The sequence below is a fragment of the Neotamlana sargassicola genome, from assembly GCF_020523965.1.
GTDB classification, from domain to species: domain Bacteria; phylum Bacteroidota; class Bacteroidia; order Flavobacteriales; family Flavobacteriaceae; genus Neotamlana; species Neotamlana sargassicola.
Genome location: NZ_JAJAPX010000006.1, coordinates 173014 through 288356 on the forward strand (window position 1 = coordinate 173014; position 115343 = coordinate 288356).

At 32.6% G+C, this 115343-nt stretch carries 117 protein-coding genes and 2 tRNA genes (2 of these 119 only partly in view); 68 read left to right on the forward strand and 51 right to left on the reverse strand.

Translation table 11 applies throughout. The features are described 5' to 3' along the window. The 3 genes from LG651_RS14240 to LG651_RS14250 all read left to right on the forward strand — a co-directional run. On the forward strand, positions 1–970 hold the 3' portion of the coding sequence (locus LG651_RS14240; protein ID WP_226696779.1) for an NADP-dependent isocitrate dehydrogenase. 1241 nt of this gene lie to the left of the window's left edge; the window shows 970 of its 2211 coding nt (coding positions 1242–2211); the start codon falls outside the window, past its left edge; it ends in the stop codon at positions 968–970. A gap of 98 nt (positions 971–1068) precedes the next feature. Then, positions 1069–1890, forward strand: coding sequence for an N-acetylmuramic acid 6-phosphate etherase (murQ, locus tag LG651_RS14245; protein WP_226696780.1), 822 nt, complete (start codon positions 1069–1071; stop codon positions 1888–1890). Further along, positions 1877–2110: a DUF6095 family protein gene (locus LG651_RS14250; RefSeq protein WP_226696781.1), complete on the forward strand. Its 234-nt coding sequence runs from the start codon at positions 1877–1879 to the stop codon at positions 2108–2110. Before murQ ends, LG651_RS14250 begins: the two co-directional genes overlap by 14 nt. A 21-nt stretch (positions 2111–2131) precedes the next feature. Here the strand turns inward: LG651_RS14250 and LG651_RS14255 are convergent, their stop codons facing one another. Both LG651_RS14255 and LG651_RS14260 read right to left on the reverse strand, forming a co-directional pair. Then, positions 2132–2614 (reverse strand): hypothetical protein, encoded by a 483-nt coding sequence (locus tag LG651_RS14255; protein WP_226696782.1) that lies wholly within the window; start codon positions 2612–2614, stop codon positions 2132–2134. A gap of 287 nt (positions 2615–2901) precedes the next feature. Further along, positions 2902–2976: transfer RNA gene (locus LG651_RS14260), tRNA-Pro, on the reverse strand. A 325-nt stretch (positions 2977–3301) separates the two neighbouring features. Here LG651_RS14260 and LG651_RS14265 point away from each other — a divergent pair. The 9 genes from LG651_RS14265 (at position 3302) to LG651_RS14305 (ending at position 12998) form a co-directional block, all read left to right on the forward strand. Further along, the gene (locus LG651_RS14265; RefSeq protein WP_226696783.1) at positions 3302–5596 is read left to right on the forward strand and encodes a TonB-dependent receptor domain-containing protein; all 2295 of its coding nucleotides are present in this window, start codon (positions 3302–3304) and stop codon (positions 5594–5596) included. Positions 5597–5598: 2 nt separating this feature from the next. Further along, a complete protein-coding gene (locus tag LG651_RS14270) occupies positions 5599–6720 on the forward strand; it encodes a PQQ-dependent sugar dehydrogenase (RefSeq protein ID WP_226696784.1) in 1122 nt (373 codons plus the stop codon). Between the two features lie 3 nt (positions 6721–6723). Further along, positions 6724–7131, forward strand: a complete 408-nt coding sequence (locus tag LG651_RS14275; protein ID WP_226696785.1) for a c-type cytochrome — start codon at positions 6724–6726, stop codon at positions 7129–7131. Between the two features lie 61 nt (positions 7132–7192). Beyond that, positions 7193–7798 carry a uridine kinase gene (udk, locus tag LG651_RS14280; protein WP_226696786.1) on the forward strand — a complete coding sequence of 202 codons (606 nt, stop codon included), beginning with the start codon at positions 7193–7195 and terminating at the stop codon, positions 7796–7798. Positions 7799–7805: 7 nt separating this feature from the next. After that, positions 7806–8120 carry an FtsB family cell division protein gene (locus tag LG651_RS14285; RefSeq protein ID WP_226544492.1) on the forward strand — a complete coding sequence of 105 codons (315 nt, stop codon included), beginning with the start codon at positions 7806–7808 and terminating at the stop codon, positions 8118–8120. 2 nt (positions 8121–8122) lie between these two features. Further along, positions 8123–9481 carry a methylmalonyl-CoA mutase subunit beta gene (locus LG651_RS14290; RefSeq protein ID WP_226696787.1) on the forward strand — a complete coding sequence of 453 codons (1359 nt, stop codon included), beginning with the start codon at positions 8123–8125 and terminating at the stop codon, positions 9479–9481. Beyond that, positions 9471–10127: a hypothetical protein gene (locus LG651_RS14295; protein WP_226696788.1), complete on the forward strand. Its 657-nt coding sequence runs from the start codon at positions 9471–9473 to the stop codon at positions 10125–10127. Before LG651_RS14290 ends, LG651_RS14295 begins: the two co-directional genes overlap by 11 nt. A gap of 8 nt (positions 10128–10135) precedes the next feature. After that, positions 10136–12292, forward strand: coding sequence for a methylmalonyl-CoA mutase (gene scpA, locus LG651_RS14300; protein ID WP_226696789.1), 2157 nt, complete (start codon positions 10136–10138; stop codon positions 12290–12292). 136 nt (positions 12293–12428) lie between these two features. Next, complete coding sequence (locus LG651_RS14305) at positions 12429–12998, forward strand: hypothetical protein (RefSeq protein ID WP_226696790.1); 570 nt, start codon at positions 12429–12431, stop codon at positions 12996–12998. A 260-nt stretch (positions 12999–13258) separates the two neighbouring features. Here the strand turns inward: LG651_RS14305 and LG651_RS14310 are convergent, their stop codons facing one another. The 3 genes from LG651_RS14310 to LG651_RS14320 all read right to left on the reverse strand — a co-directional run bounded on the left by LG651_RS14310 (position 13259) and on the right by LG651_RS14320 (position 15765). Beyond that, a complete protein-coding gene (locus tag LG651_RS14310; protein WP_226696791.1) occupies positions 13259–14164 on the reverse strand; it encodes a TIGR01777 family oxidoreductase in 906 nt (301 codons plus the stop codon). Between the two features lie 293 nt (positions 14165–14457). After that, a complete protein-coding gene (gene mnmD / locus LG651_RS14315) occupies positions 14458–15255 on the reverse strand; it encodes a tRNA (5-methylaminomethyl-2-thiouridine)(34)-methyltransferase MnmD (protein ID WP_226696792.1) in 798 nt (265 codons plus the stop codon). 6 nt (positions 15256–15261) lie between these two features. Next, positions 15262–15765, reverse strand: coding sequence for a DUF4920 domain-containing protein (locus LG651_RS14320; RefSeq protein ID WP_226696793.1), 504 nt, complete (start codon positions 15763–15765; stop codon positions 15262–15264). 102 nt (positions 15766–15867) lie between these two features. On the opposite strand from LG651_RS14320, the gene LG651_RS14325 reads away from it, so the two are divergent. Next, positions 15868–16926, forward strand: a complete 1059-nt coding sequence (locus LG651_RS14325) for a branched-chain amino acid aminotransferase (protein ID WP_226696794.1) — start codon at positions 15868–15870, stop codon at positions 16924–16926. A gap of 86 nt (positions 16927–17012) precedes the next feature. Here LG651_RS14325 and LG651_RS14330 read toward each other — a convergent pair whose 3' ends face one another. Next, positions 17013–17399: a nucleoside triphosphate pyrophosphohydrolase family protein gene (locus LG651_RS14330; RefSeq protein ID WP_226696795.1), complete on the reverse strand. Its 387-nt coding sequence runs from the start codon at positions 17397–17399 to the stop codon at positions 17013–17015. A 77-nt stretch (positions 17400–17476) separates the two neighbouring features. Between LG651_RS14330 and LG651_RS14335 the strand changes: the two genes are divergently transcribed. From LG651_RS14335 to LG651_RS14370, 8 genes are all read left to right on the forward strand, one after another. After that, positions 17477–17659, forward strand: a complete 183-nt coding sequence (locus LG651_RS14335) for a hypothetical protein (protein ID WP_226696796.1) — start codon at positions 17477–17479, stop codon at positions 17657–17659. A gap of 225 nt (positions 17660–17884) precedes the next feature. Next, positions 17885–18340, forward strand: coding sequence for a T9SS type A sorting domain-containing protein (locus tag LG651_RS14340; RefSeq protein WP_226696797.1), 456 nt, complete (start codon positions 17885–17887; stop codon positions 18338–18340). 127 nt (positions 18341–18467) lie between these two features. Beyond that, positions 18468–18680, forward strand: a complete 213-nt coding sequence (locus LG651_RS14345) for a hypothetical protein (protein WP_226696798.1) — start codon at positions 18468–18470, stop codon at positions 18678–18680. Between the two features lie 30 nt (positions 18681–18710). Continuing rightward, complete coding sequence (locus LG651_RS14350; RefSeq protein WP_226696799.1) at positions 18711–20042, forward strand: DUF5723 family protein; 1332 nt, start codon at positions 18711–18713, stop codon at positions 20040–20042. A 358-nt stretch (positions 20043–20400) separates the two neighbouring features. Then, positions 20401–21423, forward strand: a complete 1023-nt coding sequence (locus LG651_RS14355) for an SRPBCC family protein (RefSeq protein ID WP_226696800.1) — start codon at positions 20401–20403, stop codon at positions 21421–21423. Positions 21424–21446: 23 nt separating this feature from the next. Next, positions 21447–21812, forward strand: coding sequence for a fluoride efflux transporter CrcB (gene crcB, locus LG651_RS14360; protein WP_226696801.1), 366 nt, complete (start codon positions 21447–21449; stop codon positions 21810–21812). Positions 21813–21946: 134 nt separating this feature from the next. After that, on the forward strand, positions 21947–22441 hold the full coding sequence (locus LG651_RS14365) for an RNA polymerase sigma factor (RefSeq protein WP_226696802.1): 495 nt from the start codon (positions 21947–21949) through the stop codon (positions 22439–22441). A 4-nt stretch (positions 22442–22445) separates the two neighbouring features. After that, positions 22446–23081, forward strand: coding sequence for a hypothetical protein (locus LG651_RS14370; RefSeq protein ID WP_226696803.1), 636 nt, complete (start codon positions 22446–22448; stop codon positions 23079–23081). A gap of 149 nt (positions 23082–23230) precedes the next feature. On the opposite strand, the gene LG651_RS14375 is transcribed toward LG651_RS14370, so the two are convergent. From LG651_RS14375 to LG651_RS14395, 5 genes are all read right to left on the reverse strand, one after another. Next, positions 23231–23809, reverse strand: a complete 579-nt coding sequence (locus LG651_RS14375; protein ID WP_226696804.1) for a pseudouridine synthase — start codon at positions 23807–23809, stop codon at positions 23231–23233. Continuing rightward, a complete protein-coding gene (locus LG651_RS14380; protein WP_226696805.1) occupies positions 23802–26120 on the reverse strand; it encodes a type IA DNA topoisomerase in 2319 nt (772 codons plus the stop codon). The genes LG651_RS14375 and LG651_RS14380 overlap by 8 nt, the downstream gene beginning before the upstream one ends. Before the next feature lie 80 nt (positions 26121–26200). After that, complete coding sequence (locus LG651_RS14385) at positions 26201–27049, reverse strand: DUF418 domain-containing protein (protein ID WP_226696806.1); 849 nt, start codon at positions 27047–27049, stop codon at positions 26201–26203. A 329-nt stretch (positions 27050–27378) separates the two neighbouring features. Then, positions 27379–28176, reverse strand: a complete 798-nt coding sequence (locus tag LG651_RS14390; RefSeq protein WP_226696807.1) for a lysophospholipid acyltransferase family protein — start codon at positions 28174–28176, stop codon at positions 27379–27381. A gap of 51 nt (positions 28177–28227) precedes the next feature. Then, positions 28228–28869 (reverse strand): NUDIX hydrolase, encoded by a 642-nt coding sequence (locus LG651_RS14395; protein WP_226696808.1) that lies wholly within the window; start codon positions 28867–28869, stop codon positions 28228–28230. A gap of 2 nt (positions 28870–28871) precedes the next feature. Between LG651_RS14395 and LG651_RS14400 the strand changes: the two genes are divergently transcribed. Beyond that, entirely contained in the window at positions 28872–29564 is a 693-nt protein-coding gene (locus tag LG651_RS14400; protein WP_226696809.1) for a peptidylprolyl isomerase, read from the forward strand. Between the two features lie 6 nt (positions 29565–29570). Here the strand turns inward: LG651_RS14400 and LG651_RS14405 are convergent, their stop codons facing one another. From LG651_RS14405 to LG651_RS14415, 3 genes are all read right to left on the reverse strand, one after another. Continuing rightward, complete coding sequence (locus tag LG651_RS14405) at positions 29571–30443, reverse strand: sugar phosphate isomerase/epimerase family protein (protein WP_226696810.1); 873 nt, start codon at positions 30441–30443, stop codon at positions 29571–29573. 124 nt (positions 30444–30567) lie between these two features. Continuing rightward, positions 30568–31173, reverse strand: a complete 606-nt coding sequence (locus LG651_RS14410) for a trimeric intracellular cation channel family protein (protein WP_226696811.1) — start codon at positions 31171–31173, stop codon at positions 30568–30570. Between the two features lie 301 nt (positions 31174–31474). After that, positions 31475–32194 carry an RDD family protein gene (locus tag LG651_RS14415; protein WP_226696812.1) on the reverse strand — a complete coding sequence of 240 codons (720 nt, stop codon included), beginning with the start codon at positions 32192–32194 and terminating at the stop codon, positions 31475–31477. A gap of 24 nt (positions 32195–32218) precedes the next feature. Here LG651_RS14415 and LG651_RS14420 point away from each other — a divergent pair, with 24 nt between their 5' ends. From LG651_RS14420 to LG651_RS14450, 7 genes are all read left to right on the forward strand, one after another. Beyond that, positions 32219–33217 (forward strand): stage II sporulation protein M, encoded by a 999-nt coding sequence (locus LG651_RS14420; protein WP_226696813.1) that lies wholly within the window; start codon positions 32219–32221, stop codon positions 33215–33217. Continuing rightward, positions 33204–33932, forward strand: a complete 729-nt coding sequence (locus LG651_RS14425; RefSeq protein WP_226696814.1) for a hypothetical protein — start codon at positions 33204–33206, stop codon at positions 33930–33932. Before LG651_RS14420 ends, LG651_RS14425 begins: the two co-directional genes overlap by 14 nt. Then, positions 33929–35134 carry a DUF4350 domain-containing protein gene (locus tag LG651_RS14430; protein ID WP_226696815.1) on the forward strand — a complete coding sequence of 402 codons (1206 nt, stop codon included), beginning with the start codon at positions 33929–33931 and terminating at the stop codon, positions 35132–35134. The genes LG651_RS14425 and LG651_RS14430 overlap by 4 nt, the downstream gene beginning before the upstream one ends. A 2-nt stretch (positions 35135–35136) precedes the next feature. Continuing rightward, positions 35137–36189 carry an AAA family ATPase gene (locus tag LG651_RS14435; protein WP_226696816.1) on the forward strand — a complete coding sequence of 351 codons (1053 nt, stop codon included), beginning with the start codon at positions 35137–35139 and terminating at the stop codon, positions 36187–36189. Positions 36190–36285: 96 nt separating this feature from the next. After that, positions 36286–36648, forward strand: a complete 363-nt coding sequence (locus LG651_RS14440; protein WP_226696817.1) for a DUF805 domain-containing protein — start codon at positions 36286–36288, stop codon at positions 36646–36648. 24 nt (positions 36649–36672) lie between these two features. Next, positions 36673–38004 carry a DUF58 domain-containing protein gene (locus tag LG651_RS14445; RefSeq protein ID WP_226696818.1) on the forward strand — a complete coding sequence of 444 codons (1332 nt, stop codon included), beginning with the start codon at positions 36673–36675 and terminating at the stop codon, positions 38002–38004. A gap of 107 nt (positions 38005–38111) precedes the next feature. Further along, positions 38112–38537: a DUF2141 domain-containing protein gene (locus LG651_RS14450; protein WP_226696819.1), complete on the forward strand. Its 426-nt coding sequence runs from the start codon at positions 38112–38114 to the stop codon at positions 38535–38537. Here LG651_RS14450 and LG651_RS14455 read toward each other — a convergent pair. Then, on the reverse strand, positions 38534–39769 hold the full coding sequence (locus LG651_RS14455) for an OmpP1/FadL family transporter (protein ID WP_226696820.1): 1236 nt from the start codon (positions 39767–39769) through the stop codon (positions 38534–38536). The two genes, LG651_RS14450 and LG651_RS14455, sit on opposite strands and share 4 nt — an antisense overlap. A gap of 10 nt (positions 39770–39779) precedes the next feature. Further along, entirely contained in the window at positions 39780–41108 is a 1329-nt protein-coding gene (locus LG651_RS14460) for a DUF4270 family protein (protein ID WP_226696821.1), read from the reverse strand. A gap of 263 nt (positions 41109–41371) precedes the next feature. On the opposite strand from LG651_RS14460, the gene LG651_RS14465 reads away from it, so the two are divergent. The 3 genes from LG651_RS14465 to LG651_RS14475 all read left to right on the forward strand — a co-directional run bounded on the left by LG651_RS14465 (position 41372) and on the right by LG651_RS14475 (position 44271). Further along, on the forward strand, positions 41372–42355 hold the full coding sequence (locus LG651_RS14465) for a Kelch repeat-containing protein (protein WP_226696822.1): 984 nt from the start codon (positions 41372–41374) through the stop codon (positions 42353–42355). A 150-nt stretch (positions 42356–42505) separates the two neighbouring features. Beyond that, the gene (locus tag LG651_RS15820; protein ID WP_226696823.1) at positions 42506–43561 is read left to right on the forward strand and encodes a sensor histidine kinase; all 1056 of its coding nucleotides are present in this window, start codon (positions 42506–42508) and stop codon (positions 43559–43561) included. After that, a complete protein-coding gene (locus tag LG651_RS14475; protein ID WP_262905133.1) occupies positions 43558–44271 on the forward strand; it encodes a LytR/AlgR family response regulator transcription factor in 714 nt (237 codons plus the stop codon). The genes LG651_RS15820 and LG651_RS14475 overlap by 4 nt, the downstream gene beginning before the upstream one ends. Positions 44272–44357: 86 nt before the next feature. On the opposite strand, the gene LG651_RS14480 is transcribed toward LG651_RS14475, so the two are convergent. Continuing rightward, on the reverse strand, positions 44358–44828 hold the full coding sequence (locus LG651_RS14480) for a Dps family protein (RefSeq protein WP_226696824.1): 471 nt from the start codon (positions 44826–44828) through the stop codon (positions 44358–44360). A gap of 105 nt (positions 44829–44933) precedes the next feature. Between LG651_RS14480 and LG651_RS14485 the strand changes: the two genes are divergently transcribed. Further along, a complete protein-coding gene (locus LG651_RS14485; RefSeq protein ID WP_226696825.1) occupies positions 44934–45875 on the forward strand; it encodes a LysR family transcriptional regulator in 942 nt (313 codons plus the stop codon). Positions 45876–45954: 79 nt separating this feature from the next. Here LG651_RS14485 and LG651_RS14490 read toward each other — a convergent pair whose 3' ends face one another. The 5 genes from LG651_RS14490 to LG651_RS14510 all read right to left on the reverse strand — a co-directional run bounded on the left by LG651_RS14490 (position 45955) and on the right by LG651_RS14510 (position 49621). After that, positions 45955–46941 (reverse strand): transporter family protein, encoded by a 987-nt coding sequence (locus LG651_RS14490; RefSeq protein WP_226696826.1) that lies wholly within the window; start codon positions 46939–46941, stop codon positions 45955–45957. After that, the gene (locus tag LG651_RS14495) at positions 46919–47965 is read right to left on the reverse strand and encodes a cytochrome-c peroxidase (RefSeq protein ID WP_226696827.1); all 1047 of its coding nucleotides are present in this window, start codon (positions 47963–47965) and stop codon (positions 46919–46921) included. The genes LG651_RS14490 and LG651_RS14495 overlap by 23 nt, the downstream gene beginning before the upstream one ends. Positions 47966–48025: 60 nt before the next feature. Continuing rightward, entirely contained in the window at positions 48026–48823 is a 798-nt protein-coding gene (locus tag LG651_RS14500) for an MbnP family protein (RefSeq protein ID WP_226696828.1), read from the reverse strand. 115 nt (positions 48824–48938) lie between these two features. Next, complete coding sequence (locus tag LG651_RS14505) at positions 48939–49316, reverse strand: hypothetical protein (RefSeq protein WP_226696829.1); 378 nt, start codon at positions 49314–49316, stop codon at positions 48939–48941. A gap of 107 nt (positions 49317–49423) precedes the next feature. Then, on the reverse strand, positions 49424–49621 hold the full coding sequence (locus tag LG651_RS14510; RefSeq protein ID WP_226696830.1) for a hypothetical protein: 198 nt from the start codon (positions 49619–49621) through the stop codon (positions 49424–49426). Between the two features lie 267 nt (positions 49622–49888). Between LG651_RS14510 and LG651_RS14515 the strand changes: the two genes are divergently transcribed. Continuing rightward, positions 49889–52885, forward strand: a complete 2997-nt coding sequence (locus tag LG651_RS14515) for a T9SS type A sorting domain-containing protein (protein WP_226696831.1) — start codon at positions 49889–49891, stop codon at positions 52883–52885. A gap of 88 nt (positions 52886–52973) precedes the next feature. Here the strand turns inward: LG651_RS14515 and LG651_RS14520 are convergent, their stop codons facing one another. Continuing rightward, the gene (locus LG651_RS14520; RefSeq protein WP_226696832.1) at positions 52974–53774 is read right to left on the reverse strand and encodes a TIGR00266 family protein; all 801 of its coding nucleotides are present in this window, start codon (positions 53772–53774) and stop codon (positions 52974–52976) included. Positions 53775–53842: 68 nt separating this feature from the next. Continuing rightward, the gene (locus LG651_RS14525; RefSeq protein ID WP_226696833.1) at positions 53843–54298 is read right to left on the reverse strand and encodes a DUF4442 domain-containing protein; all 456 of its coding nucleotides are present in this window, start codon (positions 54296–54298) and stop codon (positions 53843–53845) included. Positions 54299–54428: 130 nt separating this feature from the next. Between LG651_RS14525 and LG651_RS14530 the strand changes: the two genes are divergently transcribed. Further along, positions 54429–56603: a T9SS type B sorting domain-containing protein gene (locus tag LG651_RS14530; protein WP_226696834.1), complete on the forward strand. Its 2175-nt coding sequence runs from the start codon at positions 54429–54431 to the stop codon at positions 56601–56603. Here LG651_RS14530 and ftsY read toward each other — a convergent pair whose 3' ends face one another. The 12 genes from ftsY to recR all read right to left on the reverse strand — a co-directional run bounded on the left by ftsY (position 56604) and on the right by recR (position 65718). Beyond that, positions 56604–57557, reverse strand: coding sequence for a signal recognition particle-docking protein FtsY (gene ftsY / locus LG651_RS14535; RefSeq protein ID WP_226696835.1), 954 nt, complete (start codon positions 57555–57557; stop codon positions 56604–56606). Between the two features lie 158 nt (positions 57558–57715). Further along, entirely contained in the window at positions 57716–57868 is a 153-nt protein-coding gene (locus LG651_RS14540; RefSeq protein ID WP_082048539.1) for a DUF4295 domain-containing protein, read from the reverse strand. Between the two features lie 6 nt (positions 57869–57874). Further along, positions 57875–58057, reverse strand: a complete 183-nt coding sequence (rpmG, locus tag LG651_RS14545) for a 50S ribosomal protein L33 (protein WP_226696836.1) — start codon at positions 58055–58057, stop codon at positions 57875–57877. Between the two features lie 23 nt (positions 58058–58080). Next, complete coding sequence (gene rpmB / locus LG651_RS14550) at positions 58081–58317, reverse strand: 50S ribosomal protein L28 (protein WP_226696837.1); 237 nt, start codon at positions 58315–58317, stop codon at positions 58081–58083. Between the two features lie 81 nt (positions 58318–58398). Beyond that, entirely contained in the window at positions 58399–59649 is a 1251-nt protein-coding gene (locus LG651_RS14555; protein WP_226696838.1) for a competence/damage-inducible protein A, read from the reverse strand. Beyond that, positions 59650–59991 (reverse strand): Hpt domain-containing protein, encoded by a 342-nt coding sequence (locus LG651_RS14560; RefSeq protein ID WP_226696839.1) that lies wholly within the window; start codon positions 59989–59991, stop codon positions 59650–59652. 3 nt (positions 59992–59994) lie between these two features. Continuing rightward, positions 59995–60606, reverse strand: coding sequence for a fumarylacetoacetate hydrolase family protein (locus LG651_RS14565; protein ID WP_226696840.1), 612 nt, complete (start codon positions 60604–60606; stop codon positions 59995–59997). 280 nt (positions 60607–60886) lie between these two features. Next, the gene (locus tag LG651_RS14570) at positions 60887–61660 is read right to left on the reverse strand and encodes a 3'-5' exonuclease (protein WP_226696841.1); all 774 of its coding nucleotides are present in this window, start codon (positions 61658–61660) and stop codon (positions 60887–60889) included. Next, positions 61660–62430, reverse strand: coding sequence for a hypothetical protein (locus LG651_RS14575; protein WP_226696842.1), 771 nt, complete (start codon positions 62428–62430; stop codon positions 61660–61662). The genes LG651_RS14570 and LG651_RS14575 overlap by 1 nt, the downstream gene beginning before the upstream one ends. A 124-nt stretch (positions 62431–62554) precedes the next feature. Then, positions 62555–63898 (reverse strand): dihydrolipoamide acetyltransferase family protein, encoded by a 1344-nt coding sequence (locus LG651_RS14580; protein WP_226696843.1) that lies wholly within the window; start codon positions 63896–63898, stop codon positions 62555–62557. Between the two features lie 90 nt (positions 63899–63988). Then, positions 63989–65089 (reverse strand): glycosyltransferase family 2 protein, encoded by a 1101-nt coding sequence (locus tag LG651_RS14585; RefSeq protein ID WP_226696844.1) that lies wholly within the window; start codon positions 65087–65089, stop codon positions 63989–63991. 11 nt (positions 65090–65100) lie between these two features. Continuing rightward, positions 65101–65718 carry a recombination mediator RecR gene (gene recR / locus LG651_RS14590; protein WP_226696845.1) on the reverse strand — a complete coding sequence of 206 codons (618 nt, stop codon included), beginning with the start codon at positions 65716–65718 and terminating at the stop codon, positions 65101–65103. Between the two features lie 72 nt (positions 65719–65790). On the opposite strand from recR, the gene LG651_RS14595 reads away from it, so the two are divergent. After that, entirely contained in the window at positions 65791–67239 is a 1449-nt protein-coding gene (locus LG651_RS14595; protein WP_226696846.1) for a sodium:solute symporter, read from the forward strand. On the opposite strand, the gene LG651_RS14600 is transcribed toward LG651_RS14595, so the two are convergent. Next, a complete protein-coding gene (locus LG651_RS14600) occupies positions 67210–67572 on the reverse strand; it encodes a CoA-binding protein (protein ID WP_226696847.1) in 363 nt (120 codons plus the stop codon). The genes LG651_RS14595 and LG651_RS14600 overlap by 30 nt on opposite strands. Before the next feature lie 797 nt (positions 67573–68369). Further along, a complete protein-coding gene (locus tag LG651_RS14605; RefSeq protein ID WP_226696848.1) occupies positions 68370–69380 on the reverse strand; it encodes a 3-oxoacyl-ACP synthase III family protein in 1011 nt (336 codons plus the stop codon). A 246-nt stretch (positions 69381–69626) separates the two neighbouring features. On the opposite strand from LG651_RS14605, the gene htpG reads away from it, so the two are divergent. The 3 genes from htpG (at position 69627) to LG651_RS14620 (ending at position 73581) form a co-directional block, all read left to right on the forward strand. Further along, entirely contained in the window at positions 69627–71537 is a 1911-nt protein-coding gene (gene htpG / locus LG651_RS14610) for a molecular chaperone HtpG (protein ID WP_226696849.1), read from the forward strand. 229 nt (positions 71538–71766) lie between these two features. Continuing rightward, the gene (locus LG651_RS14615; RefSeq protein ID WP_226696850.1) at positions 71767–72228 is read left to right on the forward strand and encodes an FKBP-type peptidyl-prolyl cis-trans isomerase; all 462 of its coding nucleotides are present in this window, start codon (positions 71767–71769) and stop codon (positions 72226–72228) included. A gap of 117 nt (positions 72229–72345) precedes the next feature. Next, complete coding sequence (locus LG651_RS14620) at positions 72346–73581, forward strand: DUF3089 domain-containing protein (RefSeq protein ID WP_226696851.1); 1236 nt, start codon at positions 72346–72348, stop codon at positions 73579–73581. Between the two features lie 30 nt (positions 73582–73611). Here the strand turns inward: LG651_RS14620 and LG651_RS14625 are convergent, their stop codons facing one another. Together LG651_RS14625 and LG651_RS14630 are read right to left on the reverse strand one after the other, a co-directional pair. Then, positions 73612–74877, reverse strand: coding sequence for a hypothetical protein (locus tag LG651_RS14625; RefSeq protein WP_226696852.1), 1266 nt, complete (start codon positions 74875–74877; stop codon positions 73612–73614). A gap of 73 nt (positions 74878–74950) precedes the next feature. Continuing rightward, positions 74951–77587 (reverse strand): valine--tRNA ligase, encoded by a 2637-nt coding sequence (locus tag LG651_RS14630; RefSeq protein ID WP_226696853.1) that lies wholly within the window; start codon positions 77585–77587, stop codon positions 74951–74953. Positions 77588–77863: 276 nt separating this feature from the next. Here LG651_RS14630 and LG651_RS14635 point away from each other — a divergent pair, with 276 nt between their 5' ends. After that, positions 77864–78280, forward strand: coding sequence for a DUF1573 domain-containing protein (locus LG651_RS14635; protein WP_226696854.1), 417 nt, complete (start codon positions 77864–77866; stop codon positions 78278–78280). A gap of 55 nt (positions 78281–78335) precedes the next feature. Here LG651_RS14635 and LG651_RS14640 read toward each other — a convergent pair whose 3' ends face one another. Then, on the reverse strand, positions 78336–79709 hold the full coding sequence (locus LG651_RS14640; RefSeq protein WP_226696855.1) for an aspartyl protease family protein: 1374 nt from the start codon (positions 79707–79709) through the stop codon (positions 78336–78338). Between the two features lie 89 nt (positions 79710–79798). Between LG651_RS14640 and LG651_RS14645 the strand changes: the two genes are divergently transcribed. The 10 genes from LG651_RS14645 to LG651_RS14690 all read left to right on the forward strand — a co-directional run bounded on the left by LG651_RS14645 (position 79799) and on the right by LG651_RS14690 (position 89612). Then, on the forward strand, positions 79799–80989 hold the full coding sequence (locus tag LG651_RS14645) for a pyridoxal phosphate-dependent aminotransferase (protein ID WP_226696856.1): 1191 nt from the start codon (positions 79799–79801) through the stop codon (positions 80987–80989). Then, entirely contained in the window at positions 80989–82002 is a 1014-nt protein-coding gene (gene murB / locus LG651_RS14650) for a UDP-N-acetylmuramate dehydrogenase (RefSeq protein WP_226696857.1), read from the forward strand. Before LG651_RS14645 ends, murB begins: the two co-directional genes overlap by 1 nt. Positions 82003–82056: 54 nt before the next feature. After that, a complete protein-coding gene (locus LG651_RS14655) occupies positions 82057–82587 on the forward strand; it encodes an RNA polymerase sigma factor (protein WP_226696858.1) in 531 nt (176 codons plus the stop codon). Positions 82588–82598: 11 nt separating this feature from the next. Further along, a complete protein-coding gene (locus tag LG651_RS14660) occupies positions 82599–83387 on the forward strand; it encodes an anti-sigma factor domain-containing protein (protein WP_226696859.1) in 789 nt (262 codons plus the stop codon). A gap of 125 nt (positions 83388–83512) precedes the next feature. Next, a complete protein-coding gene (locus tag LG651_RS14665; RefSeq protein WP_226543250.1) occupies positions 83513–83719 on the forward strand; it encodes a membrane or secreted protein in 207 nt (68 codons plus the stop codon). Between the two features lie 6 nt (positions 83720–83725). Then, positions 83726–84838, forward strand: a complete 1113-nt coding sequence (locus tag LG651_RS14670) for a glycosyltransferase (protein ID WP_226696860.1) — start codon at positions 83726–83728, stop codon at positions 84836–84838. Continuing rightward, positions 84829–85377 (forward strand): RNA polymerase sigma factor, encoded by a 549-nt coding sequence (locus LG651_RS14675; RefSeq protein ID WP_226696861.1) that lies wholly within the window; start codon positions 84829–84831, stop codon positions 85375–85377. Before LG651_RS14670 ends, LG651_RS14675 begins: the two co-directional genes overlap by 10 nt. Before the next feature lie 79 nt (positions 85378–85456). Beyond that, a complete protein-coding gene (lipA, locus tag LG651_RS14680) occupies positions 85457–86335 on the forward strand; it encodes a lipoyl synthase (protein WP_226696862.1) in 879 nt (292 codons plus the stop codon). 5 nt (positions 86336–86340) lie between these two features. Continuing rightward, the gene (gene gap, locus LG651_RS14685) at positions 86341–87330 is read left to right on the forward strand and encodes a type I glyceraldehyde-3-phosphate dehydrogenase (RefSeq protein ID WP_226696863.1); all 990 of its coding nucleotides are present in this window, start codon (positions 86341–86343) and stop codon (positions 87328–87330) included. A gap of 56 nt (positions 87331–87386) precedes the next feature. Then, positions 87387–89612, forward strand: a complete 2226-nt coding sequence (locus LG651_RS14690; RefSeq protein ID WP_226696864.1) for an ATP-binding protein — start codon at positions 87387–87389, stop codon at positions 89610–89612. Here the strand turns inward: LG651_RS14690 and lpxK are convergent. Continuing rightward, a complete protein-coding gene (lpxK, locus tag LG651_RS14695) occupies positions 89602–90606 on the reverse strand; it encodes a tetraacyldisaccharide 4'-kinase (RefSeq protein ID WP_226696865.1) in 1005 nt (334 codons plus the stop codon). The genes LG651_RS14690 and lpxK overlap by 11 nt on opposite strands. A 47-nt stretch (positions 90607–90653) precedes the next feature. On the opposite strand from lpxK, the gene LG651_RS14700 reads away from it, so the two are divergent. From LG651_RS14700 to LG651_RS14745, 10 genes are all read left to right on the forward strand, one after another. Beyond that, on the forward strand, positions 90654–91748 hold the full coding sequence (locus LG651_RS14700) for a Nif3-like dinuclear metal center hexameric protein (protein ID WP_226696866.1): 1095 nt from the start codon (positions 90654–90656) through the stop codon (positions 91746–91748). A gap of 3 nt (positions 91749–91751) precedes the next feature. Beyond that, positions 91752–92531: a zinc ribbon domain-containing protein gene (locus tag LG651_RS14705; RefSeq protein ID WP_226696867.1), complete on the forward strand. Its 780-nt coding sequence runs from the start codon at positions 91752–91754 to the stop codon at positions 92529–92531. 361 nt (positions 92532–92892) lie between these two features. Further along, positions 92893–93552 carry a peptide-methionine (S)-S-oxide reductase MsrA gene (msrA, locus tag LG651_RS14710; protein ID WP_226696868.1) on the forward strand — a complete coding sequence of 220 codons (660 nt, stop codon included), beginning with the start codon at positions 92893–92895 and terminating at the stop codon, positions 93550–93552. A 55-nt stretch (positions 93553–93607) separates the two neighbouring features. Continuing rightward, positions 93608–94264 carry a hypothetical protein gene (locus LG651_RS14715; protein ID WP_226696869.1) on the forward strand — a complete coding sequence of 219 codons (657 nt, stop codon included), beginning with the start codon at positions 93608–93610 and terminating at the stop codon, positions 94262–94264. 210 nt (positions 94265–94474) lie between these two features. Beyond that, positions 94475–95746, forward strand: coding sequence for a kynureninase (gene kynU / locus LG651_RS14720; protein WP_226696870.1), 1272 nt, complete (start codon positions 94475–94477; stop codon positions 95744–95746). Between the two features lie 43 nt (positions 95747–95789). Continuing rightward, the gene (locus tag LG651_RS14725; RefSeq protein ID WP_226696871.1) at positions 95790–97187 is read left to right on the forward strand and encodes an FAD-dependent oxidoreductase; all 1398 of its coding nucleotides are present in this window, start codon (positions 95790–95792) and stop codon (positions 97185–97187) included. 556 nt (positions 97188–97743) lie between these two features. Then, the gene (locus LG651_RS14730; protein WP_226696872.1) at positions 97744–97896 is read left to right on the forward strand and encodes an SsrA-binding protein; all 153 of its coding nucleotides are present in this window, start codon (positions 97744–97746) and stop codon (positions 97894–97896) included. 211 nt (positions 97897–98107) lie between these two features. Then, a complete protein-coding gene (locus LG651_RS14735; RefSeq protein WP_226696873.1) occupies positions 98108–98599 on the forward strand; it encodes a 3-hydroxyanthranilate 3,4-dioxygenase in 492 nt (163 codons plus the stop codon). A gap of 56 nt (positions 98600–98655) precedes the next feature. Continuing rightward, complete coding sequence (locus LG651_RS14740; protein ID WP_226696874.1) at positions 98656–99741, forward strand: amidohydrolase family protein; 1086 nt, start codon at positions 98656–98658, stop codon at positions 99739–99741. After that, the gene (locus tag LG651_RS14745; protein WP_226696875.1) at positions 99741–100385 is read left to right on the forward strand and encodes an O-methyltransferase; all 645 of its coding nucleotides are present in this window, start codon (positions 99741–99743) and stop codon (positions 100383–100385) included. The genes LG651_RS14740 and LG651_RS14745 overlap by 1 nt, the downstream gene beginning before the upstream one ends. 33 nt (positions 100386–100418) lie before the next feature. On the opposite strand, the gene LG651_RS14750 is transcribed toward LG651_RS14745, so the two are convergent. The 6 genes from LG651_RS14750 to LG651_RS14775 all read right to left on the reverse strand — a co-directional run bounded on the left by LG651_RS14750 (position 100419) and on the right by LG651_RS14775 (position 107718). Next, positions 100419–102707, reverse strand: coding sequence for a tetratricopeptide repeat-containing hybrid sensor histidine kinase/response regulator (locus LG651_RS14750; RefSeq protein WP_226696876.1), 2289 nt, complete (start codon positions 102705–102707; stop codon positions 100419–100421). 130 nt (positions 102708–102837) lie between these two features. Continuing rightward, the gene (locus LG651_RS14755; RefSeq protein WP_226696877.1) at positions 102838–103125 is read right to left on the reverse strand and encodes a Sec-independent protein translocase subunit TatA/TatB; all 288 of its coding nucleotides are present in this window, start codon (positions 103123–103125) and stop codon (positions 102838–102840) included. Positions 103126–103208: 83 nt separating this feature from the next. After that, positions 103209–105452: a M1 family metallopeptidase gene (locus LG651_RS14760; protein WP_226696878.1), complete on the reverse strand. Its 2244-nt coding sequence runs from the start codon at positions 105450–105452 to the stop codon at positions 103209–103211. A 110-nt stretch (positions 105453–105562) separates the two neighbouring features. Further along, the gene (locus tag LG651_RS14765; protein WP_226696879.1) at positions 105563–106066 is read right to left on the reverse strand and encodes a DUF6702 family protein; all 504 of its coding nucleotides are present in this window, start codon (positions 106064–106066) and stop codon (positions 105563–105565) included. Between the two features lie 58 nt (positions 106067–106124). After that, positions 106125–106931, reverse strand: coding sequence for a peptidase associated/transthyretin-like domain-containing protein (locus LG651_RS14770; protein WP_226696880.1), 807 nt, complete (start codon positions 106929–106931; stop codon positions 106125–106127). Continuing rightward, positions 106918–107718: a hypothetical protein gene (locus tag LG651_RS14775; protein ID WP_226696881.1), complete on the reverse strand. Its 801-nt coding sequence runs from the start codon at positions 107716–107718 to the stop codon at positions 106918–106920. The genes LG651_RS14770 and LG651_RS14775 overlap by 14 nt, the downstream gene beginning before the upstream one ends. 117 nt (positions 107719–107835) lie before the next feature. Here LG651_RS14775 and pepE point away from each other — a divergent pair, with 117 nt between their 5' ends. Beyond that, the gene (gene pepE / locus LG651_RS14780; RefSeq protein ID WP_226696882.1) at positions 107836–108543 is read left to right on the forward strand and encodes a dipeptidase PepE; all 708 of its coding nucleotides are present in this window, start codon (positions 107836–107838) and stop codon (positions 108541–108543) included. Positions 108544–108853: 310 nt separating this feature from the next. Here pepE and LG651_RS14785 read toward each other — a convergent pair. Together LG651_RS14785 and LG651_RS14790 are read right to left on the reverse strand one after the other, a co-directional pair. Continuing rightward, positions 108854–108926: transfer RNA gene (locus tag LG651_RS14785), tRNA-Gly, on the reverse strand. Positions 108927–108976: 50 nt separating this feature from the next. Beyond that, positions 108977–109402: a GNAT family N-acetyltransferase gene (locus LG651_RS14790; RefSeq protein ID WP_226696883.1), complete on the reverse strand. Its 426-nt coding sequence runs from the start codon at positions 109400–109402 to the stop codon at positions 108977–108979. A 103-nt stretch (positions 109403–109505) separates the two neighbouring features. Here LG651_RS14790 and LG651_RS14795 point away from each other — a divergent pair, with 103 nt between their 5' ends. Together LG651_RS14795 and LG651_RS14800 are read left to right on the forward strand one after the other, a co-directional pair. After that, positions 109506–109928, forward strand: a complete 423-nt coding sequence (locus tag LG651_RS14795; RefSeq protein ID WP_226696924.1) for a GNAT family N-acetyltransferase — start codon at positions 109506–109508, stop codon at positions 109926–109928. Positions 109929–110006: 78 nt separating this feature from the next. Then, on the forward strand, positions 110007–110774 hold the full coding sequence (locus LG651_RS14800; RefSeq protein WP_226696884.1) for a M48 family metalloprotease: 768 nt from the start codon (positions 110007–110009) through the stop codon (positions 110772–110774). 73 nt (positions 110775–110847) lie between these two features. Here LG651_RS14800 and LG651_RS14805 read toward each other — a convergent pair whose 3' ends face one another. After that, entirely contained in the window at positions 110848–111252 is a 405-nt protein-coding gene (locus tag LG651_RS14805) for an ankyrin repeat domain-containing protein (RefSeq protein ID WP_226696885.1), read from the reverse strand. A gap of 231 nt (positions 111253–111483) precedes the next feature. Between LG651_RS14805 and gpmI the strand changes: the two genes are divergently transcribed. The 5 genes in view from gpmI to LG651_RS14830 are tightly spaced (at most 45 nt apart) and all read left to right on the forward strand, a layout consistent with a single transcriptional unit that may run on beyond the window. Next, positions 111484–113001, forward strand: a complete 1518-nt coding sequence (gene gpmI, locus LG651_RS14810) for a 2,3-bisphosphoglycerate-independent phosphoglycerate mutase (RefSeq protein WP_226696886.1) — start codon at positions 111484–111486, stop codon at positions 112999–113001. Positions 113002–113035: 34 nt separating this feature from the next. Further along, entirely contained in the window at positions 113036–113440 is a 405-nt protein-coding gene (locus tag LG651_RS14815; protein ID WP_226544109.1) for a BT0820 family HAD-type phosphatase, read from the forward strand. A 45-nt stretch (positions 113441–113485) separates the two neighbouring features. Continuing rightward, entirely contained in the window at positions 113486–114304 is an 819-nt protein-coding gene (map, locus tag LG651_RS14820) for a type I methionyl aminopeptidase (protein WP_226544108.1), read from the forward strand. Position 114305: 1 nt separating this feature from the next. Beyond that, on the forward strand, positions 114306–115088 hold the full coding sequence (locus tag LG651_RS14825; protein ID WP_226696887.1) for a DUF3050 domain-containing protein: 783 nt from the start codon (positions 114306–114308) through the stop codon (positions 115086–115088). Between the two features lie 11 nt (positions 115089–115099). Further along, a protein-coding gene (locus LG651_RS14830; RefSeq protein ID WP_226696888.1) for a class I SAM-dependent methyltransferase crosses the window boundary here: on the forward strand, positions 115100–115343 show its start. Its footprint extends 524 nt past the window's final position; only the first 244 of its 768 coding nucleotides appear in the window; its start codon is at positions 115100–115102; its stop codon lies beyond the right edge, outside the window.

The following is a 115343-nucleotide window of genomic DNA, read 5'->3' on the forward strand; positions in this document are numbered from 1 at the left end:
AGCTGAAGAATACGGATCTCACGATAAAACTTTTGAAATTGAATCGAATGGTGTTGTTAAAGTTATTGATGCTAAAGGTAATGTGTTAATGCAACACGATGTTAATGCTGGCGATATCTGGAGAATGTGTCAAACAAAAGACGCTCCAATTCAAGACTGGGTAAAACTTGCTGTAACTCGTGCAAGAGCCTCTCAAACTCCTGCTGTATTCTGGTTAGACGAAAACAGAGCTCATGATGCAGAGTTAATTAAAAAAGTAAATCTTTATTTAAAAGACCATGATACTGAAGGATTAGATTTAAGAATTCTATCTCCAGTAGAAGCAACTTTATTTACTTGTGAAAGATTAAAAGCAGGTGAAGATACTATTTCCGTATCTGGAAACGTTTTACGTGATTATTTAACCGACTTATTCCCAATTTTAGAAGTGGGTACTAGTGCAAAAATGTTATCTATTGTACCATTAATGAATGGTGGAGGTTTATTTGAAACTGGTGCAGGTGGTTCTGCTCCAAAGCACGTACAACAGTTATTAGAAGAAAACCACTTACGTTGGGACTCATTAGGGGAATTTTTAGCCTTAGCAGTTTCTCTAGAACATTTTAGTGAAGTGAACAACAATGCGAAAGCGAAAGTTTTAGGAAAAACTTTAGATGACGCCACAGAAAAGTTATTAGAAAACAAAAAAGGACCATCAAGAAAAGCTGGAGAATTAGACAATAGAGGAAGTCATTTTTACTTAGCGTTATATTGGGCACAAGAATTAGCAAATCAAACAGAAGATTCTGCCTTAAAAGAAGAATTTACTCCAATAGCTGAAAAATTAGCAGCGAACGAGCAAAACATTGTTAACGAACTTAATGACATACAAGGAAAACCAGCTACTATTGGTGGCTATTACGAACCAAACACCGATTTAATTCAAGAAGTAATGCGACCAAGCGCAACATTTAACAATATTATTAATTAAAAATTAAGCTCCTATTTATCAGGAGCTTTTTTTACTTATTTCAGATAACAAATTTTAATAATGTTTTGTACTTATTAAAATTTGTTATTTTTAAGCATATGAGTTTTATTAAAACTACCGAGCAAGATTCTAAATACAATCATCTTGAAAAGATGAACACCAGAGAATTGCTCGAAAATATTAATAACGAAGATAAAACAGTGCCTTTAGCTGTTGAAAAAGCCTTACCTCAAATTGAAATGCTTGTAGACCAAGTTGTTTCTAAATTAAGTAATGGCGGTCGTTTATTTTACATTGGTGCAGGCACGAGTGGACGTTTAGGGATTTTAGATGCTTCGGAATGCCCTCCAACTTTTGGTGTTTCTCCCGAACTAGTAATAGGAATTATTGCTGGAGGCGACAATGCCATTAGAAATGCTGTTGAAAATGCCGAGGATTCTACAAACCAAGGTTGGGAAGATTTAAAAAAGTTTGAAATTTCGTCGAAAGACATCGTTATAGGTATTGCAGCATCTGGAACAACACCTTATGTGATTTCTGCTTTAGAAAATTGTAATGCCAATAACATTGTAACAGGTAGTATTTCATGTAACCTTAACAGCCCATTATCTCAGGCTGCTCAATTTCCTATTGAAGTTATTGTTGGTCCTGAATTTGTTACTGGAAGTTCAAGAATGAAAGCTGGAACCGCTCAAAAATTGGTATTAAACATGATTACCACCTCATCGATGATTAAACTAGGACGTATAAAAGGCAATAAAATGGTCGATATGCAACTTAGTAATAATAAATTGGTTAACCGAGGTACAAAAATGATAATGAGCGAACTTAATTTACCAGAAACCGAAGCAAAACAACTGCTTCAAAAATATAAAAACGTTAGGTTAGCTATTCAAAACTACAATAATGGAAAACAATAAAACAGACAAAAAAACGCTATTTAAAGGCATTAAAATAATGGTTTTTTCCTTATTTAGTTTTTTTATTGGTCCAACCTTTATGCACATGGCTTTAAATAATAAAGAAAAACCACTATATATGCCTATGCTAATTGTTGGTTGCCTAATTTGTGCTATGGCTGTTATTTTGGCTTTTCGCGGAATAAATACTATAATGAGTAGTATTTTTAAAAAGAAATAACCCGCTTCCCTATTTTAAAATCTAACCTTTTGGTGTAGACGGATTGTAGCCAAACTCGGAATCGTTTACCTTAATACCTAATTGATCTATAATATAATTAATTATAGCGTAATGATGAATGGTGTGGCTGTTGGCTTGGGCAAACAACGCTTCAATTGTATAATTTATTTTTGTTTTACCGGTGCCTAAATCATCAATTACAACAATATTTTTATTTTCGGTATTAAAATCACTCAGCTTATTTACAATATAAGTTAAATGTTCTGAAGCTGTTAAACAGCAAGATTCCACCTTTGTATTTCGTTCTCTCGAAGTTAAATCAATCACTCCTTTTTCTTCACAAAAAATACAATTGTAAAAATCGAAGATATGTCTTAAATGAGACCCAATACTAGAATAATATGGGCCAATGGAAATATTAGTTAATTCTTCGTTAGATAGCTGCGATAATAAGGTTTCAGATTTCTTTAAAGTGTTTATCGAAGCGTTTAGAATTACTTGCATGCAAAGAATTTTCGTTTAAAATAATAAAAATATTCCATAGTTAGTCTTGATATTTAAAACTCCTTACAGATTTTAATACTTATTTCTAAACTAATGTTAGGTTTTAACAAAACGATTATTAAGCTTACCGAACATTACTTGAAAGAATTGTTTAACAACATTATGTTTACTCTTTTGGAATAACTGACGCCGTACAAATTAATGAACAATTCGAAAATAAACTTAAAATAGCTTAAATGTGCTTTAAAATAAAAAAGCCAGAAACTTATGTTTCTGGCTTTTTTTTGTCGGGGTGGCAGGATTCGAACCTGCGACCTCCGCGTCCCAAACGCGGCGCGATAACCGGGCTACGCTACACCCCGAAGAATAAAAAAAGTAGTCTTAATAATTATAATTAAAGCCCTTTTATTATTACGGGGTGCAAATATAAGTTATTTATTATAATTACAAAATTTAGTTGGCATTAATTTAATGGAAATAATCTCACTAATAAAAACCAGCTAAGATTTGTCGTAATACTTATTAATATATTTCAATGCTTTCGAATTAATTCAAAATACGCCATCCAAGAATCTTATTTTTTAAAATGTATTTTAAATTATATACTTCAGGTAATATTAAGTTCTATTTCACTTTTACTAAACCCTAATTTAATTACTACCTTTATGCTAATAAATAAAATTGGCATTGAAATTAACAAAAAGACTACTCTACTTATTACTTTTTTCAGGTTTATTTGGCTACACTCAAAATACCATAAATGGAAAAATTATTGATGCCGAAACAAACGCAGCTATAGCTTTCGCTGAAATAATAAAAACTCAAGAAGGAAACTCAATAACTTCAGATATAAATGGAAACTTTCAATTAACCTCTTTAGGTTTATATACTTTTAAAAAGTCGGGGTATTTACCTGTAACTATTAAGGTATCTACATTTAAAAAAAAGGTTGTAAAACTCAATATAAATCCTTCAGAATTAAACGAAGTTATTGTAAACAGTAATTTAATTCCGCAAAGTTTAAAGCTAACCTCGGCGGCAATCAACATTATTACACCTCAAGATATTGAACGCTCAAACAACATTAATTTTGTTTCAGTTTTAAACAGAACGCCCGGTGTTTTTATGCAAACTGGCTCGTTAAATACAAACAAAATATCTATTCGAGGTATAGGTGCTAGAAATCAATATGGCACATCAAAAATTAGAGCCTATTTTAAAGATATACCACTAACTAACGGTAGCGGCGAAACTAATATTGAAGATTTTGAACTTGGCAGCATTAGTAGTTTACAAATTACCAAAGGTGCCGTTTCTAGTATTTATGGTGCTGGTCTGGGAGGATTAATTCAATTAAACCCAAAATCGTCAAATTTTAAGTCTAGTACGCTTTCAAACACATTTACTTTCGGTTCTTTTGGCTTGTTTAAAAACTTGGTTCAATTAAACACCAACACCACCAAAACTGGTATAAATGCTATTTACAGTTATACAGAACATGATGGCTACCGCGATAATAATAACTATAACAGACAAACACTTACCTTAAATGCAAACCACTACATAAACCCGAATAACGAATTACATTTTTTAATGAGTTATGTTGATTTAAAAGCCTTTATACCAAGCTCGATTGATGAAGATAGCTATTTAAACACCCCAACGAGTGCTGCATTTACATGGGAAGCTTCACAAGGTCTTGAAGATTTTAACCGAGGTGTCTTCGGGTTGTCTTGGGAGCATCTATTTTCAAAAAACACAAAACAAATTACAAGTGTATTTACTTCATTTAAAAACAATTACGAACCCAGACCTTTTAATATTTTAACCGATGACAATGTAGCCTTTGGTATAAGAACACGAACCATGGGTAACACAAAATTGTTTAAAAACACCTTAAAATGGACTACTGGAATAGAATTGTTTACAGATAATTACGCTTACAAAACTTTTGAAAATTTATATGAAGATTTTCCGCCTAACACCGGCAGTGTAAAAGGTGAAGAACTTTCAAATTTTAAAGAAAATCGTAGCTATTTCAATCTTTTTTTTGAAGCCAACCAAAATTTAAACGATGATACAGTGTTAAACTTTGGCATTAATTTGAATCAGACTTGGTATAATTTAGAGGATAATTTTCCAGCTTCAAACGAAAACCTAGACCAATCGGGCTCATTTAATTATAAAACCATTATTTCTCCAAAATTGGGTATTACGCATCAATTTCATAAAAACACATCTGTTTATGCAAGTTTAAGTCACGGTTTTTCACCAATAACACTATCTGAAACCTTATTACCAAACGGACAAATAAATAACGACCTAAAACCTGAAACCGCTTGGAACTACGAAATTGGAACTCGACATTCCTTTTTTAAAAATAAGCTTCAATTAAACACATCCATTTACAGTTTACAAGTTAAAAATTTACTGGTTGCACGCCGAACTTCTGAAGATGAATATATTGGTATAAACGCCGGAAAAACACAACATAATGGCCTAGAACTTAATTTGAATTATCAACTTATTTCAAATTCACAAATTCAAATTGCAACAACCTCAAATTTTAGTTTAAACTACTATAAGTTTAAAGATTTTATAGATGATGAAAACGATTATTCTGGAAATGAAGTAACCGGTGTTCCAAAGAATATGTTTAACTTTATTGTAGATTTTAATAGTATGCTTGGAATATACGGAAACATCAATTTTCAACATGTTGGCAAAATACCAGTAACCGATGCAAACACGCTTTATTCAAAAAATTACAACCTATCGCATAGTAAAATTGGTTTTAAAAAAGCATTAGGCAAAAAACTTAAAACCGATATTTTTGCTGGCATAAATAATATTTTTAATACAAAATATGCATCACAAATTTTAATAAATGCCACAGGTTTTGGCGCAAGCGCACCAAGATATTACTACCCAGGCAATCCCGTAAATTATTTTTGCGGTGCCAACTTAAAATATCAATTTTAATTATGAAAAAACTCAGCTTAATACTCATTACGTTCATAACTTGTTTGGCCTGTGCTCAACAAAAAGAAACCGAAATTATTGCCGAAACGCCCACTAATATTAATTACACTACAGAATTAATTGTTCCGGATTTATTTAACCCTTGGGGAATGGCATTTTTACCAGACGGAAGTATTTTAATAACCGAAAAATCTGGTGAGTTAATTCAATACAAAAACGGAAAAACAACTTCAATCTCTGGTTTACCCGAAATATATGTTCGTGGTCAAGGCGGATTTTTAGATATAGAAGCTCACCCAAATTATAAAAATAATGGCTGGATTTATTTTACATATGCATCACCCGAAGGTGAAGACAGCGGCGGTAACACAGCGCTTATGCGCGCAAAAATTAAAAATAACACTTTAGTAGAAAAAGAACTTTTATACAAAGCCACACCAAACACAACTCGTGGCCAACACTTTGGGTCACGCATAGCTTTTGATAATGACGGTTATTTATATTTTTCTGTGGGAGAACGCGGACAGCGTGATGTAAACCCTCAAGATATAACAAGAGATGGTGGCAAAATTTACAGATTAAATGATGATGGTTCTATCCCTAAAGACAACCCTTTTGTAAGCACAAAAAATGCAAAAACAGCTATTTATAGCTACGGGCATCGTAATCCGCAAGGCATGATAAAACATCCTTATACCGGAGCAATTTGGGTACATGAACACGGTCCAAAAGGTGGAGATGAGATTAATATTATTAAAAAAGGAGCTAACTTTGGTTGGCCTGTAATTTCGTATGGTGTAAATTATAGTGGCACATCTTTTACAGATATTACAGTAAAAAAAGGCATGGAACAACCACTTTTTTACTGGGTGCCTTCTATAGCACCAAGCGGAATGGCTTTTGTAACTTCAGAAATATATCCAGACTGGAAAGATAACATTTTGGTTGGCTCTTTAAAGTTTATGTATTTAGAGCGCTTAATATTGAAAAATGATAAAGTTGTTAAGCGTGAAAAACTATTTGAAGGTTTAGGCAGAGTTAGAAATGTAGTTCAAGCTCCTGATGGATACATTTACGTAGGCATCGAAAATTATGGCATAGTTAAAATAGTTCCTAAAAAATAAAATATGAAATCAACTTCAATTTTTATAGTAATTCTAATTTCAGTTCTGTCTATTAACAATTTACAAGCACAAGATAAAAAACTCGAAGAAATTGTAAAACGTGGTGAATCTGTTTATCAAGATTTCTGCATGACTTGTCACATGGCTAACGGCGAAGGTGTGAAACGTGCATTTCCGCCTTTAGCAAAATCTGATTATTTAATGCAAAACAGAGAAGCCAGCATTAAAGCTATTAAATATGGCCTTAGTGGCACCATTGAAGTAAACGGAAACACGTACAAAGGCATGATGGCTCCTATGGGCTTAAGCGATAAAGAAGTAGCCGATGTTATGAACTATATTACCAATAGTTGGGGTAACGAGAATAAAAAAATAATTACAGAAACAGAGGTTTCTAATATTAAAAAGTAAAATTCTTTTTAGCTTTAGCTTAGCAAATAGTTAACTTTGTAACCTAAAAAAATTACTTTTTATGTTAGTTATTGGTATTGCAGGCGGTACAGGTTGTGGTAAAACAACGGTGGTAAATCAACTTTTAAAAGAGCTTCCAGAAGGCGAAGTTGGTATATTATCACAAGATTCTTATTATAAAGATACGTCTCACCTATCGTTCGACGAGCGTGTTAAAATAAACTTCGATCATCCAAGATCTATAGATTTTGATTTAATTGAAGAGCACCTAACCGAATTAAAAAAAGGTAATGCCATAGACCAACCTGTGTATTCGTTCGTTAAACATAATAGAACTGGCGATACTATTCATACATTACCAAGAAAAGTAATGATTGTTGAAGGTATTTTGGTATTAAGTAACCCCGAATTGCGTAAAATGTTCGATATTAAAATATTTGTACATGCCGATAGCGACGAACGCTTAATTAGACGTTTAAGACGAGATATTACAGAGCGCGGACGTGATTTAGACGAGGTTTTAAACCGATATAAAACCACATTAAAACCCATGCACTCGCAATTTATTGAGCCCATGAAAGAGTATGCAGATATTATAATACCTAACAACCACTACAATACTGTTGCTATAGATATTGTAAAAACTATAATTAACGACAAACTGTAATAGTACAATGAAAACCTTCAAAAATAAATACCTAAAACCATTTAAAAATTGGTTTATACTTATACTGGTTATTTTTGCGGTTTGGATGTTTTTTTTCGATGCTAACTCGTGGCTTATTCATCATGAATTAAATACAGATATTGAAAATTTAGAAAAAGAAAAAGAGTATTACAGAAAAGAAATTGAAAAAGATAAAAAAGCCTTAAAAGAATTAAGTACAGACGAAGGCTTAGAAAAATTTGCTCGCGAAGAATATTACATGAAACGCGAAAACGAAGAAATATTTATTATAGAATACGAAGACAGCCTTAAAACCGAATAACAATGAGCCAAAAGTTGTTTAACGATTTTAATGCTGTTTCAGCCAAACAGTGGAAACAAAAAATTCAGTTTGATTTACAAGGTGAAGATTATAACGATGCCTTGGTATGGAAAACTAATGAAGATATTTTAGTTAAACCCTTTTATCATGCTGATGATTTTAAAACACCACCTCCACTTCACAACACCAAAGCTTCAGAATGGAAAATAGGGCAAAATATTTTTGTTGCAGATACTAAAAAATCTAACTTAAATGCTATTACAGCTATTGAAAATGGCGCAGAAAGTATTGCTTTCACTATTGCTTCAGATGAAGTTTTAATAACAGAACTGCTACAAAATATAGATTTAAATTTAGTTGAAATACACCTGAACTTAAAATTTTCATCAGAAGCTTATTTAAAATCAATTCCTTTAAATACTAACGTTTTTGTTCATACAGATATCATTAATAATTTAGCAGAAACAGGGAATTGGTATAAAAATTTAAACCACGATTTTTCATCATTTTTAAACAGTTACACATACATAAATAGTATAACAGTTAACTCAACTTTGTACCAAAATTCGGGTGCTAATATGGTGCAGCAATTAGCCTATGCTTTAGCACATGCTAACGAATACATTAACCAATTAGAAATTGCTGGTAAAAACCTAACTCATATTATACCTAATTTTAAGGTCGCAATTGGTTCCAACTACTTTTTTGAAATTGCTAAGTTAAAAGCCTTAAGATTACTTTGGGATTCACTTGCAAAAGCTTACAACATAAAATCAAAATGTAATATTATAGCAATACCAACCAAACGAAATAAAACGCTATTGGATAAAGAAAATAATATTACCCGAACCACTACAGAATGTATGAGCGCTATACTTGGTGGAGCAAATACTATTTTTAATCTTCCGTTTGATGCTATTTATAAAAAAACAAATGCGTTTAGTACCCAAATAGCAAGAAATCAATTATTAATTTTAAAACATGAAAGTTATTTTAACAAAGTAAATAACCCAACAGACGGTGCTTATTATATTGAAACAATAACCCAGCAATTGGCAGAAAAAGCGCTTGATTTATTTAAAAATATTGAAAAAAACGGCGGCTTTTTAAAACAATTAAAAACAGGAACTATACAACGTAAAATAAAAGAAAGTGCCCTAAAGGAAGAACAACAATTTAAAAACAACCAACTTATTATTGTTGGCACTAACAAATATGAAGCCAACGAACATAACATAAAGAACAACATAGAAATTTATCCGTTTGTTAAAACCAAACCAAGAAAAACTTTAATAGAACCCATAATTGAAAAACGTATTACCGAAAACTTTGAAAAATCACGATTAAATTATGAAAACTAAAATTACATTTTTAACACTAGTTTTATCTATTTTACTAATTAACTGTAAAGAAAAACCAGAATTTAAAAATTATAAATTTGCAGATAAACCGTTGGTTTTTAATTGCCCTACCATAAACGAAAGACTATTTAGTGAAGCGGTTTACGCCTTCGAGCAAGATATTTATAATCATTATAACAAAAACAGAAAAACCCCATCTTTACCTGTAGCTTACTCGCAATTTCTAAGAAATAGCTTGTATGGAAATGTTCCCTTTTCAGAAATAATTACACCACATACTTTAGAAATATTAAATGTATTAAAACAAGATGAAGATTTATGGCAGTTAACAGAAAATAGCAACTTAAATTACAACAGTAACTTATTAAAATGTATATCTTCTGGAATAAAAGATACAAATTTAAGAACCACGTTAAATGCTTTAATTGAAACTAATAGTATGTCTCCAAAACTTTTTGGCACACCTTTAATGAGTCGCTATAAATTTTTAAATTCAGATAAACTCTTGTCTGCCTATGTAGCCTTCGATATGTATTATGCCAAAATGTATAATGAAGATTTTACTAACATAACATTTAAAAACACAGACTCGTTAACACCAAAAACGCAAGAAAACCAAAAATTACCAATACCAAACAAACACTAATTTTTTTTTTGAGAAAAAACCTTCAACATATAACATTAAACTCCGAAATTATAAAGGAAAATATCGATTCGTCTGTATTTAAAACCGCCGAAGACATCGAGGTTAAGTCTTTATATTCACATAAAGATATTGAAGGTTTAGAGCATATAAATTTTGCTGCTGGAATTCCTCCATATTTACGTGGTCCATACAGCACCATGTATGTAAAAAAACCATGGACTATTAGGCAATATGCAGGTTTTAGCACTGCAGAAGATAGTAATGCATTTTACCTAAATAGTTTAAAAGCTGGTCAAAAAGGCTTATCGGTTGCTTTTGATTTGGCTACGCATAGAGGCTACGATTCCGACCATTATCGTGTGGTTGGCGATGTTGGTAAAGCTGGAGTGGCTATTGACACTGTTGAAGATATGAAAATATTATTCAACAACATTCCGCTCGATAAAATTTCAGTATCAATGACCATGAATGGTGCTGTTCTTCCTATACTAGCCTTTTATATTGTTTCTGCAGAAGAACAAGGTGTTAAGCCTGAGAAATTATCTGGCACCATTCAAAACGATATTTTAAAGGAATTTATGGTGCGCAACACCTATATTTATCCGCCAAAACCATCAATGAAAATTATTTCAGATATTTTTGAATATACCAGCAAATTCATGCCAAAATTTAACAGCATCAGTATTTCTGGATATCATATTCAAGAAGCCGGAGCAACCTGCGAAATAGAATTAGCCTATACCCTAGCCGATGGATTAGAATATATTAGAAAAGGACTTGAAGTAGGCTTAAATATAGATGAATTTGCTCCAAGACTTTCCTTTTTTTGGGGAATTGGAATGAATCATTTTATGGAAATTGCTAAAATGAGAGCTGCCAGAATGTTATGGGCAAAAATTGTAAAACAATTTAATCCAAAACATCCTAAATCTTTGACTCTACGCGCTCATTGCCAAACTAGTGGCTGGAGTTTAACAGAGCAAAACCCTTACAATAATGTAGCCAGAACTACTATTGAAGCTACAGCCGCTGTATTTGGTGGCACGCAAAGTTTACACACAAATGCATTAGATGAAGCCATTGCACTCCCAACCGATTATACGGCTAAAATAGCACGTAACACACAAATATATTTACAAGAAGAAACCGGAATTACTAAAAGCGTAGACCCTTGGGCAGGTAGTTATTTTGTTGAAACACTCACTAACGATATTGCTAAACAAGCTTGGAAGCATATTGAAGAAATTGAAAGCTTAGGCGGCATGACCAAAGCACTTGAAACAGGTATTCCTAAACGACGTATTGAGGAAGCTGCAACAAAAAAACAAGCACGAATAGATTCTGGTAAAGATATAATTGTAGGTGTAAATAAATATCAAACTCAACCTGAATCGTCTTTAGATATTTTGGAAGTTGATAACCAAAAAGTAAGACAACAACAATTAGAACGTTTACAAAAAATTAAGGGTTCACGAGATGAAAAACTGGTGCAAGAAGCTTTAAATAATTTAACTGCAGCAGCAAATAATTTTGTAAATTCAACAACAAAATCGGCTGGTTATAATCCAGATTCTAATTTACTAGCTTTAGCCGTTATTGCTGCAAGAGCACGTGCTACATTAGGCGAAATAAGTGATGCACTTGAAGTGGCCTTTGGACGTTACAAAGCCGAGATAAAACCATTTTCGGGCGTGTACAGTAAAGAAATAAAAGACGATAGTAGTTTTAAAAAAGCACAAGTTTTAGCAGATAGTTTTGCCGAACAGGAAGGCAGACGTCCACGTATCATGATTTCTAAAATGGGGCAAGATGGCCACGACAGAGGCGCCAAAGTAGTGGCCACAAGTTATGCCGATATGGGTTTTGATGTTGATATTAGTCCGTTGTTTCAAACACCAAATGAAGTCGCCAAACAAGCTGTAGAAAACGATGTTCATATTTTAGGAATTTCTAGTTTAGCAGGAGCGCATAAAACCTTACTTCCGCAGGTTATTGAAGCGCTTAAAAAAAACGGACGTGACGATATTATGGTTATTGCTGGTGGTGTTATTCCGAAACAAGATTATCAATTTTTATTTGATGCTGGCGTTGTAGCGGTTTTTGGCCCAGGTACAAAAATTAGCGATACGGCCATTCAACTTTTAGAAATTTTGATTGATTATTAATTAATTGATTCGTTTTAAATTCAGCCAGAACATCAACTTTTTTTTATTGTTCTATTAACATTTACTCAAATTGAGTATTGATTTCCTACTGTTTAAAGATTAATTTTAATCTGTGTTTTTAACAGTTTAAATCTCAATGAAAAAGTTAGTTCAGTTCTTAATACTCTTAATTACTACTTTTTTAAGTTGTAGTACTCATGATGACAATTCCACTTCTATCGATCCTTCTAGTTTATCACCAGAAGAAGGAGAATTAATTGCCATTATAAATGGCTCAAAAATAACATTTACCGCAGACGAGATAACTTTAATTTCTAGTGAAAATTTAGTGCAGCCAAAAGAATTTAAAGCCGAAAGAGTTTTAGAATCTGGATATATCGAAACCATACAATTTAATTCGTTTATTTTCGATTATCCCTTTGCAAAAAACACTTACAACTTGTCAACATTTGCAGCAAGCTATAGCATAACTAATCCTGAAGATTCAGACAAGATTGTAGATAACCAATTATACTATACTTCTACTTTTAACAACACACCATCCGGAAATCTATCTATAACCGAATTAGAATTTGGCCTTTTTGGTAAGATAGCAATGGTATCGGGAACTTTTGAATTTACCGCCTATAAAGATTATACAAACAAAGTTTCAGATTCAATAAAAGTAATTGGCGCCTTTAAAAATATAGTTTCCGATAATATTTAAAGATTAAATCTCTAAATATCATTTTTTTAAAAAGCCTTCAACCGAGTTTAAAAACTTTAAAATTTCCAAATTAAGCGATTTTAAAATAGGATAATTAACAATTTATTCAGTATTGGTTTTAGAAATTTTAGCTAAACTGCATCACATGCGTTATTAAAACGTCTAGACTCTTTTCTGGCTTTATAAGAAATAACTAAATCGTCATAATCTTTATAATATGATCTTGTTATGATTCTTTCATATTAAAAAAGAAAAACGGCTTAACTTAAGATATTACTTAATGCTGGTTGTAAATAATTGTACTTAAAATTAAACCCCTTATTTTCCATTTTTTTCGCACTTACACGCTGACTTTCGAATAAGATAATATGCATTTCTCCCAAAGCCAATTTCATAATTATCTTTGGAATTCCTGGTAAAAAACAAGGCATTTCTAAAGTTTTAGCAATTGTTTTAGTTAGCTCTTTATTTGTTACTGGGTTTGGTGCCACAGCATTATAAACGCCATCTAATTTATATTTTAACACATACATAAAACATCGTGCTAAATCTGTAATATGAATCCAGGATTGCCACTGTTTACCTATTCCAAAAGGTGCCGACAACCCGTATTTGGCAGGTTTAACCATTTGCACTAAAGCACCTCCATTTTTAGCTAAAACCAAACCAATTCGAATTTTTGCAACGTTAATATTTAAGGTTTTAAATGCATTTGCCGATGCTTCCCAAGCTGTTACCACTTTTGCTAAAAAAGTAGTATTAGCATTTTTATCATCCTCGCTGTAATAATTTGTTAAAGAATCTGGATAAATACCAATGGCACTTGCCGAAATAAAATGCTTGACTTGATGTTTTTCTGTTTTTAAAGTTTCAAATAATAATTTAGCAGATTGTGTTCTGCTATCTAGAATTATTTTTCTGTTTGCAGTGGTCCATCGTTTAGCAATATTTGCCCCAGCCAAATGAATTATAGTGTCCACTTGCTCTAAACAATTAACGTCTATTTCTCCTTTTGAAGGATTCCAATAAAATCCTTGATAATTGGTGTTTCGCTCTAATTTAGATTTATTTGTAGTTAAATAATTTACTGCAATTTCTTTTTCTTTACAAAGTTTTACAATTTCGCTTCCAACCAAACCCGTTGCCCCTGTTATTAAAACTCGCATATTCTTTTTTTATTAAAATTACGAAAAAGTATAGGCTCTTCCTTTTGTTTTAATGAAGGTTTAACAATTTAATTTATGCTGAAATTATTAGCTAAAAAATGAAATAATTAAAATATAACACCACGAGTTTGTATTAAATACCACAAGGCAAACTTGCGAGCAAGGTTTTTATAAAAACACGCAGATTATTTGATTTTAACTACTAACTCAATTAAAAAAACATGGTTGCTGTCTATATTTAGCGTTTCATGGATTCAGCGTGAATGCTTCGTTGCCCTTAGCATTTAGCGCTTTCATGGTATTCGGCGTGAATGCTTCGTTGCCCTCAGCATTTCACGTTTTCCGGGAGGACCGGGAAGTTTTTCTACTAAAAAGCCTACCGCCTGCATCGCTCTACGCACGCTTCCTTTTGCTGCATAAGTTACTAGAACACCATTATTTTTTAAAGCTTTATACATTTTTTGAAATATTGTTTCTGTCCACAATTCAGGTTGAACACGAGCTCCAAATGCATCAAAATAAATGATATTAAAGGCGTTTTCATCTTCAATGGCATCAAAAAATTTTTCTTGCTTTACTAATGAAAAATATGGTGTAATGTTATGTTTTTCTTCCCAAGACACTTTATGTATTTCTCTAAAAATTTCTTCGGATTGCTGAATTTCTTTAGCATAATTAAGTTTTTCAACTTCATTTACCGCAACTGGATAACCTTCAACACCAAAATAATCTATTTTTAAGTTTAATTTTTCAGCTTCAAAAAGGGTTATGAAGGCATTTAGGCCTGTACCGAAACCAATTTCTAGGATAGAAACGGAGTTGTTTATTTTTTTATGCTCCTCGACTGCGCTCGGAGTGACACCATCTTCTTTTAAGTAAAACTCTGCTGCGCTCTGAATGACATCGATATCGTGAGATTCTGAAACGCGTTCAGAATGCCAATATTTATCATGAAAGTACTTTAAGCCTTGCTTAATAAAAACATGATAGGCTTCTTTTATGGCGCCATGTTTGGAGTGGTATTGCTCGTTCCATTCTGGGATATGAATGGTTGTTGAACCATCGGCGGTTATTATAATTTCGCGTTTCAAAACTTACTATTGTAAAACTAAGACGCCATCGGCTTCAAAAGACAATGTTTTTTTAGGCTCTGTAATTAAAGCTATTTCTTCTTCGGTTTTACCAGCATCTTTTGCATAATGTTGTTGTTCTTCAACAGAAATTTCGCTAACAAAAGCTTTTCCGTTTACTATAACATCTTTACCAGAAATATCTTTAGGCACAAAAAAACCGTAATCCTTAAATTTCACCATAACTTCTTCATCGCCTTGCAAATTTAAAGTCATCCAACAGCCTTTTGCCTGACAAACATCGGTTACTTTAGCTATCATTTTACTATTTATACTATCTCCAACTTGCATGGTTTGGTAGTGTTGTGCCATTGATTTACTCGATATGGCATCATCTGCAATAATTTCTTTTCCAAACGACGTATAAGTTACCACTGGTGTTTGGCTATCTTGTTTTGTTGTTTCTTCACTTTTATTCTTACAAGAAATTAACACTAAAACGCAAATTATTAATAGTCTAAAGTATGACATGTTATAAATTTTTCAATTTTATTTAATTTATGTAAAGATAGCGCTTTTTTAAAAACGTTTTTAACTAAATTTGTTATTCAAACTATTTAAGCTATGAACGCTATGACGAACGCAATAGAGGTTATAAAAACAAAAAACTCTAAAATAAACGAAGTAGATTTTAATAATTTAAAATTTGGAAGCGTATTCTCTGATCATATGTTAGAATGCGATTTTAAAGATGGTAAATGGCAAGCACCAAAGGTCGTGCCTTATGCTCCAATTAGCTTAGATCCTGCTTCTAAAATTTTCCATTATGGGCAATCGGTTTTTGAAGGTATGAAAGCCTATAAAGATGCCGACAGCAATATTTTATTGTTTCGCCCTTTAGATAATTTTAAGCGCTTAAACATATCATCAAAACGTTTAGCCATTCCTGAGTTACCAGAAGACTATTTTATGGATGGTTTAAAAACACTTTTAGAGGTTGATGAAGCTTGGATACCAAAACAAGATGGTAGCTCGCTTTACATTAGGCCGTTTGTATTTGCTTCAGGTGTAGGTTTTCATGCTTCACCAGCTAATCAATACAAATTTATTATTGCTACAGCGCCTTCAGGCTCTTATTTCTCTGGTGAAGTTCGTGTTTTAATTGAAGAAAAATATTCGCGTTCTGCTAATGGTGGTGTTGGTTACGCCAAAGCTGGTGGTAATTATGCTGGACAATTTTACCCAACACAACTAGCTGTAGAAAAAGGTTATCAACAGGTTATTTGGACAGACGATAACACACACGAATACATTGAAGAAGCTGGCGCCATGAATATATTTGTTCGTATTAACGACACTTTAATTACTGGCCCTACAAGCGACCGTATTCTTGATGGTATTACGCGTAAAAGTATTATTGAATTGGCTAAAACTGAAAACATAAACGTTGAAGTTAGACCACTTAAAGTAGCCGAAGTTGTTGAAGCTGCCAAAAACGGCAATTTAAAAGAAATGTTTGGCGCAGGTACAGCTGCGGTAATTTCGCCAATTTCTGGTTTTGGCTATAAAGGTGAAGATTACGATTTACCAAAATTAGACAATACTTATGCTAGCTTTTTAAAGAAACGCATCACCGATATACAAACCAATAAAACGGATGATCCTTTTGGTTGGAGAGTACAAGTTAAATAATAAAAAAAGCAGCTAAATTAGCTGCTTTTTTATTGCACTATATTTTTGAGATGCTGAACAAGCTAAGCATAACAATATGTTCAATTTTACTTTTCTAAAATGGCTTTAATATTAGGTTTAAAATAATTTGGGCCTTTTAGCACTTTACCATCTTCTCGATAAATAGGTTCGCCGTTTTCGCCCAATTTACTCATGTTACTACTTTGAATTTCGGCAAACACCTCTTCTATTTTGTGTTGCATACCGTGCTCAATTATTGTACCGCATAAAATGTACAACATATCGCCCAAGGCATCGGCAACCTCAACTAAATCGTCATTTTGCGCTGCTTCAAGATACTCCTCGTTCTCCTCTTTCATTAAATTAAATCGTAAGGTGTTTTTAGCTTCTCCTAAATTGGCTTTTGGAGTTTCTCTGTGTCCTATTTTAAATGCCGTATGAAATGCCTTTACGGCCTCTATTTTATCTTTCATAAATAATTTTAATTTTTCACTTCCGCTAAGGCGGAAATCTCATCTTGTTTTATTTAAATTTGCATAAAAATACTTATATGTTTAGTAACGGTCAAATAGTTTTTGGGGTTTTATTTTTTGTGGTTTTTGCTGTAATTGTTGGTTACCAATACAGAAAAGATATTAAAATCCATAAACGTTTTTATAAAGGCAGTTTTTGGGTGCTTTTGGCTTTTATTGCATTTATAGGTTTAATCTCTGCGATTAAATTTTTATTGTAACTTACTTATAACCTTTATTTTACAATCTAAATTCACAAAAAACACCTTACTTCGGTTTTTTCTGTATTTCGTCTATTTTTTACGCATTTCAAAGAATTGGTTTCTAACTTAAATGCTTAATATAACTTGTATTAGTTTACAGTTGATGAAGCACTAGAAACCAAGGCTAGTATTGGCGACGATATTACTTTAACACTTACCGATGTTAGTACCACATCAAAATCTATGCAAACTAAAAACCAACTTGCCGATAATAACTACCAATGGTTTAAGGATGGGGTTGCTATTTCTGGTGCAAATTCAAATTCTTATACCATAAATAACGCTCAAACTAGCGATAGTGGCATTTACCATTGCGAAATAACAAATACCGACTTACCTAATATGGTTATAGAGCGCCAAACCATTACACTAAATATTGGTACATTATCTGTTGAAAAAAACACAGAAAACCCGTTTAGTATTTACCCTAACCCAACTGCAAATTGGTTACACATAAAACTTAATAAAACCCAATCTGGAGAAGCTCGATTAACAGATATTTCGGGAAAAGAATTATTACGTTTAAAACTAAACAGCACTATAAACCTAATAGATATTAGCAACTTTAACGCCGGTATGTATATGTTAAACGTTTCATCAGAATATGAAACGACTACTACACGTATAATTAAACAGTAAACACAAACAAATACCGTTTATCGATGTTTTTTTTCGATAAACGCACAAAAAATACCCAATCATGGGTATTTTTTTTTAGGCTTAAACCCTTAATTTTGAGTAGCTATTAATCAATTATTCTTACAACATGAAAAAATTTAAATTTATTTTTCAGGTAGTTTTGCTATGCTCACCCTTGGTGCTTTGTAGTCATAACCAAAATACCACCTCAGAAAAAACCAAAATTCAAACGGCAGTATTTTCTAAACTGGTTTCAAAAATTAATATTGAACATAAAAATGCCTCAATGGCATTAATATTAGTACAGGACTGTAATACAATTCCCGAAATAAATAATTAACCAATTCAATTTTAATTCTAACACCTTATTATGAAAATTCAATTTTCTACTAAATTATTATGCCTTTTTATATTGGCTTATGCGTTAAATTTAAATGCTCAAAGTTATGTTGGCAACACTGTCGATAATTATGCGGGAATTCAATCCTTAATTTCCAACCCTTCAAATGTATTCGATTCGCGCTTTAAAGCCGATATAAATTTACTTTCGGTAAGTGCTTTTGGAGGAAGCGATTACTTCGGAATAAGTGTAAGCGATATTATAAACTCCGATGAAGGATTTGATTTTGAAACGGATGCTGAAAAATTCCCAACAGATGCCAACCACTTTTTTGTAAATGCTGATATTTTAGGCCCGTCGTTTATGTTTAATTTATCACCTAAAAGCAGCGTAGGATTTGTTACAAGGGTACGAACTTTAATGAACATAAATAATATAAACGGTGAACTTTTTGAAAATTTTTCGGAAGATTTCGATTCAGATGAAGACTTCAATTTTAACCAAGAGAATTTATCTGGAACAATTCATGCTTGGGCAGAAATTGGCCTTGTTTACGGACGCCAAATTGTAAATACCGAAAAACACTTTTTAAAAGCCGGTGCCACATTAAAATACCTTCAAGGAGCTGGAAGTATCTACATTAACAGCCCTAATTTAACGGGTAATTACGATGCTGCAAACGAAACATTAACAACTACCGGACAATTAATTTATGGTACTTCGGAAGATTTCGATAACGACGATATTAACTTTGAAAACCTAACGCAAGGCTTTGGCGCCGATATTGGTTTTACTTACGAATTTAGACCAACCACAACCGATTCGCTTACAAGAAAACACAACAAATACAAGTTCAAAATTGGAGCTTCAATAACCGATATTGGTTCTGTAAACTATAAAGATGCTTCTGTAACTACTTATAACATGAACGCTACAGTTGATGCGTCAACTTTAGAAGATGAAGAAGACATTGAGGCGTTTTTAGAAAACAATTATACCGGCACAGAATCTATCGTAAATCAGAAAATAAAATTACCAACAGCGTTCCATTTGTTAGTCGATTATCATTTAGCAGGAAAACTTTATGTTAGTTTACAAGGTAACATGTCGTTAGTAAAAGACAATAGCATGTTTGCCAATTCTATAATTAATTCTGCAACTTTATCACCAAGGTTAGAAACAAAATGGTTTAGTTTATACTCGCCTGTTAGCATGCGCCAATATGGGGATTTTGCTTGGGGTGCTGGTATGCGTTTAGGCCCCTTAATGGTTGGTTCTGGATCCATTATTTCTAATTTAATTTCAGAATCTACAAAAACAACCGATATCTATTTAGGATTAAAAATTCCTTTATATCAATAATTTTAAAAGAAGTTAGTCACATTTTTTAATTTATTGGGGACGAAAACCCTCCAAACCGAGGGTTTTCTTTTAAACATTTAAAATAACATCGAAGCTTTAAAAAAACTTAATATTTACACGCAACCTTTTTTATGTTTATGTATCTATTAGATAACCAATCCAAAAAATATGAAAATCTTATTACTCATTAGCGTGCTTCTCGTAGTTAATTTATTACTGTTATTTTTTAGCGTTAATAAGCGAACGGAGCCTTAATTATCTTTTCTCTTTCTAATTCATTTTTGAATAATATAGGTAAACTAATTAAATATTTATTATTTGATTATATTTGATATGTTTAACTCTCAAACCTATATTAATGAAAGCATTAAAATACATATTATTCTTACTTTTAATAGTAATAATCGGTCTTGCCATATATATTGCTGTACAACCAAATAGCTTTAGCTTCTCTAGAAGTCGTATTATTAATGCTCCTAAATCCCTCCTTTTTAACAAAATAAACGATTTTAAAAGTTGGCCTAGTTTTTCTCCTTGGATTGAACATGAACCTGAAGCCAAATTAACATATGGCGACACAACATCTGGCGTTAACGCTAGTTATGCCTGGAACGGTAATATTTTAGGCGAAGGTGGCATGAAAACATTAAGCGTAGAACAAAACAAATCTATCAATCAAAAAATATTTTTTATAAAACCTTTCGAGTCTGAATCTGACATTAATTGGACGTTCGAGAACACCAACGAGGGCACCAAAGTAACTTGGGCCATGAGTGGCAAGCAAGATTTTATGACAAAAATGTACACAACCTTTGCAGGTTCTATTGAAGAAAACACAAGTCCCGATTTCGATCGCGGTTTATTTAAATTAGATAGTATTGTTACTGCCGAAATGAAAAAATTCACTATAAAAATTGATGGAATTTCAGAATACGGTGGTGGATTTTACATGTATAAAACCACTTCGGCTACAAAAGAAAACATTAGTAAAATAATAGGAAAACAATTTGGTGAGATAATGAGTTACATGGCTCAAAACAATATAGTAGCTTCTGGTATGCCTTTTACTATTTATAATGACATGAATCCAGAAAACGGTGGCATTATTATGAGTAACGCCATTCCGGTTTTAAATAAAGTTACCCCAACAGGCGACGGACAAATACTGTGCGGTTATATTCCTAAAACAAAAGTTGTAAAAACCACTTTAAAAGGTAACTACACTAATTTACCAAAAGCTTGGGAGCAAACCATGCAATATTTAGCTAAAAACAACTTAGAACAAGCTGCTATTCCTCCCTTCGAAATTTACACAAACGATCCTGGAGATTTTCCAAATCCGGCAAACTGGATTACTGAAATTTATATTCCAATAAAATAACATAGTTAACAAGTAAACTTAAAATGAAACAGCTTTTACTTGTATTTATTGGCGGCGGTTTTGGTAGTGTGTTACGCTACCTAATTGGCAAGTATTTAAACAATGCCAATACCGGCATTCCTTATGGCACTTTTTTAGCCAACATTATAGGCAGTTTATTAATAGGTTTAATTTTAGGTTTAGCATTAAAAAACAACTCGCTATCGCAAAACCAAACCCTACTTTTAGCCACAGGTTTTTGCGGCGGATTTACAACCTTTTCAACATTTGCTTACGAAAACCATATATTTTTAAAATCGGGCGACTTTACAAGTTTTGCCGTTTATACCATTACAAGTTTTGTTCTTGGCTTTTTAGCAGTATTTTTAGGTATGTTCTTAGCGAAATAACACGTCAACCAAAAAAACATAAGCACCTAAAAACCAAAACCTTAAAACTTAACTGTTCGATTTAAAAAAATATCTTGTAAAAAAGTGTAACATATTTGTAATGCCTTCTACATATAAGTAACTAAACCATCAATTTGAAAACCGAACTCGAACATAGTTTTGTAGAATTACTTGAAAAACATCAAAATATAGTGCATAAAGTTTGCAGACTTTATACTAATAATTACGACGCACATAACGATTTATTTCAAGAAATAACCATACAACTTTGGAAAGCCTATCCTAAATTTCGTGGCGACGCAAAATTTAGCACCTGGATGTACCGTGTTGGTTTAAACACCGCAATAACACTTTACAGAAAATCGAAAAGACAAATTTCTACCCAAGCTTACGAAGGTGTAGAATTTAAAATAAAAGCAGAAGATTATGATGATACCGAAGAACAACAACTAAAAGTACTATACAAAGCTGTACACAAACTAAACGACATTGAAAAAGCGCTCGTATTCTTGTATTTAGAAGACAAAGATTACCGAGAAATAAGCCAAACTTTAGGAATTAGCGAAGTGAATGCCAGAGTGAAAATGAACCGAATAAAAACCAAGCTAAAAGCCATTTTAAATCCGTAAAACTATGGATGAATTAGATTTATTAAAGAAAAGTTGGAACACCACCCAACCCGAACATAAAAAACTATCGGTAAACGATATTTACCCCATGCTGCATAAAAAATCGTCTTCCATAGTTAAGACCTTATTTTACATTAGCATTGCCGAACTTATATTTTGGTTATTAATTAATGCCATTCCTGTTTTTTACTCCGATGAGCATAAACAAAAACTCGAAGCACTTTACCAAAACGATACTTTGCTTACCGCAATAACCTTTTTAACCTACGGTATTATCTTGGTTTTTATATACTTGCTATACAAATCCTACCAATCTATTTCGGTTACCGATTCGGCAAAAAAACTCATGGAAAACATTTTAAAAACACGTAAAATAATTAAGTATTACGTGCTTTACAACCTAGTAATGGCAGCGGTTTCGCTAACCATTGGGTTTTATTATGTCCTTCATAACGATGTTAACCTAACCGAAAAAATAACTCACCTAAACAATGGGCAACTAGTTGCTTTATATTCTGTAATTATTGTTGTTATCCTTATTTTCGTTTGTATTATTTGGCTGTTTTACAAACTTATTTACGGCTTATTATTAAAACGTTTAAACCGAAATTACAACGAATTAAAGCAGTTAGACAGTTAATTATTTTTGGGCGTTCGGGCGGGCTTTACGTTACAATCTTTTTGCGAAGCTATTTCATGTTTTCTAATTTTTTCACCTTAAAAAACATTAATTTTTTATTTTCGAGAATTCGTTGCAAACATTCGCAAAAAGGATTTTCACTGCAATCCCTAACGCAATAGTTTGCTAACCTCAATAACATCACCAGGTTGCATACTACCAACTAAAACATCACCAATACGCACACGAGCTAAACGCAGTGTAGGAAACCCCACAGCCGAGGTCATTTTTCGTACCTGCCTAAACTTGCCTTCGTTTAACGTTACCGAAATCCAACTGGTTGGTCCATGCCTATCATCACGTATTTTCTGCGTTGTTTCAGGCAGTTCTGGTAAAACATCTAATTTAAACACTTTACAGGGTTTTGTTTTATACTTTCTACCATTAAAACCAATTTCTACACCTTGTTTTAATTGTTCTATAGCTTCAAGAGTTATGTCCCCATCAACTTGAGCGTAATACTCCTTCTCTACTTTTTGGCTATTTATATAATCGCTTGTTTGTCCGTTAGTGGTTAAAAACAACAAACCTTCCGATTTTTCATCTAAACGCCCAATCGCCATGGTGCCTTCAGGAAAATCATGTAATTCACCTAAAAAATGTTTTTTTTGTTGTTTGGAGTCGTTGCTTTTAAACTGACTTAAAAAGCGGTACGGTTTATAAATAATAAAATGCCTATGTTTACACATAAGCTTCACCCAGAATTTTATAAACCAACTCCTTGGTTGGTTTTTGGCCATTAATTTTAGCTTTAACCACATCGAAAGTTACTTTAAAATCGCAACCCGATTTGTAAGCCGAACAACCGTAAGCTGTTTTTCCTTTAACAATATTTCCCGTTTTACACTTTGGGCAAGCATTATTATTCGTAGCTTCAGTTATAGTTTCTGTAGTCTTTGTAGCACCAGTTTGTTTGGGTTCTAACTTCAAGTTAAAATGATCATCAAAACGTAATAAGCCTTCAACGGTTCCTGTTTCTGTTTTAAACCCTTTTAAATTTACAGTACTTCCTTTTTGCAACAATCTAATAAATTGCTTTTCCGATATTTTTTTATCGTAAATCTTAAAAGGCATTTTAAAATTACAACCCGATTTGTACTGCGTACACCCATAAGCCGAATTCCCTTTTAGCAACGTTCCTTTTTTGCATTTCGGACAAGTTTCAGAAGTAATTCCTGCTTTTTTAACCTTAGTCTCTTTCGCCTTTCTGCTTTTAATTACATTGGCTTGCGATATATTGGCGCGTTTAGTTTCGGTTCGTACTTCGTAAACCAAAGCATCAACCATACGCTTCATATTTTTTATAAAAGCAGCAGCGCTATATTCGCCCTTTTCAATATCTTTTAATTGCTTTTCCCATTGCCCAGTAAGTTCTGCCGATTTCAACATTTCATTTTGAATTGTATCTATTAAAGCAATACCTGTTACAGTTGGCAAAACTTGTTTTTTATTACGTTTAATGTACTGGCGTTTAAATAAAGTTTCAATAATATTTGCCCGTGTTGACGGACGACCAATACCGTTTTCCTTCATTAAATCACGCAACTCATCATCATCTACTTGTTTACCTGCAGTTTCCATAGCTCTTAAAAGGGACGCCTCTGTAAACTGGTTTGGTGGCTTGGTTTCTTTTTCTAAAAACGAAGGTTCGTGTGGCCCTTTTTCGCCTTTAGAAAATGATGTCAAGGTTTTATCGTTTGTCACACCCTGCGCAGACGAAGTGTCGAAAACGACACGCCAACCTTTATCTAAAATTTCTTTCCCTGTTGTTTTAAATAGCACCTCTGCTGCATTACCAATAACTGTTGTATTTGCTACGGTACAATCGTCGTAAAAAACGGCTATAAAACGTCTTACAATAATATCGTAAACTTGCTGCTGTACAGGGTTTAACTGGGTTTGCATTCCTGTTGGAATAATGGCATGGTGATCGGTAACTTTTTTATCATTAAAAACCTTACTCGATTTTTTTATTTTTTTACCTAAAAGTGGTTGCGTTAAACTTGCATAATTAGTTAAGTTTTTAAGTATTGCCGGTACTTTTGGGTAAATATCGTTAGGTAAAAACGTTGTATCTACTCTTGGATAGGTTACTACTTTGCGCTCGTATAATAACTGTACAATTTTTAAAGTTTCGTCGGCCGAAAGTCCAAATTTTGTATTGCAATACACTTGCAACCCCGTTAAATCGAACAGTTTTGGTGCGTATTCTTTTCCTTTTTTCTTGGTGATAGATTCTATTGTAAAATCGCTTTCTTTAACCTTTGCGGCAAGCGCTTCACCTTCTTCTTTTTTTGTAAATCTGCCGTCTTCGTAGCTAAAAAGTGTTTCGCGATAAGTGGTTTGTAATTCCCAGTAGGGTTGTGGTTTAAAATTTTCAATTTCTTTAAACCTGTTTACTACCATAGCCAAGGTTGGTGTTTGCACTCGCCCAACCGATAATACCTGCTTGTAACCACCATGTTTAACAGTGTACAATCTGGTAGCATTCATGCCTAATAGCCAATCTCCAATGGCTCGGGAAAAACCGGCGTAATATAAATTATCGTAATCGGTTGCGGGTTTTAATTTGTTAAAGCCTTCTTTTATGGCTTCGGTGGTTAATGAAGAAATCCATAAACGTTGTACTTCGCCTTTATAATTAGCTTCATTTAAAACCCAACGTTGTATAAGTTCTCCTTCTTGACCAGCATCGCCGCAGTTTATAACCACATCGGCTTTATCAAATAAGGATTTTACTATTTTAAATTGTTTTTGTATCCCTGAATTTGAAACTACTTTAGTTTCAAATTTTTCGGGCAGCATGGGTAAGTTATTTAAATCCCAGCTTTTCCAGTAAGGTTTATAATCGTTAGGTTCTTTTAGAGTACATAAATGCCCGAAAGTATAAGTTACAGCATAACCATTGCCCTCGAAGTAGCCATCGCGTTTGGTATTTGCTCCCAACACCGATGCTATTTCGCGCGCTACACTTGGCTTTTCTGCTATGCAAACTTTCATTTAAAACTTACTTAAAAATTAGCGTTGCAAAATAGAAATTTTCAAAGGTTAAAAAAAAAGGATTTATTAGGAGTTATCAACTAGGATTTATCAAACATTTTCCAGCTTCCCAAATGCCAAATAGTTTCTAAAGGTCCTCTAGAATATTTTGTTAGCCAGTACCTAGAAAACATTGACATTAAAACCGATACGACAATAGTTATTAAAATAGATTCTAAAGCGCCTGTTATTCTATATAAACCCAAACCGTAACCATAATACAAAAAAGCACCTATAATTGATTGTAGAATATAGTTTGTTAAACTCATTTTGCCTAACGAAGAAAATAGCTTAAAAAACCTATTAAATAATTGCATTTTAAATACCAGAACAAAGGAAGCAACCAATATAAATGTAAAAAAAGTATTTGGTAACATGGTAAAAATTAAATTAAAATAGTTTTGAGTTTTTAATGAACCAAAAGCTAAAAATTCCGTCTTATTTAGCATAAAACTAAGAACAAAAAAAACAGTTGAAAATATCAATACTTTTTTCCAGAACCTTATTGAAGAAGGCTTAGTGAGCAAAAACAACTGCTTTCTACCGAAAAGTACACCTAATAAAAACATGGACAGAATTATAGACATTCTGCCCGAGTTTATGTTAAATTTTAAATTTGCAATTTTATTATGATGCAAATTGCCTTTCAGCACATCCAAAAACGAACCAAATTTTAAAATAGAATTTCTGTTATAATTTGAAACCTCAAAAGCTTCTTTTATTGGAGTTATTACAGTTTTAAATGTTTCAGCTAATTTAAATAATTCCAAAGGTTGAATAATTAGTATAGCTGCAATGCATAAAATCCATTTTGAATTCAATTGGCTTAACGGTATAAGTAATACACCTAAAATTGCAAAAACGACTAGAATATCTCCACGATAAAACATGGAATTAAAAAGTCCAAAACAGAATAGTAAAAAAAAGCGCCAAAGAAAAAATTTGTACGGATTTATATTTTTGAATGTCAAGTGCGTTTTTTGAATAAAAAACGTTAGACCAAAAAGTAAGGAAAAAATTTGAAACGCCTTATTACCAAATAGAAAAAAAACAGACTGGGCCAGGTAATCATTTAAAACATTTAACCATTTATAACTGCTTCGTTCATGAAAATTAACACCAAACTTTTGAATATTATGTACTAAAAAAATTAAAAATACAGCAAAACCTCTTAAAGCATCGACAACATGTAACCTCTTGTTATCTAACTTTAAGTTATTTACCATTCGCGTAGTTTATTTAATTTTTCTTGCTCTTCAATTTCCTCTTGTGGAATGACTTTTAAAAAAGACGCGTGTTGTTCTATGGCATACTCTATTTTTTTAACGATTTCGTCGTTTGTTTCGTTTTCGTAATCAATATCCAATGGGGCTTTAATTTCCATAGTTTGCAGGATATTTTTCTTTTTAATTCTAAGTCCCTTTTTATCAAAAGAACGTCTAAATCCATCAATAACTATAGGCACAACAACGGGTTTGTATTTTTTTATAATATGCGCAGTTCCTTTTCGAATAGGCTTAAACGGTGTGGTTGTACCTTGCGGGAAGGTAATTACCCAACCATCGTCGAGCGCTTTACCTATATTGGATATGTCGCTCATTTTTACTTGACGTTTAACTTCTTGTCCTGCTGATCTCCAAGTACGCTCGATAGGAATTGCTCCTGCATAGGCCAAAATTTTTGGTAAAAGGCCGGCCTTCATAGTTTCTTTTGCGGCTATGTAATAAATATTTAATTTAGGATTCCATAAATACCCTACGTTTTTTATAGAATCATCGCGTCCGCTTAAACTTGCATTAAAAACGTGAAACATGGCAACCACATCGGCAAAATATGTTTGGTGATTCGATATAAAAAGAACATTTTTATCGGGTAAATCTTTAATTATTTCAGAGCCTTCTATTTGCAGTTCATTAAAGCCACGAAAACGCCTATGGGAAATGGCACCCAAAATACGAATAAGCCATTTTTTTAAAAATAATATATGCCCAAATGGATTTTCTTTAAACAATCCCATAAAATCTCACTTCAATTAATTTAGCGCTACAAATGTAATAAAACAAACCCATTACAGGCTGTCTTTAATTAAGTCTTTAATTTCACTAAGCATCATTGCGGTAGCACCCCAAACGATGTGCTGATTAAAATAAAAAGCCGGAACCTCAACCAATTTACTGTAGGATGTTTTTAAAGTTTTACTTGTCAATAGTTTATCGTTTAACAAATCTTCTAAATTAATTTCTAATATGGTTTCTACCTCGGCTTCTTCTTTTATAAAATTAGGCATTTTTTTTACAAAACCTAAATACGGATAAACATAAAAATTACTTGGCGGAATATAAACTTGTGATATTTTTTTTACAATAGTAACATCTTTTAATGGTACACCAACTTCTTCTTGGGTTTCTCTTAAAGCAGTTTCTTCAAGAGTTTTATCTTCGGGCTCGAATTTACCACCGGGAAATGACACTTGTGCCGAATGTACACCTTTATATGATTTACGCAACGTTAAAACAAATTTGGTTTCATGCTTTAAATCTGGATAAAACAATGCTAAAACACCAGCCTTTTTGGCTGTTTTAATTGAGTTTTGTTGCTTTTTTAATAATTCCTGCCTAAAAGGAGGCACCATTTTAAAATGCGATACTTCGCCTGGTAAGTCTTTATTTTTTATTTTTGAAAGCAATATTAAAAAATCATCAAAATTCATTTATGCGTTTTATCTATTTGTTGTTTGCCTGTTTTATTTTTTTGAATTGTGAAGATAAAAAAACTAAAAAGAAAATAACTTCTGAAAGTAATGCACAGGAAACCACTAAAAAAGACTCAACTACAACGACAAATACAGGTTACAAAAAATTAACCACGAAAAACGCTATGTACTTTTTTCAGGATTACGACAAAAAACACAAAGAGAATAAAGTGCGTATTTACACCGATTTTGGCAATATTGACATTTTACTTTATGATGAAACCAAATACCACCGCTCGAATTTTATTTTTTTAACTAAACAAAACTACTTTAACGACACGCAGTTTTACAGGGTAATAGACAATTTTGTAATTCAAGGAGGAAACAGCGACGATACAAAAACCCGAGACAAACGAAACAAAATTGGCGTTTATTTATTACCACCAGATACCAAACGAGGTTTTAAACACAACCGCGGTGCTATATCGATGCCAAGTAGCGAAATTGAAGATCCTTATAAATTAGCCTCGCCTTACGAGTTTTTTATAGTAACTCAAAAAGGTGGTGCGCACTTTTTAGATGGCGATTATACCGTTTTTGGCCATGTTACTAGCGGTATGGAGGTTGCCGATAAAATTTCGAGAGTTGAAACCGATGAAGCCGATTGGCCTAATAAAAATGTTTATATTAGAAAGGTTGAAATTATTGAGTAACCGTTTTTATGGTTTTATTAATTGCTGGTTTATTTGTTTTAAACCTTCAAGGTTTCTTTTTAAAACTTGCTCTACATCTTCGGTTTTTATATGACCTAAAATACCCCAAGGCCCTTGGTAGCCTTCGTTTATTAACGCTTTAATCATACTTAATTCGTAATCACCTTGGCCAATGGTTAATATTTTTGGTCCTCCTTTTTTAACGCCATTTAAATTTACATAAGATAGATAAGGTGTTATGTTTTTTGCGGTATCATTAAAATTAGTTAAATGATGGTGTGCATGATGAAAGTTATAAACTAACGTAACTGATTTATCGTTTAAGGTATTTAAAATTTCTAACAAATTCGTTGGGTTACCAAACCAACCTCCGTGGTTGTATAATGCAATTTTGCATCCTAATTTATTGGCTTCGCCTTTTATATATTGCAGCATAGCTACTGCACGATTTATGGATTGATTTTGATTTAAACCTTCGAAAAAATTCTCGCTAAAACTTACCCAAATAGCAGGTTTAAAAGGTGCTTTTTTTAATTGATTGAAAAGTAATGTGTTTGCCTCGCTTAATTTACCAATAGTATCGCGTTGAGCATTTAACCATAAAAATACCGATGTAATTTCTATATTATTTTGTTTGGCTAATTTAAATTCTTCGGTCATGGAACTAAAATCGGCTTTTCCACGATTGTATCCGTATTTTTTAAAGCCAAATTGTTTTAACATCTCTATACGTTGGGCAGGAGTTCTATCTTTTGAATCGAACCCAATAATACACCATGGTGTAACTTCGTTTATTTTTATTACATTTTCTTGACTATTTACACTGAAGCTGACACCTAATATAAATAGAAGTACTTTGAGATTTTTAAGCTGAATCATTTTAAAAAATTTTATGTTTAGTTAGTTATTGCGTTAGGGATTGTAGTGAAAATCCTTTTGCCTAAGCAAAAGATTGTAACGGAAAGCCCGACCACGCCTAAAGCGGGGTAACGCCCAAATTATTTTAATTTTTATAAATGTTAGGTAAAGCGAATTTAAATTTTACCGCTAATAAACGCGTTACTATTATTACAAAACCCGAAACAATATACACAATATTACTGTCTATTGGTAATTGACCAAGCACAAAATAAACCACACCACCTAATATACAAGTGGTTGCATAAATGGTTTCTCTGCGAAAAATTACAGGTATTTCGTTACATAGAATATCGCGAATTACACCGCCAAAACTCGCCGTCATGGTACCCAGAGCTATACATATTATGGGATGCAAATTGGCATTTATGCCTTTCTCTATACCTATTAAGGTGTACAAACCTATACCAATGGTATCGAACAACAGCAGTGAGGTTCGCAAATAATTTATTTTGCTTTTAAAGGTTATAGCAAAAATTGCTGATGCTATAATGACGTAGGTGTACGTGATGTCTTTCATCCAACTTACTGGTGTGTCTCCAATTAGTAAATCGCGTAATGTACCGCCACCAACGGCGGTTACAAAAGCAATTATAAGAATGCCAAACAAATCCATTTTTTTATCCATGGCCACCAAAACGCCTGAAATTGCGAATGCAATGGTGCCTAAAATATCGATGGTATAAAACATTGCGTTTAGTTGTTTATTTAGGTTGCTAAACTAAGGAAAATGTTTCTTGATTGTTGTGTTTTGAAAAGAGAATAGCTGTAATTTAAGTTATTCTGTGCGTTTAAATGAAATTGATCCCAAAACGAGTTTGGGATGAGCGATTCACACACATTTTTCTGCGTTACACTTGAAATCTTTAAAATTGATTTGAAACTTAATATTTTATTGATGCTTACTTTTATTGAAAGATCCCAAAACGAGTTTGGGATGAGCGATTCACACACATTTTTCTGCGTTACACTTGAAAAATGTGGTTCTCTGCTCACATATTTTGGGTGTAAAAGTTATAATCTTTTAAAATAGCGTCTATAAATTCTATATCCGATTTGTGTTTCATAGATTTTAACTCCATTACACTCATAATTTTAGAACGTAATTTTATAAGCGTTGGGTAATCTTTTGATGCTTTTGCTGTTATAAACGTTTCTTTTATTATTCGGGCATCGTTATCGGATAGCTTTATAACCGTTGGGTATGTGGGCTTATAATTTTCAGACAAGTTTTCTAAAATAGTGTGTTTTATGGTAACTTTATCTTTTAACGCTATAACTGCTGTTCCTGCAGCCATGTCGCCTAAACGCTGTGTTTTTTTATTAAAAAGCATAACAAAAAAGCCTAAACCAAAAATATAAACATCTACTACCCTAAAAAACCAACGCACCGCATAATCGGAAAATGTTGCTTGGTAACCATCTATTTTAACCACTTTTATTTTTAGCAATCGTTTGCCAATTGTTTGTCCTTGTAAAAAAGACTCTAATGCCAACGTATAAAACATTACCGGAAAACTTAACACAGTGTTTATAGCAATTTGCGACCATTGATCCATGTTTTGGTAGGCGCCAACAGTATAACTTAAAAGTAGCATATAGCCGATTTTTATAGCATTATCTATAACAAAAGCCAATAAACGTTCTCCACCACCTGCAGCATTGAAAGAAATTTTGACATTTTGAGTAGTGTTAATTTGTAACTCTGACATTTTATAATTTAATTTATAATCTATATGAGGGAAGTTGCATTTATTAAGCAAAATAAGGAAAAATGGTTAAGTTTTGAAAAAGCTATCTTTAATAATGATTTTAAAGATGCCGATGAACTTGCCTCGCAATACATTCACGTTATAAACGATTTGGCTTACGCGCAAACCTATTACCCTAAAAGTAAGGTTATTACTTATTTAAATCAGCTTGCTGCGAAAGCCTACCAAAAAATTTATAAAACCAAAGCCGAAGACACCAATCGTATAATTCGATTCTGGAAAACCGAAGTGCCGCTTATTTGCTACCAATACCGCAAGTTTATTTATGTTGCCTTTATTATATTTTTTGCATTTACGTTTATTGGCGCCATTGCTGCAGCTAACGATGGTGAATTTGTACGCTCTATTTTAGGCGACCACTATGTAAATATGTCGTTGGAAAACATTGAAGCTGGCGACCCAGTTGCCGTGTATAAAAGCGGAAGTAATTGGGGTAGTTTTATTGGTATAACTATTAATAACCTTAAGGTAGGTATTATTGCTTTTGTTTTAGGCGTATTTTTAGGTATTGGCACACTTTATATTATGTTTAAAAACTGTATAATGTTAGGTTCGTTTCAATACTTTTTTTACGATAAAGGTGTTTTTTGGGAAAGTGTCCGTGGTATTTGGATTCATGGTTCTATGGAAATTTTTGCCATAGTTATTGAAGCCGCCGCTGGATTAATTTTAGGTGCTAGCATTTTATTTCCAGATACACATTCGCGATATACATCATTTAAGCTCGGTGCAAAAACCGGAATCAAAATTTTAATTAGCACCTTCCCATTTACCTTTTGTGCAGGGTTTTTAGAAGGCTTTATTACACGATATTCTAACATTATGCCACATTGGCTATCGGTTGGTATAATTTTATCAACCTTAGGATTTATTTCATATTACTATCTTATTTATCCTTTTAAAATTCAAAAACAAATTACTAAAAGTCCCCAAACAACTAACGCATCATTTGAATTTATTTAAATTACATACTTTAATTATTTGTGTGTTGATGCTTCATAGTTTTCAGCCGCTGTTTTGTTCTGAAATTATTCAGCAACCAGAACAGTTACGCAAATTTGACGAGGATTTTAAATCGCGCTATTCCAGCGATAAATTTAATTATGAAGGCGAAGAAATTGTTGGTTATACCGAATCTGGTTCTGGTGAATACGAAGCATATAATAAAGAGAAAGTAAAAACAAAGATAGAAGAAGACTCGAGTTCGGTATCCTTCAATACACAACCTCTAAATTTAATCTTTTATATAGCCATTGCATTTGCGGTTATATTTTTAGCTTATATTTTAGTTAACGAAGGTGGCTCTAACCTATTTACGGCCAGAAAACATAAAAAAGTTAATTTTTCTGAAGATATCACTGCCGAAAACATTGAATCTGCCGATATAAAATCACTTATAAAAAATGCTGAAAACAACAATAATTTCAGATTAGCTATTCGGTATTATTACTTGTTAGTTCTTAAACAACTGAGTTTAAAAAACTTCATAAAATTTGAAGACGACAAAACTAACAGCGAGTATTATAACGAAATTTTAGAAAAACCATTTAGTGATCAATTTTCATACACATCTTATTTGTACACTTACATTTGGTATGGCGAATTTCCTGTAAATACAGCACAATACAGCAAAGCCAAAGATAATTTTGAAACCCTTTTAAACACCATTAATAAATGAAAAAGGCCTTACCAATAATATTTGTTTTGGCGGCCATAATTATTGTTGGCGTATTTTTTATGAGCGTAAAAGTTACGCGCACCGTAGATTGGGAAGAATCGTTTAACGAAAAAAGTAACAAACCTTATGGCACCAGTATTTTTTACAAAGAATTAAACAACTTATTTAAAGACCGTAAAATAAGAACCATTTACCATCAACCCGACAGTTATTTACAAGCCAATTCTGAGGATGGCTACGGCGACCATACCGCAAAAGGAAACTACATTATAATTGGTAATACCGATTATTTAAGCGAAGAATCTATTGACGAACTTTTAAATTTTGTTGATAATGGCAATACACTTTTTTTATCAGATTATGTATTTCCGCAAAAGTTTCACGATACTTTAGATGTTAGTATCGATTATTTAAATAACGAAAAAGATAGCATTACCTATCACTCCTTAAAGTATCTGGATATTAAAAATATAAAGACCGACAGAAGTGCTTTTATGCAGTATTTCTCTTATTTCGACAGCATTAATCACAGCGTTTTAGGGCATTCTAAAATCGGTAAAAACTTTGTTAATTTTATAAAAGTACCGTTTGGTAAAGGCCAAGTATTTTTACATACCGAACCCAAGGTATTTACCAATTACAATATTTTAAAAAACAACCGCTACAAATACGTTGAAGGTTTAGTATCGTATTTACCAGATGATGATATTTATTTCGATTCGTATACCAAAATGCAAACGCGCTACACTGCCAATGTAGAAAAAGAATCGAATTTAAGTTGGTTTTTACAACAACCCGCTTTTAAATGGGCTTGGTATACCGCAATAATTTTTGGCATTTTATTCATGATTTTTAATGCTAAACGTCGCCAACGCATCATTAAAATTATAAAACCGCTACAAAACACAACAGTTGGTTTTGTAAAAACAGTGTCTAATTTATATTTAGAAACTCAAGATTATAAAAATATAGTCGATAAAAAAATCACCTATTTTTTAGAACGCATTCGTACCGATTATCATATAAATACTACTGTTTTAGATGATGCTTTTTTAACAAAATTAAGCGCTAAAACGGGCAAGAAAAAAGAAGACATTAAACCACTTATAGATTATATAAATTGGTTACGAAGTAAAAATGAGTTTTTTGAAGAAAACTTAATTAAGTTAAACCGCCAAATTGAAGCATTTTACACAAAATAATTATGGAAGACAATCAAGATATACCTAAAAAACCAGAAGATGTTGTGTCGTCTATCGACGATAGCGCTTTGAACAGCACTAACGACATAGAGTTTAAAAACCGCTTAGATTTAACCGAGCTGCAACAAAGTATAGCCAAGATAAAACAAGAAGTTGGTAAAGTTATAGTTGGTCAAAAAGACATGGTAGATATGCTTATTGCATCGCTTTTAGCTAAAGGCCATAGTTTAATTGAAGGTGTTCCAGGTGTAGCCAAAACGGTTACTGCTAAATTACTAGCAAAATCGTTAAGCGTTGGGTTTAGCCGCATACAATTTACACCCGATTTAATGCCAAGTGACATTTTAGGAACATCGGTTTTTAACTTAAAAAATTCGGAGTTTGAGTTTAAAAAAGGGCCTATTTTTTCAAATATGATTTTAATTGATGAAATAAACCGTGCCCCTGCAAAAACACAAGCCGCCCTATTTGAGGTTATGGAAGAACAGCAAATAACTATTGATGGTAATAAATTTTTATTAGATGCACCATTTATGGTTTTAGCAACCCAAAACCCAGTAGAACAAGAAGGTACTTACCGCTTACCTGAAGCGCAATTAGATCGTTTTTTATTTAAAATAGATGTTGATTATCCCGATTTAGAAGATGAAATTGAAATTTTATCGCGCGAGCATCAACTACAAGACAAAGAAAAAACCAATCAAATCACATCGTTTTTAACCGCAGAGCAAATTGCAAAATATCAACATTTAGTAACTCAAGTTTTAGTTGAAGCGCATTTGCTAAAATACATTGCACAAATAATTATGGCTACGAGAAGCAATCCGTTTTTATACTTGGGTGCTTCGCCTAGAGCATCTATTGCCATTTTAAAATCAAGTAAAGCTTTTGCTGCTATGAGTGGTAGAGATTTTGTAACACCCGAAGATATTAAACGCGCTGCCATTCCAGTATTACACCACCGTGTTATTGTTACACCAGAGCGCGAAATGGAAGGCGTAACGAGTAAACAGGTAATAAAACAAATTATTGAAACGGTTGAAATACCAAGATAATTAAACCGCTTTTCAATAAATAAATAATTAAGTAAAAACCAAATTTTATACTGAGACTGAGATTAAAATAAATTAATAACCAAAACCAATACAATTATGTTTAAAAACCCTTTTTCTTACGATGGACGTATAAGACGCACCGAGTACGGCCTTAGCTACATTATTTATCTAGCAATTTACATGTTATCTGGAGTATTAATTTCTCAAATGGGAGACACCGGAAGCATTATTTTATTAATTATCTTAATTCCATTATTGTGGTTTTTAACCGCTCAAGGCGCAAAACGTTGTCACGATCGTGGTAATAGTGGCTGGTATCAACTAATTCCATTTTATGGTTTATGGATGCTTTTTGGTGATGGTGAACATGGAACAAACCAATACGGACCAAATCCAAAAGGTATAGGCAATACTGATGAAATAAATGAGATTGGAAAACCTCTTGAAATCGAAGAATAAATTATTTTTTAAAATATTTCCAGATTGAAACTATTTAAACCCTTTTACATACAACCTCGTTTTTTTTACGCCGGAATTGCTATTGTAGTTTTATTTACCGCAAGTTATTTTATTCCGTCGCTATTTAACGTAGCTCAACTGTTAATTTTGGCATTAGTGGTGTTGTTTGTTTTAGATGTTTTAATCGTTTTTATAGGAAAAAACAAAATTGAAGCCACTCGAGAATTGCCAGACAAATTCTCGAATGGCGACAATAATTCGGTGATCTTAACCCTAAGTAACTACTACCCTTTTGCTATTAATTTAGAGATTATTGATGAAATACCAGAGCAATTTCAAGTACGCGACTTTAAATTAAAAGACAACATTGCTTCACGAAAAACAAAAACCATAAACTACCAATTAAAACCAACCGAGCGTGGCGAATATAAATTTGGCAGTTTAAATGTTTACGCGTCTTCCGCATTAAAAATTGTAGCCAAACGCTATACTTTTAATGCCGATGCTATGGTGCCAACCTACACTAGTTTTAAACAGTTAAAAAAGTTTGAGCTTTTAAATATTAATAAAAACTCCTTTGAATATGGCCTAAAAAAAGTACGTCGCTTGGGGCATTCTATGGAATTCGAACAAATAAAAGAATATGTTTTAGGCGACGATTTACGCACTATAAACTGGAAAGCTACAGCAAAGAAAAACCAATTAATGGTAAACCAGTTTCAAGACGAAAAATCTCAACCTGTATATTCTATAATCGATAAAGGCCGTGTAATGAAAATGCCTTTTAATGGTTTAAGCCTTTTAGATTATGCCATAAATGCCACTTTAGTTATCAGCAACGTAGTTTTAAAAAAGCAAGACAAAGCGGGTATGTTTTCATTTTCTAAAAAAACAGAAAACGTGGTAGTTGCAGAGCGCAGAAATTCGCAGATGCAACTTATTTTAGAATCGCTTTACAATGTAAAAACTGATTATTTTGAAACCGATTTTAGTAGATTGTACAACAATTTAAAAAAACACGTTAAGCAACGTAGCTTGCTTTTACTGTACACTAATTTTGAAACATTAGATGGCTTAGAGCGCCAATTACCGTATTTAAAAGCCATTGCTAAAAGTCATTTACTAGTGGTAATCTTCTTTAAAAATACCGAGTTAAACGAACTCATTAATAACAAAGCCGAAACTGTTGAGCAAGTTTACGATAAAGTTATTGCCGAAAAATTTGCCTTTGAAAAACGCCTTATTGTAAACGAACTAAAAAAATATGGTATTCACTCCATTTTAACTTCTCCTGAACATTTAACCATTAATACCATCAACAAGTATTTAGAAGTTAAAGCACGTGGTTTATTATAAAATTCACAATTCAGCATATAATTTTTACAATTGAGTCATTGTAATTATTAAATACTGGTTTTCCATTAGATATTTGAAGTGTAAAACAACATAAATCACTTTAAATTATGAAAACGCTAACATCAATCATTCTATTAACATTATCTACATTTTTTGGAAACGCCCAAGAATCAGAAGAAAAAGGCCAATCTATTACTGTAACTATTGAAAATATCACCAACAATAACGGGCATGTGTTACTTACGCTACACAACGAAGCTACTTTTATGAAAGCGGCCCCTTTAAAATCTGAAAAAAGTGAAATTAAAGATGGTAAAGTAACAGTTACATTTAAAAATATAGCACCAGGCACTTATGCCATAATTGGCTTACACGACTTAAACGATAATAACCGAATGGATTTTACAGAAACTGGCATGCCAAAAGAATCTTTCGCTGTATCAAATAATCCAGTGCTTTATGGTCCGCCACAATTCGCTCAAGCTAAATTTAATGTAACTAGCCAAAACATTGAAATGAAGCTAATGTTTTAATTATACTTTGCTTTATTAAACCAACTACCAATAAAACTTAAATTTAAAGTAAGTTTATGGTAGTTTTCCTTTACTAAACCATTGTTTACTGTACCTTCGGTTCCGTAGGAGTAAGCAATGTTTAGTTTAGATAAATCGGACAAAGGCAACCCCAAACCTGCCGACACGAAATAACTATCAATCGTATTATCGCTAATATTTAAAAAACCGGTATTGTAATTAAAACCAAAACGGTAATCTACATTACTCCAATAGCTTTTGCTTGGTGTTGGGTTATACTCTGCTCCAAAAGCATAAATACTTTGATCGGTATAGGTTTCTTCGTTTATAGATTGGTCGGTATCATTCCATTTAAGTTTTGTAAAATCGAAACTCGTGGTTAATTTATTATTTATGGCAGAAGTAATACCAAAACCATAGGTTAATGGTAGCTCAAAATCGTCTAAACTATAAGCTTCTTCATCATCTATAACAATATAAGTACCACTGCTTAATGTGGTGTTTGAGCTCCTAGTTTGGTCGCCACTTAAACTTGTTGGCAATTCAACAATTCCGCCGAGGTTAATATTTAAATTTTCGCTATTAATAATATTGTATTGTAAACCTGTTTTAAGTTTAAATCCGTGATATCTGTTTTCATCAACAATATTTACAAGCGACTCGTAATACAAACTGCTTTCTTGCCTAATAGAACCGAAAATATAAGTAAAATCGGCACCAAAAGATAGATTTTTAGTAATATCGATACCACCGGCAAGATATAATTTAGTTAAACCTCCGGAGCCTGTTACTCTCGAGGTGTATGTTTCGTTACTACCTTCAATATACCTTTCAATATCAATATCGTATCCTACTTTGGTATAAGGCAAAAGCCCAAAACTTAAACCTATATTTTTATTAACAGGAAAAGCCATTACAACATGAGAAATATTAAAATCTGTGGTGTTTTCAGATAAATTATCGGTTTCTATGGTAGAATACATGCCGTTTACACCAAATTCATACAGAAAAGTTTTAGGCTCTATACCGCTTAAACTCGCTGGATTAAATAAGTTAATTTCGGCCGATTTATTTTGCGCAATACCTGTATTTCCTAATCCGGTTAAACCTCCCGTTGCTGTTTTATTTTCTACACCCAAACCAAAAATAGAATAAGGCGTACTCGTATCGTTTTGTGCAAAAGAAAAATTGGCTATTAATACCATAACCAACATGATTTTTAATATTTTCATTTAAATAATTTTAATAATTTAAGTAAGTAACCGCAAGGTTTATGTTGGGATGCCCTTCATCATCTGTAGTTTTAATAACCACATTATCTACAATTTTATCATAGTCGGCAAACTGAATCATTAAAGCGTAATTTAAATCGGTTTCTGAAGCTAAAACCGTTTGTACAAAACCGCTCATATCGATTGTATAATAGGTGTTTTGGTTAAACTCATCATCATCCCCAGAAAGTACTGCGTAAGCGGTATTCCCATCAATATCTGTAAGTTGAGTAACAATTCGGTTTTTATGATCCACTACATAAACCTCAAAAGTATCAGGTAGCTCACTTTTTGAGTCACTATCAATTATTTCGGGATAAAATGTTAATTCGGCTTTTAAAACATTACTATTATCTGAAATTGCATTTAAATCACGAAGCGTAGGCATTTCAATTCTTGCGCAAATACCAAGCCCCGCTTGGGTAAATATTTTGTTGTTGGTATCTTCACTAGAAATTATAGTTTCAGAATCATCAAAATAATTAATTAAGGTGCTTTCTAAATCTGCATCAATAGCATTAAATTGGTCTGCTTCTGTACTAACATAAAAACTAAATTGCTTGTCGTTATCGGCACTAGTATCATCGGTATCTTCTGTATAAAAAATACGCATTCCAGAATTATCATCAATAGTTTCGTCTGAAGAAAACTTAAACCCTAAAACATGCGCGTTTGCCGTATAATCTGGAATTACAGTAACGCCATAGAAATATTGAAAAAATTCATCTGAAGAAATTATTTCGTTATCTCTAATTTGTTCAAAAATTTCTAACCCAACATTATAATCTAAAGGAATATAAATAGAATCGGTGGTTGTGTTCGGTCTAGGAATAAACGAAGCTTCTCCTAAAGGTTCTGCATTATAACTAAGTTCTGAAAGGTTATAAAACGCATAGGCATCATCGACAGGCTCGAAATATTCCGTTACTCGGTGTACTCTATAGGTTTGGAGTTTTGTGGTATCGCCATGATAATAATTGTCGTAGTGCAGAACAAGACCAATAGAATCGTAAACGGCGTCGTCGCTTATAGTAAAACTAGCAGGGTTAAGCTGAAAATACGATTGTGCTTTAACCTGTCCGAAATTATCGTCGTACTCACTTCCTATTAAAATTCTACTTGAACTAGAAGTAATAAGTGAATCTAGCCTAAAAGTTCCTGCTTTTATGCTAAACGTATCCATTATTGTAATATTAATATCACTGTCAACAAAATTGGTTCCAACAGGGTAATTACTCACCTCTTCAGAACATGAAAGCGCTAATAAAAAAATAAGGCCGCTCACTAAAAATAATCTCATATATCGCATTTTTTGGCAAATCTAAATGCTAACTAAGTTTCAATATGTAGTAATAGATTAATAATAGTATTTTATAGACGAGTATGTAAAACTTATGTTAAAATGTTAAAATAGAGTTAATTACATTATTCATAGTGTATTTAATCGCAGTTATAGACAAAAACGACTAATTGGTATATTTTGTATGATTTTAAAATTTGTTTGAATCTAGTTTTGTGAAAAATTAATCATTCAAAAAAAGAAATAAACATAAATTAATACGTATGAAATTGACAAAAAAATACCATGTAATATGCCTATTTATAATGGCTTTATTAACTGTTAGTTGTAATAATGATGATGACTCTGATGAATACGGAAACTGGGTAGAAAGTTCTACATTCGATGGTGATTCCAGAGGAAATGCAGTTAGTTTTACAATTGGCGATAAAGGTTATTTAATAACTGGACACGACGGTGATGATTATTTAAATGATACATGGGAATATAATTCTGAGTTTGATTATTGGGTAAAGCGTGCGGATTTTCCTGGAAATGCAAGAAGCGGTGCTGTAGGTTTTGCTATTGATGGAAAAGGATACATTGGAACTGGTTACGATGGTTTCGACGAGTTAACTGATTTTTGGGAATACGATCCTGACACCAACCAATGGGAACAAAAGGCCGATTTTATTGGTTCTGGAAGATATGGCGCTATAGGTTTTTCTATTAACGGTTATGGTTATATTGGTACCGGTTACGACGGTAGTGAGCAAAAAGATTTTTACAAATACGATGCCACTACAGATAGTTGGGAACAACTTGTTGGTTTTGGTGGAGAAAAACGTAAAGATGCAGCTGTTTTTGTTATTAACGATATTGCATACATTGGAACTGGTACAAATGATGGCGCTGTAGAATACGATTTTTATTCTTTTGATGGTACAACTTGGACACAGTTAACAGATTTAGATGATGACGATTTAGATGAAGATATTATTTTTTACAGTAGCGCTGGTTTTGCTTTAAATGGTAAAGGATATTTTGCTACTGGATTACAAGGTGCAGTTTCCAACCAATGTTGGGAGTACGACCCTTCGACCGATAGTTGGGATGAAATGCCAAACTTTGAAGGTACAGCCAGACAAGACGCCTCTGCGTTTTCGTTTGATGATAAAGCGTACGTTTTAATGGGACGAAGTGGTAACTATTACTTCGATGATGTTTGGGAATTTAGACCAGACGAAATAGAAAATGAAGATGATTAATTGATTAATAGAGTTTTTTTAGCAAGAGGCTGAGTACTGGTAATTATTTAATTAATTTACCATACTCGGCCTTATTTTTTCTGCATAATAATATTAATTTATGCGCATGTTAAAATTGATACGCTTACTTTTGCCTTAACTAAATTTATTGTGAATAATTTTAAAAAAATACCACCAATTGTAATCCATGTTTTATTATGGACATTTTTTTTAATAATTAGTGCTTCTCAAATTTATTACAGAATTGGTAGTATTCCTCAAGATTTTATTATTAGATCTTTTACTTTAATTCTGGCCTTTTACCTTAACTTTAACTTACTCGTGCCCTATTTGTTACTAAACAAAAAAATACCACTATACTTTTTGGTATTATTGGCATTCAGTTTTTTTTTCAGTTTTATATTACACGAATTTTTGCCGCGTCCAATAGATTCGCCACCAAATTTTAATAGCAATAATTTCCCAAAACTACCTCCTCCGGAAAATCACGGGCCTTTATTTTTAAATTTTAGAGGATTTTTTCCTTCTGGCGGTTTATTGTTGTTAATTTTCACCTTAAGTACAAGTATTAAATTAGGTTTAGAATGGTTTAAATCGGAAAATAAAAGAGTAGCCATAGAATCGGAAAAGGTAAACTCCGAATTATCATTTTTAAAGGCGCAACTTAACCCGCATTTCTTATTTAACTCGCTAAATAGTATTTACTCACTAGCTCATAAACAATCAAAAGATACTACAAACGCTATTGTTATTTTATCCGATTTAATGCGATACATGATTTATGAAACCAATAAAGACCTTGTTCCTTTAGAAAAAGAAATAGAATACATTAAAAACTATGTATCCTTGCAATTGCTGCGTCTAAAAGATTCTAGCAACGTAAAACTTAATATTCACGGTAATTTAAAGTTTAGTATCGAACCTCTTTTGCTTATTTCGTTTATTGAAAATGCTTTTAAATACGGAACAGATTTTACTGGAAAAACCAATGTAAATATTAAAATTACTATCGACGAAGAATTATTAACATTCAATGTTTTTAATTCGGTAACACATCAACAACCCAAAACAAAAGATTCGGGTGTTGGGTTAGAAAATATAAAAAACAGATTAAATTTACTGTACCCAAATAAGCATAACATCGTTATTAAAAACGAAAAAAACAGTTATGAAGTAAATCTAACTTTAAAATTAAAAACGCTATGATTTCTTGTATAATTATAGATGATGAACCTTTAGCCCTAGAACTTTTAGAAGATTTTATATCTAAAATTGAATTTCTAGATTTAATAGCATCCTGCTCAAACGGTTTTGAAGCTACCAACATTTTACGCAACAACAAAGTAGATTTAATTTTTACAGATATTGAAATGCCAAATTTTTCGGGAATCGATATTATTAAATCGCTCGATTATAATCCGCATTTTATTTTTACAACAGCATATTCGCATTATGCCGTTGAAGGTTTTAACTTAAACGCCATAGACTATTTAGTAAAACCTATACCGTTTCATAGATTTTTAAAAGCAGCCACACGGGCACAAAGTATTATTAACAACGAAAAACAAGAACCTACCGTTGTAAATGTTGAAAAGCCAGCCCCCGAACAAGATTTTATATTTGTAAAATCGGAATACGAAAACCTAAAAGTAAACATAAACGATATTAAGTATATTGAAGGTTTAAAAGATTATATTAAAATTTACACAAATAAAGATAAGCCTATTTTAACCTTAAATAGTCTTAAAAATTTCGAAGAAAAACTTAGCCATAATTTTATTCGGGTTCACAAATCGTATATTGTTTCTTTAAATCATATTCATTCTGTACAACGAAACCGTATTATAATAGACGAAAAATGGATTCCTATTGGAGTAAGTTATAAAACCGAATTTTTAAAACGTATTGATTTTTAAATAGAAACGCAGCCAAACTTAAAATAAGTAAGGCCGCGTTATCTGCTATTAACAAGGTTCTCTTTTTCTTAGCTCTCTTTTTTCATTTAGCTTAACCAAGCTTTCATCATCCAAACAGTTTTTTCTTGTTCGGTAATAAAATCACTCATCATCGAGTTTGTTCCTTCGTCGTTTGCATCACCCGATTTATCTAAAATATCACGTTCAATTTTTAACAATTCGGTTAACGATTCTACTATTAATTGTACGGCTTTTTCGTCTTGTGATATATTTTTTCCAACTGGCACTTTACCGTGTAAGGTATAATCTTCAAAAGTATGCAACGGCGTTTGTCCTAAGGTTAAAATACGCTCAGCAATTTCATCTACTTTTACATTAGCATCGGTATAAAGCTCTTCAAACTTGGCATGTAAATCGAAAAAACGTTTCCCTTTTATATTCCAATGTATTCCTCTTAAATTTTGATAATAAATTTGAAAATTTGCAAGCAAATCATTTAAATCGTTTGCTAAATCTTGTGCTTTTTCTGTATCTAATCCTATACTATTTAGTGTCATTATTTCTGTTGTTTAAATTACACTACAAATTTATCATATAATAAACTGTAATATCAATAAGTTTTATTGATAGTTTTTATATTTTTATAGCCTAAATTGATTTAAATGACCATTACTCAACTATATTATGTTTTAGCTGTTGCCGAAAACCAAAATTTCACCAAAGCTGCCGAAAAATGTTTTGTAACACAACCTACTTTAAGTATGCAAATACAAAAACTTGAAGACGAGCTTGATGTGCAAATATTCGATAGAAGTAAAAAGCCTATTGAGCTTACCGATGTTGGTAAAAAAATAGTTATTCAAGCAAGAAATATAGTAAACGAATCGTACAGAATTCAAGATATTGTAGATCAACAAAAAGGATTTATTGGTGGCGAATTTAAACTTGGCATAATACCAACGGTTATGCCCACGCTTTTACCTATGTTTTTAAAAGCATTTATAAAAAAACATCCTAAAGTAAAGCTTAAAATTGAAGAACTTACCACAGAAGAAATTATTACCCGCATTAACGACGGACATTTAGATGCCGCCATTGCTGCAACTCCCCTTGAGGAAGATAATATAAAAGAGCGTGCCTTGTTATACGAGCCTTTTGTATGTTATATTCCACAAGGCCATAGGTTACATGGTAAAAAAAATATTGAAGTTGGAGACCTCGATATAGACGACATGCTTTTACTAGAAGACGGCCATTGCTTTAGGGAAGGTGTTATTAACTTATGTAAAGCATTTAAAGACCATGCAGATGATGAATTCCAGTTAGAAAGCGGAAGTATTGAAACGTTAATAAAGCTATCTAACGAAGGCTTAGGCATGACACTTCTGCCCTATTTACATACTTTAGATATGCGGGAGAATGAAAAGAAAAATCTGCACTATTTTAAAGAACCATCGCCAGCACGCGAAGTGAGTATTATTTTTCATAAAAGCGAGCTAAAAATGCAAATAATTGAATCTTTACAAGAGGTAATCGCAGGAATTGTAAGAGGTGCAATTGCTTTTCAAGATGTAAAAATTATTAGTCCGATACATAAAAAGTAAAAGACGATATTTTAAAAAAAGCCACGAAAACGACCGTAAATTACTGGTGTTTTCGTGGCTTTTTTTTAATTGATTCTTACTATAACGCAAAGTTAAAGTAAAGCGACAATTGGTTTTTTGAAGTAACATTGCCACCAAATAGGTTTTGAGAAATTGGCAAGGTATAATTTACTCCAAAAATGCATCGATTTACTACAAGTTCGGTGCCTATACTGGAATTTAATATGGATCCATCTGTATCATTTATAGTTTCTCCATACTGTTCAATTTTATTAAAAACATCTCCTGAAATACCTAAAAATGGCATTAACATTGTTTTTTTAATTGGAAATGCTGTGTAAAATTTAGTTGAATAGCTGAACTGATTTCCAAACTTATATTCATTTTTATTTTCAGTTTTTAGGTAGTACGATAATAGTGTATTAACCCCAAATGTATTTCCTGCAAAACTATGGCCTAACGAAAAAATACCATCAACACTTCCTGTTCCTACTTGAAATCCAGGGTTAACACGATCTACCAAAGCTTCTTCAAACTTACCTGTTGGCAATTTTACACCCAAGCCAAATTGTAAACTATGTCCAGAATGTTCTTTTTCCATACCTTCCATCACGTCATCTACAGGTTTCTTATAAAATGGTAACTTAAACCATCCTATAATATTTGCATCACCAATACCATTAATGTTTTCGTTAGTCCCATCCATTTTTCTACTTAAATCTTGATAGGGTAAATTAGCACTAAAATAAATTGAATTATTAATGGGTACTTGGGCCCATAATTGGTAAGTATTAAAAGTTTCTTCGCTAACTGGCGAATTTGAAAAAATACCATTTTTCGATTCGAAATGCTGATTTATATAACGCACACCAACAAAATTAGCATTGTTTAAAGTGCCAAAACCAAAGCTTCCGCTTCCTGTAGTGCAGCCACACAAATCGCAATCGTAATCATACTCATAAAATGAAGCAGATTTAATTGGCGGATCGATAGTTGAAGCATTACAAAAAACACTTATAAATAGTAAAATTGGGGCAAAAAGTTTAAAATTCAGAAAAACGTTCATCGGTTAAAAATTCGTTATCGGTTAAAGTGTTTAAAAAAGCAATAATGCTTTCCTTTTCGTAGCTAGACAGCGTAATTCCTAAAGTTCCGTCTTCTCTATGCAAAATGGTATCAACATTACCATTGTCTACCATGCCAGAATCGTAAAAATCCATTACAGCTTCAAGAGTAGCAAAACGGCCATCGTGCATGTAAGGTGCGGTTACAGCAATATTTCGTAGACTCGGAACTTTAAATTTATAAATATCGTCTGCGTTCTCAAATACAGCAAAGCGTCCTACATCGTTTAATCTTGGGTTTATTGAAAGCCCATTATTTCGAAAACTATGGTCTGTAAACAAATCGGTTGCATGACACGAAGCACATTTATTATTAAATGTTGCTAATCCGTCAAGTTCAATTTCTGTTAAAGTAACTTGCTCTTCATCTCTTACATATTTGTCGTATGCAGAATTTGAAGACACCATCATTACCATAAATTGCGACAAGGCTTTTAGCAAATTTTCGCTATTAATTTCGCCATCTTCAAAAGCCCTTTTAAATTGATCTTGATAATAGCTATCGGCTTGTAATTTAGAGATAACGTTGCTTACCGTTTCTCCCATTTCTAATTCACTAGTTATGGGAATTACCGGTTGAAAATCGAGGTGTGTTGCAGCACCATCCCACATAAACTCACCTTGATATGCCAAATTTTGCATGGGTTGCGCATTGCGAGTGCCAATACCACCATTAACACCGTGGCTTACGGTATGTCCGTGATGCGTAAAAGCAAAAGCTTGCTCGTGGCAAAAAGCACAAGGAATAGCATTGTTTGCCGAAAGTTTACCTTCGTAAAACAAACTTTTACCAAGCTCGAAACCAGCTTCGGTAACCGGGTTGTTTTCGAGGTTATAAACTATTTCTGGAAAGTTTGAAGGTTGGTCTACAGTTAAATATACAGGTTGATATGCTATTTCTGCATCATTTTTTGTACAACTAAAACATAAGATTCCCCCTAAAACTAATAGGAATTTAATTTTCATTGAAAAGAAATTTAAACGCTACCAAAATACACCTTCATATTCTGGCAACGTTTTAAATTATTACTCGTTATGTACGTGATGCACACTAAACATCCCCGCTGCATTATTAGCTATAACGCCAGTAGTAGTCTCATCAACATGTACTTGTGCATAGCCATTGTCGAAACTAACCGAAGTTGTACCATCAAATAACTTTGCTATATCTGCAACAACATGAATTTGAGGCGATTTATCGTCACGAATTAAAACGGTATTTGGTAAACTTAAAGTTACCTCACGATAATTATCGATTGATGTACCTACGCTTCCCATATGAATATTTAAAGCTTCATCGGTAACCGTATTAGAAGAATATGTTCCATCTATTCTAGTAAAGCGGTAACCAGTTGCCCACGACCACATCATTCCTTCAGCTTCAGCAGTAGTTAAAAAATCACCTTGTCCGTCGGCACCTAAAGCATAACGATCTTGATCTATACCAACTCCAAACGAAATACTTGTATAATCGGCGGCATCAACGTCTTCTAATGTAACGTAAATTTCACCTGCATTATTTGCGTTAGCCTCGCTAATAATAAAAACGTTTTTTTCTGAAGGGTACATATATTCATTACCTTCAGTATCGGTTAAAGTAATGTTACTAATTAAATATTTTAATGTAGATAGTTTATAGGTTTCATCATTTGATTTTGAATATTCCGTCTCAAAAATAAAATCTTGATCACCAACACCGTTATCAAATTTTATGATTAACGCTCCGGTTTGTCCAGATAAATCTTCCGTGTTATCGTCGTCGTTTGAGCATGAAGAAACTATAGCGCATATTAAAAGCGCAAAAGAAATTTTTATAATTTTCATTTTATAATTTTTGAATATAGATGTTGTAACCCACTTTAATGTTTAAAGGGTTACTAAAAATTAAATTATTAGTGAATGCAAAATACTTTTAGCATTCATTTTTTAAAAATGAAAATTAAGCTATTGGAGGTTTAAAAAAAGACGCGCTATATGCGTAACGGTAATTTTTACTGTAGAACGAATTAATTTTGCCTTTTCTATAAAAAATAAGGCAAGAAAAACTATATAATGTTTTGCTTTGATAAAACACCACCGAAAACAATTCTGAAAACAACTTTACAGCATTATTTTGTTCATCTGTGGCATCATTCTGTTGTAATTGTTTGGCTAAATGACATTTACCATTACAAGCCATTTCAACTTTAGTTTTATTAACACAATAATTCTCTATTATATAATCAATGTTTACTTGATAGTACACCAAGTAACTTAAATTATATAATGGCTTAGCCATAAAAGCTAAAAGAAGTGTAATTAAAACTAGTTTTTTCAATTTTTTAAAAATAGAATTGCAAACTTAAAGAAGTTAATTTAAATAATTAAGTAAAAAGAAGATTAGATAGTGTTAAAAATAAAAGCGACCAATTATGGTCGCTTTCACTATGGATTTAAATAAATTAAACATTGATTTAGTTCAGGGTTTTGTTGAACAAGTTTATTAATAAAAACTTTCAGTTCTTCCAATTCATAAGGCAACAAACGTTGTGCAGCCTTTTGCACTTCCCTGCAAAATAAAGTGGCATCAAAACTCACTTTGTTAAGTACCACTTTCGTGTACTCAAGCATTGCTCTTGGCATTTTTTTTGGTTTTTTGGTTTAAAGTAGATTTGTTTTATATAGTTTGGTTAAAAATTATGTCCTAATTTATGAAATTTTATGTTAATTAATTTAAACAAGATAACAATTAACATTTTAATAACTATTTCGATGTTTTAAAGATAAATTCATAATTTTTATTCTTTTATTTGTAAAATAAATTGATTTTATTGTAATATGTGACTAATAATAATAGCAAGTGTCTAAATTAAACTAAGAACGAATTACTCCTTATTTACCCTAAGAATTATGAATCTACTGAAATCCCTCTGTAAAAGCTTATGCTTTTTGCTGTCGCTTTTTACGTTCTCTCAAACTGGCCCTGGTGGCGTTGGTTCGAACGACGGAAGTTCTAATCTTATTATGTGGTACAGACCAGATAATGGACTTTCAGTTTCAGGAACTAATATAGATAGTTGGCAAAATTCGGCTGGATTTGCTGAGTTTAACTTAACAAGTACAACAACAGAGCGCCCAACGTTAGTAACAAATGCTGTTAATGGCTATAACGAAGTTAGCTATAATGGTACAAATAAACTTTACACAGGCCTCACCTTAACTACAGGAAACTTTATAACAAACCAAGCGTCGTCGTTTGTTGTTTCAAGGGCAGATAATACAACACAAAAATCTTCTGTTTACACAACAGACCCTATGGTTGGAAGCACAAGGTTTACCACCCATATACCATGGAATAATAGTGTGTATTTCGATATAGGTACTTGCTGCAGTAATAATGCTAGAGTAAATGTAAGTGGATTAAACTATACCGATTACTCTATTTGGTCTTTTATTGCAAACCCAACAACTGGAAAACAGTTATATCAAAATTTTAATTTGTTACAAAATAGAGCTAATACCACCAATTATACTTCTCATAGTTCTCAAAGTTTTAGTCTTGGTGGATTTACTACAGCTACCAATGGATTTGTTGGAGACATCGCTGAAGTAGTTATTTTTAAAGAAAAGGTAAATACAGCTCAACAAGTTATAATTAATAATTATCTAGCAGCAAAATTTAATAAGACCTTAGCGAATAACGATATTTATAATAAGGACAACCCTGGAAATGGTGATTTCGACCATCATGTAGCAGGTATTGGGCAAGCCACCGATGGTAGCAACCATACAGATTCTCAAGGCACAGGTATTGTGAGAATAAATAACCCCACAAATTTAGATAATGATGAATTCTTATTTTGGGGAGAAGAATCGGCAAATCCAACCTACAACTTTAATACCAACACAGCTAATTACACCGAACAATTAAATTCAAGATGGAGAACCTCAAAACAAGGAGACTTAGGACAAGTAGATATTACCTTCGACATAACTAATTTTAACCTATCCTTTAAACAAGGTTGTGTACCGCTTCAATTAGTAATCGATGATAATAGTGATTTTTCATCTCCAGACAATGTTTACGACTTAATAATTTCTGGAAACACAGCTTCAGCTACCAACATAACAATTGCTGGAGATCGTTATTTTACCATTCGCTATACAGATCAAATTGTTTGGGACGGTGTTACTTTTTATAATGGCTCTGGTAGTTTAAATGCTCCAGACGCAACAGATAGCTGTTTAAAACTTACTGTTAAGCCAGGAGCAACAGCTAACCTAACAACTAATGCTCATGTTAGAGAAATTGAGATTGAAAATAATGCCAAATTAAATGTTAGCGATGGCTTATTACTTGAAACAGAAAACCAAGTTGTAATTAACACCAATGGTAGTGTTGATTTATTAGGTGAAGCACAGCTTATTCAAAATCATACAGGATTAAGTAGTAACTCGGGCGATGGGGCTTTAATAATTAGGCAACAAGGTTCAACAAACCAATACAATTATAATTATTGGGGCGCTCCTGTTAATAGAGGTGGTACTTGGCAAATTGGTTACTTAGAGGATAGTAATGGTGTTATTAACTATACGACAGGTAATAACCCAAATCCAACTACAACTCCAATAACTTTAAGCAGCAAATGGTTGTATAGCTTTAATTTTATTTCAGATAATTATTTTGGATGGAAAAAATTAGAAACAAATACCAGTTTACTTCCTGGCATTGGATATTCCATGAAAGGTTCTGGCGCAGCGACTACAGAGCAAGAATATATTTTTAGAGGCACCCCAAACAGTGGTGATTACACTTTTACTATTACCCCGAATACAGAAATTTTAGTAGCCAACCCTTACCCTTCGGCTATCGATGCGCATGCTTTTATTACGGACAATTTATCTAATATTGAAGGTACGTTGTATTTCTGGGAATCGTTTACTACAAATAATAGTCACTTCTTAAGCAATTACCAAGGTGGCTATGCGGCCTTAAACTTAACCTTATCACTTCCTGCTGTTGCCGATGTTTCTGGTAGAACAAGTGGTACTGGCACGGCGAGTAAACCTGCTCCTACTCAATATATCCCACCAGGACAAGGTTTTTTTATTAAAAGCGAATATGGTGGCTCCTTTGCATTTACCAATGCACAACGACAATTTGCTCGCGAATCGCTAAGTGAATCGGTATTTTATAAAACATCAAATAAAAAAATTGAAACCGACAGCCGAATCAAAATATGGTTTTCTCTAGAAACACCCAATAATTTAGAAAAAACAATTGGTTTAGGTTTCGATGAAAACAGCTCATATAATTATGATAATGGCTACGATACAAAAGTTTACGACGACTTTAATGATATTATGTATTGGTCGATTAACGACAACGAAAAACTAATTATTCAAGCATTACCCGAACTTAACAGAGAGGACACTTTGCCATTAGGTTTCGACATTGAAAATTCTGGTTTATATAAGGTACGAATTAGTAATTCTGAAAACTTGCCGGATGACTTAGATATTTTCATAGTAGACACTTTTAACAATACCTATCAAAAAATAAATGAGGCTGTTGCTGAAATTTATTTAAACTCAGGTAACGATCAAAATCAATATGCCATTGTTTTTGAAGAGGAAAACACGTTAAGCTACGACAAGGTGGATGCATCAAAAGCATTTGTAAGTTATAATAAATTTAACGAATCTTTAGAATTGCATTTTGATGAAGACATAAGTACCGTAAAAGATTTACAGATTTTTAATACCATTGGGCAAAATATAATGCACATTACTAACCCAGTTAGTAAATCGATTAATATATCAAAATATTATAGTGGTGCCTATTTTTTAAAAATTAGGTTTAAAAACAAATCGGAAACAGAAAGTATAAAATTTATAAAACCTTAAAAACCTAAAACCACCTGTTTTAACTAATACTTAAAAACAGGTGGTTTTTATTTTTCACTAATTAGGGACTACTAAATTCAAGAATAAATTAAAACCTATTATCTCCATCAAGTAAATCGCCTAATCCTCCTAAAATACTTCCTTCTCCCTTACTTTTTCCTCCTGTTCGAGGTGCAGAAGCCAATACTCTTCCGGCTAAACGGCTAAATGGTAAAGATTGAATAAAAACAGTTCCAGGACCTTCTAATTTTGCAAAAAACAATCCTTCGCCACCAAAAACAGTATTTTTAATACCTCCAACAAATTCTATATCGTAATTTACAGTTTGGTCGAAGCCAACAATACAACCTGTATCTACTCTTAATGTTTCACCTGCAAGCAATTCTTTTTTGGCCATAGTGCCGCCCGCATGAACAAAAGCCATACCATCACCTTCTAATTTTTGCATAATAAAACCCTCGCCACCAAATAAACCGCGACCCAGTTTTTTTGAAAACTCAATACCAACGCTTACACCTTTAGCGGCACATAAAAAGGCATCTTTTTGACATATAAACTTACCTCCAAACTGCGTTAAATCAATAGGTATAATTTTACCTGGATAAGGCGATGCAAACGACACGTTTCGCTTTCCAACAAGCGTGTTATAAAAAGCTGTCATAAACAAACTTTCTCCTGTTAATATGCGCTTTCCTGCACCTAAAATTTTCCCTAAAACCCCAGTGTCTTTTTGCGAACCATCGCCAAAAATAGTTTCCATTTTAATGCCGTCATCCATCATCATAAAACTGCCTGCTTCGGCAATTACACCTTCCTGCGGATCGAGTTCTATTTCTACGTATTGCATTTCTTCGCCGTAGATTCTATAATCAATTTCGTGTGCTGTCATGTTATTGTTTTTTGTTGATTCACTTATTTGTAGACCGTTACAACAAAATGTTACAATTTTAAATAAAATTAAGCCTTAACCTTTATGCTCCACTCAAAATTAAAGGTTGAGACCACAGTGCCTTCTTCATTAATACCAATAGATTTCATCCACAAGGTTTGTCCTTCTCCGGTTTCAATGGCTTTAGTAATAGCATCATCAATTAAATTTCCGTCATTGCAAGTAAAGGTTATTCTACCCGTTGCTTTTTTAGTAAAACTAGCATTATTGCTTGTAACTAGCATAGATATTTTTTTACCCGAAGTTTTAATTTTTGAAATCATTAATGCTCCGGTAGAAAATTCGGCCGCCATACCTTGCACAGCCCAAAACATAGATTTAAACGGATTTTGGTTAATCCATCGATGTTTTACTGTAACAACACATTTTTCAGCATTAATAAATTTTGTTCGAACACCACACAAAAAAGCCGAAGGCAGTTTAAGCATGGTAAATGTATTTAGTTTTTTTGGTGTTAATTTCATTCAATAAAATAATTAAGTCGACTTAAATATAACTATTTACTTTCTTTTATTGCCAATTCATAAAATATACTAGCAAGTTTTTAACTCACATTGCATCTAAATAAAATAACATAACAAGCCATTGTATATTTTGACGAAACATAAACCAACCCTAACCATCATCTTAATTTTATTTTGTAAAATGCTTTCTGCTCAACTTTGTACAGGAAGTTTAGGCGATCCAATTGTAGAAATTAACTTTGGTTCCGGCTCAAACCGAGGTGCTGCTCTAGATAATGGTATAACAGCATTTACATACGTTGCCACTGGAGAGCTCGATGAAGGCGAATATACCATTGCAAACTCTACTACCGGATTAAAAGGAAACGCTTGGCATACTACTACAGACCATACCGGCGATGAAAACGGCTATATGATGGTTATTAATAGTGCCGTACTTACAAGTGAAGGTGTTTTTTATACCAAAAGTGTTTCTGGATTATGCCCAAATACCACCTACGAATTTTCTGCTTGGCTTATTAATGTTATGAACCCGACGGCAGGAACAGACGAATACCATCCCGATGTTACCTTCCGCGTAAGCGATACCGCAGGTAATATTTTAGGGTTTTATAATACAGGTGATATTAACCAAACAACTTCTGGCGAATGGGTGCAATACGGATTCTTTTTTACCTTGGAAAACGAATCGGAAGTAATTATAACCATTTTAAACTCCGCGCCTAGTGCACATCCAGGAAACGATATTGCATTAGATGATATTACGTTTAAACCCTGCGGACCAACTATTACAACATATATTGAAGGCGATAGCAACACAACTCTGGCTGTTTGCGAAAACGAACCAACCAATATAACTTTGGAAACCGAACTTTCCGAAGGATATGATGATCCCCAATTTCAATGGCAAACATCGAACGATAGTGGTGCTTCTTGGGTAGATATAAATTCAGAAAATAATAACACTTTTATTTTTACCGATAGCAGTACTCCTGGTACTTACTTATTTCGTGTAGCCATAGCTAATGGAACTAATATTAACTCAAGCAATTGCAGAATTACCTCCGATGAATTTGAGATTACAGTAACCGAAAAACCAGAACCCTTAGTTGGCGATACAGACCAAAGCTTCTGCTCTACCGAACAAGCCACCTTAAGTGATATTGAAGTTAATGCAAGTGCGGTTTGGTACGATTCTATTTCAAAAGATAATGTGCTTGACGATAGCACAAATCTAGCAAACAACACCACCTACTATGCCACGCAACTAAATAATGGATGCGAAAGCGACGAAGTTTTAGCTGTTCATGTAACCATTTATAGTCCAACCCTTGAAATAAATAACGTTGATGCTTACATATGCGACAACTTAAATGATGACACAGAAGTAATAGATTTAACCTTTTATGAGCCCGAAATTGTTAGCTGTCCAAATTGTATGTTTAGCTATTTCTCCACAATTATTGATGCTGAAAACGACAGCAATTCTATTTTAATACCAACAGAATATTCTTGGGAAACAACAACAAACAACTTATATGTAAGAATTGATTCTCCCGATAATTGCTACCAAATAGCAACATTAAATCTCATTCCAGAAAGCACTCCTATAATTCCAATTAACGACAGTATTGGTATTTGCGAAAGTGACAATTATGCTACTATTGATGCTGGCTCTGGATTTGACAGCTATTTATGGTCTACAGGAGAAACAACACAAACCATAAATATTACTGAAGAAAACATAGGAACTAATTGGGTTAGTGTTACGCAAAATCACAACAATTTTTCTTGTACATCGACCAAAAATTTTGAAGTTTTATTTTCGAACGAGGCAACAATTTCAGAAATAGAAATTGAAGATTGGACAGAAACCAACAATAGTATAACCATTTACCTTGAAAATTCTAGTTTAGGAGATTACGAATATTCTTTAGATGGCATTAATTACCAAGATGAAAATTCGTTTCACGGATTATCTGCGGGAGAATACCATGTTCAAGTAAGGGATAAAAATGGTTGTGGTATAACCCAAGAAACTGTTTATCTTTTAAATCCACCAAAATTTTTCACACCAAATAACGACGGAATTAATGACACCTGGCATATAGAACACGTAGAACAGTATCCAGAAATTACAACCACCATATTTAATCGCTATGGCAAACTACTAACAGTTTTAAATTCGAAAACCTCTTGGGATGGTTTTTTTAAAGGAAACCCTTTACCCACGAGCGATTATTGGTTTGTAGTTACAAAAAATAATAAAACCGTATATAAAGGGCACTTTACCCTAAAACGCTAGTTATTTAAAAAACGAATCGACAAATTCATGCTTATTAAACACTTGTAAATCCTCAATACCTTCGCCTACACCAATATATTTTACAGGAATTTTAAACTGATCTGAAATACCAATAACAACGCCTCCTTTTGCAGTTCCGTCAAGCTTTGTTACTGCCAAACTTGTAACTTCGGTCGCTGCGGTAAATTGTTTGGCTTGCTCGAATGCGTTCTGCCCCGTAGAACCATCTAAAACCAACAACACATCATTTGGAGTATCGTTTACCACTTTTTGCATGACACGCTTCACTTTAGTAAGCTCATTCATGAGGTTTACTTTATTATGTAAACGTCCTGCTGTATCAACTATAACAACATCGGCATCTTGAGTAACCGCACTTTGCAAGGTATCGAAAGCAACAGAAGCCGGGTCGCTACCCATGTTTTGTTTTACAATTGGTACATCAACACGGTCTGCCCAAACTTGTAATTGATCGATTGCCGCAGCTCTAAACGTATCTGCAGCTCCTAAAACAACTTTTAACCCTTGTTTTTTAAACTGATAAGCTAATTTACCAATGGTTGTAGTTTTACCCACACCATTTACGCCAACAACCATAATAACATAAGGTTTTTTATCTTTTGGAATTGTGAATTCTGTGGCTTCTCCAACATTAGTTTCACTTAACAACCCAGCAATTTCTTCTCGAAGAATTTGGTTAAGCTCTGCAGTGCCAAGATACTTGTCTTTAGATACACGCGCTTCAATACGATCTATAACTTTTAATGTGGTTTCAACCCCCACATCACTCGTTACTAAAACCTCTTCTAAATTATCTAAAACTTCATCGTCTACTTTAGACTTTCCAGCCACTGCTTTACTAAGTTTGCCAAAAAAAGTGCTTTTAGTTTTTTCTAAACCTTTATCTAAAGTTTCCTTTTTTTCTGATGAAAATATTTTTTTAAAAAAACTCATTCGTAATTATTTCTTATAAAATTTGATTTAATATCAGACTAAATCAAACAAAATTCTTGCCTTAATTAATGGTATGCAAAAATGTCAGATAAATATAAAACAAAAAAAGCAGCTTTCTTAGCTAGAAAGCTGCTTTTCCAAACCTTTTTAAAGGTTTATTAATTTTTCTTGAAATAGTCGTTAACTAAATCTGGCGCCATAATAGATTCAACAAAAACATAAGCTCCAGTTTTAGGAGATTTAACCATTTTTATGGCTTTTGTTAATCTTTTTGATCCTGTTTGTAATGATGCTACTGCTTTCTTTGCCATAACTAATTATTTTATCTCTTTATGAATAGTCATACGCTTAAGAATTGGATTAAATTTCTTAATCTCCATTCTATCTGGCGTGTTCTTTTTGTTTTTAGTAGTAATGTAACGAGAAGTTCCTGGTTCTCCAGTTGCTTTATGCTCTGTACATTCTAAAATAACCTGTATTCTGTTTCCTTTTTTTGCCATTTTATATACTTTTTATGCAGCTATTATTTTAAAAATCCTTTAGATTTTGCTTCTTTAATTGCCGCAGATATACCTATTTTATTAATGGTTTTTAAAGCAGAAGTTGACACTTTTAAAGTTATCCACTTATCTTCTTCTGGAATGTAAAAACGTTTTTTAACTAAATTCGCATCAAATTTGCGTTTAGTTCTATTTAATGCGTGAGAAACATTATTCCCAACCATTGCCTTCTTACCTGTAAGTTCACAAACTCTTGACATTATCTATAACTTTAAATTCTTGTTGCTTAAAATCGAGGTGCAAATATACAAATAAATTAATAGCTAGCAACCAAAAACTTATCAATTTTTAAAAATTTCTTTTTGTAGTAATTCCAAAGCCTTATTAACCGCCTTGCTTATTACTCTTGCACGCGGATTTCCAAAATTAAATTCTTTTGAAAACACACCCTTTTCATTAGCAATTGCTATAAATACGGTTCCTACTTCGGCTAGAGAATCACCTTTACTAGGGCCAGCATTACCAGTGGTTGCTACTGCAAAATCCGATTTGTATAATGCTTTAACTTTAATTGCCATGGCTTCGGCTACTTGTGCGCTTACAACCGAATGCTGCTTAATTAAATCTTCATTTATTCCTAAAACATCTATTTTAGACTGTGTTGAATAAGTTACAACACCACCTTTTAAATATTTTGAAGCGCCTGCATTTGCAGTAAATAATTCTGCTAATTTTCCGCCAGTACAACTTTCGGCAATAGCTAGTGTTTTATTTATTTTAGTTAATCGGTTACCAATAACGGCCTCTTCATTACCATCTTCATCTTCATACCCAAAAAATTCATCTTTAATTAAAGGCAATACTTTTTCTATTTGGTCTTGCACTTCGGTTTCTACCTTAATTCTATCAAAACCTTTACTCGAAATTCGCAATCGCATTTTACCTAAACTTGGTAAATATGCTAATTTAACATGCCCGGGTAACGCATCTTCCCAAGCTTCAATTCGTGCAGCTAATGTACTCTCGCCTAAGCCATAAACCAATAAAGTTTTATGGAGTATAAACGGACATTTATACTTTTCTTTTAATTTCGGGATTACTGCATTGGTTATTAAAGCCTTCATCTCGAAAGGTACACCTGGAAGCGAAATAAAAGTTTTTTCACCTTTTTCCATCCACATACCGGGTGCAGTTCCTAAGGTATTCATTAATACTTTAGATTTTGAAGGTACCAAAGCCTGATCTTTATTAACTTGCAATAAAGTTTGTCGAGCATATTTTTTCCAAATGCTCTCTATATTTTCTAGTACCGAATCATCACGAACTAGCGTATCATTAAAATATTCGGCAATGGTTTTTTTAGTGATATCATCTTTTGTTGGCCCTAAACCACCTGTTAAAATAATAACATCTACACGGCTTTCGGCATCTTTTAAGGCCTGTAAAATATGCGTTTTATCGTCTTGTACCGAAGTAATTTGATAAACCGAAACACCAATTTTATTTAATTGTTTGGCAATAAAAGCTGAATTGGTATCAATAACTTGCCCAATTAATAACTCATCGCCAATAGTAATTATTTCTGATAACATTTATAAATTAAAATCCGACTTCAATTCTGCCAAAGCATTATCAACTGCCCTTATAACAGTATTTAATTGCTCGGTTACATCTTGGTCTGTTTTGGTAAATTTCCCCCAATCTTGCACCTCAATTAAGGTTTCTAGCACACCAAGTTCAAATAAATCTACTGTAGGTTTCATTTTATGAGCCGCTTGGTAAGCCTCTTGATAGTTTTTTTCTGCAACCGCATTTTTTAAACGTTCGGCATCTACAGAAACTTCTTCTACAAAAGTTTGCGCTAAAGCCAAGATAAAATCCTCATCATTATCGGCTAATTCACGTACTCTAAATAATTTGTAATGTTGTTCCATATTTTATTTAACTGTAATCGAAAACATTTCTCTGTTTTCTAAAAATCCTTTTAAATTATCGTTAACAGATACTTTGCCTACTCCAGCTGGTGTACCCGTAAATATAATATCTCCAATCTTTAATGTAAAATATTTGGAGATATATTCTATTATTTCATCAATTTTCCAAAGCATGTGGCTTGTATTTCCGTTTTGCACAAAAATATCATTCTTTTTTAAAGAAAATGATATTTTGTTAATATCGCTCAACTCTTCTTTTGGCATCCATTTTCCAATCACCGCCGATCCATCGAAAGCTTTAGCTTTTTCCCAAGGCAATCCTTTTTCCTTTAATTTAGTTTGTAAATCGCGCGCAGTAAAATCTATTCCTAAACCAATTTCGTTATAGTATTTATGTGCAAATTTTTTGTCAATATATTTCCCAACACGGTTTATTTTAACCAAAACTTCAACCTCGTAATGTACGTTGTTAGAAAAATCGGGAATAAAAAACGGCTGTTTCTTTAATAAAATAGCTGTATCTGGCTTTAAAAAAATAACCGGATCTGTAGGTTTTTCATTTTCTAATTCCTCAATATGTTCGGTATAATTTCTACCAATACAAATTAACTTCATAAGTACTAATTAAAATTCGAGACAAGTAAGTCGCGAAAATAATTTAATTTTTTTAATTACTCTATTTTGGGTGTTACCCCGCCCAAAAGTTTTTGGTTCGCGGTCGGGCTTTACGCTACAAGTCCGCGCTTGCACCTATAAAAAACGGTGCAAGCTGTGGGCTTTCCACTGCAATCCCTAACACGGGTGTATTTGCTAAGTTATTACCTAATTCGATAGTTTACGCGTGTTTCCAAATTCTTTCTCTAGCTTCTTGCTTCTTGCTTCTTGCTTCTTGCTTCTAAAACTTATTATTAAAACTGCGCAACTTAATAGCTGTTAAAACCTTTTTTGTGTACAGCGGAAAATCAGCATTTAGCAACCAACCAAAATAACCTGGTTCTTTTTCTAGCACTTCTGTTACTAATTTACCTTTGTGTTTCCCAAACGAAAAGCACTCTTCCCCTTTTTTATTAAATGCGATAAATCCAGCAAAATCGGCAAACTTTTTTCGAGAACTAAACTCAGCTAAAAACTTCGTGTCGTTTTCCAGCTCATCGTATTTTTCAATTTGTGCTTTTAGCACTTCGTAGGTTGCATTAGTATCGGCTTCTGCGCTATGGGCACCGTCTAAATTTTTATTACAATAAAATTTATAAGCAGCACTTAAAGTACGTTGCTCCATTTTATGAAAAATAGTTTGCACATCGACAGCCATTCGGTTTTTCATATCAAAATCTATATCGGCACGCAACATTTCTTCAGCTAATAACGGAATATCGAATCTATTTGAATTAAACCCTCCTAAATCGGAGTCCTTAATCATATTGTGAATCTCTTTAGCCAGCTCCTTAAAAGTAGGTTCGTTAGCTACTTTCTCATTAGAAATCCCATGAATTTCTGTGACTTCCTTGGGAATTGGCATTTCCGGGTTTACTAACCATGTTCTACTTTCTTCTTTCCCGTTTGGATAAACTTTTAAAATTGAAATCTCTACAATTCTATCGGAAGTTATATTTACACCTGTAGTTTCTAAATCGAAAAAACAAATGGGTTTTGTTAGGTTTAATTGCATTATAAATTTTGTGAATTAGCTTTTATTTTGTTAAAATATTTATTTTTTGTTCTCTCCCAGTCTTTTTCATTGAAAAACAAATATGGCATTAAATGACTCGCATAAAACTCACCATTATTTTTAATCACTATATATTTTGGCACTTCTGTATCCAAGGCAAATAATTTTCGCAATAATTGTCCATAATCTTTATATGCATTTATCTCTTTAAATTCATCTTCCGTTCCGGCGTTAAAATTATAAAAAATAAAGGGTGTTACTTCATCATACTTTTTATGAAAGCTAAAAAATCGTTTACAATTTTTCAAAAACCCCTTATAATTATATTCTGTTACTAACCTTATTTCATTTTTATTTCTATCCTTCAAATATTTTCGAATATCTACATATTCAGATGGAAAAACCGACGCACTTCGAAATTTTTCTTTACCAATAGTATTTCCATATAAATCTTGAACCAATGCGTATTTCTTTTTAGGAAAATCATTTTTTGACTTTAATGAATCAATATAAAGGATTGATAAAACTTTAGATGTATCAATACTATGTCTTGCAAATAAAAGTTTAAATAATTGTGATTTAATATCTTTATCAAGATTTCCAAAACGGAATTTAACCTTTAGCATTTCTAGAACCAAGGTATCTGTAGAATACCTGTATCCTTCATAAGCATTCGATTCTAACTTTTGCTTAAAAGTATCTTTTAAAAGTTTGTTATAGTTTTCATCAACATAAATTGTATCGACCTGAGAAAAACCATTAAAAGACAATACAAATAGTACTATAAAAAAGTTGAAACAACGCATATTTAATAATCGCCTTTAGGCTTTAGTTAAAAATAAAAAATCCAACCCATAGATTGGATTGGACAATTTACAACTTATTTTAATTTTTCTAAATTTCTCGTTTTATATCCCAAGCCTCTAAATAATCGGCTACTGCTTTTACAAACATACCACCAAGCGCACCATTTACAACACGATGATCGTAAGAATGCGATAAAAACATTTTATAACGTATACCTATAAAATCGCCTTCTGGTGTTTCTATAACCGCTGGCACTTTACGAATAGCACCCAAGGCTAAAATACCAACTTGTGGCTGATTAATAATTGGCGTTCCCATTATACTACCAAAACTACCAACGTTGGTAACCGTATAGGTTCCGCCTTGAATTTCGTCTGGTTTTAATTGGTTTAAACGCGCACGATTAGCTAAATCGTTCACCTGTTTTGTCATACCAACAAGATTTAATTGATCGGCATTTTTAATAACAGGTACAATTAAATTACCATCTGGTAAAGCTGCGGCCATACCAAGATTTATATTTTTCTTTTTTATAATTTTATCGTCTTGAACCGAAATATTCATTAAGGGATATTCGCGTAATGCCTTAGCAACAGCTTCCATAAAAATGGGTGTAAACGTAAGGTTTTCGCCTTCGCGTTTAAAAAATGCATCTTTAACTTTTTTACGCCAATTCCAAATATTTGTTACATCGGCCTCAATAAAACTTTGTACATGTGCCGATGTTTGTAAAGACGACGTCATGTGGTTTGAAACCAATTTACCCATTCTAGTCATTTCAATAATTTCATCTTCACCGTTTGAAATTACTGGTGTTTTTTGAACCTTTACTGGCTCTTGAACTGTTTTAACAGGTACAGGTACTGGGTCTATTTTAGCAGGAGCTATAACGCCATTACCATTTCTATTTTCTAAGAATTGTAAAATATCGCTTTTTGTTACTCGCGCGTCTTTTCCTGTTCCTGGAATAGTATCGAGTTCCTCTTGTGTAATACCTTCGGTTTTGGCTATGTTTTTAACTAAAGGAGAATAAAATCTATTATCGGTAGAAACAACTACTGGCGTTTCAACGGCCTGTTGCGCTACAGCCACTGTTTCTTCAACATAACTTATGGCTTCTTGTTGCGGTGCTTCTTGAATAACATTTTCTGTTATTGCGTCATCATTTTCAGAAATATCATTTGCATCGCCTTCGGTTTCAATAATAGCTAAAACTCCGCCTACTTGCACCACATCATCTACATTAAAAAAGCGTTCAACTAAAACACCTTCAACTTCGCTTGGCACTTCGCTATCTACTTTGTCGGTTGCAATTTCTAAAATTGGCTCATCAATCTCAATGGTATCTCCAATTTCTTTTAACCAAGAAGTTATAGTTGCCTCGGCAACACTTTCGCCCATTTTTGGTAGCTTCAACTTAAATTTTGCCATATTTAAATAATGTAGTGGTTTTTAGGTTGTTCTATTTTTTTGCAAAATTACTAAAAAACAACGGTTTTCAATTAATTAATTTCACAAAAACTAGTTAAACTCTATTATTTCTCCTTTGCAAATCGTATCGTCGCTTCCAATAATAAAGTTTGATTGATTTGGGAGAATTTTAAATGACAAATTAAGGTTATTGGGCTTAGTCTCCATAAACTTTATAATTTGTTTAAAGTCTATTACGTTAGCATCAAAAACCACCTCGGTTTCTGGTTTAATAGCGCTTAAACTATTACCTAATTCAATTGGTTTCTTTAATGTACTTTTTAATTTGTCGCAAACCGAATTCGACACCAAAAAATAACGATTAGGCTGCTTTCGAATACCCTTAGGATTGGTTCTAAAAAAATAAGCTCCGGCAATACCTAAATTTACAAAAACATCAAAAAAGTAATTTCTTTTAAAATGCTTTTTGTAAAATATTTTCATGGCTCCATAAAAACGGCGCGCATAAAACTTATTTTTTAAAGTGCTTTCGCCTTTATAATGAATAATTGTAGTTTCGCCAAAATAGTAGTTTTTAAAACCTGCTTTTATTAGTTTGTAAGACAAATCTATATCTTCGCCGTACATAAAATAATCTTCGTCGAACCCATTAATTTTATTAAAAGTTTCGCGTTTTAAAAGCATAAATGCGCCTACTAAAACCTCAACTTCTCCAACTTCGTTTTGCTTTAAATTATTTGCATAATAATCGTTAGAGTTTCCTAAAATCTTTTTAAAAGCTGCATTAACGTAAGGAATATGACGCTTACTTTCTGGTAAAAATTCGCCAATACCATTAATTAATTTACAACCTATTGCTCCTAAATTATTCGTTTTTTCGGCAAAGTTTAAAATTTTAGTAAAGGTATCTTCGGCAACAACGGTATCTGGATTTAATATGCAAATATATTCGCCTTTGGCTTGTGATACACCAATGTTATTACCTTTTGAAAATCCTAAGTTTTCCTTGTTCTCTATTAAATTTATTGATGGAAACTTGGCTTTAAGCATTTTACAACTATCATCTTGAGAATGATTGTCGATCACAATAATTTCGGCTTCAATATTTGCAACAGCGGCTTCAACACTTTTTAAACATAACTCTAAAAAGTAACGCACATTGTAGTTAAGTATAATTACAGAAAGTTTCAAAAAATAAGCGCTTAAGATTTTAATGAAGATTCAAACGGAATTCGGTTAACTATACTTCTTCCCAAGGTAATTTCGTCGGCATATTCGAGTTCGTCTCCAACCGAAATTCCTCTAGCAATGGTAGAAGTAACAATGTTATAATCTTGTATTTGCTTATAAATGTAAAAATTAGTAGTATCGCCTTCCATTGTTGAACTTAACGCAAAAATTATTTCTTTTACTTCGCCTTGCTTAACTTTTTCTACTAAGGATTCTATTTTTAAATCGTGCGGTCCAATACCATCCATTGGAGATATTTTTCCTCCTAAAACATGATAAATGCCTTTAAAGGAGCTCGTATTTTCAATTGCCATAACGTCTCTAACGTCTTCAACCACACAAATAGTATGCGACATTCTGTTTTTATTTGAGCAAATTTCACAAATTTCCACATCGCTAATATTATGACAAGATTTACAGAACTTTACTTCGGTTCGCATTTTTAACAAAGCATCGGCCAACAGTTTTGTTCGCGATTCCGGTTGTTTTAGCATATGCAATACCAAACGCAATGCCGTACGCTTACCAATTCCTGGTAGTTGCGACATTTCGTTAACTGCGTTTTCTAGTAATTTTGAAGAAAATTCCATGGCTGCGAATTTACAATTTTTGATTTAACTTATCGATTGGAATTTGTATTTTGGCTTTGAATTACTCCATATATGACTGCAACTCAAATTTTATTCCTAATTGCCGGCTATTTTGTCGTGCTCATTTTAATTTCATATTTCACTGGAAAAGAAGATAGTAACGATGCTTTTTTTAAGGCCAATAAGTCGGCCCCTTGGTATTTGGTTGCCTTTGGGATGATTGGCGCATCGCTTTCGGGCGTTACCTTTATTTCGGTTCCTGGTGCCGTAGAGACCAAACAATTTGGTTATTTGCAAGTGGTTTTTGGATATTTGTTTGGTTATATTGTTATTGCATATGTTTTACTCCCAATTTACTACAAGCTTAATTTAACTTCAATTTACACTTACTTAAAGGATCGTTTTGGAGTAGTAAGCTACAAAACAGGATCGGTAGCTTTTTTAATTTCTAGAATTGTTGGCGCATCGTTTCGGTTATTTTTAGTTGCAAAAGTACTTCAGCTTTTAGTGTTCGATCAATTTAATATGCCATTTGCTGTAACTGTTATCCTCACCATTGTATTGATATGGTTGTACACGTTTAAAGGCGGAATTAAAACCATAATTTTTACCGACACCTTACAAACTTTGTTTATGCTAGTTTCGGTGGTTGTAACAATTATATTTTTAGCATCAGCATTAAACTTAAATGGTATTTCTGAAATTTACGCGAGTGTTAAAGAAAACACCATGAGTAAAGTATTTTTCTTTAGCGATGTTAACGACGCACAATATTTTATAAAAAGCTTTCTTTCAGGAATGTTTATTACCATTACCATGACGGGTTTAGACCAGGATATGATGCAAAAAAACCTCACTTGTAAAAACTTAAAAGAAGCTCAAAAAAACATGATTTCTTTTAGTGTGGTATTAATTTTTGTAAACATATTATTTTTAGTTTTAGGTTTAATGCTAACCGAGTATGCCAATGCTCATGGTATTTCTGCTAAAAAAGATGAACTATTTCCAACCATTGCCATGTTACCAGAAATTGGTATTATAACCTCATCCTTTTTTATTCTAGGTTTAGTGGCAGCGGCGTACTCTAGTGCAGATTCTGCCTTAACATCCCTAACCACTTCATTTTGCATTGATATTATTGAAATTGATAAGAAACCAAAAGAAATTCAAAAGAAAATCAGAAAGCGAACCCATGTTTTAATAAGCAGTTTACTTGTTTTCGTAATTATTGCTTTTGATGCTATTTTTAAAGATGTGTCTGTAATTTGGGAATTGTTTAAAGCTGCTGGTTATACCTATGGACCGCTTTTAGGGTTATTTGCCTTAGGCATTTTCACTGAAACTAAAATAAAGGATAAATACGTTTGGATAATATCTATTATCGCTCCAATAATATCATTTTTTATTAATAAATATTCGGTTGATTTATTAAATGGATACCAAATTGGATTTGAAATTTTAATTATTAACGGGTTACTAACCTTTTTAGGATTAATACTGATTCGTAGAAAGCAGCACTAAAGTACAAGACGCTTCAAAATGAATATTATTTTTTTGAAGCAAACTAAAAAACTCCGGATTCTCTGTTCCAGGATTAAAAATAACGCGCTTCGGTTTTAAGGAAATTATATAATTATAAAATGGCTTCTGCCGCAAAGGATTCATATACAGAGTAACGGTATCAATTTCATCATATTTAATTAATTCCGTTTCAATAGTAACGCCTGCAACTGTTCCTGCTTTTAATCCGTAAGCAACAACTTTTTTATTATTAACTACCAAACGGTTAATGGCTAAGTTAGAATATCGCTCCGGATTTAACGACGCTCCAAACACTAGGGTTTTATCTTTCATTTATTAAAAATTAGTTAACTCTACTTCCAAACTGTAACAGATTTATAAAATAGACGTCCTACAGGTAGGAAAATTACAACTATCAAATAAATAATATGTTCAAAATACTATAATCTTGCATAATTTTGATGGTTAGTGAAATGCAAGATTATTAAAAAACCCTAAAATCAGTTTTGATTTTAGGGTTTTCATTTTTTCATAGTGACCTACTTATTCTTGATTTTAGAATTGTAAAATATATTTTCAAGTATTTTATATCAAGTAAATACAGTCTTAAGTTGATATTTTATTACAAAAAATAACTTTTTTAAAACGAAATCTGCATACTTATAATTTTTGAACGATTTTTAAATTTTAGCTTATAATTTTTTCCAAAACCAATCTAAATAACAAAAAAACAAAACCTAGAAATTATATTTTACAAATTTTTTAAGGTGAAAAAATTTTAAAAAAATAAATAATATGTTAAAATTTTAAATTTTATGCAATATTAGAATTATCTTTACGTTATAAAATAAAGTACAATCATCTAACCAAACGCGAAGTTTTAATTATTTGGAATTAGTCGTCTAAAAAAATTCGTTCATATGAAGATTAGTATTATTTAAAAACTCGAAATTGTATATTTCGAGTTTTGTTTTTTTTAAAAGTTAAAGTTTGTTAAAAATATATGTTAGACGTAATAAAAGGAAAGATTTTTCGTCTAATATATTAAGATTCTTCACATTAGTGTTAATTGAAGTTGATTAATAGCTAGAAAAACCCAAAACTATACCGTTTTGGGTTTTTTGTATTTTTTACCATTTAATAATAGCACTTCCCCAAGTAAAACCACTACCAAAAGCAGCTAAAACTACGGTATCGCCAGTATTAATTTTACCTTCTTCCCAAGCTTCTGTTAAAGCTAAAGGAATAGACGCTGCTGTTGTATTTCCGTATTTTTGAATATTGTTAAAAACTTGATCGTTTGTTAATCCGAATTTATTTTGAATAAACTGTGCTATACGTAAATTAGCTTGATGCGGAATTAACATATCTATAGCTTCTTTTTGCAAACCATTTGCCATTAACCCCTCCATAATAACTTCACTAAATCGAACTACTGCATTTTTAAATACAAATTGTCCGTTCATGTACGGGAAATAACTCTCATCATCTTCATTATTATCTGCTAAAATATCGTTTACCCAACGCGTTCCCATACCTGGAGCTTTTAAAACCAATTCTTCGGCATGTTCACCTTGACTATGTAAATGGGTAGACAAAATTCCTTTTTTATTATTTTCTTCCCTAGTTAAAATAGCCGCACCTGCTCCGTCTCCAAAAATAACACTAACGCCACGACCTCTTGTTGTTTTATCTAAACCATGCGAATGTAACTCACTACCAATTACAAGTATGTTTTTGTACATACCTGTTTTAATAAAATTATCGGCAACAGATAAGGCGTAAATAAAACCTGAACATTGGTTTCTAACATCCAAAGCCCCAACCGTTTTAATACCCAACGCATGCTGAACCTGAACACCTGGCCCAGGAAAATACATATCTGGACTTAACGTAGCGAAAACAATAAAATCTATATCGTCTTTACTTATTCCGGCGCGCTCTATTGCCATTTTAGCTGCTTTAACACCCATGGTTGCAGTAGTATCTCCACTACCTTCTTTAACCCAGCGACGCTCTTTTATACCCGTTCTTTCTGTAATCCACGCGTCATTAGTGTCCATTATTTTAGATAAATCATCATTGGTAACCACATTATCTGGCACATACTTACCTAAACCAATTATTTTTGAATTATACATATTATCAAAGTTTATTTCAATTGTTTCAAATTACAATAACCTTAAATTATTTCCAATAAACAAATCATATTTTTCATTTTATATAAAAAATCTCCTTCAATTTTTACTATTTCTTATCTCTATAAAAATTTATGCCACTTTGTCATATTTTAGGAATTGGCATTTTTGTTGAAATAACCTAATCAATCAAAATAAAAATCAATAAACAGTTCTCGCAGATGTGAGAATTAAAAAATAAATTAAATTATGGCAACAGGAAACATTAATGTATCGGTAGAAAATATCTTTCCGTTAATTAAAAAATTCTTATACAGCGACCACGAAATATTTTTACGTGAGCTTATTAGTAACGCAACAGATGCAACTTTAAAACTTAAACACTTAACCAATATTGGTGAAGCTAAAGTTGAGTATGGCAATCCGCAAATTGAAGTAAAAGTTGATAAAGACGGTAAAAAACTTCATATTATAGATCAAGGTTTAGGTATGACAGCCGAAGAGGTTGAAAAATACATTAACCAAGTAGCCTTTTCTGGAGCTGAAGAATTTTTAGATAAATACAAAGATTCGGCTAAAGATTCTGGAATTATCGGTCATTTTGGTTTAGGTTTTTACTCTGCCTTTATGGTTGCGGAAAAAGTTGAAATCATTACAAAATCGTTTAAAGATGAACCTGCTGCACATTGGACTTGCGATGGTTCGCCTGAGTTTACTTTAGAAGCTGCCGATAAAACCGATAGAGGTACAGAAATAATTCTTCATATTGCCGAAGATTCTACAGAATTTCTTGAAGAATCTCGTATTCGTGAGCTATTAAACAAATACAACAAGTTTATGCCTGTGCCAATTAAATTTGGTACTAAAGAAATTAACGACCCAGAGCATGAGCCTGCAACTATTAACGACAAAGACGGTAAAGAAACCAAAGAACCACACAAGCAAATTACGGTTGACGATATTATTAACAACCCTAACCCAGCGTGGACAAAGCAACCAACCGATTTAAAAGACGACGATTACAAAAACTTTTATCGCGAGTTGTACCCAATGCAGTTCGAGGAGCCGTTATTTAACATTCACTTAAATGTTGATTATCCATTTAACTTAACTGGTATTCTGTATTTCCCAAAAATGGGACAAGACATGAATATTCAAAAAGATAAAATTCAATTATACCAAAACCAGGTTTTTGTAACCGATAATGTTGAAGGTATTGTACCAGAATTTTTAACCATGTTACGTGGTGTAATCGATTCTCCAGACATTCCGTTAAACGTATCTCGTTCGTACTTACAAGCCGATGGCGCTGTAAAAAAGATTTCATCTTACATTACACGTAAAGTAGCCGATAAATTAAAATCGTTATTCAATAGCAATCGTGAAGATTTTGAAGCGAAATGGAATGATATTAAAGTAGTTATTGAATACGGAATGCTTTCCGAAGAAAAATTCTTTGAAAAAGCAGATGCTTTCGCACTTTACCCTACGGTTGATGGTAGCTACTACACATACGAAGAATTATTCAATAAAATTAAAGCAAACCAAACCGATAAAGATGATAAATTAGTAATTCTTTACGCTTCAGATAAAGATGCACAACACAGTTACATCGAGTCTGCAAAAGCAAAAGGTTACGAAGTTTTATTATTAGATTCTCCAATAGTTTCACACTTAATCCAGAAATTAGAAACATCAAAAGAAAACATATCTTTTGCACGTGTTGATGGTGATCACATCGATAATTTAATTAAGAAAGATGAAAACACTATTTCTAAGTTAGATGACGATCAAAAGAAAACATTAGAAGAATTATTAAAAGAAGTTGTGCCTTCTGATAAATTTATGGTTCAATTAGAAGCTATGGATAGCGAGGCAAATCCGTTTATTATTACGCAACCAGAATTTATGCGACGCATGAAAGAAATGCAAGCTACAGGCGGCGGTGGTATGTTTGGCATGGGTAATATGCCAGAAATGTACAACTTAGTTGTTAACACAAATAATGCCTTAGTTAGCGATATTTTAAGTACCGAAGCCAAAGAAGATAAAGAACGCTTAATTAATCAAGGATTAGATTTAGCGCGTTTATCTCAAGGTTTATTAAAAGGTGAAGAACTTACAAACTTTATAAAACGTAGCTACGCTATGATAAAGTAAAGTTAATTGTAGCTTTAAATATTTAAAGAGACGCTTTAAAAGTCCTAACCATATTGTCAATCTGAATTCATTTCAGATTCTCATCTCCAAATTAATGAGGCCCTGAAATAAGTTCAGGATGACAGGTTTACCGATTTTTAAAGCGTCTCTATTTTTTTCAACAAACTTTAACAAATAAGGCCATTTACAACACTTACATCTTATTATATTTACCCCTAAAATTTTAAACATGAAAAAAACCTTATTAACCTTTGCCTTAATACTCCCATTAATATTTACAGCTTGTAAAAACGACGACACTATAGACTATAGAGCACAAAACGATAAAGACATTCAAAATTACATTGCCGAAAACAGCCTAAATGCAACAAAAACCGATTCGGGTTTGTACTATGTTATTAACGAACAAGGTTCTGGCGAACAACCAACTTACACGAGTAACGTAACCGTAGCTTACAAAGGATATTTTTTAAATGGTAGTGTTTTTGATGAAAGTGACGAAAACGGCATTTCATTTAACTTACAACAAGTTATTGCCGGTTGGACCGAAGGTATTACTTATTTTAACGAAGGCGGTAGCGGCATGCTTTTAATTCCTGCACATTTAGGGTATGGTAATAGCAGTTACGCCGGTATTCCTGGAGGTTCTGTACTAATTTTTGATATTAACCTAATTTCGGTGAACGAATAAAGAATAAACAATTTAACAACACAAAAAAGTCGTTCTTAATTTAGGAGCGACTTTTTTTATTATATTAGCCTAACGAACTATTTTTCAGATATTTATTTTTAAAAACCTACTTAAAAAATGAAAAAGCTCTTATTACTTACCCTAATTATACTGCAAACGGCATGCTCAAAAAGCGATAACGGCAACACAGAAGAAGAACAAGACGACGACCCAGTTACAGAAGTCATTGATATTCCAACCTCTACTGTAGATTTCGAGAATCCCGAAAATTGGGTAATTCACCCCGAAAAAACAACCATTTTACCTTTTTACAATTTAGATATTGCCGTAATTGATGAAAATTTAAACATTGAAGAAACCATTGCGGTAGAAAATAATGCCACCGTAAACACTGGTGTCGATGTATTTTGGGTGCACCCAACCATATTAACTACTGCACAAAGTGCTTTTACGCCACAAAATATTCCTATTGATGAGCAAGATAAATTGTTAATTAACCTAACTATAATTGCTCAAGGTGGTTTATTAGCAAAATACGGTCGTGTTTTTGCGCCTCATTATCGCCAATCGTCTGGAAAAACTTATAGCGAAGATACCGACAAAGAAGAACAAGCCAATATTATTGCAACCTCTTATAGCGATGTAAAAGCTGCATTTTTAGAGTATTTAAACAATTACAATAACGGTAACAAAATTATACTTGCAGGCCATTCGCAAGGATCGTATTTATTAGGCATGTTATTACGCGATGTATTCGATGAAAATCCAACACTACGCGGCCAATTAGTGGTAGCGGCCTTAGCGGGAATGGCATATGTTTATGCCGAAGAAGGCCAATACAAAGGCGGTTGGTGGGAAAACATCCCGTTATGTACAACAACAAGCGAATGTGGTTGTATAAGTAATTGGGCTGCTTTTGATGAAGCTCAGGACATTCCAGATATTAACCCAGGGTTGCCAGAATTTAACCCGTATTTAATAAATAGCGGATTGGTTTACAGAGCCTTTAATGAAACCGAAGACTGGTTTGTTCAAGATTTTAGTTACTACGGAGAAACTGCATCAAATTTAGATTATTACATAACACCAGACAGCGGTTACGATTATGCCGACGACGCTAATTTTATAGCTTTTAACAATTTTTACACCGCTAGACAACGCCGTGAAGCAAATCAAAAAGTGGTATTAAGTATAGATTTTGCACCACAACCCAACGACCAGCGCCCTAACGAGCTTGAAGACGAGCAAGACCATATTAATTACTCAAATTGGGGCTATCATATTAAAGACTATCATATTTACTTATGGGCTTTAATGTCGCAAATTGATGAGAAATTGGAAAATTGTAATTAATTTACACCTTTTATTTTTTTTGGTATTTGCTTAATTCATAGGCGTTTCACATCTTCTCAATTGATATTTCCTATTAATAAAAGATTGTGAACCATCTAGTTTAGAAGCTGAATAGAATATCCAAACTTTGTCGTTCCCAATGTATGCTTCTGGTTCGGATACATTTAAAGTACTATCAAAATCACTTAATAACCACATTTGTTGATTTTGGTTGTCTATTGTCGTTAACCAAATTTCACCAGGTCGATTAAATGCCGTTAGGGAAAAATTATTGCCATCTTCATTTATTTGAAATGCTGAATACATCTCATTATTAAAAATAAAAGGTTCATGCGATTGGTTTAAGGCAGGTGCTTCAAGATTTACTGAGGTTGGTGTTATTATTTCATTTTGAACGAACATAGATTCGAAAGATGCTCTTTTATAAACATATGCAGTATTTGTCGCATTAAAACCACTTATAAAATATTGATTTCCATTTAAAATGTTTAAAATTGTATTACCATCTACTTTATTGGCTATATCATTTGTTACAGGAACAGCAGCAGCGGTTGGGTTAAGTGCATTAAATTGTTTTGCTTGCACAACTCCATTGGCATCTTTATAACCATAAGTGATGTAAGAACTTCCTTTTATCCATCTTGGAACAATAACATCCATAGGAACTATTAATGGGTATATGCTTGGTTGTTCTTCTATTAAATAATCATTTGTTGGATTGTCCAAATCAAGAAGTCGCAATTGAAATTTCTTGTTTTGGGGGTAATTTGCAGAAAACCCATTAATGACATCATTTAAAATATAAAGAACAAATCTTTTGTTTTCGTCTGGAAGTTGTGAAGGGTAAAATACTCTTCGTTTATTATCAATAGGTGCTGCAATATCTTTAACCGTTGCTGAAGTTGGGCTTGTTGGGCGCACCATTTTTATTTGCCCTGAAGTTGTAGCGCCAACATAAAAAACACCTAAGTTATCAATTCCCCAATCCGCAGGACGTGCATAAATATTTGAAGTAAAAGGACTATATCCTTTTCCATCTTCAGGAATTAAATCTCCTGTATTTGGGTTTATACCGCATTGCCAGACTTTTCCAGACACACCACTTATCGTGTCAAGTTCTATCCAAATCATATAATTATCCCTAGGCGAAATTTCGGGATTAACATAGTTTACGGAAAAATCCCCAACTCTTATATCGTTTTCAGAATCGGGATAATCAATCGCAGTATTATCATCTGTTTTTGTGCACTGTACGAAAAGCAAGCTAATCATAAAAAGTAATACCGTCTGTCTCATAGATTAATTTTTTTATTTGACAGTATTTTTTTCGGAAGGTTTAATTCCTTTACCTACAACATAATAACAAAACCTACCCCAAACTAGCTAAACTAGTTTTCAACGTTTCAATTTTAGCTAAAGCATCGGCTTCTTTCTTTTTCTCGCTAGCTACAACTTGCTCTGGTGCATTATTTACAAAACGCTCGTTTGATAGTTTTTTCTGTACCGATTTTAAAAATCCTTCGGTGTAATTTAACTCTTCGGTTAGTTTTTTAATTTCAGCTTCAACATCTATGGCACCAACCATTGGCACAAAATATTCGTTCGATTTTACTCTAAACGTTAATGCGCCTTCAACAGCTTCATCTACATAATCAATAGCTTCTAAATTACCCATTTTAGCAATTATAGCATCGAAAGTAGTAGGTGACTTTTCGTTGTTTATAACAGAAAAACCAATCGCATCTTTAAAAGCAATGTTCTTTTCTTTTCTAATGGTTCGAATACCAGAAATCACTTCCGAAGAAAAATCAAATTCAGAAATCAAAGTGTCGTTAATTGGTTTAGCTGTTGGCCAACTGGCTACAATTAAAGCTTCTTCTGGTGTGCGGTCTTTTATGTAATGCCATAAATCTTCAGTTAAAAATGGCATAAACGGATGTACAATTTTTAAATTATCTTCAAAAATGGCAATAATCGCGTTATACGTTTTAACATCTATAGGTTGTTGGTACGCTGGCTTTACCATTTCTAGTAACCAACCACAAAAATCATCGTAAATCAATTTATAAATAGCCATTAAAGCATCACTTAAACGGTATTTACTAAAATGATCTTCTATTTCGATTAATGCTTTTTGGAATTTAGATTCGTACCACTCAATCGCTATTTTACTTGCTTCTGGTTGTTCTATACTTTCCGAAACTTCCCAACCATCAACTAATCGGTAAGCATTCCAAATTTTGTTACCAAAACCTTTTCCTTGTTGGCATAAGGACTCATCGAACAACAAATCGTTTCCTGCTGCGCTACTTAATAGTAAACCAACACGAACACCATCGGCACTGTATTCTTCTATAAGTTTTAAAGCATCTGGCGAGTTTCCTAAAGATTTACTCATTTTACGACGCTGCTTATCGCGAACTAAACCGGTTAAATACACATTTTTAAATGGCATTTCTCCTTTATATTCGTATCCAGCAATTATCATACGAGCTACCCAAAAGAATAAAATATCTGGACCTGTAACTAAATCGTTTGTTGGGTAATAGTATTTTATATCGTCGTTTTCTGGGTTGCGAATACCATCGAAAACCGACATTGGCCATAACCATGACGAGAACCAAGTGTCTAAAGCATCAGTTTCTTGACGTAAATCGCTAGTTGTTAGCTGTTGGTTGTTTGTTTTTTCTTGCGCTAACTTAACCGCTTCTTCAATAGTTTCTGCTACTACAAAATCTTCTTTTCCTTCACCATAATAGTACGCTGGAATTTGTTGTCCCCAAAGTAATTGGCGCGAAATATTCCAATCGCGGATGTTTTCCATCCAGTGGCGATAAGTGTTTTCGAACTTTTTAGGAAATAATTGAATATCGTTATTTTCGCCTAAAACCGCCTCTATTGCTGGTTTTACGAGTTCTTCCATTTTTAAAAACCACTGATCGCTTAATCTAGGCTCGATAACAGCCTTTGTACGTTCTGAGGTTCCTACTTTATTTATATGTGTTTCTGTTTTTACTAAAACACCAATATTTTCTAATTCTTTGGCAACGGATTTTCTAGCCACAAAACGATCTTGACCTTCAAATTGTAATCCGTAACTATTTAATGTAGCATCTTCATGAAAAATATCGATAACCTCAAGATTGTGTTTATCGCCAAGGTTTTTATCGTTTTCGTCGTGTGCAGGTGTTACTTTTAAACAACCTGTACCAAACTCAAGATCTACATATTCATCTTCTATAATTGGAATAACACGATTACAAATTGGCACAATGGCCTTTTTTCCACGTAAGTGCGTAAAACGTTCGTCTTCTGGATTTATACAAATAGCAGTATCGCCAAAAATAGTTTCAGGGCGCGTAGTTGCAATAGTTAAGGTATCGTCGCTACCTTCAATTTTATAATTAATATAGTAAAGATTACCTTGACGCTCTTCGTGAATTACTTCCTCGTCCGATAATGTTGTTTTTGCCTCAGGATCCCAGTTTACCATACGATAGCCACGATAAATTAAGCCTTTGTTGTATAAATCTACAAACACTTTTATTACAGCTTCGCTCATATCGTCGTCCATTGTAAATTTGGTACGATCCCAATCGCAAGAACAGCCTAGTTTTTTTAATTGTTCAAGTATAACGCCACCGTATTCGTGCGTCCAATCCCAGGCGTGCTTTAAAAACTCATCGCGAGTTAAATCGTTTTTATCTATACCTTGTTCCTTTAATCTGGCCACAACTTTGGCTTCGGTAGCAATAGAAGCGTGATCTGTACCAGGAACCCAACAGGCATTTTTACCTTGTAAACGCGCACGACGAATTAATACATCTTGAATAGTATTATTCAACATATGTCCCATATGAAGTACTCCTGTAACGTTTGGCGGAGGAATTACAATGGTATATGGCTCTCTTTCGTCCGGTTCTGAATGAAAGTAATTATGTGTCATCCAGTAGTCGTACCACTTGTTTTCTACCTGTTGTGCATCGTATTTTGATGGAATACTCATCTTTGGAATAGTTTTTGAATAATAATTGGCAAAAGTACTTATATTTCTTGTTCTGTAAAAACAGATATTAAACTAATGATTGTTAAATTTAATTTTGAAACAGAATGTACTTTTAACTTTGTTAAATATGTTAATAAACCTGTAATACATCCAATATTTTTGTAGGTTGTAGAAAAAGTGAGTATGTTTGACGAAGATTTAAAGAATACCATGTAAATATTCGCCCTAAATATTTAAATAGTAAAGGGTAATTAATTTGAAATAAACACTAAAATTATGAAACATTTAATTACAATCTTTTTTGTTGGATTATTCAGTTTAGCTGTAAATGCTCAAGCTAAAATTGAATTTAAAACGGAAACAATTGATTATGGAACAATAGAAAAAGGAGCAAATGGTGTTAGAGTTTTTGAGTTTACCAACACTGGTAACGAGCCTTTAGTTATTACTAAGGTATCATCTAGCTGCGGATGTACAATCCCTAAAAAACCAAAAGATCCTATTTTACCAGGGAAAACTGGAGAAATTGAAGTTAAATACGACACCAACCGTGTTAACCCAATTAGAAAAACAATAACTGTGCAGTCTAACGCTGAAACGCCAACTGTAGCTTTAAAAATTAAAGGTTTAGTTGTAGATTCTAGTAAAGCAAGTGTTCTTGAAAAGAAAGACAAAAGTATTGTACAACAATAAATTGTAAAAAATATTTAATTTTTAAACCTCAAGTGAAAACTTGAGGTTTCTTTTTTTAATAAGGCGACTTTAAAACGAAAGAATAATTTAATACCACGCCCCTACGTTCAATTTTTAATTTAACGCGTTTACCAACATCATCATAAAATTTACTAGTAATTTCTTGTAAACTAAACCTAGTTGTTGGTTTGTTATTTATCTCTAAAATTAAATCGCCTATTTGTAATCCAGCTAAATCTGCGGGAGAATTTTTCCTGAGTTCTGCAATTACAAAAGCAGGTTTTAAAACATATTTATATTGCGCATCTATTACAATAGTTTGGCTATTAGCAGCACTTCTATTTTGTGTGTTAGGGCTTCTAAATTTGCTACGAGAATCGTCTATCTCTTTTACAAGTCTTGAGCCATCGTGTGCCAATTCAATCCCGCTGTGGTTATAGTTAAACTTTTCTTTAAAAAAGCTATTTTTAGTAAAGCTTACAAATCCTCTTGGGTAATCGAAAACCACATTAAACCGCTTAAGCATATTTCCAGATAAACTTCCATTTCTTCCTTTGTTATTTTTAGCTTTTACAACCGAACTAGAATCGGGATACGCAACATTTACATTTTTTAAATGATAATTGTTAATTGAAAAGCCATTGACTTTTGAACGTTTTCCAAAAACACTTCCACTAAGCCCATGCCCCAGATAATCATAAAAAAAATGGTCACCAGGATGAATATCTAAACTATCATCTTCAAATAACCACAAAGCATCACTCCCGCCAGAATCAATTAATAGTTTTACAGGTATTTCTTTATCCTTAATATTTACTTTTACGTTTATATAAGGTTTATTATTATAAAACTCTAAATGTAATTTCTCTGTTTTTCTTTTGCGCTTATAGTCATAAAAATCTGGTTCTATTAATCTTACAAATTTTCTTGAGTAATTAATTTCCACAATTAAATCTTTAAACAAATCAAAGCCCATAATACCATGTACAGGTATACCTAATCTGGGAGCTAAATTTAAATCGATATCATATACCGCATAAAAATCTTGATTTAATTTAATGGCATCTCCTATTTTAACGACGTTATTTGTAGATTTTGCTGCTTTAATAGGTTCTCCGTCGCCAAACCCCATGAGCTCAATAGTTTCTGTATTCTGTAGCTTTAAACTATCTTCAACATGCAACAAATTAAAAATAATAGGCTTACTAACTCCTGTATCAAGCAAAAAAGATAATTTTACATCATTTACTTCTACTGGAACAATTATGAGGTTATTTATTAGCTTAAATTGTATTTTATGAGATTTCTTGCTGTTTAAAACCTTAAAACTATCTTGAGCATAACTTACAACACCTACATAAAAAAACAAGGCAAAAAACAAACAGCATTTCATGGCAAATACAATTAAGTTGGTTCTTAAATTTAACAAACTTTCCGTTTTTGTCGCAATAATTATGCGGATCTTTTAAAATAATTTTAAAATAATTTTCTCAACTTTGCCGCTTAAATATTTTTTTAATGCCAAAAATTTCTACAAAAGGGCGCTTAATGCCCGAGTCGCCTATACGAAAACTTGTACCATTTGCCGAAAAAGCAATAGAGCAAGGAAAGTATATTTATCATTTAAATATTGGGCAACCCGACATTAAAACCCCTCAAAATGTATTAGACGCTGTAAAAAATAATTCGGTGGAAATTTTGTCTTACTCCAGATCTGAAGGCATAAATTCATATCGCCAAAAACTAGCTAAATACTACCAAGACACAAATATTAATGTAAGCGATAAAGATATTATTGTAACCACTGGCGCGAGTGAAGCTTTAATATTTTTATTTAGCAGTATTATGGATCCAGGAGACGAGGTTATTATTGCCGAACCATTTTACGCTAATTATATTGCTTTTTCTACGGCTACCGGAGTTAAAGTTGTACCCGCTGTATGTAATATTGAAGACAATTTTGCTTTACCAGATATTGAAGTTTTTGAGAAATTAATAACTCCAAAAACAAAAGCAATTCTTATTTGTAACCCAGGCAATCCTACAGGTTATTTATATTCAGAGGAAGAAATTCGTAAATTATCTGATTTAGCATTACGAAATGATTTATTTTTAGTAGCCGATGAAGTATATCGTGAATTTGTATACGACGGTGAAAAACATTTTTCTATTCTAGAAGTAGAAGGCATGGACGAACATGCGGTTATAATAGATTCGGTTTCGAAACGTTACAGTATGTGTGGTGCTCGCATAGGTAGTTTAGTTTCAAAAAACAAAACCGTTATGTCTACGGTTTTAAAATTTGCTCAAGCCCGTTTAAGTCCGCCAACGTATGCACAAATTGCTAGTGAAGCCGCTCTTGATACCCCTAAAAGCTATTTTACTGAGGTAAATGCAGAATACTTAAGTCGTCGCAATACATTAATTAAAGCTTTAGAGGGTATTGAAGGCGTTAAAGTTGCCAAACCTAAAGGTGCTTTTTATTGTATTGCCGAATTACCAATAAACGATGCCGATCATTTTGCGCAATGGCTTCTTGAAGATTTTGATCTGGATGGAGAAACCATTATGATAGCTCCGGCCTCTGGTTTTTATTCAACACCCTTAGTTGGAAAAAACCAAGTAAGAATTGCTTATGTGCTTAATAAAGAAAGCCTATTAAAAGCTACTAATATTTTAAAAGAAGCCTTAAAAGTTTACAAGAACTAGTGCAAATACAACAAAACATATCTTTAAAACCCTATAACACTTTTGGAATTGATGTGGTTGCAAATCATTTTGTATCTGTAAATTCCATTGATGATTTAAAACAAGTATTATCATTAAAAGAGTATAAAAACCGATTAGTTTTAGGCGGTGGAAGCAATTTGTTACTAACTAAAGACTTTGCTGGAATAGTAATTCATATAAACTTAAAAGGCATTGAAATTGTTTCACAAACCGAAGACTTTGTATATGTAAAAGCACAAGCGGGCGAAAATTGGCACAATTTTGTACTTTGGTGTATTCAAAATAATTTTGGCGGGGTTGAAAACCTTTCGCTAATTCCAGGTAATGTTGGGACATCGCCCATTCAAAACATTGGTGCTTATGGCGTTGAACTAAAAGATGTTTTTGAGTCGTGTGAAGCCATTTCGGTTGATAATTATCAGTTAAAAACCTTTTCCAATGCAGATTGCAACTTTGGTTACCGAAATTCCATTTTTAAACAAGAAGTAAAAGGAAAATATGTGATTACCTCGGTGGTTTTTAAATTAAGTAAACAAAACCACAAACTCAACATTAATTATGGCACTATTGAGGCAGAGCTAGAAAGCATGCAAATAAGCACTCCTACAATTCAAAGTATTTCAAAGGCCGTAATTGCTATTCGAGAAAGCAAATTACCAAATCCAAAAAACATAGGTAACAGCGGAAGCTTTTTTAAAAACCCGGTGATTTCTAAATCGCATTTCAATACATTGGCTTTAAACTTTAATAATATCCCAAATTATCCTGTAAACGAAAACGAAATTAAAGTACCAGCAGGTTGGCTTATTGAACAAGCAGGTTTTAAAGGTAAGCGCTTTAACAATTACGGTGTTCATGCTAAACAAGCATTAGTTCTGGTAAATTACAACGATGCCAAAGGGGAAGATATTTTAAATTTATCAAAATTAATTCAAAAAACCGTTTATCGAATTTTTAATATTTCTATTGAAGCTGAAGTAAATATTATTTAATTTAAAAGAAATTTCTAAATTTGACACTAGAAAAACTTAATATCTAACCAAAATTTGATTTCACCAATAGAAAAAGAAATCGTTTCCTTATTGCAAAAAAGCGATAAAAAAGCCATTAGTTTACTTTACGAAAACTATGCCGATGCATTATTTGGAGTAATTAAAAAAGTAATTACTGACGATGATATTGCGCAGGACGTCTTACAAGAAAGTTTTGTAAAAATATGGCGCTATGCAAAAAAATACGATCCTAACAAAGCAAAACTATTTACTTGGTTATATCGTATATCTTATAACTGTGCCATAGATAAGGTTAGAAATATTAAAAATAAATCTGGTAAAGAAGTCCAAATTGAAACCTCAAACGTATATAAAGTATCGTCAACAGAGTTAAACCAAGACGTACTAGATATAAAAAAGCATTTAAGCAGTTTAGACGAAAAGTATCAAATAGTTTTAAATGCCTTGTTTTTTGAAGGTATGACACAGCAAGAAGCCAGCGACGAATTAAATATTCCGTTAGGAACTATAAAATCAAGATTAAAAATTGGGTTACGCGAATTGAAAAAAATTTACAACCCCTAATTAATTAAGTCATGAATGAGAAAATAATTACTTTCTTAAATTCTGGCCTATTAGACAAATATCTAATTGGTGATACTACTTCTGAAGAAACCAGAATGGTAGAATCTTACATTGCAAGATATCCAGAAGTACAGAATGCCTACAACATGTTACAGTACAACCTTGAAGTGGTTGCGAAAAGTAATGCTGTTGAAGCCCCTAAAGGCATCTTAAATAATATTTTAGATGAACTTGATGATAAACCCGTGGTAAATTTAAAACCACAAAAAAACACTAAAAGTTGGTTTAAATTTGGTGTTGCTGCAAGTATTACAGCTATAGCATTTGCGGCTACTTCGTATATATTTTATAATCAAAATTTAAAATTATCTAAAGAAAATCAAGTGGTTGTAGATGAGCTTTTTGATTTACGTAGTGATATTGACAAAAACAATTTAATGTTAGACAATGTTATGCGTCAACTTTTGAAGCTTAATAACCCAGAAACAGAAAAATACATTATAAAAGGTAACGAACGTGCTAAAGATTTAAAAACCGTTGCCTACATTAATCCAAAAGAAAAAACATCAATGATTGATGTGGTTTCATTACCACAATTACCAGAAGAGCAATGCTACCAAATTTGGGCGGAATTACAAGGTAAAATGGTTAGTTTAGGAATTTTAAATGAAGCTGACAGAAAATTAAAAGAAGTCCCCTATTTAGAAGACGCTTTAGCTTTAAGCATTACAATAGAACCTAAAGGTGGAAACCAAACCGCCTCTACAGATAATTCTGTAGCAGAAATAGACTTACACTAAATTATATTAATAGCAATTCACGATTAAAAAAATCCCCATTTAAAAAATTAAATGGGGATTTTTTATATCCCAAAAATACTATTGCGTTTAACTAAAACTATTATCTTTGCAAAAATTTATATTCAATGAAACTTCTTTTAATCACTATAGCAATGCTAGGTTTAGGAATAGCAGGAATTGCTATTAAAATTTGGGCAAAAAAGGATGGTAAATTTGCTGGCACCTGCGCTAGCCAAAACCCAATGCTAAACAAAAGTGGTGAAGCCTGTGGGTTTTGTGGTAAAACTCCAGATCAATTTAGCGATTGCAACGAGCCACAACATCAGGAATAAAACTTCATGGCGTTTCTTGATGTTATTTTCTACATTTTTATTGTTGTAGTTGGTATTCAAATACTTTTTTATCTTTTTATTTTTTCAAAACTTGCTTTTTTTAAGCAACAAGAACAGACAAAAACCAACATCTCTGTTTCGGTTATAATTTGTGCTAAAAATGAAGCTGAAAATTTAAAAACTTTTTTACCCTCCATAATCTCTCAAGCGTATTCAAATTTTGAAATTGTTTTAATTAACGATGCTTCAAGCGATAATACTCTAGATGTGATGGAGCATTTTGCCGATACCAACAAAAACATTAAAATAGTAAATGTAGAAAACTACGAAACGTTTTGGGGTAATAAAAAATTCGCCCTTACTATGGGCATAAAAGCAGCCTCTCACGAGCACTTATTATTTACCGATGCAGATTGCAAACCAGCCTCCAAACACTGGATTAGCGAAATGGTTTCTCATTTTAACACCCCTAAAAATATTGTTTTAGGATATGGAAAATATAAAACCAAGAACAAATCTTTTTTAAACAAAGTTATCAGGTATGAAACCCTAATAACTGCAATTCATTATTTTTCGTTTGCTAAAATTGGCTTACCTTATATGGGTGTTGGCCGAAATTTGGCTTATACCAAAACAGATTTTTTTAAAGTTAACGGATTTGCAAACCACATGAAAATAAAATCTGGAGACGATGATTTATTTATAAATCAAATTGCAAATAAAACCAATACCGCTATTTGTATAACACCAAATAGCTTTACAATTTCTGTTCCTAAACTTAAATTTAAACATTGGTATAAGCAAAAACGCAGACATGTAAGCACTGCTAAATATTACAAAAGTAAACACAAAATTTTATTGGGTTTAAATTACCTAGCACAATTTCTGTTTTGGGTTTTATTTATACTATTATCCGCTTTTCTATTTAACTGGGAGTTAGTAGTTAGTTTATTTGTTTTAAAGCTAATAACTCAATACATTATAGTTTACAAATCGGCAAAGACTTTACAAGAAAAAGGCTTAATAGGTTTATTACCCTTTTTAGAAATATTTTTAATTATCGTACAATTAACTATATTTATAAATAATCTTATTTCAAAACCCAACTATTGGAAGTAGAAAACGCTATTAAACTTGCAAAAGCAAACAACCAGAAAGCATTTAATTTTCTTTTAGATAGCTTTTGGGACGATGTTTATGGCTTTCAGTTAAAGCGAACTCAAAACGAAAACGATGCCGAAGATATTACCATTCAAACATTTTCAAAAGCTTTTGATAGAATTGAAACATTTGATGAAAACTACAAGTTTAAAACCTGGCTTATAACAATATCAAAAAATATTCATATTGATTTACTTAGAAAGGAAAAGAATTCTATTTCTCAAGTTTTATCAAATAATCGCGATGAAGCTTATCAAATTTTAGACGAATCGCCTTCACCTGAAGACAAACTCATTACAGAACAGAATTTAGCAAAATTACTTCGCGACATAAAAAAACTAAAACCCCATTACCAGAACATAATTAACTTACGCTATTTTCAAGAACTAAGTTATAAAGAAATATCTGCAGAGCTTAACGAACCTATAAACAACGTAAAAGTAAAACTACTTCGTGCTAAAAAATTACTAGCTGATATTATTACAAATAAGTCTTAAAACTAAACACCTTATTGCCTTTCCTCCTATACAATTTAACAGAAATACTTTGTATCTTTGTAATCACACTTTTTTTTATATGAATACAGAAACAGTTTCAAATATATTGCCAGAGCGCAAACCAAAACCAAAATGGCTTCGTGTAAAACTCCCTACAGGGAAAAAATATACCGAATTACGTGGTCTGGTAGATAAATATAAGCTAAATACTATTTGTACTTCTGGAAGCTGCCCAAATATGGGTGAATGCTGGGGTGAAGGTACTGCAACCTTTATGATTTTAGGAAACGTTTGTACACGTTCTTGCGGATTTTGTGGTGTAAAAACTGGAAGACCAGAAACCGTGGATTGGGACGAACCTGAAAAAGTAGCACGCTCAATTAGAATCATGAAAATTAAACACGCCGTTTTAACCAGTGTTGATAGAGATGATTTAAAAGATATGGGAAGCATTATGTGGGCAGAAACCGTTAAGGCTGTTCGCCGCATGAACCCGGAAACCACTATGGAAACATTAATACCCGATTTTCAAGGTATTGAAAAACATATAGATAGAATTATTGATGTGGCTCCAGAGGTTGTATCACACAACATAGAAACCGTTCGTCGTTTAACCCGTGAAGTTAGAATTCAAGCACAATACGACCGTAGTATGGGTGTTTTAAAATACTTAAAACAGCAAGGGCAACGTAGAACAAAGTCTGGTATAATGCTTGGTTTAGGTGAAACTAAAGAAGAAGTTATTGAAACCCTTCACGACCTTAAAGCTAACGACGTTGATGTAGTAACTATTGGCCAATATTTGCAACCAAGTAAAAAACACTTACCCGTACAACGTTTTGTAAACCCAGACGAATTTAAAGAGTATGAAGAAATAGGTTTAAGCCTAGGATTTCGCCATGTTGAAAGTAGTGCATTAGTGCGTTCATCTTATCATGCTCAAAAACATATTAATTAAAAACAATGATTAATGTTGCCATAAATGGTTTTGGCAGAATAGGCAGACGTGTTTTTAGACTTCTTCAAGAATACAACAATATAAACGTTGTTGCCATAAACGATCTAGCTGATGCTAAAACCTTAAGTCATCTATTAAAATACGATAGTGTACATGGGCTTTTTAGCGGTACTATTTCAGGTGAAAACAATAACATTATTGTAAATAACAACACCATTCCGTTATTAAATCATAATCATCCAAAAGAAATAAATTGGCTACCATTTAATGTAGATTTTGTAATTGAAGCCACAGGAAAATTTAAAACAACTCTAGAATTAAATCATCATTTAAATAATGGTGCAAAACGAGTGATTTTAAGTGTTCCGCCAATTGAAGATGATATAAAAACTATTGTTTTAGGAGTTAATAATTATATATTAGATGGCTCTGAAAAAATAATATCTAACGCATCGTGTACCACAAACAACGCAGCCCCAATGTTTGATGTTATTAATACCCTTTGCGGTATAAACGAAGCTTATATTACAACAGTACACTCTTACACCACCGACCAAAGTTTGCACGACCAACCGCATAGAGATTTACGCCGCTCGAGAGCAGCTAGCCAATCTATTGTGCCAACTACAACCGGAGCAGCTAAAGCACTAACAAAAATTTTCCCAGATTTGTCTGAAGTTATTGGAGGTTGCGGTATTCGAGTTCCGGTTATAAACGGCTCTTTAACCGATATAACATTTAATGTAAAGCAAACAGTATCAATAAAAAGCGTTAACGACGCATTTAAACAAGCTTCCGAAGGAAAATTTAAAAACATTATAGAATACACTACAGATCCTATAGTTTCTATCGATATTGTTGGAAACACACATTCCTGCATTTTCGATGCTCAAATGACTTCGGTTATAGGCAATATGGTAAAAATAATTGGTTGGTATGACAATGAAACGGGGTATTCTCAAAGAATAATTGATTTAATCTGTAATTTATCGTGATAAAAATACGTTTTATCGATAAAATGTTTATATTTGTCTAATTCCAAACAACAAATATGTCTAAAATAAAAGCCTACAGTTCTCTTATTTTAATGCTTTTATGCTTAATTAGTTTTGCGCAGGATAAAATTCAAGACGATCCAGAAATTGCGCTTAATAATATTAATTACAGAATAAAACAGGCTCAAGAATATTTAGATAATTTTAACTACTACGAAGCTTTAATAAATCTAGATGAAGCTTTAACGCTTGCTAACAAAACAGACAATAAAGAAAGTATTGGAGTTATTCATACCTTAAAAGGAAAAATTCAATTAGTTGTTAATCAAGAAGAAAAAGCCATAAAGTCGTTAAGCAAAGCCATTGAGGTACAACGACTTATAAACGACAACACAAATTTAGGAAAAAGCTATAAAACCTTTGGAGATATTTATTATTCAAGAGGAGAATATTACCAAGCGCTAGACTCATATACAGCAGCTAAATCTAAGTTTCAAGAAGAAGAACTAGACCAAAATTATACACAAACTTTGCTTTCTGAGGGTAAAACCTATATTTCACTTAAAAATTATAAGAAGGCTCAAAGTTTACTTGAACAAGCGCTACTTGAAGCGCAAAATATAGATTTTTTAAAAGCGCAAAGTGAAGCCTTAATTAATTTAGCAGTTGTTCAAAACAATTTAGGCAACCATAATAAAGCAGTTAAATACGGAAAAGAAGGTATTGAACTTGCCGAAACCAATAATTTTACCAATTTACTTCCTGATGGCTATTTGGTTATAAGTGACTTATATAATAGTTCCAGAAACTTTAAATTATCTCGCGAGTATCTTAATAAGCATATTAAAATTTCAGACTCAATAAGAAGCTTAATTAACTCAAATTCATCATTAGAATTAGAAACGCAAACTAAATTAGCCGAATTAAACCATGACTTCGCCGAAGTAACAGAAAAGCTAAAAAAATCTGAATCGGATAATAACTTAGGAACGTTAATTTCAATTTTAAGTGTTGCTTTAATAACCATTTTGTCGCTTTTAACCTTATCGTTATATAAAAACAACAACATTAGGTTAAAAACCAACAACATGTTGCACAAAAAAAATTCTGAACTTATTGTTGCCAAAGAAAAAGCTGAGTTAGCCTCGAAAACCAAAGCAAATTTTTTATCTACAGTAACTCACGAATTACGAACACCTTTATACGCTGTTACAGGAATTAGTAACATGCTTTTGGATGAAAACCCAAAACCCGAACAAGTACAACATTTAAAATCGTTAAAGTTTTCTGGCGATTATTTATTAACCTTTATCAACGACATTCTTCAAATAAATAAAATTGAAGCAAATAAAGTTGATATTGAACCTGAAACTTTTAATTTAAAAAAGAAAATAAATAATATTATTTTGGCCTTAAACAATTCGGCTCAAGATAATAACGTTAATATTCATTTTGAATATGAGCCAGGTCTTTCGGAAAATTTTATTGCCGATCAATTAAAAATTTCTCAAATTTTAATAAACTTGGTTGGTAACTCCATTAAGTTTACTAAAAATGGAGATATCTGGATTCGAGTTTATAAAATTGAACAAAAAGATAAAATTTACACACTTCGATTTGAAGTAGAAGATAATGGTATTGGTATAAGCCAAGAAAAACAAGACCATATGTTCGAGAGTTTCTCTCAAGGATCCATACAAATTAACCGTAAATATGGTGGTACTGGTTTAGGTTTGTCTATTGTTAAAGGTTTAATTGATATTTTAAAAGGAATAATTTACGTAAAAAGCGAACTTGGAAAAGGCACAACGTTTTTCTTTGAAATTCCTTTAGAATACACTACAGTTGAAGAATCGAGCGATAAAAAACAATCTTATTTTAATCCGGAAAATAATGATTTCGATTTATCGAAGGTTAAAATTTTAGTAGTTGAAGACAACAAAATCAACCAAATGATTACTAAAAAGATTTTAACCAAAATGGGATTACACTGCGAAATAGTAGATAATGGAGAGGATGCCGTAAGCAAAATAAAAGACAACAACTACGATGTTGTTTTAATGGATATCCACATGCCTGGAATAAGTGGTATTGAGGCTACAAAAATTGTTAGAACTTTCGATAAAGAACTTACTATTTATGCTTTAACCGCCGTAACTATTGAAGATAAAATGCAAGAATTTGAAGAGGCAGGTTTTACAGATATTATTCCAAAGCCATTCAAACAAGAAGAGTTCGAGAAAAAATTATACAATGCTTTATCTAACAAAACTACGGCTTAACAAATTGCTTTAATAAATTATTAAACTGTTCGGCGTTATCTAACTTTACGGTTATTGGAAGATAAAACAGCTTATGCTTTAGCTTCTCAAAGTCTTTTAAACGCATAAAATCTTTTTCGGTAGTAATAATTAAGTCGTTTTTTTCTAAACGCAAAACATCCTCAACTTTAAAATTATAATGATCTGGGAAATTTTGGTGCGTAAATTGTAAACCCTTAGTTTTTAAAAATTCAACTAAAGGCGAGGCATTCGCAATTCCTGTTACTAAAGTAAACGGCTTTAAATCGGTTATTTTTTTTGAAGAGTTTTCCGAAAAAACAGTATCAGAATATACAATACTACTAAAAAATACGCTTTGGTTAATGTTGGGTTTAATTTGCTTTGTTATTAGCTCTTTATCCAAATTACTAATTCCTTCAGGGCACTTTGTAACAATAATTACATCGGCACGATTAGCTCCACTTTTGGGTTCCCGTAAATCGCCAGTAGGTAAAACAATGTCCTTAAAATAAAGCCTATTATAAGTAGTTAGCAAAATATTAAATCCGGCATTAACTTTACGATGTTGGTAAGCATCATCAAGTAAAATAACTTCGGGTTTTATGTTTAAATCTAATAAAGCTGCAATACCATTTTGCCTGTTAGAGTCGACTGCAACATAAATATCATCTTTAAATTTACAATAAAACTGAAAAGGCTCATCTCCAATAGAGCTTGCCGTAGATGACAAATTTGCCAATTGAAAACCTGTAGTACTGCGCTTATAACCACGACTTAAAGTTGCTATTTTATAATCGTTTTTTAAAGAACTAATTAAATACTCTATCATTGGCGTTTTGCCCGTGCCACCAACACTTAAATTTCCAACACAAATTATTGGCAAGTTATAAGTTTTAGATACCTTAATATTATAATCGTAAAGCTTATTTCTAAACCAAGTTATTATAAAGTAAACAGGAACAATAGGAAAAAGTATGTATCGCAAAAATTTCATTACAACGAAAGTAATTATTTTATCTTTGATGTAAAATTTAATTGAATATGATTGTACAAGATGTTATAAATCATTTAGAAACTTTAGCGCCTTTGGCATACGCTGAAGATTTTGACAATGTAGGGCTTTTAGTAGGCGATAAAAATTCTAAAATTACTGGTGTTTTAGTAACTTTAGATACACTTGAACCAGTTGTAGATGAAGCCATTGAAGCCAACTGTAACCTTATTGTAAGCTTCCACCCCATTATTTTTAAAGGCTTAAAAAAAATTACAGGTAAAAACTATGTAGAGCGTACTGTTTTAAAAGCAATAAAAAACGATATCGCTATTTATGCCATTCACACCGCTTTAGATAATTCAATTCATGGCGTAAACGACATGATTTGCAATAAATTACAACTTAAAAATAAACGCATTTTAATACCTCAAAACGAAACCATTAAAAAATTAACCACCTACGCCCCAAAAAATGAAGCCGCTGCGCTTAGGAAAGCGCTGTTCAATGCAGGAGCGGGTGCCATTGGTAATTACACAAATTGTAGTTTTAATGTAGATGGCGTTGGTACATTTAAAGGTAACGAAAACTCTAATCCTAGCATTGGAGAGATTGGTAAAGACCATACCGAAGCAGAAACTAAAATAACAATAACCTTCGCTAAACACCTAGAAAGCAAAATTTTAAATACATTATTTAAAACACATTCGTACGAAGAAGTTGCTTACGAAATTATTACCATAGAAAATAAAAACCAAAATATAGGTATGGGAATGGTAGGAGAATTTAAAGAAGCTTTAACCGAAAATGAGTTTTTAAACCACATAAAACTTAAAATGAAAACACCTTTTATTAGGCATTCTTCATTTTTAAACAAAAAAATAAAAAAAGTTGCGGTTTTAGGAGGTTCGGGGAGTTTTGCTATTAACGCTGCCCAAGGGGCTGGTGCAGACGCATTTATTACCGCCGACTTAAAATATCATGATTTTTTTTCGGCAGAAAATCGCATTCTTTTAACCGATATTGGCCATTATGAAAGTGAACAATACACAAAAAATCTTTTAGTAGCTCATCTTACAAAAAAAATTACTAATTTTGCAATCATTTTATCAAAGACAAATACCAATCCTGTTAAGTATTTTTAAAGTATGGCTAAAAAGAAAGAAGCAACTGTAGAAGAGCGTTTAAGAGCGTTATACGATTTACAATTAATTGATTCTCGTATAGATGAAATTAGAAATGTACGTGGTGAATTACCATTAGAAGTTCGCGATTTAGAAGACGAAGTAGCTGGATTAAACATAAGATTAGACAAACTGGTTGCAAGCCTAGAGGTTATAGATAACGACATTGCCAATAAGAAAAACTCTATTGAAGAGTCTAAAGCATTAATGAAAAAATATGCTGAGCAACAAAAGAACGTTAGAAATAACAGAGAATTCAATTCGTTGTCTAAAGAAATTGAATTTCAAGAGCTTGAAATCGAATTAGCCGAAAAACACATTAAAGAATTTAAGGCGCAAATTGAGCAGAAAAAAGAAGTTATAAGTGAAACAAAAGAGCGCTTAAAAGAGCGTGAAACACACTTAAAACATAAAAAAGGTGAATTGGATGCTATTTTAGCCGAAACTGAAAAAGAAGAACAAGCCTTAATTGATAAATCTGCCGAATATAAAGAGCAACTAGAGGAGCGTTTAGTTTCTGCTTATACCAGAATTAGAAACAACGTTAAAAACGGTTTAGCCGTTGTACCAATTGAAAGAGGTGCTTCTGGAGGTTCGTTCTTTACTATTCCTCCACAAATTCAAGTAGAAATTGCTTCACGTAAAAAAGTAATAACAGACGAGCATAGTGGTAGAATTTTAGTTGATGCTGTTTTAGCTGAAGAACAAAAAGAAAAAATGGAAAAAATGTTTTCTAAATTGTAAACAGCTTTCTTTAAAATATGTAGAAGCCTTCACTTTGTGAGGGCTTTTTTTATGCATTAAAATATAAACAGATTGAATTTACAGGAAAAACACCCTTACAAATTCAACCTTTTACCTCTACTTTATTTTACACTTCTACTCTAAATTTGTATCAGTTAGTTATTTAGTTTGCAAGTTATCAACTTGTTTATTTTTAAGAGTTAGTCATTGTCTCTCAAACACAACCAGAACCTAACCTAACTTATTAATCTTGAACAATTACCCCTACTTATCCAAGCCTTTGCGTACTGTAAAGGCTTTTTTTAAATCTATTTTAACATTAAAATTGTTAAGTTTAAAAATTAAAAACGTCTATAATAGCATGAAAAACATATTTCTTTTATTCGGATTATTTGTATTGTTAAGTTGTAAAAACGATGCGCAAAACAAAAAGCAAAAAGTAACTATAACAGATAATGAACCAGTGGAGGTTCCTTTAAAAAATGGAAAAGCCAGAGCTTATTTTGCTAGCGGTTGTTTTTGGTGTGTGGAAGCTATTTACGAAAGTGTAAAAGGCGTAGAAGAATCTATTTCTGGATATTCAGGTGGGCATACTTCAAACCCAACTTACGAAGCTAGTAACACAGGCAGAACAGGTCACGCAGAAGCTGTAGAAATTATTTACGACCCCAACATTGTAAGTTTTGAAACTTTGGTAGATGTTTATTTTGCATCGCAGAATGTAACACAGGTTAACGGACAAGGTAACGATCGTGGTTCTCAATATCGATCTATAATTTTTTATCAAAATAACACACAAAAAGAGGTTATTTTAAAGAAAAAGAAAGCTTTAGCGGATAAATTAGGTAAAACAATAGCCGCAGAAGTTTACCCTTTTCAAAAATTTTGGGTCGCTGAAGATTATCATCAAGACTACGAAAAAAAGCACCCAAATCACCCTTATATAAAAGCGGTTTCAATCCCGAGGTTAAATCGTTTTAAAGCAAAAATGCCAGGCGTATTAAAAAATAATGGGCATTAAAAATAAAGCTTCACAGTTAAAAAAGTATCTTTATAAAAAAGATATTTTTTAACTTATGAAACATTTAATACAAATTACATTCATAGCATTATTATTTTTCAACTGTAAAGAAAAAACAGTTTCAAAGCCTTTAAAAACAGCGTCTAAAACTAATGTTTTAACTACCGCCGAAAAAATTGCAAATGCACATGGTTATAAAAACTGGAATAATGTAAGCGAAATTGCATTTACTTTCGCAGATAAAAGACATTGGTTATGGAATACTAAAACAAACACTGTTAGCCTTTTTACAGAAACCGATACCATAACCTATAACAGAAAACAAATAGATTCTATTAATGCGAAAACCGATGCCGCATTTACAAACGATAAGTTTTGGTTATTATTTCCGTTTCAATTAGTTTGGGATAAAAATGTAACAATTTCAGAGGCAAAAAATGAGATAGCTCCAATTAGCCAAATTGAGCTCCAAAAAATCACGTTAACATATCCAAATAAAGGCGGTTATACTCCTGGCGATGCCTACGACATTTACTTTGACAACCAATATATTATTAAAGAGTGGGTTTTTAGAAAGCAAAATCAACAAGAAGCATCATTAACCAATACTTTTGAAGATTATAAAGATTTTAATGGCATAAAAATAGCCCAAAGTCATAAAAAAGTAGAAGGCGATTGGAATTTAAAATTAACAAACATTGCAATAAAATAAAACATCAAAAAAAAAAATTAATTATAAACGTCTAAGAATTCGTTTTACACGTAAATAAAGTATAAATATTCCGCGTAAGGCGTCTATATATATATCAAAGTGCTTCAATAGTAATATTATTGAAGCATTTTCTTTTTAAAGCCTTATTAATAGTACCAGTTGCTATTCTTATAATTCTTATTTTTGTTAAAACCCAAAAATCAAATCACATTGCACACCTATAAACACGGCCTTGAGTATGCGTTGCAACAAGATAAAAACGATACTCTAGCAAAATATCGCGACCAGTTTTATATACCAAAAGATAAAAACGGAAAAGACTGGCTTTATTTTACAGGAAATTCGTTGGGTTTACAACCAAAAAGTACACAAACTTATATTCAGCAAGAACTAAACGATTGGGCTAAACTTGGTGTTGAAGGCCATTTTGAAGCCAAAAACCCTTGGTTACCTTATCATGAGTTTTTAACCGAAAGTATGGCCAAAATTGTTGGTGCAAAACCTATTGAAGTGGTAGTAATGAATACGCTTACCACAAACTTACATTTATTAATGGTTAGCTTTTATCAACCAACAAAAAAGAAATATAAAATTGTTATTGAAAGTGATGCCTTTCCTAGCGATAGATATGCGGTACAAACACAACTTGAATTTCATGGTTTTAATGCTGAAGATGGTATGGTAGAATGGAAACCTCGTGAAGGTGAAGAACTTTTAAATATTGAAGATTTAGAAACCATTTTAGAGCAACAAGGTGATGAAATTGCACTACTTTTAATTGGTGGTGTAAATTATTATACCGGTCAATACCTCGATTTAAAACGAATTGCAGAAATTGGACATGCTAAAAACTGTATGGTTGGTATAGATTTGGCTCATGGTGCCGGAAATATAAAACCAGAATTACACAACTCTGGAGTAGATTTTGCAGCTTGGTGCACTTACAAATATTTAAATTCTGGACCAGGCAGTTTAGCAGGACTTTTTGTGCATGAAAAACATGCTTACAATAAAAACCTTAAACGTTTTGCTGGTTGGTGGAGCCACAACAAAGACACGCGTTTTAATATGCGCCAACCGCTCGATGTTATGCCGGGTGCCGAAGGTTGGCAACTAAGCAACCCACCTATTCTTTCTATGGCTGCTATAAAAGCATCATTAGATATGTTTAACGAAGTTGGAATGGATGCTTTAAGAGAAAAATCGAAAAAACTAACGGGTTATTTCGAGTTTTTAATTAACGAATTAAATAACAGTAAAATAAAAATAATCACACCTAAAAACCCAGAGGAACGCGGTTGCCAACTCTCTATACAAGTGCAAAATGCAGATAAAAGTTTACACCATAAACTTACAGAAGCAAATATTATAACCGATTGGCGCGAGCCAGATGTTGTACGTTGTGCACCAACACCGTTTTATAATACTTTTGAAGATGTTTTTAAAATGGTAGAAAAACTTAAAGAGATATTAAAAACATAAAAGAGCTTAATAAGAAGTATTTTTAACAATACTAAAATATAACATGAAACAAAAAGAGAATATTTTAATTATTGGCGCCGGTTTATGTGGTAGTTTATTAGCCTTAAGGTTAGCACAACGGGGGTACTTTGTTAATGTTTACGAAATGCGACCAGATTTAAGAAAAACCGATATTTCTGCTGGTCGCTCTATAAATCTTGCGTTTTCAGATCGTGGTAATAAGGCCATGAAATTAGTTGGGTTAGAAAATAAAGTAAAATCACTTTGCATACCTATGCATGGAAGAATGATACATACCAAAGAAGGCGAAACTTTTTTATCGAATTACAGCGGTCGTGAACACGAATATATAAACTCTGTTTCTCGAGGCGAACTTAATGCGCTTTTACTTACCGAAGCCGAAAAACACGAAAACGTAAATATTTATTTTAATAGAAAATGTAAATCGGTAGATTTTGAAAATACTACAGCTCTTTTTAAAGATTATGAAGACAAAACGGAGTTTGTTGAAGATGCCGATTGTATAATAGCCACCGACGGCGCTGGTTCTGCTTTACGTAAAAGCTATTATTTAGGTAAAAAATTCCTATTTAGTTTTTCGCAAAACTATTTAACTCATGGCTATAAAGAACTGAGTATTTTACCCACAGAAACTGGCGATTATAAAACGTATAAAAACGCATTGCACATTTGGCCACGAGGGGATTTTATGCTTATTGCCCTACCCAATTTAGATGGTAGTTTTACAGTAACACTTTTTTTAAGTTATACCGAAGGTAAATACAACTTTAACAATTTAACCACACCAGAAATTGTTACCAAATTCTTTAAAAACGAATTCCGCGATGCCCTTAAAATTATGCCTAATTTAGTTGAAGATTTTTTTAAAAACCCAACTGCAGCTCTTGGCACAATAAAATGCTCGCCTTGGCATTATAAAGGCAATACGCTGCTTATGGGCGATGCTGCACATGCTATTGTTCCATTTTACGGGCAAGGTATGAATGCCTCGTTTGAAGATGTTGTTGAGTTTGATTCTGTTTTAAACCAAAATAAAAATGCCGATTGGCAAACTATTTTTAGTGCATACGAAAAAACCAGAAAAAAAGATACCGATGCTATTGCCGATTTAGCTTTAGATAATTTTAATGAAATGCGCGACCACGTGGGGCAAGCTATTTTTCAAGAAAAACGAAAAATTGAAATGGCTTTAGAAAAAGAGTTTCCTGAAGATTATACCTCTAAATACAGCTTAGTTACATTTAATGAAAATATTGGCTACAAAGAAGCCATGCTTAAAGGGCGTGCACAAGACAAAGCCATTTTAAATTTATTATCGAATAAGCTAATCTCAACAAACGATAAGACCTCAACCATTTTAGAAAAAGTTAAAAAAGAAACCGAAGTTATTTTAAACGAAAACCGAATTGCAGGACTATAATTAACTACTTTAATATTTTTGACATACCATTTCTCTTATCTAAATATACTACAATATTACTCTGCTATATTTCTTTATTTTAAGTTTAATTAATTTATAAAAATCGGCTATTCATTTCAACAAAAAAATAATGAAATAGCCCATTTTGGCCTTCTTAAAAATGAAATCTGCCTTGGTTTACAAAAACTAAAGCAAAAAGCCCCTTCAAAACCTACATATTAAAACTAAAGCAGCGTTTAAAACTACATTAAACAACTTAAAACAAGCAAGTCACAAATAAATCGAAACTAATTATGTTTTTTTAACTACAATTTAGTATTCACTTTCACAGATTTCTATAAAACTGTTTGGCAAACATATAGTTAAGTATTTATATTGAAAAAACAATAACAAAAATCATTGTTTTACTAACCATTTTAAACCATAATTATATGATAACGCTTACCAAAATTTTAATTGAAATAATCATTTTAATTATTTCAATTTTCTAACTTTTTTAAATACGTAAAACTTAGTCTAGAATAAGTTTTACTATTTTTACAAAAAGAAGATTAAATTGAAAAAGCATTTTTTTAAAGGATTAGCAAAACTTAATAAATTTATTCTACCCAGTTACACTAAACAACAGCTCGATTTAGCTAAAGCCAGCAAACTACAACTTGCCATAATTGGTTGGCGCTATTATGTAACTACCAACGCACTAGAATAATTATTAATTCTATTATTAGGTTTATTTTAAACCTTTTCTCGTTACCAAAAAATGTGAAACTTTCGTTTCCTTTTTTAACCAATATAACTACCAAAAAATTTAAATAAAAACTGATATAATTATGGCAAAACATAATCTTTAAAAACAAGACTTTTTAACTATCTTTAAGCTGTACCGATATTAGAATTAAAAAATCTAAAAATTATATAAAATGAGTAAAATATATCCGCCAATTAATTTTAAAGAATGGATTGAAGAAAACCGTCATTTATTAAAACCACCTGTAGGAAATAAGGTCGTTTGGAAAGATGGTGATTTTATAGTCATGGTTGTTGGTGGCCCGAATGACCGTACAGATTATCATTATAACGAAACGCCTGAATTCTTCTATCAAATTGAAGGTGATATTGTTTTAAAAGTTATCGATGAGGGCAAACCTAAAGACATTCATATAAAAGAAGGCGAGATATTTTTATTACCTCCAAAAGTACCACATTCGCCTCAGCGCGGACCAAATACGGTTGGTTTGGTTATAGAATACCCAAGAGACAAAGGCGTAAAAGATAAATTACAATGGTATTCTGAAGAAGAAGCCGATTTAATTTATGAAGAAGAGTTTACTTTGGAAAATATTGAAACCGATATGCCTGCCATTTTTGATAGATACCACAACAAATTTGGGAAAGGAAAATCGAACAAATAAATTTTCATTAATTTAAATTAGATTGTCGCGTTAAAATAGCGCATTAACACCAAACCATGAGCAAACGTAAACTTAGAATAAACGGGCATTCGCATTTATTACCTTATCCGGAAGAAATTCCAGATTTTATGCGAGACAAAGGCATTTTTTGGGTGGATAAAGACCGAAAATTTATGCTTCAAAAAGATTGGAATCGTCCCATTACAGATTCAAGTTTCTTTCTCCATGAAAAACTCGCTTGGATGGAACGCAACAAAATAGACCATGCCGTGGTTTTAAATTTATCGCAACTATATGGTAACGGTTTGCGTTTAGAGGAAATGAAACAAGCGCTTCGTTTTCAAAACGATTTTAACGCCCGAATACAAGCCGAACATCCTAAAAAATTCACTTGTGGTTTTGTAGTGCATCCTGGTTATGTTCGTGGTGCTTGCTGGGAAATTGAACGTTGTGTTGAAGAGTTAAACATGCGTCTTTTATGCTTGCCAACACATTACATGGATACCATTGGTACTTGGCGTAGTATTTTTGATGAAGAAAACGCTCGTATTTTTGAACTTGCCGATAAATATGGATTAGCCGTTGAAATTCACCCCTACGACGGCGAAAAATTTATAAAACTACAAAATACTGCATGGCGTTTTCACCTAATTTGGATGCTTGCGCAATGCGCCGATGCTTACCATTTTTTCACTTTAAATGGTTTGCAAGATAGATACCCAAATATGCGAACCTGTTTTGCTCATGGCGGGCAATTAGCTCAAATTAACTTAGGAAGACGTATACAAGGTTTTGATGGCAGACCCGATTTATTCGAAGGCAAACACCACCCAAGAAAGGCTGTCGGCCATAAAAATATATTTTTTGATACTTTGGTTCATGATACAGGCTCTTTTCAGCTTTTAGTAAAAAATCAAGGCGCCAAACAGGTGTTAATGGGATTAGACGACCCTTACCCCTTAGGAGAAATGGAAAGCACCAAACAATCGTCGTACCCGGGTAAAATTTTAGATTTGGCCATAGAACGCGAAATTATAAACGAAACCGAGCGTGATGCCATTTGGGAAGATAATGTACTACAATGGCTTTATGGCGATGACGAAAAAGCAAAAAATGAACTAGTAAACAGAATTTTAAGTTAATGCATTTTATACCAGAAGAATTAGATGATTATGTTGTAAAACATACCGAAGACGAACCCGAATTATTACAACAGCTTACTAGAGAAACCTACCAGAAAATTTTACAACCTAGAATGCTAAGTGGACATTACCAAGGTAGAATTTTAAGTATGATTTCAAAGTTGGTTAATCCAAAAAATATTTTAGAAATCGGTACTTACACTGGTTATTCGGCCCTTTGTTTAGCTGAAGGCATGCAAGACAATGGCGAACTACATACAATTGATGTTAATGAGGAATTGGTTGATTTTCAAAGAAAGTATTTCGATAAATCTGATTATGCATCTCAAATTCATCAACATTTAGGAAGCGCTTTAGATATTATTCCTAAACTAAATAAAACTTTTGATTTAGTTTTTATTGATGCTGATAAAGACAATTACTCAAAATACTTCAACTTAATTATTGATAAACTTAATACGGGCGGTATTATTTTATCGGATAATGTTTTATGGAGTGGCAAAATTTTAGATAAAACTTTTAAAAAAGATGATACCTCAACGCCCGCTTTAATCGCATACAACGCACTTTTAAAAAACGACACACGTGTGGAAACCGTTTTACTTCCTATTAGAGATGGCTTAACCATTAGTAGGAAAATTTAATTTCCTTACTAATGGTTATACTTTTAACCCTAATTATGATGCTTTTACTACTCGCAAATTAGAACCATTTTGAGGTTCGACTGTTTCGTAATTATTTTTCGTTGCTTTTTGAAGATTTTCCGAAATCACTTGAAAAAACTCATAATTATCGAATGGCTTAATAATGTAATCGTTAAACCCAATTTCTTTGCAGTTTTTACCAATATCTTCAATATCGGCAGCTGTAAGCGCTATAATTGGAATTTCAGAATTAAAACGTCTTACGGCTTTTGTAGCCTCATTACCATTCATAATTGGCATGTTAATATCCATTAAAACTAAATCGTAATGGTTATTTCGTATTTCGTCAAGAGCATTCTGGCCGTTATCAACAATCTTACAACTATAACCTTGCTTAGTTAATAAACTTTTAGTTACTACCTGATTAATCTTATTATCTTCCGCAACTAAAATTTTAATACCATTTTGTCCTTTTACAACGTTATTTTTAACCAATTTGGCTTCTGGTTGAGTAATGTTGCTTAAATTATCAATATCGAAATTAAGTTCGAAACTAATTTTTGTTCCAACATTAACTTCACTTTCTAATTTAATATCTCCACCAAATAAATTCACTAAGTTTTTGGTAATAGAAAGCCCTAAACCAGTACCTTGATAGTTTAAATTACTTTCTTCTATTTGAGAAAAGTTTTCAAAAATAGTGTTGAATTTTTCTTTTGGAATACCAATACCATTATCAACCACTTCAAAACGTAAACCTACTTTATCGTTGTTTTTACTTAAAAGCACCACATTTAATTTAATAATGCCATTACTAGTAAATTTAACGCTATTCCCAATTAAATTTATTAAGATTTGAGACAACCTTACTTTATCGCATTTAACATGCTCTGGCACATAGTTATCGATATTTAAAACTAATTTATTATTAGTTTCTTCTAAGCGATAATTAAAAGTATTTACAATGTTATTTAACATCTCTGGTAAGTTAACCGAAACACTTTTAATTTCGACCTTTTGAGCCTCCATTTTACTAACCTGTAAAATATCATTTATTAAGTTTAACAAATAGTCGCCAGAATATTTTAAAGAATTTAAGTATTTTTTATCGCTGTCGTTTAAATCATTTTTTTCTAATAATAATGACGTTATACCAACAACGCCATAAAGAGGAGTTCTTAACTCATGAGATACATTAGAAATGAATTTACTTTTAAGTTCGGCCGTTTTTAAAGCTTCATCTTTTGCAATTTCTAGTTCACTATTTTTAGTTTCAAGTGTGTTACTTAATTTTCGTTTAGACACATAATTACAATATATTATAACCACCGAAAACAGTAATAAAATTAGCGTTATAACAATAGCAATATTAATTTTCTTGAACTTATCGGCCACTTGTATTTGCTCTAATCGTTCGGCATTTGCTTTTTCTGCATTTGCTTTGTAATCTTCAATTAAAAATTTAGATTTAATAAGTAAATCTTGCTGATTTTTTCTTTTACTATCTAATTCTTCTTGATATTTATTATGTTCTAAAAGCGTAAGGTAAGCTTCGGTACTTTTACCAGATTTTGCTAAGGCCACAGATAACTGCATATAAACCTTACTTAATAAGGGTAGGTTTTGCACATTATTGTCAAAATAAGGAATTGCTTTTCTAAAATTTTCTGTAGCACTATTAAATAATTCTTTTTTAGAATAATAGGTACCAAATACATAATTGAAATACCCTAAATAATACTTACCTATATTTTTTGAATCTAAATCTGATTTAATTTTTAATAAACTAATTAAAGCTTCTTCTAAATTACCCTTAGCTATGTGCAACTCGGTTAAATTTAATCGCGCTTCAAAATAAACCTGTTCGGTTTTTTTATTTTCAGGTGTGCTTAAAACAGGATAGTTTTGAGCGTATTTTAAGCTTTCATTAAAATAATAGGTAGCTTTCGAATAGTCGATTTCCTTTGTATAAATTTTGGCTAAATTTAAATACGTACTTGCTAATAAATAGTCGTCGTTTATATTTACTAACGACTTTAAGGTTAATTTGTAAAATGCCTTTGCAGAGTCGTAATTTTCCATAAGGTTGTAAATATTCCCTATGTTGAAATTTGCCAAGGCACTACCATAATGATCGTGAATTGAATCGGATAATTTTTTAGCTAAAACAAACTCTTTAAATGCTTTAACAATGTTTTTATTCTCCAGATATTGAGTGGCTGAAGAATTAATGTTATCAATGTTTTTGATAATTTCTCGTTCCTCTTTCCCGTAAGTAAGCACAGAAAAGAATAGAAAACAATACAGTAAAGTAGTTTTCATAATGTAGGTTATTTTGATGATTTGGTACTTCAAAGATATTTTTTAAGTAAAAATCACTTCAATAAACTCGGTAAAATGTAAAATGTATTTGTTTAATAGATGAACTACCTATCGATGAATAGATTAACGGCTAAATTTTCCGTTTTACCGATCCTGTAAAATCCTCTAGATCTTCTTTAACCTGCTCTAATTCTTTTTTCACGTCTGAGGCAACGCTAGTGTCAATACCACTATTTTCGGCTGTTTTGGTAATTTCGTGTTTAATATCGTTTGTGGCATCTTTTAAAGTACGCATGCCTTTACCCAAGCCTCGAGCAATTTCGGGTAGTTTATCGGCGCCAAAAACCATAATAGCTATAAATAGTATAAATGCTATTTCTGGCCCGCTAATAAATAATAATGTAGGTTGTTGTATCACAATGCAAATATAAGTGTTGTTTTTGTTAGAATAAAAAAAGCCGATTATAAATTAATCGGCTTTTTTTATTTTTTTAAATATGTTTAGTTTTGAACTTGTTCTTTAAACTTGTCGAAACTATTTTGTTGGTCTCTTGGCCAAGCGTTATTTGAAGTATCAACATCTGCTGTTTCAAGATCTGGATCTACTACAAAACTAGTAATCGCCTTTTGAGTTTTAAATACCTTGCTAACTTCATTATCGTTATACCTCCATATTTGTGCTGGAAACGTTTTACGTTCTTTGGTTCCATCGCTATATGTAATTTCTAAAATAATAGGCATTACCAAACCACCTGGTTTTTCGAAGGTTACTTCGTAAAAATATTTTGGAGCTTCTATTAATTTAGCTTTTTCAGCATCAGAAAGACTTGCTATATGTTCGTTTAAAAATGCAAAGTCTTTTGGTTCTTTAGCTTCTTCTGGGTTAACACCTTCTGCAAAATAAATAAGCTTGTCTTTATAATCATCAAGATTCATATTATAACGAGCCGCTTGCGTTTTAGCATAATCGGTTGGCTTATCTGTTAAATAGTACTGCTTAACATCTTTAACACCAATATCGGTATAATCTGTAGTGTAAAACCATCCTCTCCAGAACCAATCTAAATCCATTCCAGAAGCATCTTCCATAGTTCTAAAGAAATCGGCAGGTGTTGGGTGCTTAAACATCCAACGTTGCGAGTAAGTTCTAAAAGCATAATCAAACAACTCTGGTCCCATAATGGTTTGGCGTAACATGTATAAACCTGCAGCTGGTTTTGTATAAGCGTTTGGTCCAAATTGATAGACGTAATCACCTTGCGACATAATTGGCGAAATATAATTTTGATCACCTCCCATGTATGGTACAATGTCTTTAGGTAAGTTTCCTGTAATAAAATTTGGATCGTAATCTAACTCTGCTAAGGTTTCTACAAAGGAGTTAATTCCTTCGTCCATCCATGTCCATTGGCGTTCGTCGCTGTTTACAATCATTGGGAAAAAGTTGTGTCCTACTTCGTGAGTAATAACGCCAATCATCCCCCTTTTTAATCGTTCTGAATAAGTTCCATCTGGATTTGGACGTCCGTAGTTAAAACAAATCATTGGATATTCCATCCCTTGTCTTTCTGAATGTACAGAAATAGCTTTACTGTAAGGGTAATCGAATGTGTACTTTGAGTATTCTTCTAGAGTATTAGCAACTACTCGTGTTGAATGTTCTTCCCAAAGCGGATTTCCTTCTTTTGGATATAAGGAAATAGCCATAATATTCTTACCATTTATCTTTACAGCCATGGCATCGTAAATATACTTTCTAGACGATGCAAACGCATAATCTCTAACATTATTTGCTATAAAGTGCCATGTTTTTGTTTTTGTGCTTCTACCCTTTTCGTTTACTTCGGCTTCTTCTTGAGACACGATAAAAACAGGATTGGTGTATTCTTTTTCGGCTTTAGCAAAACGTTTTAATTGTTCTTTTGTGTAAATATCTTTAGGGTTTTGTAACTCTCCTGTAGCTTCTAAAATATGATCGGCTGGAGCTGTAATTTTTACATCATAGCGCCCAAACTCTAAAGCAAACTCACTACGCCCCCAAAACTGCATATTTTGCCAACCTTCAACATTATCGTAAACACATAAACGTGGAAAAAACTGAGCTATGGTATAGTTTTTATTTCCGTCGGGGAAAGTTTCTAAACCAGAACGCCCGCCATCAACATTAATGTCGTTAATATTATACCACCACTTAATACTAAATTTAAAAATTTCACCTGGTGCTAATGGTTTTGCTAAGTTTATACGCATCATGGTACGGTTAATGGTATGCGATAATGCCGAACCATTTTCATTTTTTACGTATTCTATATTAAAACCACCATCAAATCTATCTTTTAAATTAGCCTTTGTAAACGAAATTGGCCCATTAAAAGCAGCATTAAAATTTTCTGACTTAGCATCTGGAGTTTTCGAGTCTTTTGCTCTCATATTTTGGTCTAACTGTAACCATAAATACTCTAAATGATCTTTAGAATTATTGTGATAGGTAATTTTTTCTTCACCAAAAATCTTATCGTTGTTTTCATCTAAACGAATATCCATTACATAATCCACCTGTTGTTGAGTATAAGCGTAACCCGGTGCTCCAGAAGCATTTCTTGTTTCGTTAGGTGTTGCCAATACATCCTTTAATTGTCGAAATTTGTTTTGGTCGGTATGACCTTGCGGCTTCGTTTGTTCTTGTGCAAATAAACTAGACGACACAACAACAAATGAAAACATTAAATAAGTTAGTTTTTTCATTGTTAGTTTTTTGAGTTTTTTTAATGATTTTTGAATTTTAGCCATAAAAGCTAAATTATTGTAACTAAAAACGTCCGAAATTAATAAATTTTCATTTCTAAACGAGGTTTTTAATTAAAATTTAACAGGAAGTTTCTGTTTGAACCTGATAAAACTTTACTCTTTTGCTTATTATAAATTTTGGTTTTAACAATATTTTGCTGTTCATTATAAACATCAAACAAAATGGCATTGCTTATTTCTAGTGTTTTTATGGTTTTCACATTTTCAACTTCTAAATAGCAGCGTACAATATCGCCATCATATTCTTTTCCTATAAAACTAAAATTAGCAGGCTGATTGTTAATTTTTAGAGTAAATTTTTGTTTTATGTATTTTTCGATATAAATATCGCCTACTTCAGGTTGGTTTAAACCTGTTAAAGTAATAGTGTCGTTAAAATTTTTACGTAAAGCAAGCTCTAAATCGTCAACAAAAATTCGAGTGGTTATTTGTATAGCTTCTTTACTCTCGATATAATTTACTTGTGTTACACTTAAGTAATATTTATGTAATCCCGTAAAAGCAAAAAGTGGTAAAACACTAAGCAGTATAAGTACTTTATTAATTTTCATAAATAAAATTTGTGGCTAATTTATAGCAATTGAAATCAAAAAACATTCCATAAAATTATTATTTTTCAACTTCGTTAAGGTTTTTTAGGTATTGTTTATACTTGTAACGCAAGAAAATTAATATTTCGAAATCGCTTTTATGGTTGCAACGCGCCATAAATTGCTCGTCGTCTGCACAAAAATAAAAGAAGTCTGCGTGAAATCTAGCATCTAAGGGATTCGATAAAAAAAAATCTTTAGCCAAACGTGCTTTTACACTTAACATGACATCGTCTTTGCTTTCTATCTCTACACGCTTTTTAAGCATTTTGGTCCTGCCAGTAATAGCATTTATAATTGGTAATATGGAGACTGATCCACCACCGCCCATGGTATTTCCATTAACAGACGGCCTAAAATTTGAAGCCTCACTTAAGCGACGTTCGCTTTGGGTTGCTGGTCTCCCTGTGTAACCTGGTATACCAACATCGTAAAAATTAATGGGTGGTTTTCCTTTTACATTCTTTACATCCGAAAGTAAATCACCTGTCATAAAATTTCCGACCATAACTTCTTCAAGCTCATTAACTTGTTCTTCTAAATAAACTTTTAAAGCTTTTAAATTTATTATACTAGGAGTAATTATAACACTTTTAGGTTTGTGTTGAATAGACGAAAAATGCAAGGTATCGTTAAGCCTAACCAATACTTTAAACTCGCCAACTATATTTGTTATAGTAAATTGGTTTAAACTTTTATTAATAACATGAATATTCTCTACGTTATTTGCGCTTTCTACCCGTCCTAAAATTTCTGTGGTTTGTGCATTGATAAGTTGAAAACTGAAAACTACAAACAGAAATAACCCAAACTTAATTTTTACCATACTCGGTTAAAAAAAGTTTACTTTCTGCAAATAAAAACTCTAACAAATGTATTTCGTTTTCAGGCTTTAAGAGTGACTCATTTAAATTTTTAGTTTCTAAGTAATTTATAAAATCATGCACTTTGTTTTCGGGAATGTTAAAGGTTTGGTTTAAATAATCTACAGTATAAACATCAAGTACATCGTTTGGCTTATCATTTTCAACCTGTTCGTTATTAATGTTTTTGGTTTTGTTTTTAGGCTTTACAAATAAGCCTATAATTTTAACTAAATCTGGCAAATAATTTAAGGCGTTTGGGTTTATTGTAGCTGTTAAGTGGTCTGCAATAACTCGGTTATCAATTGTTTTATCTTCACTCATTGCTAAAGCATCCATGTTACCAACAACCAGAGGTTTAAGAGTAATAGTTTTAACCTCGGCAATATCTCGAATTAAACTACCGGAAAGCCCCGAATTAAGTGTTACTGCATTTAACTGATTTACCTGCTCGATTAATTGAATTTTTAACGTCTTGTTTTTTATTACATCTTCATCAACAATAACCGATGCTGTTTGAAATTGTAATGCCGAAATTTCGATAACATCACGTAGTGCAACATTAATTGTAAACACACCAAATTCGTCGGTAATGGTCCCTTCTCCGGCCGATTTATTAAAAATAGTAACCGCTTCAACATCATTTGCATCCGACAGAATAACACCAGTTACAGTAATACGATTAACCGATTGCGCAAACAATATAACCGGAAAAATAAATACTAAAATTAAAAGTAATTTTGCTTTCACATCAAAAAATTTTCTTTCATAAATTACGCATTTTTTATCTTAAAAAAAAGGTAAAAGGCCTGTAATATTTTGTTAAAACAAATATTTACTTATGTTTACCCTTAAAAATAACAACCTATGAAAAACTTAATTATTGCCAGTACCTCAACCATTCATGGCAGTGGTTATTTAGAATATATTTTACCAACGCTCGCTAAACATTTTAAAAACGCAAATACCATTTTATTTGTGCCCTATGCGCGACCAAGCGGCATTTCGCACGACCAATACACCGAAATTGCTCAAAAAGCCTTTAAAAAAATAAACAAAAAAGTCGTTGGAATTCACACCTTTAAAAACCCAATTGAGGCCGTAACAAAAGCCCAAGCCATATTTGTAGGTGGCGGTAACACCTTTGTTTTAACCAACCAATTGTATGTAAACCAATTAATAACTCCAATGCAAAATGCCATTAAAAACGGCACACCATATTTAGGCACAAGTGCAGGTAGCAATATTTGCGGACTCACCATAAAAACTACCAACGATATGCCCATAGTTTACCCTCCAAATTTTAACGCACTCGCTTTGGTTCCATTCAATATTAATCCGCATTATCTCGATCCAGATAAAAAGAGTAAGCACATGGGAGAAACTCGTGAAACGCGTATTAACGAATTTCATTATTATAATACACCACCAGTAATTGGGCTGCGTGAAGGCAGTTGGCTGCAAGTAAACAATAATACCATAATACTAAAAGGAGAACTCTCTGCAAGAATTTTTGAATATAAAAAAGACGCTTACGAAGTTACACCCGAAACCAATTTAAGCGACTTAAAATAATTTGGGCGTGCCCCGAAGCTTCGGGGTCGGGCTATTCGTTACAAGTCCGCGCTCGTACCTCGCTGTGGGCTTTCCACTGCTATCCCTCACGCAGTATTCAGGTTTTGCAAAATGCATTATATTTCAAAAAAATATTTATCTGTTAATTCAGTATAAAGCATAAAAAACGCCATTGTTTCCAACAGAGTTTCTTGAGCGGGAGACCGGGTTCCCTTCGTCTGCGCTCAGGATAAACTTCTCACCCTAAAAATTTAGACACTAGAAACTTTAAGGCATAAAAAAACTCCATTGTTTCCAACAGAGTTTCTTGAGCGGGAGACCGGGTTCGAACCGGCGACATTCAGCTTGGAAGGCTGACGCTCTACCAACTGAGCTACTCCCGCCTTAATAAGTGGCTGCAAATATATAAACTCCTCACAATTCTGCAAAACTTTTATAACTTTTTTAAAAAATGATACCCTAAAATTTTAAAACCTTCATTGTAATAAAACTTATGCGATGCGTAATTGGTTGAATATGTGTTTAATTCTACAGTTTCGCAGCCTTTACTTTTAACGTAATTGTAAATCCAATTAAAAAATTGCTTCCCTAAACCTTGGCTGCGGTAAGCCTCATCAATAAAAACATGATCTACCTCAACACTTTTACCCGCATAATGCCGAGTACAAAACCATAAACCACAAATACCAATTAATTTATCGGCATCAAAAATGGCAGCACACTCATAATTTTGCTTCGCCATTTCTAAAATACGATCTTTTAAAATGTGAGCAGGAATTTTATAATTGTTCAATTTTTCTACAAGCGGTAAAATTTCTTCAATTCTAGATGTACTTAAAATTTTAAACTGAAATGACATATTTTTTTCGGTTAAGGTAATAATTACTTAAAATATATTAAGTTTGAATTATTAATTTTTTAAAACGTTTAAAATAGAATCTTCTAATTACACTTTAAAATTAATTTCTGCAGAGGAAAGCTATAAAGTAAGACATCCAGTTTTAAGACCCGGACGTCCTTACGAAACCTGTATTTTTGATGGCGATAATCTTGAAAGCACATTTCATTTTGGAGTTTTTCAAAACAACAAAATTTTAGGCATTTGTTCATTCTTCAAAAATCATCATAAAAACCTCAACTATAATTCCCAATATCAATTGCGTGGTATGGCTATTTTGGGTAACCAACAAGGTAAAGGATTAGGTAAACTTGTTTTAAATTTCGCCGAAAACCATATTAAATCTCTAGGTGTAAAAATCGTTTGGTGCAATGCTCGTGAAGTAGCAACCAAATTCTACGTAAAAAACAACTATGCCATTTTTGGAGAACCTTTTAATATAGAAGGAATTGGCACGCACTACGCCATGTATAAGGTATTAAATTAGTGACTTAATCAAAAAACTAGAGTCTAATATTAAGTAAGCTAAAATTTTGTATTTTTAAATTAACTATTATACCTAAAAATGAGAGGAAGAAATTTAAAATTCAGGTTATTAATAGGTGCTGCCATTGCCCTATTTTTTGTTTTTAAACGTTGTAGCCAACAAGAAGTTAACCCATATACAGGGCGAACACAAACCATATCAATGGAACCAAACGATGAAATAGCTATTGGTTTGCAAAACGCACCGCAAATGGCACAACAACATGGTGGTTTGCATGAGAATACACAATACCAAGCTTTAGTGGACAATGTTGGCAACAAACTTGTAAATAGCAGTATTGCCAGAGAAACACCATACCAATACGAATTTCATTTACTTAGCGATCCTAACACCATAAACGCATTTGCTTTACCAGGCGGACAAATTTTTATCACCTATGCATTATTTGCAAAACTGGAAAACGAAGACCAATTGGCAGGAGTTTTAGGCCATGAAATAGGACACGTTTTAGGCCGCCATAGCGCCGAACGTATTGCTGAAAGCGAATATTGGCAAGGATTAACTACAGCAGGATCTGTTGGTGCAGATATGGGTGGCGTTATAAGCGGCATAGGACAAAACACCTTATTAACAAACGGGCGCGACGACGAACTTGAAAGCGACGACTTAGGCGTAAAGTTTATGATAAAAGCAGGTTACAACCCACAAGAAATGATTGGCGTTATGCAAATTTTAAAAGCTGCTGCTGGACCTAACCGTGTACCAGAGTTTCAAAGTACACATCCCGATCCCGATAATCGCATTGAAAAAATACAAGAGTCCATTAAAAAATATAAAAACCTTTAAAAAGTAAAAGCCTTGTAAAAAACAAGGCTTTTTTTATGAGTGACTAGCTCAAATAATTATAAAATGAATACAATTATTTTTTCTTTTTCTTTTTAGACAATGCATCCTTTATAATTACAGCTGTATCTTTTGCGCCATGTAATTTGGCATACTGTAAAGCTGTCATTTTTTTACCTGCGCATCTGGCTTTTAAATCGGCACCGTGAGTTATCAGCAACTCTAAAATTTCAGTTCTGTTAAATTTTGCAGCGTACATAGCTGGAGTCATTCCGTTTGAACGTTCGTTTACATCTGCTCCTCTTGCTATTAATTTTTGTACCGTTTCTAAATCGCCATGTGCAATAGAAACACAAAAAGAATTCACTTTAAAAAAATACTCGTAATTTACTACGTTAAAATCGTTAGGAATAGTTGAAGCATTAACACTTGTTGCACCTAAGCTTAATGCGATTGCGGAAATAATGATTGTTTTTTTCATGATGAAAGATTTAATGATTTATGATTGTTTTTTGATTTACTTAAAAGACGCTTCAAATTTTATTCTGTTACAATAAAACACTAAAAAATTTTGTTTTTAACAATAATTTCACATTAATATTAGTAATTCACCAAATACTTAAACACCTAAAACCGCTAGCATTTATAAGGCTTTTATTCCCAAATATTATTAAACTTAGTTATATTTGTTTCAAATTAAATTTTATTAAAAATGAACAAAAAAGTTATCTTAATGATACTTGATGGCTGGGGAAATTCTCCAGATCCAAAAGTTTCTGCTATAGACCATGCCAACACACCATTTATAGATTCGCTTTATAATAATTACCCTTATGCAACGCTTCGTACCGATGGCTTACACGTAGGTTTACCTGAAGGCCAAATGGGAAACAGCGAAGTAGGACACATGAATTTAGGAGCAGGACGAATTGTATATCAAGATTTAGTAAAAGTTAATTTAGCCGTTAAAAATAAAACACTAAATAACGAGCAGGTTTTAGTTGATGCCTTTAATTATGCAAAAACAAACAATAGAGATGTGCACTTTTTAGGATTATTAAGCGACGGCGGTGTACATTCACATATCAATCATTTATTTGGTTTATTAGATGCAGCTGATGATTTTGGTTTAGAAAACACATATGTTCATGCCTTTACAGATGGTCGTGATGTTGATCCAAAATCTGGATACGGTTTTTTAACCGAACTAGAAGAACATCTTGAAAAAGGTAAAGGAAAAATTGCTTCGGTAACAGGTCGTTATTACGCCATGGATCGTGATAAACGTTGGGAGCGTGTTAAATTAGCTTACGATGCTGTAGTAAAAGGTATTGGTGAAAAATCTAAAAACGTTACAAATTCTATTCAAAAGCAATATGATGATGACGTAACAGACGAGTTTATAAAACCTATAATTATGGTTGATGAGAAGAATGAACCCGTTGCCAAAATTAAAGATGGTGATGTAGTTATATTCTTCAACTTTAGAACCGATCGTGGTCGTGAATTAACTGAAGCCTTGTCGCAAACAGATTTTCATGAGCAAAACATGCACAAACTCGATTTGCATTATGTAACGCTTACTAATTATGACGATACCTATAAATATGTAAACGTAATTTTTAATAAAGAAAATTTAAAAGAAACTTTAGGTGAAGTACTTTCTAAAAACGGTAAAAAACAAATTCGTATTGCAGAAACCGAAAAGTATCCTCATGTAACCTTTTTCTTTTCAGGAGGTCAAGAAGCTGAATTTGAAGGGGAATCCCGAATTTTACGAAACTCACCAAAAGTAGCAACTTACGATTTAAAACCTGAAATGAGTGCTTTCGAGTTAAAAGATGCCTTAATACCAGAATTACAAAAAGGCGAAACCGATTTTGTATGTTTAAACTTTGCAAATGGCGATATGGTAGGCCATACTGGAGTTATGGAAGCAGCTGTAAAAGCTTGTGAAGCTGTAGATGAATGTGTAAAAGAAGTTATCACAACTGCTTTAGAAAACGATTACACTACTATTGTAATTGCAGACCACGGTAACTGTGAAACTATGATAAACCCAGATGGTTCACCAAATACAGCGCACACAACAAATCCGGTGCCAATTATTTTAGTAGATAAAGACATTAAGGAAATTAAAGACGGCATTTTAGGTGATGTAGCTCCAACTATTTTAAAGTTGATAGGCGTGCCACAACCAGAGGCCATGACACAACATCCGTTAGTTTAATTTATAACAATACCGCAACCCTAAGTCCGTTTCAATGAATTTAAATAAACAATTAATTATTGCTGTCGATTTTGACGGCACTATTGTAGAGGATGCCTACCCAAAAATAGGAAAACCAAAAATTTTTGCATTTGAAACCTTAAAAAAACTTCAAAGTGAAGGGCATCGTCTTATTTTATGGACTTATAGACATGGTGAACGACTTAACGAAGCCGTAAAGTTTTGTGAAGATAATGGTATTTTCTTCTATGCCATTAACAATAGTTTTCCAGAAGAAAAATTTAGCAACGACGCTAGTAGAAAAATAAACGCCGATGTTTTTATTGATGATAGAAACATTGGCGGCTTTATAGGTTGGGGTAAAATTTATCAAATTATTACCAACGAAACACCCAATATTCCCGAAAAGAAAAAAGGCTTTTTAGGTTTATTTAAATAGCCTAATCGTAACAATATTGTATCTTTGCCTTTTATTTTTAAAACCATGATAGTAGTAAAAACAAAAGAAGAGATCGAGTTAATGAGAGAAAGCGCCCTAATAGTTTCTAAAACTTTAGGCGTTTTAGCAAAAGAAATAAAACCTGGGGTTACTACCCTACAATTAGATAAAATTGCAGAAGAACATATACGCGATCATGGTGCTATTCCTGGTTTTTTAGGACTTTACGATTTTCCAAACACTTTATGCATGAGCCCAAACCAACAAGTGGTTCATGGCATACCTAACGATAAACCTTTAGAAGAAGGCGATATTATATCGATAGATTGTGGTGCTTTAAAAAATGATTTTTATGGCGATCATGCCTACACTTTTGCTGTAGGTGAAATTGATGCCGAAACCGAAAAACTTTTACAAGTAACCAAAGAATCTCTTTATGTTGGTATTCGCGAATTTAAAGCCAATAACCGTGTTGGCGATGTTGGTTATGCCATCCAGAAATATTGCGAAGACCATGGCTATGGCGTAGTTCGTGAACTTGTGGGCCACGGCTTAGGTAAAAAAATGCATGAAGACCCAGAAATGCCAAATTACGGCAAACGTGGTAGAGGCAAAAAATTTGTTGAAGGTATGGTAGTTGCAATAGAACCTATGATTAATTTAGGAACGCATCGCATAAAACAACACAGCGATGGTTGGACTATTACAACCAGAGACAATAAACCAAGTGCGCATTTTGAGCACGACGTTGCTTTAGTTGATGGAAAGCCAGAGTTACTATCTACCTTTGCTTACATATATGATGCATTAGGAATAAAAAGTGACGAAGAAAACGAATTTAGACAAGAAGCATTAGTTTTATAACATGACTTACATTCAAGATATACAAAAAGAGTTAGAACCTTTATTATCAGAATTAAACAATCATAAACTTTATAAAAATTTACAAACTATTGATGATGTTAAAATCTTCATGGAACATCATGTTTTTGCGGTTTGGGATTTTATGTCTTTATTAAAAGCCCTGCAAAACAAATTAACATGCACATCATTGCCATGGACACCTGTTAAAACGCCATCGACAGCACGGTTTATAAACGAAATTGTTTTAGGTGAAGAAACCGATGTAAACGAGCTTGGTGAACCTAAAAGCCATTACGAAATGTACTTAGATGCCATGACGCAAATTGGTGCAAATACAAATCAAATTGAAGCTTTTGTAAAAAGTATTTACAATGGTATAACTATAAAAGAAGCTTCAGAAGAAACTAAAGTTAACTTAGAAACTATAAAATTCGTTGAATTTACATTTAATGTTATTGCATCGGAAAAAGCACACCTAATTGCTTCTGCTTTTACTTTTGGACGAGAAGATTTAATTCCTGATATGTTTTTTCAAATTATAAACAAATCAGAAACTAAAGACAAATCCTATAGCAAATTAACTTATTACTTAGAGCGTCATATTGAATTAGATGGTGATGAACACGGGCCTTTATCATTAAAAATGATAGAAGAGCTTTGTGGAAATGACCAGACAAAATGGGATGAAGTTAAAGAAATAGCTATTGAAGCGATTAAACAACGCATTGCTCTTTGGGATAATATTGCAAACTTAATAGAGGCTAATAAATCAATTTTAGCATAATAATTTACCTTTTGAAATCTCTTTTTAAGCTCATATTAAACCTAATACCAAGGCCTTTATTAATTAGGTTAAGTTATTTAGCAAAACCGTTTTTGGCTTTAATATTAAAAGGAGATAGATACACCGATCCTATTGATGGTAAAAGTTTTAAATCGTTTTTAGCTTACGGTTATGTAAAACAGCGCGAAAATATTTTATCGCCCTCCACTCTATCTTTAGAAAGACATAGATTGTTATGGCTGTTTTTAAAAAATG

Coding starts and splice junctions, on each gene's coding strand:
- LG651_RS14385 (WP_226696806.1), bottom strand. CDS start 27,049: ATGTTTTATCGTGGAGATATTCTAGTCGTTTTTGCAATTTTAGGTGTA.
- map (WP_226544108.1), top strand. CDS start 113,486: ATGATAGTAGTAAAAACAAAAGAAGAGATCGAGTTAATGAGAGAAAGC.
- LG651_RS14480 (WP_226696824.1), bottom strand. CDS start 44,828: ATGACACTAAATAGTATAGGATTAGATACAGAAAAAGCACAAGATTTA.
- LG651_RS14805 (WP_226696885.1), bottom strand. CDS start 111,252: ATGAAAAAAACAATCATTATTTCCGCAATCGCATTAAGCTTAGGTGCA.
- lipA (WP_226696862.1), top strand. CDS start 85,457: ATGAATACAGAAACAGTTTCAAATATATTGCCAGAGCGCAAACCAAAA.
- LG651_RS14485 (WP_226696825.1), top strand. CDS start 44,934: ATGACCATTACTCAACTATATTATGTTTTAGCTGTTGCCGAAAACCAA.
- rpmG (WP_226696836.1), bottom strand. CDS start 58,057: ATGGCAAAAAAAGGAAACAGAATACAGGTTATTTTAGAATGTACAGAG.
- LG651_RS14515 (WP_226696831.1), top strand. CDS start 49,889: ATGAATCTACTGAAATCCCTCTGTAAAAGCTTATGCTTTTTGCTGTCG.
- LG651_RS14615 (WP_226696850.1), top strand. CDS start 71,767: ATGAAAAAAACCTTATTAACCTTTGCCTTAATACTCCCATTAATATTT.
- LG651_RS14800 (WP_226696884.1), top strand. CDS start 110,007: ATGAGAGGAAGAAATTTAAAATTCAGGTTATTAATAGGTGCTGCCATT.
- LG651_RS14435 (WP_226696816.1), top strand. CDS start 35,137: ATGGAAGACAATCAAGATATACCTAAAAAACCAGAAGATGTTGTGTCG.
- LG651_RS14520 (WP_226696832.1), bottom strand. CDS start 53,774: ATGACAGCACACGAAATTGATTATAGAATCTACGGCGAAGAAATGCAA.
- LG651_RS14395 (WP_226696808.1), bottom strand. CDS start 28,869: ATGAATTTTGATGATTTTTTAATATTGCTTTCAAAAATAAAAAATAAA.
- LG651_RS14330 (WP_226696795.1), bottom strand. CDS start 17,399: ATGAAAGATAAAATAGAGGCCGTAAAGGCATTTCATACGGCATTTAAA.
- LG651_RS14760 (WP_226696878.1), bottom strand. CDS start 105,452: ATGAAAAAACTAACTTATTTAATGTTTTCATTTGTTGTTGTGTCGTCT.
- LG651_RS14555 (WP_226696838.1), bottom strand. CDS start 59,649: ATGTTATCAGAAATAATTACTATTGGCGATGAGTTATTAATTGGGCAA.
- LG651_RS14430 (WP_226696815.1), top strand. CDS start 33,929: ATGAAAAAGGCCTTACCAATAATATTTGTTTTGGCGGCCATAATTATT.
- LG651_RS14455 (WP_226696820.1), bottom strand. CDS start 39,769: ATGAAAATATTAAAAATCATGTTGGTTATGGTATTAATAGCCAATTTT.
- LG651_RS14625 (WP_226696852.1), bottom strand. CDS start 74,877: ATGAGACAGACGGTATTACTTTTTATGATTAGCTTGCTTTTCGTACAG.
- LG651_RS14320 (WP_226696793.1), bottom strand. CDS start 15,765: ATGTCATACTTTAGACTATTAATAATTTGCGTTTTAGTGTTAATTTCT.
- LG651_RS14565 (WP_226696840.1), bottom strand. CDS start 60,606: ATGAAGTTAATTTGTATTGGTAGAAATTATACCGAACATATTGAGGAA.
- LG651_RS14350 (WP_226696799.1), top strand. CDS start 18,711: ATGAAAATTCAATTTTCTACTAAATTATTATGCCTTTTTATATTGGCT.
- LG651_RS14700 (WP_226696866.1), top strand. CDS start 90,654: ATGATTGTACAAGATGTTATAAATCATTTAGAAACTTTAGCGCCTTTG.
- LG651_RS14690 (WP_226696864.1), top strand. CDS start 87,387: ATGTCTAAAATAAAAGCCTACAGTTCTCTTATTTTAATGCTTTTATGC.
- LG651_RS14645 (WP_226696856.1), top strand. CDS start 79,799: ATGCCAAAAATTTCTACAAAAGGGCGCTTAATGCCCGAGTCGCCTATA.
- LG651_RS14665 (WP_226543250.1), top strand. CDS start 83,513: ATGAAACTTCTTTTAATCACTATAGCAATGCTAGGTTTAGGAATAGCA.
- LG651_RS14770 (WP_226696880.1), bottom strand. CDS start 106,931: ATGGTAAAAATTAAGTTTGGGTTATTTCTGTTTGTAGTTTTCAGTTTT.
- LG651_RS14390 (WP_226696807.1), bottom strand. CDS start 28,176: ATGGGATTGTTTAAAGAAAATCCATTTGGGCATATATTATTTTTAAAA.
- udk (WP_226696786.1), top strand. CDS start 7,193: ATGTTAGTTATTGGTATTGCAGGCGGTACAGGTTGTGGTAAAACAACG.
- LG651_RS14255 (WP_226696782.1), bottom strand. CDS start 2,614: ATGCAAGTAATTCTAAACGCTTCGATAAACACTTTAAAGAAATCTGAA.
- LG651_RS14790 (WP_226696883.1), bottom strand. CDS start 109,402: ATGTCATTTCAGTTTAAAATTTTAAGTACATCTAGAATTGAAGAAATT.
- htpG (WP_226696849.1), top strand. CDS start 69,627: ATGGCAACAGGAAACATTAATGTATCGGTAGAAAATATCTTTCCGTTA.
- LG651_RS14375 (WP_226696804.1), bottom strand. CDS start 23,809: ATGTGTAAACATAGGCATTTTATTATTTATAAACCGTACCGCTTTTTA.
- LG651_RS14465 (WP_226696822.1), top strand. CDS start 41,372: ATGAAATTGACAAAAAAATACCATGTAATATGCCTATTTATAATGGCT.
- LG651_RS14285 (WP_226544492.1), top strand. CDS start 7,806: ATGAAAACCTTCAAAAATAAATACCTAAAACCATTTAAAAATTGGTTT.
- LG651_RS14490 (WP_226696826.1), bottom strand. CDS start 46,941: ATGAACGTTTTTCTGAATTTTAAACTTTTTGCCCCAATTTTACTATTT.
- gap (WP_226696863.1), top strand. CDS start 86,341: ATGATTAATGTTGCCATAAATGGTTTTGGCAGAATAGGCAGACGTGTT.
- LG651_RS14405 (WP_226696810.1), bottom strand. CDS start 30,443: ATGATTCAGCTTAAAAATCTCAAAGTACTTCTATTTATATTAGGTGTC.
- LG651_RS14325 (WP_226696794.1), top strand. CDS start 15,868: ATGACGAACGCAATAGAGGTTATAAAAACAAAAAACTCTAAAATAAAC.
- LG651_RS14525 (WP_226696833.1), bottom strand. CDS start 54,298: ATGAAATTAACACCAAAAAAACTAAATACATTTACCATGCTTAAACTG.
- LG651_RS14825 (WP_226696887.1), top strand. CDS start 114,306: ATGACTTACATTCAAGATATACAAAAAGAGTTAGAACCTTTATTATCA.
- LG651_RS14630 (WP_226696853.1), bottom strand. CDS start 77,587: ATGAGTATTCCATCAAAATACGATGCACAACAGGTAGAAAACAAGTGG.
- rpmB (WP_226696837.1), bottom strand. CDS start 58,317: ATGTCAAGAGTTTGTGAACTTACAGGTAAGAAGGCAATGGTTGGGAAT.
- LG651_RS14290 (WP_226696787.1), top strand. CDS start 8,123: ATGAGCCAAAAGTTGTTTAACGATTTTAATGCTGTTTCAGCCAAACAG.
- LG651_RS14495 (WP_226696827.1), bottom strand. CDS start 47,965: ATGAAAATTAAATTCCTATTAGTTTTAGGGGGAATCTTATGTTTTAGT.
- LG651_RS14310 (WP_226696791.1), bottom strand. CDS start 14,164: ATGCGAGTTTTAATAACAGGGGCAACGGGTTTGGTTGGAAGCGAAATT.
- LG651_RS14400 (WP_226696809.1), top strand. CDS start 28,872: ATGCGTTTTATCTATTTGTTGTTTGCCTGTTTTATTTTTTTGAATTGT.
- LG651_RS14595 (WP_226696846.1), top strand. CDS start 65,791: ATGACTGCAACTCAAATTTTATTCCTAATTGCCGGCTATTTTGTCGTG.
- LG651_RS14560 (WP_226696839.1), bottom strand. CDS start 59,991: ATGGAACAACATTACAAATTATTTAGAGTACGTGAATTAGCCGATAAT.
- LG651_RS14605 (WP_226696848.1), bottom strand. CDS start 69,380: ATGTATAATTCAAAAATAATTGGTTTAGGTAAGTATGTGCCAGATAAT.
- LG651_RS14735 (WP_226696873.1), top strand. CDS start 98,108: ATGAGTAAAATATATCCGCCAATTAATTTTAAAGAATGGATTGAAGAA.
- gpmI (WP_226696886.1), top strand. CDS start 111,484: ATGAACAAAAAAGTTATCTTAATGATACTTGATGGCTGGGGAAATTCT.
- LG651_RS14740 (WP_226696874.1), top strand. CDS start 98,656: ATGAGCAAACGTAAACTTAGAATAAACGGGCATTCGCATTTATTACCT.
- LG651_RS14725 (WP_226696871.1), top strand. CDS start 95,790: ATGAAACAAAAAGAGAATATTTTAATTATTGGCGCCGGTTTATGTGGT.
- LG651_RS14370 (WP_226696803.1), top strand. CDS start 22,446: ATGGATGAATTAGATTTATTAAAGAAAAGTTGGAACACCACCCAACCC.
- LG651_RS14815 (WP_226544109.1), top strand. CDS start 113,036: ATGAATTTAAATAAACAATTAATTATTGCTGTCGATTTTGACGGCACT.
- LG651_RS14275 (WP_226696785.1), top strand. CDS start 6,724: ATGAAATCAACTTCAATTTTTATAGTAATTCTAATTTCAGTTCTGTCT.
- LG651_RS14635 (WP_226696854.1), top strand. CDS start 77,864: ATGAAACATTTAATTACAATCTTTTTTGTTGGATTATTCAGTTTAGCT.
- LG651_RS14335 (WP_226696796.1), top strand. CDS start 17,477: ATGTTTAGTAACGGTCAAATAGTTTTTGGGGTTTTATTTTTTGTGGTT.
- lpxK (WP_226696865.1), bottom strand. CDS start 90,606: ATGAAATTTTTGCGATACATACTTTTTCCTATTGTTCCTGTTTACTTT.
- LG651_RS14345 (WP_226696798.1), top strand. CDS start 18,468: ATGAAAAAATTTAAATTTATTTTTCAGGTAGTTTTGCTATGCTCACCC.
- LG651_RS14765 (WP_226696879.1), bottom strand. CDS start 106,066: ATGAAAATTAATAAAGTACTTATACTGCTTAGTGTTTTACCACTTTTT.
- LG651_RS14440 (WP_226696817.1), top strand. CDS start 36,286: ATGTTTAAAAACCCTTTTTCTTACGATGGACGTATAAGACGCACCGAG.
- LG651_RS14250 (WP_226696781.1), top strand. CDS start 1,877: ATGGAAAACAATAAAACAGACAAAAAAACGCTATTTAAAGGCATTAAA.
- LG651_RS14715 (WP_226696869.1), top strand. CDS start 93,608: ATGAAACATTTAATACAAATTACATTCATAGCATTATTATTTTTCAAC.
- LG651_RS14380 (WP_226696805.1), bottom strand. CDS start 26,120: ATGAAAGTTTGCATAGCAGAAAAGCCAAGTGTAGCGCGCGAAATAGCA.
- LG651_RS14420 (WP_226696813.1), top strand. CDS start 32,219: ATGAGGGAAGTTGCATTTATTAAGCAAAATAAGGAAAAATGGTTAAGT.
- LG651_RS14600 (WP_226696847.1), bottom strand. CDS start 67,572: ATGAAAGATAAAACCCTAGTGTTTGGAGCGTCGTTAAATCCGGAGCGA.
- LG651_RS14750 (WP_226696876.1), bottom strand. CDS start 102,707: ATGAAAACTACTTTACTGTATTGTTTTCTATTCTTTTCTGTGCTTACT.
- LG651_RS14540 (WP_082048539.1), bottom strand. CDS start 57,868: ATGGCAAAGAAAGCAGTAGCATCATTACAAACAGGATCAAAAAGATTA.
- LG651_RS14620 (WP_226696851.1), top strand. CDS start 72,346: ATGAAAAAGCTCTTATTACTTACCCTAATTATACTGCAAACGGCATGC.
- LG651_RS14340 (WP_226696797.1), top strand. CDS start 17,885: ATGCAAACTAAAAACCAACTTGCCGATAATAACTACCAATGGTTTAAG.
- murQ (WP_226696780.1), top strand. CDS start 1,069: ATGAGTTTTATTAAAACTACCGAGCAAGATTCTAAATACAATCATCTT.
- LG651_RS14745 (WP_226696875.1), top strand. CDS start 99,741: ATGCATTTTATACCAGAAGAATTAGATGATTATGTTGTAAAACATACC.
- msrA (WP_226696868.1), top strand. CDS start 92,893: ATGAAAAACATATTTCTTTTATTCGGATTATTTGTATTGTTAAGTTGT.
- recR (WP_226696845.1), bottom strand. CDS start 65,718: ATGGAATTTTCTTCAAAATTACTAGAAAACGCAGTTAACGAAATGTCG.
- LG651_RS14705 (WP_226696867.1), top strand. CDS start 91,752: ATGGCTAAAAAGAAAGAAGCAACTGTAGAAGAGCGTTTAAGAGCGTTA.
- LG651_RS14270 (WP_226696784.1), top strand. CDS start 5,599: ATGAAAAAACTCAGCTTAATACTCATTACGTTCATAACTTGTTTGGCC.
- LG651_RS14295 (WP_226696788.1), top strand. CDS start 9,471: ATGAAAACTAAAATTACATTTTTAACACTAGTTTTATCTATTTTACTA.
- pepE (WP_226696882.1), top strand. CDS start 107,836: ATGAAAAACTTAATTATTGCCAGTACCTCAACCATTCATGGCAGTGGT.
- LG651_RS14450 (WP_226696819.1), top strand. CDS start 38,112: ATGAAAACGCTAACATCAATCATTCTATTAACATTATCTACATTTTTT.
- LG651_RS14670 (WP_226696860.1), top strand. CDS start 83,726: ATGGCGTTTCTTGATGTTATTTTCTACATTTTTATTGTTGTAGTTGGT.
- LG651_RS14660 (WP_226696859.1), top strand. CDS start 82,599: ATGAATGAGAAAATAATTACTTTCTTAAATTCTGGCCTATTAGACAAA.
- LG651_RS14510 (WP_226696830.1), bottom strand. CDS start 49,621: ATGCCAAGAGCAATGCTTGAGTACACGAAAGTGGTACTTAACAAAGTG.
- LG651_RS14460 (WP_226696821.1), bottom strand. CDS start 41,108: ATGAGATTATTTTTAGTGAGCGGCCTTATTTTTTTATTAGCGCTTTCA.
- LG651_RS14305 (WP_226696790.1), top strand. CDS start 12,429: ATGAAAAAGTTAGTTCAGTTCTTAATACTCTTAATTACTACTTTTTTA.
- LG651_RS14410 (WP_226696811.1), bottom strand. CDS start 31,173: ATGTTTTATACCATCGATATTTTAGGCACCATTGCATTCGCAATTTCA.
- LG651_RS14415 (WP_226696812.1), bottom strand. CDS start 32,194: ATGTCAGAGTTACAAATTAACACTACTCAAAATGTCAAAATTTCTTTC.
- LG651_RS14580 (WP_226696843.1), bottom strand. CDS start 63,898: ATGGCAAAATTTAAGTTGAAGCTACCAAAAATGGGCGAAAGTGTTGCC.
- ftsY (WP_226696835.1), bottom strand. CDS start 57,557: ATGAGTTTTTTTAAAAAAATATTTTCATCAGAAAAAAAGGAAACTTTA.
- LG651_RS14570 (WP_226696841.1), bottom strand. CDS start 61,660: ATGCAATTAAACCTAACAAAACCCATTTGTTTTTTCGATTTAGAAACT.
- LG651_RS14355 (WP_226696800.1), top strand. CDS start 20,401: ATGAAAGCATTAAAATACATATTATTCTTACTTTTAATAGTAATAATC.
- LG651_RS14500 (WP_226696828.1), bottom strand. CDS start 48,823: ATGAAAATTATAAAAATTTCTTTTGCGCTTTTAATATGCGCTATAGTT.
- LG651_RS14475 (WP_262905133.1), top strand. CDS start 43,558: ATGATTTCTTGTATAATTATAGATGATGAACCTTTAGCCCTAGAACTT.
- crcB (WP_226696801.1), top strand. CDS start 21,447: ATGAAACAGCTTTTACTTGTATTTATTGGCGGCGGTTTTGGTAGTGTG.